The following is a 113,351-nucleotide window of genomic DNA, read 5'->3' on the forward strand; positions in this document are numbered from 1 at the left end:
CAGGTGGCGGGCCGCGATGCCCGACAGGTGCGGCGCGTACGCGGAGAACGCCTGCCCGTCAGGAGCGACCTGGCAGCCCCCGGTGTCGGCGGCCCCTACCACGAACACACCCCCCCGTATGAGCGAGCGCGCGGCCAGGCCGAGCGCGGGGGAGCCGGCGCCGTCGAAGGACAGGTTGGCCACGGCCGGCCCGCGCGCGTGCCTGCGGATCCAGTCGAGCCCGGCCAGCACGTCGGCCAGCGTGCCCGAGCCGCCGCAGCCGAGCACCCGTACCGAGGCGAGCCGGGCCTTGGGCGCGACGGCGTGGACGCGGGCGGCGGTCCGCGTGCCCTGGCCGCCGCAGTCGTGCCCGGTGCCGCCGGTGGCGTCGAAGGCGCGCCACGCGCGGTCGCCGAACTCGGCCCGGCCGGTCTCGACGCCGCTGTCCACGACGTACACGGTGGCGCCGGCCCCGGTCGCCGCGACCCCGGGCGGTCCTGCCGGTCTCCTGGACGGCATGGGATGGATCTGGCGATCCGGTTCGATCGTGCTCACCCGGGAGTCGGCTCTCAGGTCGGCCAGTTCGGCGGCGGTGAGGAAGGTGGCGAATCCGGGCAGGGCGGCGGCGTAGTAGCGCCGTACCCGCCACCGCACCTCGCCGACGAGTTCTCGGGCGGCCACCCGGCTACGGGCCGTGACGATGTAGGGCCGGGCGGGTTCGGTGAGGGCGGGGCGCCGGGAGAGTCCTGAGGCGGGCGTCATGGCCAGAGGGACGGCGGTCGTGGCGGCCGTTGCCACGGCCGCGGCGAGGTAAACGGAGGGCAGGCCGAGTCGTCGGGGCACGAGTTACAAGGGTGCCTGTCACACAGGTCACAGGAACAACAGGACACGCACTCGCGTCTATTCACGAGACAGGTCTTTACCGAACACAGGACGAGAGGGGACTGATCCACGGGATGAGCGGCGAGCAGCGCAGGTTCGAGCTGAGCGTGCCGCAGATCCTTGGTAGCGCCCTGGCCGCGGTGACCTCTGCCGTCGCCGCCTCCTATCTGGGCGTGGCGGGAACGGTGATCGGCGCCGCGGTGGTCAGCGTCGCCGGCACCGTGGCCACCGCCGTGTACACGCACTATCTCAAGGAGACGGGCGAGCGGGTCAAACAGCATACGCTGACCGGCCGGGCCGAGCCGGCGCCTCCGGAGGAGGGCCTGCTGGCGGTCGCCGCGCACGCGACTCCGGGCGGGCAGGAGGCCACGCTGGTCATGCCCGCCGTCGGGGAGCCGCGGCGCGGATTGTCATGGGTGAAGCTGGCGGCGGCCGCGGCGATCGTGTTCGCGGTCAGCATGGGCGGCATCCTCGCCTACCAGGCCGTGGCCCAGCGGACCGTGCACGAGCAGGTCACCGGCACCGCGCCCAAGAAGGCGGTCAAGGAGGAGGGAGAGGACAAGCGGGGCGAGGAGGACAAGGCGCCCGTCCAGCGGGAGAGCGACGACGGCGAGACGCCCGCGTACACGCCGCAGACGACGCGGGAACAGACGCCCACCCCCACGCCGACACCCACGCCGACCAGGACGACGAAGGCCACACCGACGCCGACGCCCACGCCGGCGGACGAGGTGCGGCCGTCGAGCGAGCCGCCGCCGGCGCAGGAGCAGCCCGACGTGGTGGACGAGACGCCGCCCGCGCCGACCGGGCAGCCCGAACTTGAGAGCGTCCCGCCCCCCGACTAGCCGCCCGATCAGCCGAGCACCAGGTCCAGGTGGTCGTTGGTGAACAGGCGGCGCGGGTCCAGGCGGTCGCGCAGGGCCAGGAAGTCCGCGAAGCGCGGATACACCTTGCCCAGGTAGGCGGCGTCCCTGGTGTGCAGCTTGCCCCAGTGGGGACGCCCGTCCAGGCGGGTCATGATGTCCTCGACGCCCTCGAAGTAGGCGGGGTTGGGCGTCGGCCGGTAGATGTGGCAGGCGACGTACGCCGACGGCCGCCCGTACGCCGTGGACAGCCACGCGTCGCTGGGCGGCGTGACCCGCACCTCGACCGGGAAGGTGATCTTCCAGTCCATGCGCTCGACCAGGTCACGGGTCTCGCGCAGGGCCTGGGCGAGGCGTTCGCGCGGGACCGCGTACTCCATCTCGAGGAAGCGCACGTCCCGCCGCGCCGTGAACACCTTGTACGAGACGTCCACGGCCTCCGAGTCCGCCAGCGCCGCCGCGCTGACCGCGTTGATCCGCGGGACCAGGTCGGGAAAGCGGCCCCCGACCGCGCAGGCGGCGCCGAAGACCGTGTTCTCCAGGAACACGTTGTCCAGCCAGTGCCGGAACGCGCCCGGCGGCCGGGCCGGCCCCGGGTTCCGGTTGTTGGTCTTGACCAGGCAGGCGTCGGTGTGCGGCAGCCAGAAGAAGTCCAGGTGCTCGTTCGCGGAGGTCAGCTCGTCGAGCGAGCCGAGGATCTCGCCGAGCGTCAGCCTGCGCCGCCGGTGGTGCAGCAGGAACGCGGGCTCCACCCGGAACGTCACCGCCGTCAGGATCCCGAGCGCGCCCAGCCCGACCCGCGCGGCGTCGAAGAGGTCCTCGCCGGGTGCGAGCGTGGCCACGGAGCCGTCCGCGAGCACCAGCTCCAGCTCGACGACCTGGTCGGCGAGGCCGCCGCTGTCGCGGCCGGTGCCGTGGGTGCCGGTCTGGATGGCGCCCGCGACGGTCTGGTCGGTGATGTCGCCCATGTTCGACAGGGCCAGGCCGCGCTCGTCGAGCAGTTCGTTCAGCACCCGCAGCGGCGTGCCCGCCAGCACGGTGACGCGGTCGTCCGAGCAGGACCTGATCCCGGTCAGCCCGCCGGGGCGCAGCATGATGCCGTCGGTGAGGGCCACCCCGGTGAAGGAGTGGCCCGTGCCGACCATGCGGACCCGCCGCGCCGAGGCGGCGGCGTCCCGTACGGCGTGTACGACGTCCTCCACGGAGACCGGCGTACGCACCTCGGCCGGGGTGCCCGACTGGTTGCGCGCCCAGTTGACGAAGGCCACGAGCACCCTCCAGAGCTTCGTTCCGTCAAACGCGAACGATACTCACTTCTCCCAGCCCTCGGGAACAGGGAAGATGTCGCCGGGCTCCAGGTTCTCACCCTTGACCACCTCGGACACCGTCACCAGGTGGAAGCCCTTGTTCTTCAGCGTCTTGATGAGCGAGGGCATGCCGTCCACGGTCTGCTTCACCCAGTCGTGCATGAGGATGATGCCGTTCGGCTTGGCCACGGCCAGGGTCTGCTTCTGGATGGCCTCGACGTTCTTGGTGCTCCAGTCCTGCGAACCGGCGGTCCACAGGATCATCGGCATCCCGAACTCGGCGGCGATGTCGGAGACCTGCAGGTCCGCCATTCCGTACGGCGGGCGCAGCAGCTTGGGCTCGACCCCAGCCGCCTTCTTCACCGCGTCCTGGGTCTTCTGGATCTCGCTCTTGATCGTCGCCGCCTCGCTCTTGGTGAAGTCGGGGTGGCTGTAGCTGTGGTTGCCGAGCTCGTGGCCCTCGGTGGCCATGCGCTTGACGAAGGAGGGACGGCTCTTCACGTATTGGCCTTCGAGGAAGAACGTCGCCTTGGCGTCGTACTTCTTCAACGTGTCGAGCAGCGTGCCCGCGTATTTGCCGGGTCCGTCGTCAAAGGTCAGCGCGATGCACTTGACCTGCTCGCAGTCGACGGGCGCCTTCTTCGGCGCCTGGGCGAACGCGGGTGCCGGGGCAAGGGTGAGGCAAACAGCCGCGATGGCAAGGAGTGAACTGACTTGTCGGGACATAGCTAATGCTTCCAGTGTGATGGGCGTTGCGAGGGATGTCCCGACGGTAGCGGATCAGCTCTCCGCAGGTGAAGGCGCTTCGGGAAGTCTCAGCAAACCCGAACCTCCGATGCCCACCGCGACGGCGACGACGGCCGCGGCCACGGAGAAGGCGTACGCGCTGCTCGCTCCGTACGTCTCGGTGAGCCGGCCGCCCACCGCCGCGCCGGCCGCCACGCCGAACCCGATGGCGGTCGAGATCCACGCCATACCCTCGGTGAGCAGGGACGGCGGCACCAGCCGCTCGGTCAGCGAGAAGCCCGTGATGAGCGTCGGCGAGATGGCGAACCCGGCCAGGAACAGCGCTCCCGCCATGATCCACGGGTCGGTGATGAACATGATCGGCACCAGCCCGACCACGAACAGGGCCAGTGCGCGCACGAACCGCGTCCGCAGCGGGATCCGCCAGTTGCGCGACCCGAACCAGAGCCCCGACACCATCGACCCGCCCGCGAACGAGGCCAGCAGGAACCCGGAGGCGCCCTTCACCCCGTGCTCGTCGGCGAACGCCACCGTGATCAGGTCGACGGACCCGAAGATCGTGCCCATCGCCAGGAAGACGCCGGCCAGCAGCGCGACGCCGGGGATGAGGATGGGCGTGCCCGCCGACGACCTGACCTGCTGGACGGGCGGCTGGGTACGCCGCAGCGAGGCCAGCACCAGGCACCCGAACAGCATGCAGACCAGGGCCACGATCAGCCCCGCGTACGGGTTCACGGCCGTCGCCAGCACCGTGACCAGCGCCGGCCCGGTGACGAAGACGATCTCGTCGGCCACGGACTCGAACGCGAAGGCGGCGTGCAGCCTGCCGGAGCCGCCGTAGAGGGCCGACCAGCGGGCCCGCACCATCGAGCCGATCGACAGCGAGGTGGCGCCCACGACGAGACCCGAGGCGTACAGGGTCCACTCGGGCAGCCCCGAACCGGCGAGCAGCATGAGGCCCGCCAGCGCCAGCGCGTTGACGACGGCGAACGGCGCGATCACCCGCCCCTGCCCGAACCTGTCGGCGAGCCGGCCCGACACGGGGGCGGCCAGGGCGAAGGCGACGTTGGAGGTGGCGGCGACCGCGCCGGCGGTGGCGTAGTTGTCGGTGAGCGTGGAGATGAGCAGGATCACCCCGATGCCCATCATGGACATCGGCATCCGGCCGATCAGACCGGCCAGTACGAACGCTTTGACTCCGGGCCTTTCGAACAACCCCCGGTAAGGCCCGACCACGCTGTTTCCCCCTTACTCAAGCAGCTAACCATTGCGCACCGTATGTCCGGATGGCAAGTGCTTTATCGCCGCCGTGAGTTAACGTGTCCCGAGTGTCCGGTCTTCCCTCGTTCCGTGCGGTCATGCTCATGGTCATCGCCGTGCTCACGGTCACGGTCGCGGCCGGCGGGCTCGTCGTGATCTTGGGCGATGACCTGGTCGAAACCGCGCATGAGCCCGTACGCAGGCAGCAGCGCCCGCAGCAGTCGCCCGCCCCGCGCCTCGACCAGATCGTGCCCACGGCCGAACCGGTCAAGGACTTCGGCGAGGGCGGCCCCGGGGTCACCGCGACGCCGCCGCGCGTGCTGGCGGTCGCCGCGGGCGCCGTGCCCAAGCAGACCAGGTTCCGCCTCGGCGAGCTCAAGCACGTGCAGAAGGTGGCCGTGGTGGACGCGGGCGCGGTCAAGGTGTCGGGCACCGGGCTGAACCTGCTGGCCGTGGACCCGGCCGACTTCCGCTCCTGGACCCCGCAGCCGGTCGCCGACCAGCCCGCCGTGTGGAGCGCGCTGGCCAGGGGCGAACTGGTCGCCGACGCCGCGACGATGCGCAGATTCGGGATGATCCTGGGCGCGGTGTACCAGGTGGACGGCGGCCCCAGGCTGCGCGTCGCGGCCTCGGCCTCGCTCGGGCTCAAGGGCGTGGACGGGCTGGTGAGCGCGGACCTCGGCAGGTCGCTGGGCTTCGCCCCCGGGGTCGCGGTGCTCCTGCACGGCAAGCCGGGCAAGATCAGCGAGTCGGGGGTGCGCAGGCTGCTCGGCAAGAAGGCCCAGGTCGTCATGCTCGACGCGGCCGCGCGCGCGGCGAAGCGGCAGCAGCCCCAGCAGCCGCAGCAACAGCCGCAGCAGGTCAACGTCGGCCGGCCGGGCAGCTACCTCGAGCTGTACAAGGCCGCCGCCACCCGCTGCCCCGGGCTGTCCTGGACGGTGCTGGCCGCGATCGGGCAGGTGGAGAGCAGCCACGGGCGCAACAACGGGCCCTCCAGCGCGGGCGCGCTCGGGCCCATGCAGTTCATGCCCGCCACCTGGAAGCACTACGGCGTGGACGGCGACGGGGACGGCAAGAAGGACATCTGGAGCCCGTACGACGCGGTGCCCGGCGCGGCCAACTACCTGTGCGCCAACAAGGCCGGGCAGGGCGGCGAGAGGCTGCGCAAGGCGATCTGGTTCTACAACCACTCGTGGGACTACGTGAACAAGGTCATGGGCATCGCCCAGGCGTACGCGAAGACGTACGCCTGAGATCGTACGCCTGAGCCTTTACGCCTGAGGCCGCCGGCGCGGAGGCGGGCAGCACGTGAGCGCGCAGGGCACGGGCTCGGGCTCCTCCATCAGCTCACGCACCAGCTCCACGAACCGCGGGTGCGTGCCCGCCGTCGCCGCCCGCTCCAGGGGCAGGCCCAGCTCGGCCGCCATGGCCCTGGCCTCGGTGTCGAGGTCGTAGACGACCTCCATGTGGTCGGAGACGAACCCGATCGGCACCAGCACGACGGCCGGGGCCTCGATCTTGCGCAGGTGGTCGCAGACGTCGGGCTCCAGCCACGGCACCTGCGGCGGCCCGCTGCGCGACTGCCACACCAGGTCCCACGGCTCGCTCCGGCCCAGCGCCCGGCTGACCAGCTCCGCGCTCCTGCGGAGCTGCGCCTCGTAGAGCCCGCCGGACGGGCCCGCCGTCTCGGCCATGGAGACCGGGATGCTGTGGGCGGTGAACACCAGCCGCGCGTCGTCGCGGCCGAGCCGCTCGAGCGCCGCCCGGGTGTGGTCGGCCATCGCGGCCACGAAACCGGGGTGGTCGCCGTAGTGCCGCAGCTTGACCAGCTCGGGGCCGTCCTCGACGGAGATCCTGGCGATGTCCTCGTAGTATTGGCGGCAGCTCGAGTAGCCCGCGAACGCCGAGGTGGCGAACACGGCCGCCTTTTCGACCCCGTCGGCCCGCATCTGGCGCACGGTGTCCTCGCCGAACGGGTGCCAGTTGCGGTTGCCCCAGTAGACCGGCACGCCGGCCACGGGACGCAGCGCCTCGACCAGGTCGCGGTTCTGCCGGTTGATCGGGCTGACCCCGCCGAAGCTCTGGTAGTGCTCGGCCACCTCGAGCAGCCGCTCACGCGGCACACCACGGCCACGCACGACGTTCTCCAGGAACGGCAGCACGTCGTCCGGGCCCTCCGGCCCGCCGAACGACAGGACCAGCAAGGCGTCGTAGTTTCCCACGTGACCACCTTATTCAGGGATGCTGATGGTCCCGTCCGCGAGGTAGGTTCGATCGAGTGAGCGCATTCAACGACATACGTGACTATGTGTCCATCGCCCGGGTTCTCTCGCTGCGGCTCTCGCCCGACGGGGCCAGGCTGATCTCGACGGTCCAGTCCCTCAACCCCGACGGCAAGTCGTTCGGCACCGCGCTCTGGGCGATCCCCGTGGACGGCGAGCCGTACCGGCTGACCAGGTCGGCCAAGGGCGAGTCCGCCGCGGTCTTCACCGCCGCCGGCGACGTGCTGTTCACCTCCGCCCGCCCCGATCCGACCGTCAAGGACTCCACCGACGAGATCCCCTCGCTGTGGCTGCTGCCCCGCGCGGGCGGCGAGGCCCGCCAGGTGGCCACCCGCCCCGGTGGCATCGGCGGCGTGCGCACCGCGGGCGACGTGGTCGTGTTCGTCTCCGACGTGCTCGACGGCGAGGAGGCCGCGGAGGAGGACAAGCGCAAGGCCCGCAAGGACGCCGGGATCAGCGCCATCCTGCACGAGGGCTACCCGGTGCGCTACTGGGACCACGACCTCGGCCCCGGCCGCCCGCGCCTGTTCGCGGCCAGGCTCGGCGCCGACCGCCTCGAGGACGTGCGCGACCTGACGCCCGACGCGGGTGACGCGCTGCGCGAGGGCGGGTTCGAGCTGTCCCCCGACGGCGGCACCGTGATCGCCACGTGGCGCACCTACCTGCCGAAGGGCGAGTCCCGTACCGACCTGGTGGCCATCGACGTGGCCACCGGCGAGCGCCGGGTGGTGCTCAGCGAGGAGGGCTACGACTTCGGCGGCCCGATGGCGGTCTCGCCCGACGGCGTCAGGATCGCCTGCGCGCGCGAGCGGGTGACCGGGCTCGACGTCTCGGCGCGCAGCGAGCTGTGGATCGCCGACCTGGCCACCGGCCAGGGCCGCGCGTACGCCCCCGACCTGTTCCCCGCGGACCTCGACTGGGCCCCCGACTCCTCGGCCGTCTACCTCGTGGCCGACCACCAGGGCCGCCGCCCGGTCTTCCGCGTCCCGCTGGACGGGGACGTGGCCCGGCTCACCGGGGACGACGCCGCGTACGCCGGGGTCAGCCCGTCCCCCGACGGCCGCTTCGTCTACGCCCTGCGCAGCGCCGTCGACCTCGCGCCCGGCCCGGCCCGGATCGACGTGGCCGGCGGCGAGATCACCGACCTGCCCTCGCCCGCGCCCCGCCCCGAGGTGCCCGGCACGCTCACCGAGATCTCCGCCACCGCCGACGACGGCGCCACCGTCCGCGGCTGGCTCGCGCTGCCGGAGGGCGCCTCCGCCGACAATCCCGTGCCGTTCGTGGTGTTCATCCACGGCGGCCCGATCGCCTCCTCCAACGACTGGCAGTGGCGCTGGCAGTGCTGGATCATGGCCGCGCACGGCTACGCCGTCCTCATGCCCGACCCCTGCATGTCCACCGGTTACGGCCAGGAGATGATCGACCGCGGCTGGGGCGACTGGGGCCCGCGCACCCAGGCCGACCTCGACGCGATCGTGGACGTCGCGCTGGCCAGGGACGACATCGACGAGGAGCGCATCGCCGCGATGGGCGGCTCGTTCGGCGGCTACATGGCCAACTGGCTCGCCGGTCACACCGACCGCTACAAGGCCATCGTCACCCACGCCTCACTCTGGAACCTCGACCAGTTCGCCGGCACCACCGACGCCTCCATGTACTGGCAGCGCGAGTTCGGCGAGCCCGGCGGCGAGCGCTACTCCCTGCTGTCCCCGCACCAATCGCTCGACAAGATCACCACTCCGCTGCTCGTCATCCACGGCGACAAGGACTACCGCGTGCCGATCGGCGAGGCCCTGCGGCTGTGGTGGGACCTGCGGCGCACCGAGGTGGAGTCGAAGTTCCTGTACTTCCCCGACGAGAACCACTGGATCCTCAAGCCCGGCAACGCCGTCGCCTGGTACGAGACCGTCCTCGCCTTCCTGGCCCAGCACGTGCTCGGCCAGGACTGGAAGCGCCCGGACTCGGTGGCCTGATGCCGGACTTCCTGCGGCTGGCCGACGACATCGCCCGCGAGGCGGGGGACATGCTCCTCGCCAAGCGGCCCACGATGTCGGAGGAGGTCGAGACCAAGTCCAGCCCCACCGACGTGGTCACCACGCTCGACAAGGCGTCGGAGGAGCTCATCCGCGAGCGGATCCTGGCCGCCAGGCCCGGCGACCGGATCCTCGGGGAAGAGGGAGGGGAGGAGCCGGGCGAGTCGGACGTACGCTGGATCGTCGATCCGATCGACGGCACCGTCAACTTCCTCTACGGGCTCCCCGACTGGGCGGTGTCGATCGCCGTCGAGGTGAACGGCCGGATCGTGGCCGGGGCCGTCAACGTGCCGGCCCGGGGCGAGGTCTACACCGCGGCGCTGGGCGAGGGCGCCTGGCTCGGTGCCCAGCCGCTGCGCTGCAACACCGGCGTGCCGCTGGCGCAGGCGCTCGTGTCGACCGGTTTCGGCTACTCGGCGGTCAGGCGCGCCGTCCAGGGCCAGGTCGTGGCCGCGGTGCTGCCGCGGGTGCGCGACATCAGGCGAGGCGGCTCGTGCGCCGTGGACATGTGCTCGCTCGCGGCGGGCCGGGTGGACGCCTACTACGAGCGCGGCGTCAACCAGTGGGACTTCGCCGCGGCGGGCCTCGTGGCCACCGAGTCGGGGGCCAGGCTCGGCGGGCTGCACGGCAGGCCGGTCAGCCCGGAGTTCGCGCTGTGCGCGGCTCCCGGCCTGTACGAGGAACTGCACGACCTGCTGGCCGGGCTGAACCCCGAACGCGACGCCTGACCGGAGCCTTGATCACGGCCCGATCGGAAGTTGATCGGCGGCCGGGAGGTGCCGAAACGGCCGGAGCCCTCGCTCCGGCCGTTTCGCATGACTAGCGGGGCAACGGGATGCCGTGATCGTCGGCCAGGCGGCGCAGGTCCTCGATCTCGGCGGTGAGGGTGTCGGCGAGGTAGTCGTCGCCGACGCTACGGGCCTCCCGAAGGCCCTTATAAGCCTGGTCGAGGCGGTGTTCGATCGTGGTCGTGAACTCGCCCATCTCACCTACTCTCTAGGGGTTCGATTCGTGCGGGGGCGAAGTTTCCCCATCGGCGGATGAAGTCCGGGCAATGGGTGTCCCGCAGGCATACCCCGGCTTGTCGCCCTCCGAAACATGAATTTCGCGGAGCTCTCCCTGGCCCAGGGGGTCACCAACCCCTGAACATGCCTTACCGTGCGCTTATCGGGGCTATGGACAGAATGAGTGACCAGAATCGGAGAGAGGTGTACCGGCGTGCGAGTGCTGGTGGTAGAGGATGAGCGGGTGCTCGCCGACGCGATCGCGACCGGGTTGCGGCGCGAGGCCATGGCGGTCGACGTCGCCTACGACGGTGGCGGCGCCCTCGAGCGGACCTCCTACATCGACTACGACGTGATCGTGCTCGACCGTGACCTTCCGGTCGTGCACGGCGACGAGGTGTGCCGCCGGCTGGTGGAGCAGCGGACCGCCTCGCGCATCCTCATGCTGACCGCGTCGGGCGACGTGGACGACAAGGTGGAGGGCCTCGGCCTGGGCGCCGACGACTACCTGGCCAAGCCGTTCGTGTTCATCGAGCTGGTCGCCAGGGTGCGGGCCCTCGGCCGCCGCTCCGCTCCCGCCCTGCCGCCCGTGCTCGAGCGGGGCGGCATCCGGCTCGACCCGGGCAAGCGGCTGGTGGAGCGCGACGGCAAGGAGATCGTGCTGACCAAGAAGGAGTTCGCGGTGCTCGAGGAGCTGATGCGCGCCGAAGGCGCCGTCGTCAGCCAGGAGGACCTGCTGGACAAGGCGTGGGACGAGAACATCGATCCCTTCACGAACGTGGTCAGGGTGACCATGATGACGCTGCGGAAGAAGCTGGGCGAGCCTCAGGTGATCGAGACTGTGCCCGGGGTTGGGTACAAATTGTGACGGAACGGTCAGACCGCGAGGCGGGCCCCACGCATCCGATGATCAGCCCGCACTCGTCCAGGAAGGCGACGCGCGTGCAGGAACCTCCTCCGCCCATCGGGCCGCCCGCCTGGGACGGTCCGCCGCCCCTGGGGCCGGCGCCGGTGCAACGCAGGGCAATGGAGCGGGTAAGGGACCTTCCCGGAAAGGTCAGCATCCGGTGGCGGCTCACGCTCACCTACGGAGGCATGGTCTTCGCGGCGGCGGCCGTGCTGCTGTTCTCGATGTACTCCATCGTGGGCAACGCGATCGTCGACGTCTGGCCGGAGCTCAGGACGCGGGGCATCGACCCGATCGACACGACGGTCATGCTGGCGCAGTGGGAAGAGGCCAAGAACACCACCGTCGTCAAGGCGCGTGACGTGCTCCTGCAGAACGCCTTCCTCGCCCTGCTGGGCGTCGGCATCCTGGCGCTGATCATCGGCTATTTCGTGGCCGACCGGGCGCTGCGGCCCGTCGCCCAGATGACCACCACGGCCCGCAAGCTGTCGGAGAGCACGCTGGCCCACCAGCGCATCGCCCTGGAGGGCCCCAACGACGAGCTGAAGGAGCTGGCCGACACCTTCGACGCCATGCTCACCCGGCTCAACATCGCCTTCGACACCCAGCGCAGGTTCGTGGCCAACGCCTCCCACGAGTTGCGCACCCCCCTCACCATCAACAGGACGGTCCTGGAGATCGCCTTGTCCGATCCCGAGGCGTCGGAGGATCTCAAAGCGCTCGGCCGTACCCTGCTCGAGGTCAACGCGCGTAACGAGAAGCTCATAGAAGGATTGCTGCTGCTCGCCAGGAGCGAACGCGAACTCGCCGTACGCAAACCGCTCGACGTTCAGGACGTCGCCCAGACCGCCGTGGAACAGGTCGCGCCGTTCGCGGAGGAGCACGGCGTAACGGTTACCACCGAACTGGTCAGCGCGCCTACCGTAGGCGATCCCGTGCTCCTGGAGCGCTCGGTGAGCAACCTGCTCGAGAACGCGGTCAAGTACAACATTCCCGAAAACGGAAAAGTCTGGATCCGGACGGGAATGGTGGACGGTGCCTTGGTTGTTCAGGTGGCCAACACGGGACAGCACGTCCCGGCGTACGAGGTGAACAGCCTGTTCGAGCCGTTCAGGAGGCTCCATGCGGATCGCGTGGAATCGGCCAAGGGAGCGGGGCTCGGGCTGTCCATCGTCCGTGCGGTGGTCCAGGCACACGGCGGAAATGTGTCCGCCGTGCCGCGTGATGGTGGAGGACTGGTCGTGACCATTAGGCTCCCGAGGCGCTGACCCGCGTGTTGCTTCGGCGTGTTCGTCCGCGTGTTGATGCACCGGGGGCGTCTCGTTCTTGCCGCACATGTGGTTGGATGTGCCGTCGAACACGGTGGTGCATGACGCCAAGGCTGTGGGTTTCGCCATATTTGGCTAACCATTGCCGTCGGCAGCAGGCCCTGACGTGTTGGGAGGTTCGTCGTCCGTTCCTCCGGGGTACCGATGGGAAATCTCCCCGACGGAACGGGCACAAGATGGGCTTCCCGGACGTTAGAAGACGCGCGATGAGCGCGAAGACATATAGATGAGGGGGATGGAGTAAGCACAATGGCTACCGACTACGACAGCCCGCGCAAGACAGATGACGACCTGGGGGAGGACAGCCTTCAGGAACTCCAGGCGCGGCGCACCGACAAGTCGTCTGGCAGCATCGACATCGATGAGACCGACCTGGCCGAGTCGCTCGAACTGCCCGGTGCGGACCTGTCGAACGAAGAGCTGTCCCTGCGGGTGATCCCCCGTCAGGCCGACGAGTTCACCTGCTCACGCTGCTTCCTGGTGCACCACCGCAGCCAACTGGCCTCTGAGAAGAACGGCCAGCAGGTCTGCCGGGAGTGCGCCGCCTAATTCCTGGAGCGAAAGAGCTCGGGGTGAGAGAGCGAGGAACGAACCCTGAGCGATCGCGACCATGAGACACGGAGGCATCGCGTGGCCGTACCAGAGAAAGACCGGCAACCAGGCAGTGAGATCGCCGACCCCGATCGTGAGGTCGGCGAACTCGTAGGCAGACTCACCGCGCCCGGTGAGCTCGAGCCGGCCGAGCGGCGCAGGCTGCTCGGCCGACTAGCCCAGGCACTGTCGGCGGGGGCCAAAAGGGCGCGGGCGACCGGCGCGGGCCGGGGACGCTGGCTGGCCGACGTCTTCCTCAACATCGCGCCGCGCATCCCGATCCGGGATCTGCACACCCTCGCCGAGCATCATCACGGCCTGACCGGCGAAGCGCTCGCCGACGATCTGGTGCGGACCGCCCAGAAGGCCACGATGACGGTCGGCGCGATCGGCGGAGCATTGGCCGCGGCCGAATTCGCCGCGCCACCCCTCCTGCTCTCCGCCCCCGCCCAGCTCGTCGCCGAGACCATCGTCGTCGCCGCCATCGAGGTCAAGCTGCTGGCCGAACTGCACGAGGTCTACGGCGTACGCGTCCAGGGCTCCGGCACCCAGCGTGCCGTCGCCTTCACGGCCGCCTGGGCCAAGCAGCGCGGCATCGACCCCCTCACTCCCACCTCCGTGACGCTCGCGCTGGGCGCGGCCACCAAGACGGCACTCCGCAACCGTCTCCTGCGCACGCTCGGCCGCCACCTGACCACGCTCGGTCCCTTCCTGACCGGTGCGGTCGCGGGCGGCGCGCTCAACCGGATGGCGACGAAGAAGCTCGGCGAGGCCGTACGCAACGACCTGCGCGGCAAGCGGCCGCTGCCCCAGGGCGAGCGGCGCGAGACCGTCGAGCCCCGCCCGCGCGACGAGCTCGACCCCTAGGCGACCCTCAGCCCGCCGAAGGTCATCGTGAGCAGCGCGTCGGCCAGGTCGTCCGCCGACCCGCCGCGCGCCGGTTGGTACCACTCCGTGATCGAGTTCACCGAGCCGAACAGCAGCCGCGTGACCAGCGCGGGGTCGACGTCGGCCCGGATACCGCCCTCCGACACGGCCTCCTTGACCAGGTGACTGACGAACCTGTCGAACTCCCGCCGCCGCTCCAGCGCCGCCTGCTCGGTGCCGCTGTTGCCGCGCACCCGCAGCAGCAGCGTCACGTACGGCAGCCGCTCCACGAGGATCCGCACGCTCTGCCGCACGACCCATTCCAGCCGGTCGATGGCCGGGCCCGCCGAGGCGCGCTCGTCGGCGACCATCTCGAACAGCCCGTCCAGGGCCCGGTCCAGCGCCCGGGCAAGGAGCTGCTCCTTGCCCGGCACGTGGTAGTAGATGGCCGACTTGGTCACGCCGAGCGCCCTGGCCAGGTCTTCCATGCTCGTGCCGTCGTAGCCGCGCTCGTTGAAGACGCCCACGGCGATGGACAGCACGGACTCGGGATCGTGCCCGCGCCTGCGCCGCCGGGTGGGGATCGAGGCGGCCATGCCGTCAATCATCCCGCTCGTCGATGACGCGTTTGAGCTTGCCGACCGACCGTTCCAGGGTCTCCGGGTCCACCACCTCGACCTCCACGCTGACGCCGACGCCGTCCTTGACCGCCCTGCGCAGCGCCTCGCCCGCCTCCGGCCGGCCGCCGCCGTAACCGGGGCGCGCCTCGACCCTGACCGTCATCACGTCGAGCCGCTCCGGCCGGGTCAGGTGGAGCTGGAAGTGGGGTGACAGGCCCTCCGTGCGCAGCACGAGCTCCTCGATCTGGGTCGGGAACACGTTCACGCCCCGCAGGATGATCATGTCGTCGGTGCGGCCGGTCACCTTGACCATGCGGCGGAACGCCGGCCGCGCGGTGCCCGGCAGCAGCCTCGTCAGGTCGCGGGTGCGGTAGCGGATGACCGGCATGGCGTCCTTGGTGAGGCTGGTGAAGACCAGCTCGCCCTCGTCCGCGGGGGCCTCGGTGAGCGGGTCGACGGTCTCGGGGTAGAAGTGATCCTCCCAGACGTGCAGGCCGTCCTTGCTCTCGACGCACTCGTTCGCCACGCCGGGCCCCATCACCTCCGACAGGCCGTAGATGTCGACGGCGTGCAGGTCGAAGCGCTCCTCGATCTCCTGGCGCATGCGCTCGGTCCACGGCTCGGCGCCGAAGATCCCGACCCGCAGCGACGACGCCCGCGGGTCCAGGCCCTGCGCGGCGAACTCGTCCAGCAGCGCCAGCATGTACGACGGCGTCACCATGATGATGTCCGGCCGGAAGTCCGTGATCAGCCGCACCTGCCGGGGCGTCATGCCGCCCGACACCGGCACCACCGTGCAGCCCAGCCGCTCGGCCCCGTAGTGCGCGCCCAGGCCCCCGGTGAACAGGCCGTAGCCGTAGGCCACGTGCACGATGTCGCCGGGCCGCCCGCCGGAGGCGCGGATCGAGCGGGCCATCACCTCCGCCCAGACGTCGATGTCCTTCCTGGTGTAGCCCACCACCGTGGGCTGGCCGGTGGTGCCGCTGGAGGCGTGGATCCTGGCCACGCGCTCGCGCGGCACGGCGAACATGCCGAACGGGTAGGACTCGCGCAGGTCCTGCTTCGTGGTGAAGGGGAACTTCGCCAGGTCGCCGAGCTCCTTGCAGTCGCCCGGGTGCACGCCCGCGGCGTCGAACTTGCGCCGGTAGAGCGGGACGTTGTCGTAGGCGTGGCGCAGCGTCCACTGGAGCCGGTCGAGCTGGAGCGCCATGAGCTCGTCGCGGGAGGCCCGCTCGATCGGGTCGAGTTCCTGCGGCGCGGGGGGATGGCCGAGTCTCATCTCATCTCATTTCCCTGCTGCGGCCGCGGAACTCCGCGACCACCCGGCCGTCCGGCCGGCGTACGGTGACGTCGTAGATGCCGCTGCGGCCGTAGCGGGTCCGCTCGGACGCCTCGGCCACCAGCACGTCGCCCGCGCGGGCGGGGGCGACGAAGGTGACCTCCGCCCCGGCCGCCACCGTCACCGGCCCGTAGGTGTTGCACGCGCACGCGAACGCCGTGTCGGCCAGCAGGAACACGTAGCCGCCGTGACACAGGTCGTGGCCGTTGACCATCTGCTCGGTCACGGTCATCCGGCACACCGCCCGGCCCTCGCCCAGCTCTGTCAGCTCGATGCCCAGGGCGGCGGAGGCGGTGTCGGCGTCCATCATGCGACGCGCGCTCTCCAACGCAGGTCTCCCTTGTCAACTGACCGAATGTTCGGTAAACACATCACCATCCGGCCTTCCCTGTCAAGAGGACGACACCGTGCCTGAGCAGTGGGCGGGGGAGCCCTGAGAGCGTCTGATCTCCGGCGTCGTGGGCATGCGTGAGGGCAGAAACCACGCCCGAGCGGAGGAGGAGCGATGGTCAAGCCGTTCGCCTCGTCGGCGGATCTCGGCGAGAAGCGGCAGTCGCTGGAGGTGCCGGCGGAGGGCGTCTACGCGCTCACGGCCGAAGGCGACCCGAACGTGGGCGCGATCGAGGGGGAAGACTTCCTCGTCTGCTTCGAGGCGCTGGCCACGCCGGTGGCCGCCCGCGAGTGGCTGGCCACGCTGCGCGGGCACACGGACAAGCCGATCAGATACCTGGTGCTGTCGCACTACCACGCGGTCAGGGTGCTGGGCGCCTCGGCGTTCGGCGCGGACGTGATCGTGGCGCACGAGAAGACCCGCGAGCTCGTCGCCGAGCGCGGCGAGCAGGACTGGGCCAGCGAGTACGCCAGGATGCCGCGCCTGTTCAAGGAGCCCGCCTCGATCCCGGGCCTGACGTGGCCGACCGCGACGTTCAGCGACAGGTTCACCATCGACCTGGGCGGCGAGCGCGGCGACCTGGTGCTGCAGCACTGCGGCCGCGGCCACACCGAGGGCGACCTGGTGGCCTGGCTGCCGAAACAGGGCATCCTGTTCGCCGGCGACCTGGTCGAGTCGCAGGCCGCCCTCTACACCGGCGACGCCTTCCACCGCGACTGGTCCACCTCCACGCTCGACCGGGTGGCCTCGTTCGGGGCGCGGACGCTTATCGGCGGCAGGGGAGCGGTGGCCAGGGGTGAGAAGGGCGTGGCGGCGGCCATCGGGCAGACACGCGACTTCCTGTCCGTGATGCTGCGCGAGGTGGGCGCGGCGGGGTCGCTGAAGGAGGCGTTCGAGCGGACGCACCGGGTGCTGGAGCCGCGTTGCGGCCATTGGCCGATCTTCGAGCACTGCCTGCCGTTCAACGTCTCCAGGCTCTGGGACGAGCTCCATGGGGTGGAACGGCCGCGGATCTGGACCGCCGAGCGCGACCGGGAGGTCTGGGACGAGCTGCAGTCATGAACGAGACGCAGGTCATCGTCATCGGCGCGGGCCCGGTCGGGCAGAGCGCCGCGCTGCTGCTGGCCCGCTGGGGTGTCCAGGTGCTGGTGCTCGACCAGCGGACCGGGCGGGGGAGCGTCGGGTCGAAGTCCATCTGCCAGCAGCGCGACGTGCTCGACATCTGGGCCGCCGCGGGCGCCGGCAAGATCGCCGAGGAGGGCCTGGCCTGGACGACCGCCCGTACGTACTACCGCGACCGTGAGCTGTTCTCCTGGTCGTTCGAGCGCGAGGGGTCGCTGCCGGCCTGCGTGAACATCTCGCAGACCCGCACCGAGCAGATCCTCGACGAGGCCATCGCCGCGCAGCCGCTCATCGAGGTGCGCTGGGAGCACGAGGTGACCGGCCTGACCCAGGACGCCTCCGGCGTCACCGTGCACTGCGGCCGCCGGCTGCTGCGCGCCCCCTACGTGCTGGCCTGCGCGGGCGCCAGGGCCCAGGCGGTACGCGGGTCGCTCGGCGTCACGTTCGGCGGGGAGACGTTCGACGACCAGTTCCTGATCTGCGACATCAAGGCCGACCTGCCGGAGTGGGCGGACGAGCGCCGCTTCTACTTCGACCCCGTCTGGAACCCGGGCCGGCAGGTGCTCATCCATCCCTGCCCGGAGGGCACGTTCAGGATCGACTGGCAGATCGCGCCCGACTTCATCCCGACGGACGCCGACCTCGCGCGCAAGGTCCGGCAGATCATCGGCGACCGGCCGTACGAGCTGCTCTGGCACAGCACCTACCGCTTCCACTCGCGCCTGGCCTCCCGAATGCGCGTCGGCCGGGTGCTGCTGGCGGGCGACTGCGCCCACCTGGTGGCGCCGTTCGGGGCGCGGGGGCTCAACTCCGGGGTGCCCGACGCCGAGAACGCGGCCTGGAAGCTGGCCTTCGTGCTCAACGGGTGGGCGGAGGAGGGGCTGCTGGAGTCGTACCACGCCGAGCGGCACGCGGCCGCGCGGGAGAACCTCGAGGTGACCGCCGCCACCATGCGCTTCATCGCGCCGGCGACCGTGGAGGAGCGGATGCGCAGGCGCGCGGTGCTGGAGGGCGGCCGGGTCACGGAGGTGGACTCGGGGCGGTTCGCCGAGCCGTACTGGTACGTGGACTCGCCGCTCACCACGCCCGAGCCGTCGCGCCCCTTCCTGGGCCGTCCGCCCAAGGGGGCGCCGTGCGTGCCCGCGCCCGGCGTGATCCTGCCTGACGTGCCTCTTCCCGAGGGCCGGCTGCGGAACTTCTGCCGGGACGGATTCCTCGTTCTATTGGGCGATATGTGCGATTCGAGTTTGTTTGTGCAGGTCCTGGGCAAGGTCACTACGGCGCCGCTCGCCGTACGCGGGCTCGCGGAGATGGAGGGGACCGGCTCGCTCGCTGACAGGCTCGGCGCCGGGCCGGACGAGGCATGGCTCATCAGGCCCGACTCTCACATCGCCGCGATCATTCCCCATGCGGGGCCGGAGTCGGTGGCGGCCGCTGTGAGCCGTGCGCTAGGCGGCATTTCTGACACATGACCCCATAGGGAGGACTGCGTGACTGGCCGTAGCTCGTTTCTGATCGTCGCGAACCGGTTGCCGGTGGACCGGACGGTCGATCCTGACGGAACGGCCTCGTGGCGCAGGAGTCCTGGCGGGCTCGTCACGGCGATCGCGCCGGTGATGCAGCGCCGTCACGGAGCCTGGGCCGGTTGGCACGGTGCGCCGGACGAGGTGCTCGAGCCGTTCGAGCAGGACGGGATGAGCCTCATCCCGATCCCCCTGTCGGCCGATGAGGTCGAGCTGTACTACGAGGGATTCTCCAACGCCACCCTGTGGCCGCTCTACCACGACGTGGTGGCGCCGCCGGTGTTCGACAGGAAGATGTGGGAGGCCTACAAGGAGGTCAACCAGCGCTTCGCCGAGGCCGCCGCGCAGGCGGCCGACGAGGGCGCGGTGGTCTGGGTGCAGGACTACCAGCTCCAGCTCGTGCCCGCGATGCTGCGCAGGCTCAGGCCCGACCTGCGGATCGGGTTCTTCCTGCACATCCCGTTCCCGCCGATCGAGCTGTTCTGGCGGCTGCCGTGGCGCAAGGAGCTGGTCGAGGGGCTGCTCGGGGCCGATCTGGTGGGCTTCCAGCTACCCGGCGGGGCCTCGAACTTCCGCAGGCTGTGCCGGCGGCTGCTCGGGCTGCCGTACAAGGGGAACGAGATCTTCCTCGACGACCGGATCGTGACCACGCAGGCGTTCCCGATCTCTGTGGACTTCGCGCAGCTCGACTCGCTCGTACGCGAGCCGCACATCGTGGCCCGCGCCAAGGAGATCAGGGTGGAGCTGGGCGACCCCGAGCACGTGCTGCTCGGCGTGGACCGGCTCGACTACACCAAGGGCATCGGGCAGCGGCTGGAGGCGTTCGGCGAGCTGCTCCACGACGGGCGGCTGCGGCCGGGCGAGGCCTCGTTCGTGCAGATCGCCACGCCGAGCCGGGAGCGGGTGGACGAATACCGCAAGCTGCGCGACGACATCGAGCTGCAGGTCGGGCGCATCAACGGGGAGCACGCGCAGCTCGGCTACCAGCCGGTCTGGTATTTCCACCAGTCCTACGACCACCAGGAGCTGGCCGCGCTCTATCTCGCGGCGGACGTGATGGTCGTGACGCCGCTGAGGGACGGGATGAACCTGGTGGCCAAGGAGTACGTCTCCTGCCACCACGACCTGCACGGGGCGCTGGTGCTGAGCGAGTTCGCCGGGGCCGCCGACGAGCTGCGGCAGGCCTACCTGGTCAATCCGTACGACGTGGAGGACGTCAAGCGCCAGATGCTGGCGGCGATGCGGGCCACGCCGCACGAGCTGGCCCGGCGGATGCGCACGATGCGCCGCCGGGTCGCCACCTACGACGTGGACCGCTGGGCGAGCGAGTTTCTCACTGCCCTGGAGTCACCTGCTTCAGAGCCTTCCACGCGTCATAACGCTTCTTGGCGGTCCGGTTGACCACGATCTGCGCCACCGACATGCCCACGCCCATGACGACGGCATAGCCGATCGCCTCACCCAGGCTCACCTCGGGCGAATCGCTGTCGATGGGCGGCTCCTTGCCGGTGGCCTTCACCCAGGCGTATCCAAGGATCTTGCGGGCCGCCCAGGCCGTGACCAGACCGACCAGACCACCTATGACACGCCAGGCGACATCGGGCTTGTCCTCCGCCATGCCGATCTCCCTTCCCCTTTGTAACGAACACTAGTCTCTACCGCTTGCCGGGCCGGCGAAGCCGTACCATAAGGAGGCATGACTCAACAGCGACTACGCCATGCCGCCATGCCGGAAAAGCCGACCCTCGATGGCTTGGAGCAGGTATGGGTAGCTCGCTGGGAGAACGACGGCACCTACCGCTTCGACCGCTCCAGGCCGCGCGAGCAGGTCTACGCCATCGACACCCCGCCGCCCACCGTGTCGGGCTCGCTCCACGTCGGTCACGTCTTCTCCTTCACCCACACCGACATCATGGCCCGCTACCAGCGCATGATCGGCAAGGCGGTGTTCTATCCCATCGGCTGGGACGACAACGGCCTGCCCACCGAGCGCCGGGTGCAGAACGTCTACGGCGTGCGCTGTGACCCGTCGCTGCCCTATGACCCGGAGTTCGTTCCACCGGAGAAGCCCGGCAAACGTGAGATCTCGATCTCGCGGCGCAACTTCGTGGAGCTGTGCCACAAGCTGACCGCCCTCGACGAGCAGGCGTTCGAGGAGGTCTGGCGGCGGGTCGGCCTGTCGGTGGACTGGTCGCTGCTCTACACCACGATCAGCGACGAGTCGCGGACGGTGTCGCAGCGCGCGTTCCTGCGCAACCTGCTGCGCGGCGAGGCCTACCTGTCCGAGGCGCCGACGCTCTGGGACGTGTCGTTCCGCACCGCCGTGGCCCAGGCCGAGCTGGAGGACCGGGAGTGGCCCGGCGCCTTCCACAAGATCTCCTTCTACGGCGAGCAGGGCCCGGTCTGGATCGAGACGACCAGGCCCGAGCTCATCCCGGCGTGCGTGGCGCTGGTCGCGCACCCCGACGACGAGCGCTACCAGGCGCTGTTCGGCACGTCGGTGCTGACGCCGTTGTTCGGCGTCGAGGTGCCGGTGCTGGCCCACCGCCTGGCCGAGCCCGACAAGGGCACGGGCATCGCGATGATCTGCACGTTCGGCGACATCACCGACGTCACGTGGTGGCGGGAGCTGCACCTGCCGACCCGGCCGATCATCGGCTGGGACGGGCGGCTGCTGCCCGAGCCGCCGGACGGCGTGGACGCGGAGCCGTACAAGGAGCTGGCCGGCAAGACCGTGCACAGCGCGCGTGAGCGGATCGTGGAGCTGCTGCGCGAGTCCGGCGACCTGGAGGGCGAGCCCCGGCCCGTGCAGCGCACGGTGAAGTTCTACGAGAAGGGCGACAAGCCGCTCGAGATCGTCACCACCCGCCAGTGGTACATCCGCAACGGCGGGCGTGACGAGGAGCTGCGGCGGCGGCTGCTGGCCCGCGGGCGTGAGCTGGCCTGGCATCCGCCGCATATGCGGGTGCGCTACGACAACTGGGTCGAGGGGCTCACCAGCGACTGGCTGATCTCGCGCCAGCGCTTCTTCGGCGTGCCCTTCCCGGTGTGGTATCCGATCGACGAGTCGGGGCAGCCCGTCCACGACGCGCCGATCCTGCCCACCGAGGAGATGCTGCCGGTCGACCCGTCCTCCGACGTGCCGCCCGGCTACACCGAGGAGCAGCGCGGCGCGCCCGGCGGGTTCATGGCCGACCCCGACGTCATGGACACCTGGGCCACCTCGTCGCTGACGCCGCAGATCGCGGGCCGCTGGGGGAGCGACGACGACCTCTACCGGCGGGTCTTCCCCTACGACCTGCGGCCGCAGGCACACGAGATCATCCGCACCTGGCTGTTCTCGACCGTGGTCAGGTCGCACGCCGAGTTCGGCTCGTTGCCGTGGAGCGACGTGGCGATCTCGGGGTGGATCCTCGACCCCGACCGCAAGAAGATGTCCAAGTCGAAGGGCAACGTGGTCACCCCGCTCGACCTGCTCGAGCAGCACGGCTCCGACGCGGTGCGCTACTGGGCGGCCAACGGGCGCTACGGCGTGGACACCGCGTTCGACGCGGGTCAGCTCAAGGTCGGGCGGCGGCTGGCCATCAAGATCCTCAACGCCTCCAAGTTCGTGCTGGGGCTGGCCGGCGGCGACGGCACGGTGAGCGAGCCGCTCGACCGGGCGATGCTGGCGGCGCTGGCCGACACCGTGCGCGAGGCGTCGGAGGCGTTCGGCGCCTACGACCACACCCGGGCGATCGAGGTCGTGGAGCGCTTCTTCTGGGCGTTCTGCGACGACTACCTCGAGCTGGTCAAGGCCCGTGCCTACGAGTCGGGGGCCGCCTCCGCCTCGGCGCACGCGGCGCTGCGGCAGGCTCTCGATGTGCTGCTGCGGCTGTTCGCGCCGTTCCTGCCCTTCGTGACCGAGGAGGTGTGGTCGTGGTGGCGCGAGGGCTCGGTGCACCGCTCCTCCTGGCCCGCCGCCGAGCGCGGGACCGGCGACCCGGCGGTGCTGGCCGTGGCCTCCGAGGTGCTCGGCCAGATCCGCAAGGCCAAGTCGGAGGCCAAGGTGTCGATGCGCGCCGAGGTCTCCCGGCTGACCGTGTGGGCGCCCGAGGTCGAGCTCGTGCGGCAGGCGCAGGACGACCTGTGCGCGGCGGGCAATGTCGAGGAGTTCGTCCTGGAATACGGTGACGCGCTGAAGGTCGAGGTCAGCCTCGGCTGAGGCCGGCGCGTCATGACGTCATGACGTCATGACGCGCCAGAGGCCGGGACGCCCTGCTGGTCAGGCTGGTCAGGCGTCCCGGCCGGTGTCGCGGCCGACGTCCGGGCTGACATCGCGGCTGACGTCTCGGCTGACGTCTCGGTGGATGACGACGAACAGCGAGTAGGCCTCGCCGTCCGGTGGCGGCTGCCGGTCGCGGAAGTCGTCGAACACCTCCTGCAGTCGCCGGCGCAGTTCGGCGCGCCCGTCGGCGGTGAGCCGGAGCCCCAGCCGGGTGAAGTTGCCCTCTTCGAGGCCGGCGAGCTTGATCTCCTCCAGGAAGGCGTCGAGGGCGGCGGCGTTGCCGCCGCTCACCCCGCTCTCGCGGACGTCCATCTCCCAGGACTTTCCGGTGGTCCGGTAGGGGATCTCGGTGGAGCCGCGCGGGCCTGGGCGGCTCGGCTCGGCGGCCAGGAAGCCGGTCTCGACCAGTTTGCGCACGTGGTGGAGCGTGGTGGCGGGGTTGGCGTCGAGGCGGCCGGCGATCTCTTTGTTGGTGAACGCCTGGTCGAGGCAGAGCCGCAGGATGCGCAGCCGTATGGACGAGGCCAGCGCACGGGCCTCTGCCTCGGTCGCGGGGCGGCGGATGGTGCCCATGGCAGGACACCCTATCGCCGGTTGATTTTTCCCAATCGGTCATGGATGCTCGTTCGCGTGAGCCTCTTACGCGAGCGGGACTTCCGCGGCCTGTTCCTCGCCACCAGCGCCAGTCAGGTGGGCACCCAGCTCCTCCACCTGGCCCTGCCCCTGGTCGCGGTGTCGGCACTGCACGCGTCCGCGTTCGAGGTGGGCCTGCTGACGGCCTGCCAGACGCTGGCGTTCGTGGTGATCGGGCTGCCGGCGGGCGCGATCGTCGACCGGTTGCCCAAGCGCCTGGTCATGGTGGTCGCCGACTGGGCGCGGGCCGTGGCGCTGGCGTCCGTGCCGGTGGCGTGGTGGCTGGGCGTGCTGACGATCTACCAGCTCTACGCGGTGGCGCTGGTGCTCGGGGTGTTCGCCGTGTTCTTCGCCGCGGCGTACCAGAGCTGCCTGCCGTACCTCGTGGCGCGTGAGCGGCTGGTCGAGGGGAACTCGATGCTGGAGGGTGTGCGCACGGTCGCGCAGCTCGGCGGGCCCGGCGTCGGCGGCTATCTGGTCCAGCTCCTCACCGCGCCGTTCGCGCTCGTCGTCACGGTCGTGGGGTACGCCTGGTCGGCGCTGTGCCTGGCGACCATCCGCAGCCTGGAGGCCCGTCCCGAGCGTGGCGGCTCCCACCTGGTGACGGAGATCGCGGAAGGCGTCCGGTTCGTGCTCGGGCACCGGCTGCTGCGCCGCATCGCGGGCTGCGCGGCCACCGTGAACCTGTTCGCCACCATGGCCCAGCCGGCGATCCTGCTGCTGCTGGCCAGGGAGCTCGCCCTGCCCGCGGGCACCATCGGGCTGCTGCTGGCCGCGAGCGGGGCCGGCGGCGTCACCGGCGCGCTGGTCACCCGGCGGGTCGCCGCGTGGCTCGGGCAGGGGCCGACGATCTGGCTGGCCATCGGGCTGCCCATGCCGCTGATGTTCGTGGCGCCGTGGGCGCAGGCCGACTGGCGGCTCGGATTGTTCGCCCTGTACGAGTTCTGCTTCGGGGCGGGCACGGTGATCTTCAACATCACCCAGCTCAGCTTCCGTCAGGCCATCACGCCGGAGCCGCTGCTCGGCCGGATGAACGCCACCATCCGTTTCCTCGTCTGGGGCACGATGCCGCTCGGCGGGCTGCTCGGGGGCGTGCTGGGCGAGACGGTCGGGGTCAGGAACACGCTGCTGGCCGCCGCTGCCGGTTCCTGCCTGGCGTTCCTGTGGGTGTTCGCCTCGCCCCTGCGCACGATGAGGGAACTGCCGGTCAGTAGTCGCACACTCCCGTAGGGAAGATCTGCTTCAGCCTGGCGATCTGGTCCTGGGCGGGGCGCCAGGAGCCGTACAGGCCGCGGGCGACGGCCTTGGCGACCGGCTGCAGGCGGCACTGGTAGACGCCGCCCTCGATGGGGCCGCCCGCCACGATCCTGGAGGTCGAGTAGAGCGGGAAGCGCCGGGTGCAGGCGCCGGGGGCGCGGCGGTCGAGGACGCCGTCCCAGACGCGCGGTCCGGCGGCGAGCTGGGTGCCGTCGGTGGCGAAGCAGCGGTCCACGGCGTCGGGCGGCCTGTTGCCGACGACGCCCCGGGCCGGGTTCCTCCGGATGTTGGCCATCCAGGCGTCGATCACCCGCAGCGCCTCCGGCGTCTGGTCGAACCTCGGCCCGTCGGGGCGGGCGTCGGTGAACCAGATGACCTGGTTGCCGGCCTGGCCGTCGTGGTCGAGCATGCGCTTCCTGGAGGCGAACGACTGGTGCGCGTTGTGCATGTCGAGCTGATCCTCCAGGTAGTGCCGCCAGTCGATGACCGGCAGGTCGATGTCGCCGCCGAACACCAGGCCGCTGCGCCGCACGTTCCTGATCGCGACGGGGTCTCCCGTACGCCTCGGGGCCGGGTCGCCCAGGTCGGCGTTGCGGGAGCTCCACGGATCGAGGTCGGCGGGGCAGGCGGAGGGCACGAACGGGCAGCCCTCCTGGACCATGTCGGCCGCCTCCTTCCACGAGCCGGCCTTGGCGTTGACGTCCAGGAACTCCTCAGGGGTGATCACGCCGGAGGTCAGCGCCCCGAGCCCGTACTGGACGCCCACGTTGTCCCACGTCGAGCGGGCGTGGCCGCGCTCGTCCACGCCGTAGACCTTGCGCAGGTCGTCCCAGTGCGTCCACTGGACGGTTTCCTTGACGCCCGGAGGGTCCATGCGCTGCCACTCGGGGTCGTTGTTGGAGGTCCAGAGCGGGTTCATGGTCAGCGGGGTCAGGCCGCGCCAGCCGTTGACGCACTCGTCGGAGCCCGGCCGGCCGGTGTACGGGTTCGCCACGGTGTCGCTGGCGTTCATGCCGATCAGGGCCGTCCTGTCGTCCCACCGGGCCCAGCGGGGATCGTGGTCCATGTAGCGTTCGAGCAGCTCGCAGTCGCCCACGTGAATGGTCTGGGTGACCATGTCCGGATAGGAGTACTGCGGGACGGCCGCGTCGATCACCCTGGTCCCGTGGTTCTGGCCGTAGATGTACTGCTGGATGGCGCCGCCCGAGCCGCCCACCCCCACCGTGTAGAGCGGCGGGCCGTGCCGCTCGATGAAGCGCTCCTTGACCATGAGGGCCGTCTCGCCGCCCAGGATCAGGTTGTAGTGGGTGGAGGTGCGGGTGCCCGAGGAGTGCAGGATCGCGTAGCCCCTGCCCAGGCCGTACGGGTCGAGGGCGCTGCCGCCGAGCGTGCCCTGGTCGTGGCCGATCGCCACGCCGCCGTCGAAGCGGTAGATCAGCCGGCCGTTCCAGGCACCCTCGATCATGGCGATCGAGTACAGGAAGCGGTTGATGACGCCGCGCTCCCGGCGTACCACGAAGTCGACCGTGCGGCCGTCCAGCAGCGTGGCCGTGGCCAGGTCTGCGGGGCGTCCGGCGGGCATGGGCTTGTACGTGCCGTCCGTGGACCGGTAGAGGCGGTCTTCGACCGTGGCGGCGAAGCAGTCCCTGCTCCAGCCGCCCGCGACGCGCATGCCCTGGCCGTCCTGGTTGTCCACGGCCGGCGGGCCCAGACCGCTGCGCTCGGTCTTGCACAGGAACGGGTACTGGTGCTCCCCCGAGAAGATCGGTCCCGCTATGGAGTGGTTGCGCACCCTCAGGCTCTCCCGGTACGGCCACGCCACCGCCGTGATCGTGTTGTCCCCCTCCGCCAGGCCGGTCACCAGGCCGGTGAGCCCGTCGCCGGTCCGCTCGAAGGCCGAGGTGACGTCCTGGCCGTTGCGCAGCACCCTGAGGCCCGCGCCCCGGGTCTGGCGGACCCTGACCAGGGCGTCGCCGCCGCTGACCTGGTCGGGACGGCTGGAGAGCACCTCCAGCGCCAGGCCGGCGCGGGAGGCGTACGCGGGGGCGGGGGCGCCGACGAGCGACGCGAGCACGGTGAGGACCACCACAGCCTTCATGAGCACGACGGTGACACGGGCTTCACCCCTTGCACAGGCCCGTTGTGCAAGGGGTGAAGCGCGCGCGGAGGCCTGTTGCGCAAGAGGTGCACCCCGCGCAGCGGCCCGTTGTGCGCGGGGGGATCGTTACGCTCTGAGCTGCCCGGGCGGTTATCCGCGCGCATCTGCGGCCGGGACATGCCAGTCTTGAACACGTGCTGCCCGACCGATCTACCAAGCTCGTGCCACCCGTGCTGGCCAAGACGGCCGCGTGGTGCGCGTGCCTGATCCTGGTCGGCGTGGTCGTCTACTTCTTCGCCCAGGTGATCGCCCGGCTGACGTTCGTGGCGCTGCCCGTGGCGATCGCGCTGCTGCTGACGGCGCTGCTCTACCCGCTGACCAACAGCCTGCGCAGCGCCGGCATGCGGCCCATCTACGCCACCTGGATCACCATGCTGGTGGCCCTCACCGTGCTCGCCGGCACGGGCTGGCTGGTCGGGGCGCGGGCCGGCGAAGAGTTCCCCAACCTGGTCAAACAGGTGCAGGAGACCGCCAGGTCGGTGCAGGAGTGGCTGATCACCGGGCCGCTGCACCTCAAGGAAGCGCAGATCACCGGCTATGTCGACGAGATCGCGACCATGGTCAACACCCAGCGCACGGCCATCACCAGCACCGTGCTCTCGGCCGGCGCGGTGGCCTTCGAGGTGCTCGCGTCCCTGGTGCTGCTGCTGTTCGTGACGTTCTTCCTGCTCAAGGACGGCGACCGGATCTGGTCGTGGTTCCTGAGGGGGTTCGGGCGGGTGTCGCCGCGCGTCGACCGGGCCGGGCGGGCCGCGTGGGCCACGCTCTCCCACTACGTCCAGGGCACGGTGGCGGTGGCCGCCGTGCACGGCGTGATCATGGGCATCGTGCTGGCCGGGATGGGAGTGCCGCTGTGGGCGCCGCTGGCCGTGCTGATCTTCTTCGCCAGCTTCATCCCCATCGTCGGCATCTTCTTCGCCGGCACGGTCGCGACCCTGGTCACCCTGGGCGCCAAGGGCATCGTCTACGCGCTGATCTTCCTCGGCATCCTCATCGTGGAGCAGCAGCTCGAGAACCACGTGCTGCAGCCGCTGATCGTGGGCCGCGCGCTCAACTTCCATCCGCTGGCGATCATCCTGGTGCTGGCCATCGGGGGCATCCTGGCGGGCATCGCGGGGGCCGCCGTGGCCGTTCCGGTGGCGGCGGTGATCTACCGGGCGATACCGGAGCTCCGCCACAAACGGCCCGAGCTACCGCCGGGCCATGACGCGGCGCCGCCCGGCGGGCCCCCACCCTATCCACCGTTTCCCTCCGGCTCTGGAGAGAGCGGCGGGCCGGGGGGCGAGTGGCCCGGCCGTGACGCCGGGCCGCGTGACGATGACGACCAGTGGCCCGGCCGCGATGCCGGACCTCGTGGTGCGGAGGGTGAGCGACCGGGTCATGCCGGGGCGCACACGGGGGCACATGGCGGGGCACATGGCGGGGCGCACGACGGGGCGCACGACGGCGGGCCGGGTGGCCGCCAGGAGCGGCGGATTCCTCAGGGCGCGCGGCGAGGGTGGCGGGTCAGGTGGCGGGAGGAGGCCGTCCCCGGCCCGCGATGAGGCCGCTGCCGACGGGAACGGCGAGGACACCGAGTAACCTCGTCACCCGTGACTCGTTCCTCCCTCACCACCCCGCCTCCGGGCTCCTCCATGCCCGCGAGGCACCCCGACGCGCCGCAGGCGGGCGCCGACCTGGGCTCCCACTACAGTCAGTGCTTCGGGTGCGGCGCCCGGCATCCGACCGGCCTGCACCTCGAGGCCAGGACACCCGACGGCGCCACCGTCGAGGCCGAGTTCACGGTGGGGGAGGCGCATCAGGGAGCGCCCCGGCTGGCCCACGGCGGTGTGCTGGCGGCCGCCATGGACGAGGTTCTCGGAATGTCCGTCTACCTGTTCCACAAGCCGTATGTGACGGGACGGCTGGAGACCGACTATCTGCTCCCCGTTCCCGTCGGCACGACACTCCACCTGCGCGCCTGGTGCACCGGCATCTCGGGCAGGAAGGCGTACCTTGAGGCTGAGGGGCGCATGGGTGCTCCAGACGGACCGGTCGCCGTCCGCGCGGCAGCACTGTTCATCGAGGTGAACATGGAACACTTCGCCAAGCACGGCGACCTGGCGGCCATCGCCGCCGAACACCAGGATTACGAGGTGAACCCTTGAGCGACGTAGAGGTCCTCATCCAGCGGCTCGACACCGAGCTGCCGATGCCGTCCTACGCCCACCCGGGAGACGCGGGCGCCGACCTCTACGCGGCCGAGGGCATCGAGCTGATGCCCGGTGAGCGGGCCGTGATCCGCACCGGGGTGGCGATCGCGCTGCCCGACGGCTATGCGGCGTTCGTACATCCGCGGTCGGGGCTGGCGGCCAGGCACGGCATCACCATGGTCAACGCCCCCGGCACGGTCGACGCCGGCTACCGGGGCGAGATCCGGGTGACGCTGATCAACACCGACACCAAGGAGCCGTTCCGCCTCGAGCGGGGCGACCGCGTCGCGCAGCTCGTGATCCAGCGGGTCGAGCGCGCGCTCTTCGCCGAGGCGGAGAGCCTGCCCGGGTCCGTACGCGGCGTCAACGGCTTCGGATCGAGTGGACGCTGAAGAGTGGGCAGTAAGGGGCCTGACAGTGGCCCGACGCACAATGGGGCCGGCAAGCGGTCCGACGAGCAGGGAGAGTGAGGAACGTGTTCCGACGTCGTCGTCGTGAGCAGCCGGATCAGGTGGCCGAGCAGGAGTCGGCCGCACCAACGCGCGATTCCGGCCCGTGGGACGCCGACGAGCCCCACCCGGAGAGCGACAGGATCGACCTGGGCGGCCTGCGGCTGCCCCACAACCCGGACTTCGACGTCCGGCTGGCCTCGGTCGGAGACCAGCATGTGGGGGTCGTCGTCCTGTACGAGGAGAGCTCGCTGCAGTTGCAGGCCCTGGCCGCACCGCGCAGTTCGGGCCTGTGGGACGAGGTCAAGACCAAGATCCTGAGCCAGGCCAAGCACCTGGAGGAGCGGGAGGGGCCGTTCGGCAGTGAGCTGACCGGCGAGATGCAGGTCGAAGGCCAGCCCAGGCCGGCCCGCTACGTCGGCATCGACGGGCCGCGCTGGTTCCTGCTCGGGGTGATCTCCGGCAAGGCGGCGGCCGACGAGGCGCTGTCGGAGGCGTTCGTCGACTTCATCAAGGACGTCGTGGTCGTCCGCGGCGACGAGCCGATGGCCCGGGAGGAGCCGATCCCGCTGCGCCGGCCCAACGAGCAGACGGGCGAGGCGGCGGGCGAGCGGCCCGGCCTCAACCCGTTCAAACGAGGACCGGAAATCAGCGAGATTCGCTAAGGGCTGACATCACATAGGCTGAGTCATCATGAGTACGGCAGAGCCCCCCAAACGCGGGGGATTGCGTGGGTTCTTCAGTCGGCTGGCATCCCCCCAGTCCGAGATCGAGGCCCAGGAACTGCGTGAAGACGCCGACGAGGTCGGTGCGACCCCCATCGTCTCGTGTGGCGGGCGCCGGCGCTTCTGCGTGGCCGGTACGCTACGTACGGTGACACTGCGTCCGAGAGGCGGCGCCCCGGCTCTCGAGGCCGAGCTCTACGACGGGTCCGACGTGATCGACCTCGTCTGGCTCGGCCGTCGCAAGATCGCGGGCATCGAGCCCGGCCGCACGGTCAAGGCCGAGGGGCTGGTCAGCATGCAGGACGGGCGCAAGGTGATGTTCAATCCTCGTTACGAGCTGCGCCCAGGGAGTTGATTCGGTGAGTGCCGAGGCAGAAGAGGTCGCCCACGACACCGTGGAGGCGGCGGTGCGAGCGCAGCTCGCCAAGGCGTTCGGCGGTGTGCGCGGCATCATCGAGGCGGCGATCCCGACGATCGCGTTCACGGTGTCCTGGATCACCACGGAAGACCTGAAGTTGTCGCTCATCGTCAGCATCTCGCTGGCGGTGCTGCTGCTGGTGGTCCGGATCGTCCAGCGCTCCACGCCGCAGTTCGTGATCAACAGCCTGATCGGCATCGCCATCGGCGCGTTCTTCGCCAGCCGCACGGGCGACGCGAAAGACTACTTCCTGCCCGGCATCCTCTACAACGCGGGCTACATGGTGGCGATGCTGATCTCCATCGTCACCAGGTGGCCGGTCGTGGGCTTCCTCATCGGCTCGGTCACGGGCGACCCGACGGGCTGGCACAAGGATCCCGGCATCGTCCGGCTCTGCACGCGGCTGACCTGGCTGCTCATGCTGCCGTGCGCGGTGCGGGTGGCGGTGCAGGGGCCGGTCTACCTGTTCGGTGGCGGCGACGAGGCGGTGGCGGCGCTCGGCGTCGCCAAGATCGCGATGGGCTGGCCGCTGCAGGTGGCGGCGCTCGCGGCCATGCTGTGGCTGCTCGGCCGCGGCCGCACACCGATCAAGCCCCCGGTCGCACCCGCCTGACCGCAAGGCTCTGCGTGACCGCAAGGCCCCGGTCGACCGCAAGGCTCTGTGCGGCCTTGAGGCTCTGCGTGGCTTCAAGGCTCTGCGTGGCTTCAAGGCTCTGGCCGGGCGTAAGGGTCTGGTCGTGTGCGGCCGGCTTGAGGTCGGACGGGTGGGTCAGCGGTCCTGGTGGTCGGGGTCGAAGGCGGTGGGTTCGGCGGGCAGGGTGTAGCGGTCGCCGATGGGGTCGGCCACGCGCCGCCTGCTCTCCTCCGGGCTGAGGTGGTCGGCCTGCCGCTCCGCGGTCGCCACGTCGTCGGCCAGGTCGGCGTCGCCGAGGCTGTCGCGGATCCACGCCGAGTAGTCGCCCCTGCGCAGGTGGTACAGCCAGGTGTCGTCGTCGACGCCCTCCGCCAGCTCGACGAAGGTGTGCAGGTTCCTGGCCCGCAGCCGTAGCCGCTGCTCGGGGCCGGTGAAGTAGAAGCTCTTGTCCCTGGCCATGGTGCCCGCCGCGTATTTGCGCCGGTGGCGGGTGCGTTCGACGCGGGCCGGCGCCAGCGTGAGGCGCAGCGCGGTCACGTCCCCGACGTGCCACAGGGCGATGTCGCCGTCGATGGACGGCTGCAGCGTGGGGGCCTCCTCGCCCCGGGCCTCGGCGACGGCGGCCAGGGTGCCGGCCGGCTCCTTGCCCACCGCGATCGTGGCGGTCACCAGCTCCAGCGCGGCCGGGCTCAGCGCCTCGGGGTGCACGGTGATCATCAGCAGCGCGCCCACGTCGCCGGGCTGTTTGAGGGGAATGTGCCGTACCTCGGCGGGCATCAGGTGGTGGGCCTCGTCGATGAGGAGCCAGTGGGGGTGCCCGAGCTTGGCGCGCAGGCCGGTCAGCCGGGGCAGCAGCTCGGCGAAGTAGGTGGGGCGGTCGCGGAGCTGCAGGCCGATCAGGTTGATCACGACGCTGCTCCTGGGCTGCTCCAGCACGTGGACGACCTCGTCCACGCCCGGCACCCGGTCCGGGTCGCCCAGGACGGTGACGCCCGGATATTCGGCGTAGTCGCCTTCCGGGTCCACGATGACGCACTGGTAGCCCGCGCCGATGAGCCGTTCGAGCAGCGCGGTGGTGGCCGTGGACTTGCCGCTGCCCGAGGGGCCGGCCACGAGCAGGCCGACGCCGTACGGGGGGAGGCGCGCCTCCTCACCGTCCCTGCCGTTCTCGCCGCCTTCGTGGCCGAGCAGGACGTGGCGGCGCGGGATCTCCACCTCGTCCAGGTCGCCCGTCAGCATCATTGCGGCCAGCTCGGCCACGCCGTGCCCGGCCGCTCCGTTCAGGCGCAGGTCGGCGGCCTCCTTGAGCGCGGGCAGGGCGTTGGCCACGGCGGCGCCGCATTCGGCGGCGGTCAGGAACGCGTGGTCGTTCTCCCCGTCGCCGACCGCGACCACGCCGCGCGCCGACAGGGCCAGCCGGTCGAGGGCGGCCTCCAGCCCGGTGGCCTTGTTCACGCCGGGCGGCAGCACCATGACCGCGCCCTTGTTGAAGATGACCTGCAGCTCCAGGCCCAGGTCGCGGATCGCGGACAGGACCTGGACGTCGTGCGGCTCACGCGTGGCGATCAGCACCCGGCCGACGCCGAGCGGGGTGACGCCCTCCTCCCGCAGCCGGTCCACCAGCTCGCCGGGAGGAGGGTCGGCCAGGGCGTCGCTCGTGCGCTGGGCGGGGTCGTACAGGAGGCCGCCGTTCTCGGTCACGACGAGGTCGAACAGGCCGGGGTGCGGGAAGACGGACAGCAGGTCGTCGAGCTCGCGGCCGGTGACCAGCAGCAGCTTGACGCCCGAGCGGGACAGTCGCTCCAGTGCCTCGATGCTCTCCTCGGGCACGTGGCCGAGTTCGGCCAGGGTCTCGTCGTAGTCGCAGGCCAGCACGTTGTACCGCATGACCTTCCCCTTACCCGGTGGCGGACGGGCATCCGGGGAGGCGGGTGAATGTGAGGTGAACTTTGCTTTCTGGGGTAGGGCTCGGTTCCGCGTTGTTCAGGCTTGGGCCGGGAGGCTCCTCGCAGGCGGGCTCGGGGCTGGAGCCCCGAGCCCGATGGGTGTCCCCGGGCGCGGCGAGCAGGGGGTCCAAGGGCACGCCCCTCGATGCGAGGAGCGTGCGTTGTGGCCCCTGGAGACCCCGGAACGCTCGGGTCAGTGTTGGGACAGGAGGTGGGCGAGTTCTTGTTCTACCTCCTGGCTCGCCACGAACAGGAGCTCGTCGCCGGCCTCCAAAGGGTCGTCCGCCGTCGGGACCAGGACGCGGCCCTCTCGGAGGATCGCCACCAGCGCCGAGTCCACCGGCCACGGCACCGAGCCGGCTCGCTGGCCCACCACCGGCGCGTCGTCGGCCAGGGTGAGCTCGACCAGGTTCGCCTGGCCCTGGCGGAACGTCATCAGGCGGACCAGGTCGCCGACGCTGACCGCCTCCTCCACCAGGGCGCTCAGCAGGCGCGGGGTCGAGACGGCCACGTCGACGCCCCACGACTCGTTGAACAGCCACTCGTTGTTGGGGTGGTTGATGCGGGCCACCACGCGCGGCACGCCGTATTCGGTCTTGGCCAGCAGGGACACGACCAGGTTGACCTTGTCGTCGCCGGAGGAGGCGACCACGACGTGGCAGTTGTTGAGGCCGGCCTCGTCGAGGGAGGCGATCTCGCAGGCGTCGGCGAGGAGCCATTCGGCCCGGGGCACGCTGTCGATCTTGATGGCGCGCGGGTCGATGTCGATGAGGAGGACCTCGTGGCCGTTCTCCAGGAGCTCGGCCGCGATGGAGCGGCCTACGGCGCCCGCTCCGGCGATGGCGACGCGCATCACTCGTCCTCTTCCGGCGCCGCGGCGAGCACCTTGTTGATCCGGTCCATGTCGTTCTCGGCCGCGATGACGTGCAGGATGTCGCCCTCCTGCACCACCGTGTCGTCGGTGATGGTGACGGCCTCGCCCATGCGGTTGATGAAGGCCGCGCGGGTGCGGGCGCGGTGTTCGAGGTCGACGACCCGGGTGCCGATCCAGGCGGCGTTGGCGGCGACCTCCGCCAGGACGACGGTGCCGGTGGGGTCGCGCCAGAGCGGCTCGGCGCCCTCCGGCAGGATGCGGCGCATGATCTGGTCGGCGGTCCAGCGCACGGTCGCCACCGTGGGGATGCCCAGCCGCTGGTAGACCTCGGCCCGGCGGGGGTCGTAGATGCGGGCCACCACATTGTCGACGCCGAACGTCTCCCGTGCCACGCGGGCCGAGATGATGTTGGAGTTGTCGCCGCTGGAGACCGCCACGTACGCGGCCGCGGACTCGATGCCGGCCTCGGTCAGCACGTCGCGATCGAAGCCCACGCCCGTCACCCGCCGCCCGCGGAAACCCGCGCGCAGCCGGCGAAACGCCTGCGGGTCGCGGTCGATGATGGCGACGGAATGGCCGCTGTCTTCGAGGATGTGCGCGAGGGTCGATCCGACCCGGCCACACCCCATGATCACTATATGCATTTCCCCCCGCATGGTCGCGGTCGGCCCGTTGCTCGACACCAGTATGGCCCGACGGGGGAGTGCCGCGTTTAGCGCGTCTGCCTGGGGCTAGCATCTCGTTACGTGGCGAAGGTAACGGATCTTGTCAAACGCTTGCTCGTGGGACGTGCCCTGCGTAGCGGGCAGCTCCACGAGCAACTCCTCCCCAAACGGATCGCCCTGCCGGTCTTCGCGAGCGACGCGCTCTCCTCCGTGGCGTACGCACCCCAGGAGATCCTGGTCATCCTGTCGCTGGCCGGCGTCTCGTTCTACGCCTACAGCCCCTGGGTCGCCATCGCGGTCGTGGTGGTCATGCTCACGGTCGTGGCGTCGTACCGGCAGAACGTGCACGCCTATCCGAGCGGCGGCGGCGACTACGAGGTCGCGACCACCAACCTCGGCAAGAACGCCGGGCTCACCGTCGCCAGCGCCCTCATGGTCGACTACGTGCTGACCGTGGCGGTGTCCGTCGCCAACGGCGTCGACTACGTCGGCGCCACGATCCCGTTCGTGGGCCAGCACAAGCCCACCGTCGCCATCGTCATCGTCATCCTGCTCACCGTGGTCAACCTGCGCGGCATCCGCGAGTCCGGCGCCGCCTTCGCCATCCCCACGTACGCGTTCATGATCTCCGTCCTGGGCTTGATCCTCTGGGGTGGGTTCCGGCTGTTGCTGCTGCACGACGACATCCAGGCGCCGAGCGCCCACTTCACGATCGAACCCGAGCAGGTCAACCTCACGACCTTCGCCGCAGCCTTCCTGATCCTGCGCGCGTTCTCCTCCGGCTGCGCCGCCCTGACCGGTGTCGAGGCCATCAGCAACGGCGTGCCCGCCTTCAGGAAGCCCAAGAGCAAGAACGCCGCCACCACGCTGCTGATGATGGGCCTGGTCGCGATCACCATGTTCGGCGGCATCATCGCGCTCGCCCTGGCCTCCGGGGTCAAGATGGCCGAGCCGTCCGTGGTCGCCCGCGACCTGCTCAGGCCGGACGGCACGCCCGTCGGCCCCGGCTACTACCAGCAGCCGATCATCTCGCAGGTGGCCGACGCGGTGTTCGGCGGCGGGTCGCTGCCGTTCGTGGTCATCTCGGGGGTGACGGCGCTGATCCTGTTCCTGGCGGCGAACACCGCCTTCAACGGCTTCCCCGTCCTCGGCTCGATCCTGGCGCAGGACCGTTACCTGCCGCGCCAGTTGCACACCCGCGGCGACCGGCTGGCCTTCTCCAACGGCATCATCATCCTGGCGCTCGGCGCCTGCCTGCTGCTGTGGGGGTTCCAGGCCGACGTCAGCCGCCTGCTGAACCTGTACATCGTCGGCGTCTTCGTCTCCTTCACCCTCAGCCAGACCGGCATGGTCATCCACTGGACCCGCCACCTGAAGACCGAGACCGACCTCAGGGTCCGCCACCAGATGCACCGCTCCCGCGTCATCAACTTCTTCGGCGCGATCATGACCGGGCTGGTGCTGGTGGTCGTGCTGCTGACGAAGTTCCTGGTCGGGGCGTGGATCGTGTGCATCGCGATGCCGATCCTGTTCCTCATGATGAAGGGCATCAGGCGCCACTACGACAACGTGGCGGCCGAGCTGGAGATCACCGAGGACTACGAGCCGGCCATGCTGCCCGCCCGCAACCACGCGATCGTGCTGGTCTCGAAGATCCACAAGCCGACCATGCGCGCGCTCGCGTACGCCCGCGCCACCCGCCCGTCCAAGCTCGAGGCCATCACCGTCGGGGTGGAGGGCGAGGACGCGCGCAGACTGCAGGAGGAATGGGAACGGCGGGGCATTCCGGTGCCGCTCAAGATGCTCGACTCCCCCTACCGCGAGATCACGCAGCCGATCCTCGACTACGTCAAGACGCTGCGCAGGCGCTCGCCGCGCGACGTGGTGACCGTGTTCATCCCCGAGTACGTGGTCGGCCACTGGTGGGAGCACCTGCTGCACAACCAGAGCGCGCTGCGGCTGAAGGCGCGCCTGCTGTTCAAGCCCGGCGTCATGGTGACCAGCGTGCCGTGGCAGCTCCACTCCTCCGACCGGCTCCAGGGCAGGCCGGAGCCGTTCGCGCCCGGGGCGGTGCGCCGGCCCTGGCACCAGACGGCCAAGGAGGAAGAGGGGCAGATCAAAACTAGCTGAGCAGGGCCCGCAGCCGGTCGGTGTCGAGCGCGCTCCAGCCGGGCGGCGCGGCGACGGCGGCCCAGCCGTCCACGATGTTGGCGCCGTAGCGGTGCCCGTGCCCGAGCGGCACGTCCAGCGAGGCCGTCATGTCCACCAGCACCTGCCAGAACGTCACCAGCGGGAACCAGTTCATCTGCGGGTTCACGTCGGGCCCCCGCTGGCCCTCCAGCCACGCCGGCCGCCGGTAGATCAGCCGGGGCGACCACCACACCACCGGGTCGGAGGCGTTCTGCAGATAGACCACGCGAGGGTGCGGCCACGGGCCGGGCGGACGGCCGAGGTCGTCGGGGTGCTGGGCGAACCTGGCGGTCCTGCCCGCCCGGTAGACGGGCCGCCACACGGGGCTGCCGGGGTCGCGGCCGGTGACGAGGCGGTGCCAGACGCGGTTGGTATTCGGCGGGCCCACGAACAGCGCGCCGTCCGTCCGGGCCGCCAGGTCGTCCAGGTCGCGGAAGGACTCCTCCAGCTCGTACGACCCCAGGCTCTCGCCCGACAACATCAGCCGCGGTCGCGCCCCGGCGGGCAGCCGGGACCACCGGTCGTGGACCGCGTCGAACAGCGCCCGCCCCGTGGCCGCCGCCTTGTCCCTGTCGACCATGAACGACACCCAGCTCGGCAGGTAGGAGTACTGCAGGGCGACCATGGCGGAGCGGCCGTTGTACATGTACTCGAGGGTGTCGGCGATGCGCCGGTCCACCCAGCCGGTGCCGGTGGTGCCGAGCACGGCCAGCACGGGCCGGCCGAACGCGCCGGTGCGTTCCAGCTCCCGCACCGCCAGGGCCGCCTGGTCGCGTGGCGAGGAGGCGGCGTCGAGGCCGACGTAGACCCTGATGGGCTCGGCGGCGGGCCGCCCGGAGAAGGCGGCCAGCCGCGCCGGGGTGGCGGCGGTGCCGGTGAACCGGCGGCCCTCCCGCCCCAGCGACTCCCAGCCGACGAGCGAGCCGGGGCCGCCCGACACGTACGCCGAGGCGGGCCGGCGCACCCCGGGATGCGTGCCCTCGTTCGTGACCGACGAGACGTCGCTCATCCCGGCCACGAACCCGTTGAACAGCACGTCGTTGGCGAACACCGCGACGAGCCCGCCGACGACGAAGGCGCCGACGGCGTGGCCGACGTAGGCGGGGACGAACCGGTCGAGCCAGGTGTTGAGGCGGCGGCCGGCCAGGCGTACGAGCCGGGCGAGCAGGAGGGCCGCCGTGAAGAGGGCCGCGGCCACGGCCAGGATCACCGGCGGGAACCAGGTGATCCGGGTGTCCATGCCCATGAGCGCGCGCAGGTCGCGCTGCCAGTCGTAGCTGTACCAGAGCGTCACCGCCGCCAGCGCCGCGCATCCGCCGAGCAGGATCCGCCAGGCGATCCGGCGGGCCCGCTCGGGGAGCCGGTAGGAGATCGCGGCCCGGCCCATCGCGCCCAGGGCGGCGCCCACGGCGTAGCCGAGGATGCCGGTGACCGCGCCCATCACGCCTTGGTAGAGCCATGGGCGGGGGAGCAGCGACGGCGTGAGCGAGGCGCAGGCGAACAGCGTGGCCAGCAGCGTCCCCCCGAAGCCGAGCCGCCGCCGGACCACCCGCGACCTGTCCACGATCACCTAGAGTAGTGGATCAAGTCGGGAAAGTGGCCATCCGGTTGGGGCATAGGGTGTCGGTGTGGAACAGGCATCTCTCGAGCTGACGGTAGGTCCGGTCGCGCATGGCGGCTGGTGTGTGGCGCGCCATGAGGGGCGCGTGGTGTTCGTACGGCACGCCTTGCCAGGCGAGCGGGTGATCGCCGACGTCACCGAGGAGACGACCCGTTTCCTGCGAGCCGACGCCGTCGAGATCCTCGAGGCGTCGCCCGATCGCGTGGTCCCGCCCTGCCCCTACGCCGGGCCGGGGCGCTGCGGCGGCTGCGACTGGCAGCACGCCACGCCGGAGTCGCAGCGGCGGCTCAAGGCGCAGGTCGTGGCGGAGCAGCTCCGCCGGCTGGCGGGCATCGAGCGCGAGGTCGTGGTCGAGGAGGTCCCGGGGGTCAAAGACGGGCTCGGCTGGCGTACGCGGGTGCAGTTCGCCGCGACGCCCTCCGGCGAGCTGGGCTTCCGCAGGCACCGCTCGCACGACATCGAGATCGTGGACGCCTGCCTGATCGCCCATCCCGAGGTGGAGGCGGTCGGGGCGGAGGAGCACCGGTGGCCGGGCGCGTCCGGGGTCGAGGTCATCGCCTCCTCCGGCGGCGACCGGGCCGTGGTGGTGGCGCCCAGGCCGCGGCGCAGCGTCACCGTGCCGGACCTGGAGGCATCCGCCTCGGTCCTGCTCGACCAGGGCAAGGGCCGCACGGTGCCGAGGCGCGGGTCCGGCGTGCTGCACGAGCAGGTGGGCGACCGGGAGTTCCGGGTGGCGGGCAGCGGCTTCTGGCAGGTGCACCCGGGGGCCGCCGAGACGCTGCTCGACGCGGTGCTGGCCTACGCGGCGCCGGAGCCCGGGGAGTGGGCGCTCGACCTCTACTGCGGGGTCGGGCTGTTCGCGGCCGGCCTGGCGGAGGCCGTGGGGCCCGAGGGGGCGGTGTTCGGGATGGAGTCGGAGGCGGCGGCCGTACGCGATGCCCGCGCCAACCTCCGCGACCTGCCGCAGGCCCGGGTGGAGCGGGGGCGCGTGGAGGAGGCCCTCGACCGCTTCCAGATCGAACGTGCCGACCTCGTGGTGGTGGACCCGCCGCGGGCAGGGCTGGGGCGCGAGGTGGTGGAGCGGCTCGCCTCACTGGACGCCTCGCGCATCGTGTACGTCTCCTGTGACCCGGCCACCCTCTCCCGGGACCTGGCCTGGTTCGGCGAGCGCGGCTATCCGCTGGCCGACCTGCGGGCCTTCGACGCCTTTCCGATGACCCACCACGTGGAGTGCGTGGCGCTGCTGGTCAAGGAGTGACCTGGCGCTCGTGCGGCAGGAGGAAGCGCCAGGCGAGCGCGATCGGCCGGCCGGACGGCGAGCGATAGACGTGCCAGGAGCCGTCATGGGGGATCAGCCGGGCGATCGTACGCGCCCTGACGCCCTTGTAGTCCGTGCTCCCTGACGTGCCCGCTGAGCCCTCCCGCACGACGTCCGGGACGCCCTGCGGCCAGGGCTTCGGGGTCTTCGCCGGGGACGTGAGGGGTTCGGCGTGGAGCCGTACGCGGTCGGGCGCGTAGGGGCGGCCCTCGGCGGTGACGCGGCCGGCCAGGTGGGCGAGGCGGTCGCGGGCGCCGGCGAGCGCGGGGTCGTAACCGGCCGGGGCGCCGTCCAGGTTCGGCACGCGGACCTCGCGCATCCCGTTGCCGCTGTCGACGGCGAGGACCGTGGTGGGCGAGTCGAGGACCTTTGACGTGCCAGGCTTGGGCGAGGCGGTGGGGGGTCGGCCGGTCAGGTCCTGATCCAGGGCCTGGACCAGGGCTTTCACCTCGGTGGGTGGCAGCCGGAGCTCGTGCGTGGCGCCGGCGATGGCGCGGCCGTCGCCGTAGACGACCAGCAGCGGCGGGCGGACGGCGGGGAGGCCGGGCGCCATCAGGCCGCCCTCCCGCGACCATGCGGCGACAGGGCCGGCGGAGGGGCCGACGGCGGGGTCGGTGGAGGGGCCCGTGGAGGGGCCGGTGGAGGGGCCGGTGGAGGGGCCGGTGGAGGGCGGTTCGGCCTTCGGCTGGATGGACCGCGCCGGAGCGGAAGTGGTCGCCGTGGACCGGTGCACGGCGGTGCCGCCGCAGGCCGTGAGCGTCAGTGTCAGAGCGATGAGCCAACCCCGTTTCACGCCTTTGAGACGATCACCATGGGTGCGCGGTTCAGGCGTGCCGTGAGGGCGATGCCGGCGATCTCGGTGCCGGCGATCTCGGTGGTCGTGCTCGTGCCGGCGCCGTCCGGGGGGCTGTGAGGCCTGTCCCTAGGGGTTTCGGGCCGGCGCCGCTGCCTGCGCAGACGCCTCTGGAGTCACTCTGGTTTACATTCGCCTTAGGTGAATGTCCCGATTTTGATGACAAATCAGTATCGGTCCCGACAGAATGCGGTGCCATCCAGCGTCTACCGCAACTGGAGGAAACCCCCTATGCGTAGACCCCTTGGGGTACTCGCCGCAGCCGTCAGCCTGGCAGCGATCGCCGTGCCCGTGAGCGCGGCGCAGGCTGCCGCGGCTACGGAAGCGGCCCGGTGTCGCGTGAGCGTGGCCAAGCCGAGCGTCGGCGACACCTTGAAGATCGAATCTTCCGCCGCCCGCCGTGGCTGCTCTAATTCAGCGCTCCTGCGCATCCGTATAAAGCGTGCCGTCCCCGGCGCCGACCCCGTCGTCAAGAGCGGGGCCAGCAGGAACGGCCGTATCTCCCTGACGCTCCCGTGCGAGCCGGGCACCTATTACGCGGTCGCCACCGACTACCGCAGCCGCTCGGTCAAGTCCAAGGCGTCCAAGCTGACGTGCACCCCGGGCAGTGGCACGCCCGGCAACGGCACCGGCAGGCCCACGCCCACGCCCAGCTCCAGGCCCACGTCGTCCGCGACGCCCACGCCTACGCCCACCTCCAGTGCCACCACGCCGCCCCCGTCGTCCGGGAGCGTCGGCACGACCGAGGAGAACGAGGTCGTGCGGCTGACCAACGCCGAGCGCGCCAAGGGCGGCTGCCAGCCGCTCAAGCACGACCCGCAGCTCCGTGCGGCCGCCTTCGGCCACTCTTCCGACATGGCCGCGAAGAACTACTTCAGCCACACCTCGCAGGACGGCCGCAGCTTCATGGACCGCATCCGGGCGGCCGGCTTCACCGGGGGTTCCGGTTGGGCCGAGAACATCGCGATGGGGCAGCCGACCCCCGCTGCGGTGGTCACCGCCTGGATGAACAGCTCCGGTCACAAGGCCAACATCATGAACTGCAAGTACAACCTCATCGGGGTCGGCGCGGCCAAGAACTCGAAGGGCCAGATCTACTGGACCCAGAACTTCGCCGCGAAGTAAGGCCCGCGAGGAGAGCAGCGCCCTAGAGGGAGGCCCGCAGGCGGCCCAGCTCGTCGGCGATGGTGGCCAGGGTCCAGTGGGCGTTCAGCCCGCTGGGATTGGGCAGCACCCACACCCTGGCCCCGCCCACGAGCTCCTCCTGCGGGCCGATCCGGGCCTTGGGGCGTCCGAAGGCCGTGCGGTAGGCGGAGACGCCGAGCACGGCCAGGACCTTCGGGCCGAGCCCGGCCACCTTCGCCGCCAGCGCGGCGCCGCCGTCGGCCAGCTCCTGCCGGGTCAGCTCCGACGCTTTCGCGCTCGGGCGGGGCACGATGTTCGTGATGCCCAGCCCGTACGAGGGGAGCAGGTCCTGTTCGGCGGGCGCGAGCCGGCGCGGGGTGAAGCCGGACAGGTGCAGCGCCGGCCAGAAACGGTTGCCGGGACGGGCGAAGTGGTGTCCGGTGGCCTCGGACATCAGGCCGGGGTTGATGCCGCAGAAGAGCACGTCGAGCGAGGGGCCGAGAACGTCGTTGAGCACGTGCCGGAGATTAGCCCATGTCTTCGAGTTTGCGGCCCTTGGTCTCCCTGACCCACCTGGTCACGAAGAAGAATGACAGGAGCGCGAAGAGCGCGTACATGGCGTACGTGAGCGGCAGGTTCCACGCCGCCAGCGCCGGGAACGACACCGTGATCGCCCAGTTGGCGATCCACTGGGCCGCCGCGGCCACGCCCAGGGCGGCGGCACGGATGCGGTTCGGGAACATCTCGCCCAGCAGCACCCAGACCACCACACCCCATGACAGGGCGAAGAACAGCACGAACACGTTGGCCGCGACGAGCGCGATCGGGCCCTGCGGGTCGGGCAGCGTGACCGACTCGCCCGCGCCCCGGCCGGCGCTGAACGCCCACGCCGCGGTGGCCAGCGAGATCGCCATGCCGGCCGAGCCGATCTGCAACAGCGGCCTGCGGCCGATCCGGTCCACCAGGGCGATCGCGATGAACGTGCCGATGATGTTGATGATCGAGCTGGAGAAGCTGATCAGCAGGGAGTCGCTCTGGTTGATGCCGACCGACTGCCACAGCACGGACGAGTAGTAGAAGATCACGTTGATACCCACGAACTGCTGGAAGACCGAGAGCACGATGCCGATCCACACGATCGGCAGCAGCCCCAGCGCGGGCCCGCGCAGGTCCTTCAGCCCCGGAACACGCTCGGTGCGCAGCACGTGCTGGATCTCCGAGACGCGGGCGTCGAGGTCCACGTCGTCGCCCTCGACCTCGGCCAGCACCACGCGCGCCTGCCTGGTCCGACCGGACATGATCAGGTAGCGGGGCGACTCGGGGATGTTCAGGGCGAAGAGGAGATAGAGCAGCGCCGGCACGACGCAGGCGCCCAGCATCCACTGCCACGCCTCCAGCCCCAGCAGGTCGTTGTTCACATCGCCGCCGGCCAGCCGCGCGATCACATAGTTGACCAGTTGCGAGACCGCGATGCCGAGCACGATGGCCAACTGCTGGAACGAGCCCAGCCGCCCCCGGTAGGCGGGCGGGGCCACCTCGGCGATGTACGCGGGCCCGAGCACCGACGCCATGCCGATGGCGAAGCCCGCGACCACCCGCCAGAACGCCAGATCCCAGATCGCGAACGGCAGCATCTGCCCGATCGAGCTGATCGCGAACAGGATCGCCGCGACCTGCATCGACCGGGTACGCCCCCACCGGTCCGCCAGCCCTCCGCCCGCCCAGGCCCCCAGAGCGGAGCCCAGGAGGGCGATGGCCACCACGAACCCGGTCTCGACCGGGCCCACCGCGAAGTGCTTCTGGATCCCGACCACCGCGCCGTTGATGACGGAGCTGTCGTAGCCGAACAGGAACCCCCCGATGGCCGCCGCCGCCGTGATGAACACGACGTGGCCCAGGTGCTCACGATGGGTGTACTGACTAGCCATGCAGGTCCTCCCCCGAGTGATCGGGGAACTACCCGCAGGTCAGCCACGTATTCCCGTCAGAGCCGGGGATCCACGGGCTCGGACTCCAGGGCGAGCACGGCGAACACCGCCTCGTGCACCCGCCAGCCCGCCTCGCCGTCCGCCAGCCGCGACAGCGCCTCCAGGCCGAGCGCGTATTCGCGCAGCGCCATCGAGCGCTTCTTGCCGAGGAAGCGGCGGCGCAGCACGTCGAGGGACTCGGTGTAGTCGGGGCCGTAGATGATACGCAGGTATTCGCGCCCGCGCACCTTGACCCCGGGCTGCACCCGCCCCGGCGTGTACGCGGCGGGCTTGACCACCATGCCCTCCCCGCCGTCCGCCGTCATCGACTCCCACCAGGCGGTCGCCTCGGCCCTGGATCCGGGCGAGTCCAGGTCGACGAAGACGTGCCGGGTCCGGGTGATCAGCGGCGAGTCGAGCAGCGCCAGCGTGGACAGATGCCAGGCGTGCGGCTCCAGCGCCGTGGCCCGCCCCTCGCAGGCCAGGATCTGGAACGGCGCCAGCCGGATCCCGTCCAGGCCGTCGACCGGCCAGCAGTAGCGTGCGTAAGCGTCGCGGAAAAGGGCAGCGTTGAAGGAGCGGCGTCGGGTGCGGTCCAACAGATCGCCCACACCCAGCCCGCGCCCGGCCGCCGCTTCAAGAGCCGAGACCGCCTCGGGCAGGGCCGCGCGGGCCGCCGCCCCGACGGAGGCGTACTGCGACTTGATCAGCTCGCCCGCCTTCGCCGACCAGGGCAGCAGCTCGCAGTCGAGCACCACCCAGTCGGAGTCCAGCTCGGCCCAGAGCGGCCCGCACGCCTCGCGCAGCCGCTCGACCAGCGGCGCGGTGTCGTCGAAGAACGGCCGGCCCGTGCGCGTGTAGATCGCGCCCGCGCTCCCGTCGCTCACCCCGAACCTGGCCGCGGCCGCCTCCGGTGTCCTGGCCAGCACGGCGACGGCGCGCGAGCCCATGTGCTTCTCCTCGCACACGACCTCGCGCACCCCGGCCGCGGCGAACTCCTCGAACGCCTCGTGCGGGTGCTCCAGGTAGCCGTCGAGCCGGGAGGCCTCCGGCGGGGCCATGGTCGGCGGCAGGTAGACCAGCCAGCGCGGGTCCACCGCGAACCGGCTCATGACCTCGAGCGCGGCGGCCGCGTTCTCCTCCATCACCTTGACCCTGGTGCCGAACCTGGTGTCGAGGTGCCGGGTGCCGGTCACGTCGCCGATGTCGAGCATGCCCGGATCGCGGACGGCGGAGGCCAGCGGCTTGGCGGGCTCGTACCAGACCTTCTCGGCGGCGACCTGGACGATCTGGCGCTCCGGGTAGCGCAGCGCGGTCAGGTGGCCCCCGAACACCGCGCCGGTGTCGAGGCAGATCGTGTTGTTGACCCACTCCGGCCTGGTCGTGGGCGTGTGGCCGTAGACGACCATGGCGCGGCCGCGGTAGTCGTCGGCCCACGGGTAGCGGACCGGCAGGCCGTACTCGTCGGTCTCGCCGGTGGTGTCGCCGTAGAGGGCGAAGGAGCGTACGCGGCCCGAGGCGCGGCCGTGGTAGGCCTCCTTGAGCCCGGCGTGCGCGACGACCAGCCGGCCGCCGTCGAGCCGGTAGTGGCTGATCAGGCCGTCCATGAACGCCTTGGCCCGCTCCACGAACTCCGGCGGCTGCGCGGCGAGCTGGTCCAGCGACTCCTGGAGGCCGTGCGCGACCTTGACCTTGCGGCCGTTGAGCGCGCGCACCAGCTTCTGCTCGTGGTTGCCGGCCACGCAGATGGCGGTGCCGGCCTCGACCATCTCCATGACCAGGCGCAGCACGCCGGGCGTGTCGGGACCGCGGTCCACCAGGTCGCCGACGAACACCGCGATACGGCCCTCCGGGTGCCGAGTCCCCTCCCAGCCGAGCTCGCGCAGCAGCGACTCCAGCTCCGCGCGGCAGCCGTGCACGTCGCCGATGATGTCGAACGGGCCGGTCAGCTCCGTCTTGTCGGTCCACGCCCTCTCGTACGTGATCTCGGCGGCGTCGATCTCCTCGGTGCCCCGGAGCACGTGCACCCGGCGGAACCCGTCGTTCGAGATCTTCCCGAGCGAGCGGCGCAGGTCCTTGCGCTGCCTGATCACCACGCCGGGGCCGAAGTCGCGCTCGGGGCGGATGGCGTTGCGCTCGATGGCCACCTCCTCCGGCACGTCGAGGACGATGGCGTCGGCCAGCACGTCGTGCTTCTTGGCCAGGTCGATGAGGCTCCTGCGGGCGGCGTACTGGACGTTGGTGGCGTCGACCACGGTGAGCAGGCCCCTGGCCAGGCGCACGCCGACGATGTGGTGCAGCAGGTCGAACGCGGCCGGGGTGGCCGCCTGGTCGTTCTCGTCGTCGGCGACCAGGCCGCGGCAGAAGTCGGAGGAGATGACCTGCGTGGGCTTGAAGTGCCTGCGGGCGAACGTGGACTTGCCGCTGCCGGACACGCCGACGAGCACCACGAGGGAGAGCTCAGGAACGCTGATCACGGGTGAACACTCCCATCTGGGTGGGCGGGCCGACCTCGGGGTCGTCGTCGCCGACCGGGGTGAAGGCGACCTGGTAGCCGTACCGGCCGGCCACCCGGGTGGCCCACGCGGCGAACTCGGCCCTGGTCCACTCGAAGCGGTGGTCGGGGTGGCGCAGGCCGGTCAGGAACTCGTAGCGGACGTTGTGCTCGATGTTGGGGGTGGTGACCAGGACGTGCCGGGGCTGCGCGTGGCCGAACACGACCTGCTCGAGCGCGGCCAGGCGGGGCGGGTCGACGTGCTCGATCACCTCCATGAGGACGGCGGCGTCGTAGCCGGACAGCCGTCTGTCGGTGTAGGTGAGCGCGCCCTGGAACAGGGTGAGCCGGGCGCGCTTGGCGTCGGGCATGCGGTCGAGGCGCAGCTTGCGGGCGGCGATGGTGAGCGCCATCGGCGAGACGTCCATGCCGCCGACCCTGGCGAACCGGGGCTGGGACAGCAGCGCGCCGACCAGCTCACCCCTGCCGCAGCCCAGATCGATCACGCTGGTCGCGCCGAGCTCCGCCAGCTTGGCGAGCACGGCCTCGCGCCGCCTGAGGTTGAGCGGCGTGGCCTTCTCCTCAACGACGAGCTCCTCGACGGCGGGCTCCTCGACAGCAGGCCCCTCGACGATGGGCTCCTCGACAGCGGACCTTTCGACGACGGGCCCCTCAGCAGCGGGTCCCTCAGCAGCGGGCTCTTCGACGATGGGCTCGACCGCGGGCTCCAGCTCCTCCTCGGTCTCGTCGCCCAGCTCGGCCAGCCGGGCCAGCGCTGTGCGGGCCAGCGCCCAGCGCCGTCCCAGGTAGCGGCGGGTGATCAGGCCGCGCTCCGGGTGCCCGTGCAGCCAGCCCTCGCCCGCCCTGATCAGCTTGTCCACCTCGTCGGGGGCGACCCAGTAGTGCTTGCCGTCGTCGAGGACGGGGAGCAGCACGTACAGGTGGTTGAGGGCGTCGGACAGGCGGCACGTGCCGCGCAGGACGAGCCGGACATAGCGCGACTCGCCCCACTCGGGAAAGCCCTCGTCGAGCGGCACCGGCCCCGCGTCCACCTCCCAGCCGAGCGGCTCGAACAACCGCCGCGCCAGGTCGGGACCGCCCCGGCAGGGCAGCGCCGGCAGCAGCAGCTCCAGCGGCAGCGGCGTGCCGGGCAGCTCGGGCCGGGCCTTGCAGCGGCCCGCCCGCGCGGTGCGGAACACGTCGGCCAGCGCCACGGCCAGCAACGAGGAGGCCGCGTAGGGGCGGTCGTTGACGTACTGCGACAGGCTGAAGTCGGGGGAGTTCTTGCCGCGCGACCTGACCAGCGCGATCGGGTCCACCTCGAGCATGAGCGCCGCCGTGCAGCGCTCCGCGCCCGCCTCCGGATAGAACACCGTGGCCGTGCCGAACGACTGGCTGAACTCCTGCACGCGCTCGGGATGCTTGTGCAGGAGAAAGCCCAGGTCGGTGGCGGGTGTCGCGGTGGTCGTGATCGTCAGCAGCACGCCCCAAGTGTGCCGTAACCCCACGAAGCACCGCCAACCTATTACGGCAGGTGCGGGAGGACCTCGGCCGCGATCAGCTCCAGGTGTTCGAGGTCGGACAGGTCCATGATCTGCAGGTAGGCCGTCTCCGTGCCCAGCTCGGCGAACTTCCCGAGCTTGTCCAGCACCTCGGCCGGGGTGCCGGCCAGGCCGCCGGCACGCAGGTTGGCCGGGTCCTGGTCGATGGCGGCCGCGCGCCGCGCGACCTCCGCCTCGTCGCGCCCGACGACGGTCGTCTGCGCCACTGACAACCGCACGGTACGCCCGGTCGTCTCGCACGCCTCCCGCACCCTGCCGAACGCCTGCCCCGTGTCGTCCGGGGTGTGGAACGGCACGTTGTACTCGTCGGCGTACGTCGCCGCCAGCCTCGGCGTGCGCTTGGCCCCGATCCCACCGATGATCAACGGCGGCCGGGGGCGCTGCGCCGGCTTGGGCAGCGCGGGGGAGTCGGCCAGCCGGTAGTAGCGGCCCTCGAAGGAGTAGCCCTTGTCCGCGGTCCACAGGCCCGTGATGATCTCGAGCTGCTCCTCGAACCGGCCGAACCGCTCGCCCACCGGCGGGAACGGGATGCCGTACGCGGAGTGCTCCCCGTCGAACCAGCCGGTGCCGAAGCCCAGCTCGACCCGGCCCGCGCTCATCTGGTCGACCGTGGCCACGCTGATCGCCAGCGGCCCCGGCAGCCGGAACGTCGCGGCGGTCACCAGCGTGCCCAGCCGGATCCGCGAGGTCTCCCTGGCCAGCCCGGCGAGCGTGATCCACGCGTCGGTCGAGCCGGGACCCGGGTCGCCGGGGCCGATGCGCTGATAGTGGTCAGAACGGAAGAAAGCATCAAAACCCAGCCGTTCGGTGGCCTGGGCGACGGTGAGCAGGTCGTCATATGTCGCGCCCTGCTGGGGCTCGGTGAAGATCCGCAGCTTCATGACCACATTATCCGCACACATCGGACGCGCACCGGAAAACGCCCGCGCCGCGCCGCGGAAGCTTGCTAGCGTTCACCCGCCGTGCCTTAACGTAGCCGACCGACCACCTGGGGTGGCCTATGCCTCGGCACAAGAGGGAGCCCGGTATGCTCCCGCGTCCGCTCGCCGTTCTCGGGGCGCTCGCGCTCGCCGCCGGCACCGTCGCGGCGATCCGCATGCTCCCCGCGGGCGCCGTCCCGGCGGCCCTGCCGCCGGTCGCCCGCCCTCCCGTCGTCGCCTCCTCGCCCGTGGTGACGGTGCGGCCCCCGGTCTTCGTCGGGTTCGTCGACACCGCCCGCGAGCCGGGCTTCGACCTGCCCGCCGTGTCCCGCCGCACCGACATCCGCAGGTTCGCGCTCGGCCACCTCGTCGCGGGCGGCGACGGCTGCGCACCCAAGTGGACCGGCCTGCCCGCCACGTCCCCCGCGATCGGCGGGACGGGCTCGCCGGATCGGAGCGCCGATCTCTACGGGAGTGGTTCGCGGGATCGGAGCGCCGACCCTTACCGGACCGGGTTGCTCGATCCCGGCAGGAATCCGGTGGCCAACCGGATCGGCCGGCTCAGGGCGCTGGGCGGTGACGCCGCTCCCGTGTTCGGTGGGCCCGGCGGCCGAGAACTGGCCGCGACCTGCATCCGGCCGGGCGGCTTGGCCGCCGCCTACCGCCGGGTGGTCGGGGCGTTCGACGCCGACGCCATCGACTTCGAGGTCCGCGACAGCGCCGAGCGCGCCGTGGTGCTGCGCCGGGCGCGCGCCATCCGGGCCATGCAGCTCGAACGGCGGCTGCGGGTCAGTTTCACGCTGCGGCTGAGGTCGTACGGGCTGGGATCGGGAGACCTGGCGATGCTGCGCGCCACCCGCGAGGAGGGCGCCGACATCGGCACCGTCAACCTGCTGGCCCCCGTCGAGGGCAGCCGCCTCGGCCCGATGGCCACGGCCGTGCAGGCGGCCAGGGACCAGATCGCGCGGGCCCACGGCCTGCCCGACCCCGCCCAGGCGTGGCGCCGCATCGCGCTGACCCCGGTGCTGGTGGGCGAGGACGCCCTGAGCGAGCCCGACGCCCGCAAGCTCACCGCCTACGCCGCCCACCACGGGCTGGCCTGGCTGTCACTGCGCGGAGTCACCCCAAGGCCGGACGTATCGCGAATTCTTTGGCGTACTCCACCCTGAATATAGGATTCGGGGACCGACGAGGGTGTCCGAGCAGCGGGGAGGGGTGTGATGGCGACCCGTCCAGAGATGGCCAGAAACGTCCTGCTCTACTGGATGGACGCCATGATGGCGCTCCTCGGCGTCATGTTCCTGTCGATCGCGGTCCTGCACTGGTCCATGGGCGCGATCTCCCTGCCGCACGCGGCCGCCGTCATCGTCTGCCAGCTCGGCTTCTTCGGCCTCTTCCCCTTCATGCTCCGGGAGGCCTACGACCGCCGCCCGCGCCGCCCGTCGCGCCTGGCGCTGCTCGCCGGCCTGTTCGCGGCGGGAACGCTGGCGCTCCTGCCGCCCCAGATCTCCGACATGCCCTCCTGGGTGGAGATCGGGATGCTGTGGCTGTCGGCCGCCGCGCTCTATCTGCCGCCGCCCGCGACCGTCTGCCTGACGGTGACCGTGCTCGGGCTGGTCACCGGCGTGGCGACGGTCCTCACCGGGCGCCCCTGGGAGGGCATCCTGCTCACCCAGTCGATCAGCGCCGTCGGCATGATCGCCGCCATGCTGCTGTGGCGCTGGCTCTGGTGGACGATCAGGGACGCCCACGACGGCAAGGAGGCCAAGGCCAGGCTCGCGGTGGCCGAGGAGCGGCTGCGCTTCGCCCGCGACCTGCACGACCTGCTCGGGCACAGCCTCTCGGTGATCACCCTGAAGAGCGAGCTGGCCGCCAAGCTGGCCACCAAGGACGAGGGCCGGGCCGCGGCCGAGATGGCCGACGTGCGCCGCCTCGCCGGCGAGGCGCTGGCCGAGGTGCAGCTCGCCGTCGACGGCTACCAGGCGCTCGATCTGGACGAGGAGCTCGCCAGCGTGCGGGCCGCGCTGGAGGCGGCGGGCATGCGGTGCGTGGTCGACGCCCGGGTGGACGGCCTGTCGCCCGTCGCCAGGGCGTTGCTGGCCTGGGCCGTACGCGAAGGGGGCACGAACGTGCTCAAGCACAGCGCGGCCGGGCACTGCACGATCACGATCGAGGCGGGCGTGCTCGAGATGCGCAACGACGGCGTGCTCGGGCGGCCCTCCGGGTCCGGCAACGGGCTGCGCGGCCTGTCGGAGCGGCTCGTCACGGCCGGTGGCTCGTTCTCGGCGGAGCCGACGCCCACGGGCGAGTTCCTCCTGCGCGCGGCGGTGCCCGCGTGACGATCCCGACGACCACCTCTGCGACCGCTTCCACCACCACGGCCACCACGGCCACCGCCCCGGCCACCCCTGCGGCCACCTCCGCGGCCAGGCGCGCGACCCGATGGGTGACCAGGCGCGTGATCCGGCGGGCGACGAAGCTGGACAAGATCCGCTGGCTGATCGTCTATACCACGGACTCCCTGCTGCTGCTGTCCGCCATCGCCTACTACGACCTGTTCATCCGCTGGCAGATCGGGGTCCCGTGGCCGGTGATCGCGGCCGGCGTCGTGCTGCTGGTGGCCTTCCACGTCATGGGGACGCGGCCGTTCAGGACGGCCATCCGAGGGGGTGAGCGGCCGACCGCGATCCTCGCGATGACGGGCGGCATCGTCGTGCTCCTGTCGATCTTCCCCCTCATGTGGCTGTATCCGACGTGGCTCGGCCTGCTGGCGCCGTTCGTGCGCAGGCGCACGATCATCGTCCTGTCGGTCGTCTCGCTTCTGCCGGTCAACCTGCTCGTGACGCTGGTCGAGGGGTTCGCGCCGGAGCTGTTCCTGATGCAGGTCCTGCTCACCGCGATCAACGTCGGCGGGGTGCTGGCCAACCTGTGGCTCTGGCGGGTGGCCAGGGACGCCTACGACGGGCAGGAGGCGCTGGCCAGGTTGGCGGTCTCCGAGGAGCGGCTGCGCTTCGCCCGCGACCTGAACGACCTGCTCGGGCAGAGCCTGTCCGACGTCGCGGCCAGGACGGCCATGGCCGAGTGGACGCTGCGCGGCGACCAGGAGGCGGCCTCGGCGGAGATGTTCGAGGTGCGCGACCTGGCCAGGCGGTCGCTGCGCGAGGTGCGCGCCGCCGTGCAGAACTACCGGGCCGTCGATCTGGACGAGGTGCTCGCCAGTGTGCGGGCGGTGCTGGAGGCGGCCGACGTGCGCTGCACCGTACGCGCCGAGACCGGCTCGCTTTCGCCGGAGACGGGCACGCTGCTGGCCACGGTCGTCCGCGAGGGCGCGACGAACGTGCTCAAGCACAGCAAGGCCGAACGCTGCACGATCACGATCGAAGATGGGGTGCTGGAGATGTCCAATGACGGGGTGAGCGGGCCGGTGGGCGAGCACGCGCCGAACGGGCTGGCGGGGCTGGCCCAGCGGCTGCGCGCGGCCGGCGGCACCCTCGATGCCGGGCCCACGCGGGAGGGCGGCTACCTGCTGCGGGCGGCGGTGCCGGCATGACCACCCGCGTGCTGCTAGCCGACGACGAGCACCTGATCCGCGGCGCCATCGCGGCCCTGCTGGACCTCGAGGACGGCATCGAGGTCGTGGCCCAGGTGGGCAGGGGCGACGAGGTCGTGGCCGCCGTCGCCGAGCACCGGCCGGACGTCGCCGTGCTCGACATCGAGATGCCCGGCATGGACGGGCTGAGCGCGGCCGAGCAGATCAGCTCCGAATGCAAGATCGTCATCCTGACGAGCCTGGGCCGCCCCGGCTACCTGCGCCGGGCCATGGCGGCGGGCGTCAGCGGCTTCCTCGGCAAGGACGCCTCGGCGGAGGAGCTGGCGATGGCCATCCGCAAGGTCCAGTCCGGCGGGCGCTACCTGGACGCGGAGCTGGCCGCCGCGGCGATGGCGGCCGGCGACAGCCCGCTGACCGAACGCGAGCGCGACGCGCTCCGGCTGGCAGGGGAGGGCGCCGCGATCTCAAGGATCGCCATGGAGCTGCACCTGACCGAGGGCACCGTGCGCAACTACCTGTCGAGCGCCATGACCAAGCTCAACGCGCAGAACCGGCTGGAGGCCATCCGCACCGCGCAGCGCATGGGCTGGCTCTGACGACAGGCAAAAAGCCACAGAACAATTGTCCGGTCCGGCACTGAGCCCCCTGCCCCATCCGGGTTGTACTCGTCCTCGGCCGCCGATCGTGGCGGCCTGCCACCAACAGAGGGGGAACGATGAGTACACGGGGGACCGAGCGGCGCTCTAGGGCCACCGTCCTGCGCAGGCACGGGGTGCGCGCGCTGACGGCGGGCGCGGCTCTGGCCGCCTCGCTGGCCGTCTTTGCGGGGCCCGCGCACGCCGCGGGCAACGTGAGCGTGACGGGCAGCGTGCTGGAGATCGTCACCAGCGACCTGGCGGACGACATCCTGGTCGGTCAGGTCGACGGCCGGCTGGTCGTCAGGAACAACGGCGACGTGCTGATCCCCGGCGCGTCCTGCGCGTCGGTCGCCAAGAACGAGGTGGTCTGCAAGGCCGAGGGCGTCACCCACATCGTGGCGATCACGCGGCCCGGTGACGACATCGTGCGGAACCGGACCCTGCTGCCCTCGCGGGTGAGCCTCGGCGACGGCGACGACCAGTTCATCGGCGGGCTCGACACGGACCAGGTGAGCGGCGGCAACGGCAACGACCGTCTCGCCGGGCTGGCGGGGGACGACGTCCTGCTCGGCGAGGCCGGCAAGGACAGCGCCCACGGCGGTGACGGCGTCGACAAGTGCGACGCCGAGATCGTCACGGCCTGCCCGTAGTCCTGAGGTGCCCCTCGGCCGTCCGGCCGAGGGGCATCATGCTGTCAGCAGGTCACGTACGCGGCCTTGGTACTGGCCCGGTAGGCGCAGGAGTCGACGGGCCGGCCGGCCGGGTTGTGGACGGTGGCCGTGTCCTGGTCGTTGTTCCAGACGTACTGCTTGCGGTTCCAGTAGACGTTTCCGGCGCCGTCGGAGCCCTGGCCCGAGCGGAGGGTGATCCGCTTCTTCGGGCCGAGCACCAGGTCGGGGCCGAACTCGTAGGTGTAGCCGGTCTTGTCCCGTACGGTCCATCCCTTGAGGTCGATCGCCCGCTTCGTGGTGTTGAGCAGGGTCACGTACTCGGCGTTCAGTGAGCTGTTGGAGCGGCGGTCGGGCCCGGGCGAGTCGTAGTAGATCTTCACGATCCGGAGGGCCGGAGCGGCGGCGTGCGCCGGGAGCGCGGCGCCGAGCACCGTGAAACCGAGCACCGTCGCCACCATAGTGGCGACGGTCGTGGGGGGAAGTCTCACCGTCGAGTCCTTTCCGGATGAATGTGACGGAAGTAGGACGGCGGACCCTTGGTCCTGGTTTGCAGGGAAGCGACAGAAGTTGATCAACGTGCGTTGAACCGGTTGGTCGGCGGCGCATGAGAGCGTTTCCAGGCCACGTCTCGAAAGCGTCACGGCCCTTGACGGCACCGACGCGCGGAATTTACGTTCGCGGTACTTATCCGGTTCAGCAGATCCTGCCGGTTCTCGTCCATGTCTGGGAGCGCTCCCAGCTCGCGGAGGCCGGTCCCTGTCGGGGGTGCAAGCAGACGTGCGAACCTTCGCGCCAGGCGCGGAGGAAGGAGAGAAGCGATGCGTAACCGGGCTCGGATCTTGATTCCGCTCGTGGCGGCGGGCCTGCTCGCCGCGGGCTGCACCGGCGGCGGATCCACGCCGACCCCGCCGGCCTCCCAAGCGCAGAGCCAGGGCGCGGTGGCCAGTGCCGACCCCAACTCGCTGCCACGCAACGAGACGCTCTACACGACCGGCACCCAATGGGGCCCGCCGCCCAACTTCAACCCGATCAGGGAGTGGGACTCGGCCGTCGGCACCAAGGGCCTGGTGTACGAGACGCTGTTCCACTACGACACGACCGCCGCCAAGCTCACCCCCTGGCTGGCCGAGAGCGGCGCGTGGGCCGACGACACCACCTACGAGCTCAAGCTCCGTCCCGGGATCAAGTGGGCCGACGGCCAGCCGTTCACCGCCAAGGACGTCGTCTACTCCTTCGAGCTCGGCAAGATGGAGACGATCCCCTACCACCACCTGTGGGACTGGCTGAAGACGGTCGAGGCCGTCGACGACCAGAGCGTGAAGTTCACCTTCTCCAAGGCCAACTACCAGCAGTGGGACTTCATGCTCTACAGCCGCTCCATGGTCCCGGAGCACATCTGGAAGGGCCGCTCGGAGAAGGAGGTGCTCGACGGCATCAACGACAAGCCGGTCGGTACGGGCGCGTACACGTTCATGAGCAAGGACCAGGACCGCGTGGTCCTGCAGCGGCGCGACGACTGGTGGGGCAAGACGGTGCTCAACATGGAGCCCAAGCCGCGCTACATCGTCGACATCGCCACCCCGAGCAACGAGGTCGCGATGGGCCTGCTGCTGCAGAAGGGGCTGGACCTCAGCAACAACTTCCTGCCCGGCGTGGCCAACCTGGTGCAGGGCAACTTCGGGCTGACGACGTACTACAACGAGCCCCCGTACATGCTGTCGGCCAACACCGCCTGGCTGGTGCCCAACACCAAGAAGAAGCCGATGGACGACGCGGCCTTCCGTAAGGCGCTGGCCTCGTCGATCGACGTCAAGAAGATCGTCGAAGGCGTGTACGGCAACCTCGTCAAGGCCGCCAGCCCGACCGGTCTGCTGCCGCAGTGGGACAAGTTCGTGGACACGAACGTGGTCTCCAAGTCCGGCTTCACCTTCGACGCCGCCAAGGCCAAGAAGCTCCTGGCGGACGCCGGCTACAAGGACGGCGACGGTGACGGGTACGTCGAGAACAAGGACGGCTCCAAGATCAGCCTGACCCTGATCGTGCCGTCCGGCTGGACCGACTGGATGGAGTCGGCCCGGTCGATCTCGGCCAGCGCCAAGACCGCCGGCATCCAGATCACCCCCGACTTCCCCGACTTCAACGCGCTCGTCGAGAAGCGCGCCAAGGGCGACTTCGACCTGCTCGTCAACAACGAGCGGCAACTGTCGAACTCCCCCTACACCTACTACGAGTACATGTTCCAGCTACCGATCCAGAAGCAGCAGAACACGGTCAACTTCGCCCGCTACGAGAACGAGAAGGCCTGGGATCTGGTCCAGCAGCTCGACCAGGTCAAGACCGACGACGTCGCCGGCATGGCCAAGATCACCGCGCAGCTCCAGCAGATCCATCTCGACGACATGCCCGTCATCCCGCTCTGGTACAACGGCCTCTGGGCGCAGTCCAGCACCAGCGTGTGGAAGAACTGGCCGGCCGCGGCCGGGAGCGCGCCCAAGACCGGTGCCGTCATGTGGCGCAACTGGCTCGAACTGGGCGGCTTCGAGACGCTCACCCAGCTCCAGCCCTCCGGCTCCTGACCGGGACGAACCGCTCCTCCGCCCCCAGGACCCCCGGGGGCGGAGGGCCTTCACGGAGACATTCGCGTGCGTCGTTATTTCGGTAGGAAACTGCTCATCTACGGACTGACCTTCTTCGTCGCCGTCACGGTCAACTGGATGATCCCGCGCTTCATGCCGGGCGACCCGGTCGCCAGCATGGTGGCGCGGGCCAACGTCACCAACGCGCAGGCCGTCGAGGCCATGCGGGCCTACTACAACAACCTGTTCGGGCTGGACCAGCCGCTGTGGCAGCAGTACGTCAACTTCTGGGGCGCGCTGTTCCGCGGCGACTTCGGGCTCAGCATCTGGCTGTTCCCGACGCCGGTCAGCGACGTGATCACGGGGGCGGTGCCGTACACGCTGGCCCTGGTCATCCCGTCGGTGCTGCTGAGCTGGGTGGTGGGCAACCGGTTCGGTGCGTACGCCGCCCGCCGCAAGCTCCTCGACAACACCGTGCTCCCGATCGGCTACGTGCTGACGGCCATGCCGTACATGTGGCTGGCCGTGCTCCTGGCCTGGTCGCTGGGCGTGCTGGCCGGCCTCTTCCCGGTGGCCGGCGGCTACAGCTTCTCCATGCGGCCCAACTGGTCGTGGACGTTCCTGCTCGACCTGCTGCACCACTGGACGCTGCCGTTCCTGTCGCTGTTCCTGGTGGCTCTGGGCGGCTGGGCCATCGGCATGCGCAACATGATCATCTATGAGCTGGAGTCCGACTACTCCAACTACCTGTCGGCGCTCGGCGCCCCCGCCCGGCTCATCCGCAGGTACGCCTTCCGCAACGCCGTCCTGCCCCAGATCACCGGCCTGGCCCTGCAACTGGGCGTGCTGGTCGCGGGCGCCCTGGTCACCGAGATCGTCTTCGCCTATCCCGGCCTCGGCAGCCTGATCCTCAAGGCCATCCAGAACAAGGACTTCTTCCTCCTGCAGGGCACGTTCCTGTTCATCGTGCTCGGCGTGCTGATCGCCAACTTCATCATCGACATCGTCTACGTCGTGGTCGATCCGCGGACCAGGGCGGGAATGGCGGGTGCGCAGGCATGACGGCACTACAGGACGTCGCTCCGCGCGAGCCGGCCGGGGTGCGCCGCGAGGCGCTCTACTTCGCGGTGCGCAACGGCAAGCTGATGACCGGGTTCGGCATCGTGCTCGTGCTGCTCGTGCTCGGCCTGCTCGGCCCCGTGCTGATCGGCGGCGCCCCCAACGAGTACGGCACCCGCCCCATGACCCCGCCCTCGGCCGAGCACTGGTTCGGCACCACCACGTTCGGCCAGGACGTCTTTCTCCAGTTCGTCTACGGCCTGCGCGCCACCTTCGCCGTCGGCGTGATCGGCGGCGGCATCGCCGCGGTCATCGGCATGGTCGTCGGCTTCGTGGCCGGCTACCGCGGCGGCGTGGTGGACGAGGTGCTCAACATGCTGACCAACGTCATCCTCGTCATCCCGACCTTGGCCGTCCTGCTGATCATCAACGCCTACCTGGGCATCCGGAGCGTGGCCGTGCAGGGCCTGTTCATCGGCCTGACGCAGTGGCCGTGGGCGGCGCGGGCGATCAGGGCGCAGACGTTCTCGCTGCGTACCCGTGAGTTCGTGGACCTGGCCAGGATGAGCGGCTCGGGCACCTGGAAGATCATCTCCAGGGAGATCGCGCCGAACATGAGCTCCTACCTGTTCATGACGTTCATCCTGCTGTTCGGCGGCTCGATCCTCATCGCCTCCTCGCTGGACTTCATCGGCCTCGGCCCGACCGAGGGGGTCTCGCTCGGCCTGATGCTGCAGAACGCCAACCAGTGGAGCGCGCTCCAGCTCGGTCTCTGGTGGTGGTTCGTGCCCCCGGGAGCGGCCATCACCGCCATCGTGGGCGCCCTCTACGTCGCCAACGTCGGGCTCGACGAGGTCTTCAACCCGAAACTGAGGGAGACATGAGTCTGCAGGTCAGCGAGCTCCGGGTGTACTACAGGACGCTCAAGGGCGACGTGCGCGCGCTCGACGGCATGTCCTTCACGATGCGCGACGGCGAGATCCTGGGCCTGGTCGGCGAGTCGGGCTGCGGCAAGAGCACGCTGGGCAAGGCCCTCATCCGCATGGACGGCCGCATGCGCCACGTGGACGGCACGGTCGTGCTCGACGGCCGGGAGCTGCCCATCGGCGACGACCGCCGCATGAACGACTTCCGCTTCCGCGAGGTCTCCCTCATCCCGCAGTACGCCATGAGCGCGCTCAACCCCACCCGCAAGATCCGCAAGATGGTCACCGAACTGCTCAGGTCGAGGGGCGCCACCCTGGACGTCGCCGAGCTCGAACGCCGCATGGACCAGGTCGGCCTCCCGCGCGAGGTGCTCGACCGCTACCCGATCGAGCTGTCGGGCGGCATGAAGCAGCGCATGGTGATGGTGATCTCCACGCTGCTCGACCCCTCCCTGCTGATCGCCGACGAGGTCACCTCCGCGCTCGACGTCTCCACCCAGAAGGCCGTCGCCCGCGCCCTGCTGGGCTTCCGCGAGAGCGGCTACGTCAAGAGCATGATCTTCGTCACCCACGACCTCGCGCTCACCCACCACATCGCCGACACGATCATGGTCATGTACGCGGGCAGGCTGGCCGAGAAGGCGCCAGCCGACGTGATCGTCAAGGCGCCGCGGCACCCGTACACGCGGCTGCTGCTCGACTCCCTGCCCGAGGTCGGGGTCCGCTACGCCGACCGCAGGCTCGAAGGCATCGCCGGCAGCCCGCCGTCGCTGCTGAACCCGCCCACCGGCTGCCGCTTCCGCGACCGCTGCCCGATCGCGGGCGAGGAGTGCGCGCAGGACCCGCCGGTGGCCGAGCTCGCCCCCGACCACCACGTAGCCTGCTGGAAGGCCTGATGCTCGAACTTCGGGACGTCACCAAGGAATTCAGGATCGGCGCCTTCGGCGGCAGGAGCGTCACGGCCGTGAAGGACGTGAGCTTCGAGGTCGTGCCCGGCGAGGTCGTCTCCCTGATCGGCGAGAGCGGCAGCGGCAAGAGCACGATCGGCCGGCTGATCCTCGGGCTCAACGCGGCCACCAGCGGCTCGATCACCTTCGAGGGGCTGCCGGTGCGGGCCGGCAAGGAGTACTACCGGCGCATCCAGGGCATCTTCCAGGACCCGTTCAGCTCCTTCAACCCGGTCTTCAAGGCCGACCGCGTGTTCGCCATGATCAAGGAGTCGTACTTCCCGGCCGCGCCCGCGCCCGAGTGGGCGGAGCGTGTCGAGGCGGCCCTGCGCGACGTGCGGCTCAACCCCGGCCAGGTGCTCGGCAAATATCCCCACCAGCTCAGCGGTGGCCAGCTCCAGCGCCTGCTCATCGCCCGCGCGCTGCTGCTGGACATCAAGCTGCTGGTCGCCGACGAGATCACCAGCATGCTGGACGCCTCCACCCGCATCGACGTGCTCAACCTGCTCGCCGAGCTGAAGATCAGGGGCCTCGGCGTGCTCTACATCACCCACGACCTGTCGCTCGGCAACTACCTGGCCGAGCGCACGGTGGTGCTGCGCCGGGGGAGCGTGGTGGAGATGGGGCCGACCGAGCGGGTCTTCGGCGACCCGCTGCACCCGTACACGCGCGAGCTGCTGTCGGCCGTGCCGCGCCTGCACGAGGCGTGGGACGACGCCGTGCCGGTGGACGTCTGCCGCTACCACGAGCAGGGGGCGTCCGGCGGCCTGCTGGAGGCGGAACCGGGGCACTTCGTGGCCTGCGCCCGGCTCGCGACCTGCTAAGGAGAGCCCCTTGACCTACCGTCCGCTGCACGACGGCTGGACCCTGTCGTCGCCCGGCCTCAAGGGCGTCCCCGCGACCGTCCCCGGCTGCGTGCACACCGATCTGCTCGCGGCCGGGCTCATCGACGATCCCTACCTGGACGGCAACGAGCACCGGCTGGCCTGGATCGGCCGTACGGAATGGACCTACCGCACCACCTTCACCTGGTCGCCAGACGAGCACGAGCGTACGGACCTGGTGTGCGACGGGCTGGACACGGTCGCCACGCTCATCCTGAACGGCGTGCCCCTCGGGAGCACCGCCAACCAGCACCGCTCCTACCGCTTCCCGGTCCGCCACCTGCTGCGCGAGGGCGGCAACGAGCTGGTGGCGCGCTTCGGCTCGGCCTACGCCTACGCCGAGGAGCGGCGGGCCGCGCTCGGGGAGCGGCCGGGCCCCTACGACGAGCCCTACCCGTTCATCCGCAAGATGGCCTGCAACTTCGGCTGGGACTGGGGCCCGAACGTGGTCACGGCCGGCATCTGGCGCCCGATCGGGCTGGAGAGCTGGAGCGGCGCCCGCCTGGCCGAGGTGCGCCCGCTCGCCCGCGCCGACGGCACGGTGGAGGTGCGCGTACGGGCCGAGCGGGCGACCGAGGAACCGCTGACCCTGACCGCCGAGATCGCGGGCGTCACCGCGGAAATGCGTCTCACCGGCCGCTCGGGCGTGCTCGGGCTGCGCGTGCCGGAGCCGCGCCCGTGGTGGCCCCGCGGGTACGGCGACCAGCCCCTGTACGACCTGACCGTACGCCTCGCCGAGCAGGAGTGGCGCGGCCGGATCGGGTTCAGGGACGTCGAGCTGGACCGCGAGGCGTTCGCGCTGAAGGTCAACGGCGTGCCGGTCTTCGTCAGGGGCGCCAACTGGATCCCCGACGACTGCTTCCCCTCCCGGATCACCCGGGACCGGCTGGCCGCGCGGTTCGGGCAGGCCACCGCCGCCGGGGTCAACCTGCTGCGGGTGTGGGGCGGCGGCCGGTACGAGAGCGACGACTTCTACGACCTGGCCGACGAGCGGGGCCTGCTGGTGTGGCAGGACTTCCCGTTCGCCTGCGCCGCCTACCCGGAGGAGGAGCCGTTCCGCTCCGAGGTCGAGGCCGAGGCCCGGCAGAACGTCGCCAGGCTCACCCCGCACCCGAGCCTGGTCCTGTGGTGCGGCAACAACGAGAACCTGGAGGGCCACGCCGACTGGGGCTGGCGTGAGCGGCTCGGCGGGCGGAGCTGGGGCGCCGGCTTCTACCACGACCTGCTCCCGTCGATCGTCGCCGAGCTCGACCCCGGCCGCCCCTACTGGCCGGGCAGTCCCTACTCCGGCGCGCCCCACCTGCCCCCGAACGACCCGGCCCGGGGCACGGTCCACATCTGGGACGTGTGGAACCGCGAGGACTACGCCCGCTACGCCGGCTACCGGCCGCGGTTCGTGGCCGAGTTCGGGTTCCAGGGGCCGCCCGCGTACGCGACGCTGCGCCGGGCCTCCTCCGACGAGCCGCTGACGCCGGACTCCTCCCACCAGAAGGCCGTGGACGGGCAGGCCAAACTGCTGCGCGGGCTGGGCGGGCACCTGCCGGCGCCGGAGACGTTCGACGAATGGCACTACCTGACCCAGCTCAACCAGGCGCGGGCGATGGCGTTCGGGATCGAGCGGTTCCGGTCGCTGATGCCGTACTGCATGGGGACGATCGTCTGGCAGCTCAACGACTGCTGGCCGGTCACGTCCTGGTCCGCGATCGACGGCGACGGCCGGCGCAAACCCCTCTGGTACGCGCTGCGCCGCGCCTTCGCCGACCGGCTGCTCACCCTCCAGGACGGCGAGCTGGCCCTGGTCAACGACGCCCCCGGGCCCTGGTCGGGTGAGCTGCACCTGACCCGCCACAGCCTCACCGGCGAGCCGCTGGCCAAGGAGGTCGTCGCCGTGCACGCCGCGCCCAGGTCGGTGCTCAAGGTGGCGCTGCCGGCGTCGGTGGCCGTCCCCGACGATCCCGCCCGCGAGCTGCTCGCCGCCCGGTTCGGCGGCTGCCGCGTGGTGAGCTGCTACGCCGAGGACCCGGCGATGATGTTCCCGCGGGCCGCGTACGACGCGCACGTCGAGCGGGCGGAGGACGGCTACCGGGTGATCGTCACCGCCGTGACCGTGCTGCGCGAGCTGGCCCTCTTCCCCGACCGGCTCGACCCCGGCGCGAGCGTGGACGACCAGCTCGTCACGTTGCTGCCGGGCGAGAGCGCCGTGTTCCACGTCGCCACCGGGCGCGAGCTGGACGCCGGGGCGCTGACCCGCTTCCCCGTGCTGCGCTGCGTCAACGAGGAGGTCAGACCCTGAACTCCTCGGTACGGTGCGCGTAGCCGGGCAGCGCGGCCCGCATCTCGTCGGTGACGACGGGCGGGGGCAGCGGGACGATCTCGCGGCGGTGGAAGTCGAGCACGTCCTCGCCCCCGGCGAACAGCTCACGCACCGCCCCCAGGCAGGGGCCGACCACGCCGGGATCGGTGATCCGCCGGCCGCCCCGGCCCCCGCCGTACCGGTCGTAGAGGACCTCGTACATGAGGGACGGATCGAAGATCACCAGTTCCGGTACGGGCTCGCAGCCCGCCACGTGCGCGGCGGGCACCACCCGGCAGGGTGAGCCCGCCGCGGCGCGTAAGGCGAGCACGTGCATCTCCCACTGCAGGTACGCGGTGATCGGGAACTCGACCACCCGCACCCGCCTGACCGGGTGGCGGTGGCGGAAGTAGTCGGCCACGGGCCCCGCCATGCGGTCGGCCAGCGCCATGGAGCGCTCCCAGTCGCCGTCCATCATGGCCCGCCAGCTCGCCACGTCGGGCTCGTAGAACTCCTGGGCCCGCTCCAGCTTCCACATCGGCTCGGCGCAGAGCTCGTGGTCGCGGTCGAAACCGGCCTGGTACCCCGGCACGTCCAGGACGAGGCCGCCGGCGCCCGCGACGGCGGCGAACGGGTTCGTGTGGCGGACCGGAGTGCCCTGCTCGGTCATGCGGCTTTCCCCTTCGCGTCGAAGACCCGCCCAGATCATCAGTTGAGCCCTTGACCGGGTCAAGGCCCAAAATGATCTGGGGGTCCGTCAGCCGCGGTAGTGGAAACGCCGGTGGACCAGGGTGAACAGCAGCGACGCCAGCCACAGGACCAGCAGGACCTTGAAGATCCCCATGCCGCCGGCGATCAGCGCGATCACCATCCCCACGAACAGGAAGGGCAGGATGGGGCCCGGCCCCGGCCCGTGGTGCCGCCGCCCGGGGTGCCCGGACCACTGCCGCCGCATGTCACGCCGCATGTCACGCTGGGCGTGGTGTACGGACTGCATCTGCCTGCGATGCGCGTGCATCGCGGCCCGCCAGTCGTGCATGTCGAACTGGGGGAGGGGCTCGTGCGGGGCGTACTGCTCACGGGGCTGCCGGCCGGAACGCCGGCCGGGCAGGTCGGCCGTCACCCCGGCGAGGTCACGGGCCGTCTTGGCGGTCAGCGTCCGGTCGAGGCGCTCGTCGAGCTCCTCGTGGGTCAGGCGCCCCTGCGCGAAGTGCTCACGCAGATCGGCCATGGTCTGCTCGCGCTCGGCGTCACCGATGCGCAGGTCGTCGTGGTCCATCCCTGGCTCCTCGCTCCCCACCGGGTCCCTGGTTGAGGTCACTCGTCGCCCGGTTCGCCGTCGGCCAGGATCTGGTAGAGCTTGCGCCGGGTCTCAACCAGAGTCTTACGCGCTTCGCGGATTTGTGCGTCGTTTCCGGTCTGGAGAACTTGCATCATGGCGAATGCCGACTGTCGGGCGATATGCCAGAGATCGGCGGTGTTGTCGTCGATGTCCGGGCGCATCTCGTCCCACGGGGCCCGTACCTCGTCGCTGTGGGCCTCGATGTAGTTGAGGCCCGCCTCGGTGAGGCGGAAGGTCTTGCGGCCCTCGTTCTCCTCCGCGATGACCAGGCCCTCGTCGGTGAGCTGCTGCAGCGCCGGGTAGACGGCGCCGGGGCTGGGCTTCCAGCCGCCCTCGCTGCGCTCGGCGATCTCCTGGATGATCTGGTAGCCGTTGCGCGGCTCCTCGGAGAGCAGGGCCAGGATCGCGGCGCGTACGTCGCCCCGCTTGGCCTTGCGGCCCCGTCCGAAGCCGCGGTGGCCGGGCCCCCACGGGCCGCCGGGGCCGCCCCAGGGGCCGCGTCCGAAGTCGAACGGGAACGGGCCGCCGGGCCCGCCTCTCCTGCCGCGCAGCCGGTGCTCGTGATGGTGGCGGCGGCCCAGGTCGTCGAAGGCGTCGGTGAGGGCCTTGATCGCCTCACGGGCGGCCCTCTTGTACTCGTGTGCGCCGTGCCAAGGGCCGCCTGCTGCTTGTGCGGAACTCATGTTTCCCCCTATATCGTGATCTGTTCTCGATGCGTCAAAGATATATCGGTACTGTGTCGTTCGCAAGCCTCGCGGCGGAGTGAGCCAGATCACGAAAAAGTTGCGAAATACGGGAACAGGATCGGGAGGGGCGTCGTTGTTCAGAGCAGACGAGGTCGTTCCGCGTCGGCAGGGCTGGGGGGTGCTGTCGCCGCGGAGACGACCTCGTCTGCGTTTGCGACCCCATGACCTTCCGGCCACGGCACACCTCACTCTCCTGGCGGCCCGCCTCGCCGCGTAAAGAGATTCTTTGCCGTAGGGTCGCGATCATGATGGGGCACACGCACGCGATGACTGGGGCCATCGCCTGGCTGGGGCTGGCGCCGCCGCTCGCCGCACTTCCGTTGGTGAACGAGTCCACCCGTTTCGTCGAGACCGGGATCATGGCCACCGCCCTCAGTCCCGCCGAGTTCATCGCCGGGGCGATCATCTGCGCGGGGGCCGCGATGCTGCCCGACCTCGACCATCCGAGCGCGACGATCGCGCAGACGTTCGGGCCCGTCACCTGGGCCCTCGCCAAGGTCGTGGCCTTCCTCAGCGGCGGGCACCGCGGGGCCACGCACTCCCTGGTCTTCGCCGTGGCGCTCGGATTCGGCGCGCACTGGCTGGCCAACGCCTATTCGATCGGGCGCGACATCATGGTCGTGCTGCTCATCGGCCTGGCCCTGCGGGCCATCGGCGTCGGCATCCCGGGCAACAAGCTCGGGTCCGCCATGATCAACGTGGGGCTCACCGCCGGACTGTTCGCCGTCTTCCTCTCCCTCGAGGTGGGCTACGCCTGGCTGGGGCTGGCCGTGGCGGTCGGCTGCCTCATCCACGTCGTCGGCGACTGCATGACCGAGCGAGGGTGTCCCGTGCTCTGGCCGCTGTCGGTCCGATGGGTGCTGCCCTGGAAGATCGGCATCAAGACGGGCAAGAAGTTCGAGCAGAAGATCCTGGCCCCCGTGTTGTCGGTGGCGATCATCGGGCTGCTGTTCTGGCGGCTGGGACCTGTTTAACTTGATGTCGAGATACTCTAGAGATATCTTGACATCAAGAGATCCGCCGCGGCCTGCGAGTTAGGTTCACCTAACGTGCTTGTCGATCCGGGAGTGCGGCAGGATTTGCTCTGAACCCTTGTCTGATGGAGGAGGCGAATCACCGTGTCCGCGAACAGCTTCGGCAGCCGTGACACGCTACGCGTCGGCGGCGCGTCATACGAGATTTTCCGGCTGGATGCCGTCGAGGGTGCCGCACGTCTCCCGTACAGCCTGAAGATCCTGCTGGAAAACCTCCTCCGCACCGAGGACGGCGCGAACATCACCGCCGACCACATCAGTGCGCTGGGCGGCTGGGACCCGAACGCGGCACCGAGCGTGGAGATCCAGTTCACGCCGGCCCGGGTCATCATGCAGGACTTCACCGGCGTCCCGTGCGTGGTCGACCTGGCCACCATGCGCGAGGCCGTACGCGACCTCGGCGGCGACCCCGCCCGCATCAACCCCCTCGCGCCGGCCGAGATGGTCATCGACCACTCGGTCATCGTCGACTACTTCGGTCACCCCGACGCCTTCCAGCGCAACGTCGAGCGCGAATACGAGCGCAACCGCGAGCGCTACCAGTTCCTGCGCTGGGGCCAGACCGCCTTCGACGAGTTCAAGGTCGTCCCGCCCGGCACCGGCATCGTCCACCAGGTCAACATCGAGCACCTGGCGCGCGTGGTCATGACCCGCGACGGCAAGGCCTACCCCGACACCTGCGTCGGCACCGACTCCCACACCACGATGGAGAACGGCATCGGCGTCCTGGGCTGGGGCGTCGGCGGCATCGAGGCCGAGGCCGCGATGCTCGGCCAGCCGATCTCCATGCTCATCCCGCGGGTGGTCGGCTTCAAGCTCAGCGGCAAGCTGCCCGCCGGGGCCACCGCCACCGACCTGGTGCTGACGATCACCGAGATCCTGCGCAAGCACGGCGTGGTCGGCAAGTTCGTGGAGTTCTACGGCGAGGGCGTCTCGTCCGTGCCGCTGGCCGACCGGGCCACGATCGGCAACATGAGCCCCGAGTTCGGCTCCACCTGCGCGATCTTCCCGATCGACGGCCAGACCGTCGACTACCTGCGCCTGACCGGCCGCTCCGAGGAGCAGATCGCGCTCGTCGAGGCCTACGCCAAGACCCAGGGCCTGTGGCTCGACCCGTCCGCCGACGAGCCGGTGTTCTCCGAGTACATCGAGCTCGACCTCGGCACCGTCGTCCCGTCGATCGCCGGCCCCAAGCGCCCGCAGGACCGCATCGTCCTGTCGGCCGCCAAGGCCACCTGGCGCCACGACGTGCAGAACTACGTGGAGGACGGCGTCGACGAGGCGGGCGAGGAGACCTTCCCGGCCTCCGACCCGCCCGCCTCCAACTCCGGCGTCAACGGCGGCAGGCCGCACAAGCCGGTGCCCGTCACGCTGGCCGACGGCACCACGTTCGAGATCGACCACGGCATCGTCTCGATCGCCGCGATCACCTCGTGCACCAACACCTCCAACCCGTTCGTCATGCTCGGCGCGGCCCTGCTGGCCCGCAACGCGGTCGACAAGGGCCTCAACCGCAAGCCGTGGGTGAAGACCTCATTGGCCCCCGGCTCGCAGGTCGTCACCGGCTACTTCGAGCGGTCCGGGCTGCAGCCCTACCTCGACAAGATCGGCTTCAACCTCGTCGGCTACGGGTGCACCACCTGCATCGGCAACTCGGGCCCGCTGCTGCCGGAGATCTCCGACGCCATCCAGGCCAACGACCTCGCGGTCACCGCCGTGCTGTCCGGCAACCGCAACTTCGAGGGCCGCATCAACCCCGACGTCAAGATGAACTACCTGGCCTCGCCGCCGCTCGTGGTGGCGTACGCGCTGGCCGGGACCATGGACCTCGACCTCGACACCGAGCCGCTCGGCATCGGCAACGACGGCAAGCCGATCTACCTGCGCGAGATCTGGCCCTCGCCCGAGGAGATCACGGCGGTGGTCAACTCCTCCATCGGCCGCGACATGTTCGAGCGCGACTACGCCGACGTGTTCAAGGGCGACGACACCTGGCGCTCGCTGCCGATCCCGACCGGCAACACGTTCGAGTGGGACCCGTCCTCGACCTACGTCCGCAAGGCCCCCTACTTCGAGGGCATGCCGGAGCAGCCGGAGCCGGTCACCGACATCTCGGGCGCCCGCGTGCTGGTCAAGGTCGGCGACTCGGTCACCACCGACCACATCTCGCCGGCCGGCTCCATCAAGGGCGGCACTCCCGCCGCCCAATACCTGCAGGCCAACGGGGTCGAGGTCAAAGACTTCAACTCCTACGGCTCGCGGCGCGGCAACCACGAGGTGATGATCCGCGGCACGTTCGCCAACATCCGCCTGCGCAACCAGATCGCGCCGGGCACCGAGGGCGGCTACACCCGCGACTTCACCCAGCCCGACGGGCCGGTGTCGTTCATCTACGACGCCTCGGTCAACTACGCCGAGTCCGGCACGCCGCTGGTGATCCTGGCGGGCAAGGAATACGGCTCGGGCTCCTCGCGCGACTGGGCGGCCAAGGGCACGGCGCTGCTGGGCGTGCGGGCGGTCATCGCGGAGTCCTACGAGCGCATCCACCGCTCCAACCTGATCGGCATGGGCGTGCTGCCGCTGCAGTTCCCCGAGGGCGCCTCGGCCGAGGCCCTGGGGCTGACGGGCGAGGAGACGTTCGACATCACGGGCGTCGAGGAGCTCAACAAGGGCGGCATCCCGCGGACGATGCACGTCAAGGCGGGCGACGTGGAGTTCGACGCGGTGGTCCGCATCGACACGCCCGGCGAGGCCGACTACTACCGGCACGGCGGCATCATGCAGTACGTGCTGCGCTCGCTGCTGGCGAAGTAGATCTTCCCGCGCTCCCGCCCGGTCATGAGCCGAGCGGGGGCGGGGAGACCTCTGGCCGTCCGCGCCGGGGGTTGGGCGCGATCCTTACGCGCCCGTATCGGGGGAACCACCCGACACCTTGAGAGCCGCCCGGCGGAACACCCTCCGCCCGGGCGGCTTTCACGCTTCCCGGGGCGCCTTCCTTCACGAGACCTTCGCCGCGGTGGCCGACCAGGTGTCGCAGGTGGCGGGGGAGCCGGAGCGGAAGCCCCGCTCGAGCCACGAGGCCCGGCTGGCGCCCTTGCCGTGGCTGCGCTCGCCGTCCTCGTCGCCGGTGGCCTTGACGGTGTCGAGCAGCGCCGCCCAGTCGCGCTGCGGCCGTCCCAGCGAGCCCCAGACGCTCCCCAGGAACACCCCGGCCAGGCAGTCGGCCTGGAGCTCGTAGCGCCGCTTGAGGTCGCCGTCACGCTCACGCCGGGCCCTGGCGGCCATCTCGTACGCCTTCCTGATGCCGAGGGCGCTCTGCACGTGGTGACCGTACTCGTGGGCGGCCACCTTCATCGGGTAGAGGTCGGTCCGGCCCTCGATCCAGGAGCCGGTGAGCGGGAAGACCAGGGTGGCGCGCTCGGTGCAGTAGAAGGCCGCCGCGTGCTCGGGCCAGGGCATCCCGCACACGGTCCGTTGGGGCTCGTCGAAGTAGCGGACGACGGGCCTGCCCAGGCTCCGCCCGGCCTTCCGGACATAGGCCGCCCACGACTTGTCCAGACATTTCATGACCGCCCCGAGATACTCCCGCCCCCGCGGGATCCCACCGGTGCTGAGTGGCCTCTCCGGACAGGACGCGGCGGCCAGCCTGCCGGCCTTCTTCGGGAACGGGCTCTTGATCGGGGCGGCGGCGTGGGCGGTCTGGGCGGAAAGGCCCGCCATCGCGAGGGTCGCGGTGAGGGCCAGGGCGCGGGCGAGGGGCGAGAATGGCACGGTCGGCAGCTTAGAGGCGGAGCGGGTGTGGCACGATGTGAGGTGCCACCCGGCGAAGCGCTATTTCGCCGGGCGGCGAACTCATGTCATCCGTGCCAGCACGGTGACCGCTTCGGAGACCACCTCCTCGGGCGCGCTGCCGACGAAGAAGTCGAACCGGTCAGTGGAGACGGCTCGGACCTGCTCCATCATCGCCCAGCTCGTCTTGGCCAACCCGGTGCCATCGCGGCCGATGCGGATATGGGTGACATATCCGCGGTCGCGAGTGGTCAGCGGCACGACCAGGACGAGTCCCAGTCGCGACTGGTTGAACCGGTCGTTGCTGACGATCAGGGCGGGACGGTCGAAACCCTGCTCGCGACCGGTCGGCGGGTCGAAGCGGGTGAACCAGATCTCACCTTGCGCCAGTTTCATTCCTTCTCCTTGGGGATGCTGATCAGGCCCTCCCATTCGGGCGCGATCCGGCGGACGTGTGGCCGTGACCCCAGCACGAGCTCGCGCTCGGCCAGGTAGTCAGCCCAGCCCTCCGGGTCTTCGCGCTGGGTCTGCTCGATTTGCTCGTCGAGCGTGTCCCAGAAGAGCTTCTGCTCGTAGTCGGCTATGGCGTCGTTGAGCACCTCGGTCATGTTCCGACCCTCCTTGCGGGCGATCCGGGCTAGGCGGTCTCTGGTCTTGACGCTGACGCGTATCGTCGTCGCTTTGGGTTTCATGTTCATACTCCAGAGGCTACGTCTGCGTCGTTCGGAAACACTACAGGCTTGCGGTCACTCTCGCAGGCGGGGTCGCAACGCAGAGTAAAGATGATTGACTCTTCCGTATGACTAGTACGGCATTGGTGCTGATTATCGGTGGTTTGGCGGTTTTTGTCGGCGCCATCGTCCAAGGTGGCGTCGGTTTCGGCCTCGGGCTGGTCGCGGCCCCCGTGCTCACCATGCTGGGCCCCGACCTCATGCCCGGCGCCATCCAGGTCGTCAACCTGACACTCCCGCTGTTCACCCTGGCCGTCGAGTGGCGCAAGGTGGACTGGCGGGGGGTCGGGTTCGCGGTGCTCGGCAGGCTGCCCGGGAGCGTCATCGGTGCACTCATCATTGTCTACTTTTCCATATACACCCGAGGCATCTTCGTCGCCGTCATGGTGCTGGTCGCCGTGGTGCTGACGGCGCGGGCGCTGAGCGTGCCGCGTAACGGGTTCACGATCACCTCGGCGGGGTTCGTGTCGGGGATCACCGGCACCGCCACCGGCATCGGCGGGCCGCCCATCGCGCTCGTCTACCAGAACGCCAAGGGCCCGCAGATCAGGGCCACGCTGGCGATGTTCTTCTTCCTGAGCGCCGCCCAGTCGCTGCTCATCCTCGCGTTCGTGGACGAACTCCCCGCCCGGTCGCTGCTGACCGGGGTCGTCCTCATCGTGCCCATGGTGCTGGGGTTCCTGGTGTCGGGGCCGCTGCGGCGCTACCTCGACGGCGGCAAGGTGCGGGTGGCGGTGCTGGTGGTCGCGGCGGCCTCCGCCCTGGGATTGATCGCGCAGAACGTGGTCACCCAGATCTGGTGAGGCTCTGATGGAGTCGGCTCGGCTTCCTGGACACCCGTGGGGGCGTGGCCGTGCTGCTGCCGCCTGTGGGACGGGCGCGGGAGGCCGGGGCGTGGACCCCGGACAAGTGGCGGAGCCTGGCCGGGGAGTTCGCCGTCCGGCTCTTCCGCCGTACGCCGCGTGCGACGGCCCGGCGGAGATCGCCCGTGTCCATGCCAGGGCACGCGATCTCGGAGACCGGTACCTGGACGGCTGAGCGTGTGAGCGATAGATGGCCAGTTTGAGCGGTAGGTGGCCACTCTGAGAGCGGGCTCTTACTCAGTCCTCGTGATCGGCTCGATCTGTCAGCCGCTGTCCGGCGATTTCTACGGACCATCCAGTCGCCTGGTCACTGTGTCGAGTGTCGGCCAAGGAGGGCCCTTGCGCAGCAAGCGCAGGAATTCCTCTCCGAATCGCCTCCCGTTCGGAAACTGGTCGCCACGCTCCCAACGCCAAGCTGCGACCATCGCGAGAATGAGCTGTCGGCACTCGTCCAGCAGTCCTCGGTCAACGCTTGGGTAGTGCTCGCAGACCGCCTCGGCAACATGGGCGAGATCGAACTCGACGGGTCCACGGCAGTACGTCTCAAGGTCGATGAACAACGGGCCATTCGTCGTGCTGAGCACATTGCCTGGATGCGGCTCGCCGTGGAGCAACTGCTCCACCGCGCCGCGGTCCTCGATCGTCCGTCGCAGGCTTCCTAGTCTGCTGCCGAGGAACACGCGGTCTGCGTCGGCGAGTTCCGGCGAGAGAACCGGGTTGGCAACGACTTCTTCCGCCTCCGCTATGCGATCCGTGAACCGCGGGCTCGGAACGTCGACCTTGCGCATGCCAGCGTGCAGCCGCTCCAGCGCCTTGGCGTAGTCGACTGGTGAGACGGGAGGTGTCACGGGCTCGTAGTAGATCCACAGCGTCACTTTGAAGCCATCGCGCGTGTACACGAGCGGGTCCGCCCGAGGCTCCAAGAGCCCCACCGGGCATCCGGCCTCGGCGAGCCGTTGCGCGAGCTCGACTTCGAGCCGTGCAGCCTCATGCCCCACAGGGGCGACCCGGGCAAGGACGTCGCATGGCGTCAGCCGCAGCGCCAGCTATTCGAGTTGTGGAGAACGACTGCGTCGTCGGCTGGCAGGTCGAGCGATGCGGCGACCGAAGTCGCAGCCGCGATCGCACGCGTGACGTCGGTTATCTCCACCCGCGAATCTTGGCATAGATGACCGAGGGCGGTGCCAACGGGCCTGGCCAGGTGCCAACTACCGTGGCTCGGCATAGCGGGGTGGCCAACTACCGCTCTCAGGCATCGAGTGCAAACTGCTGGAACCTAGCCGGGCATGCCGGGCATGCCGGGCATGCCGGTCCGCAGGCGATGCAGCGCGTGCTGCGCACCGCACGTGCGACGACTTCCGATCCGGCACGTGGCGCGTCAACGTGATACCCGATGCCCAGGGGGCGCGGAGTCGGCCGCTTCGCCGTCGAATCGGTGGCCGCCGAAATCAGGCGCCGCGATGGTACCCGGATGTACCTCACGCGGGAGCCCGGAGAAGACGGTCCCGAGGGTTTCTACTGGAAACTCGGGTTTCAGTTCACCGGTGAGAAGAGCGAGGGGGCAGACGGTCGGGGTGCTGGATCTGACCAACGCCTGACGTGGCCACCATCGCCAGCGCCGTTGCGTTGCTTCCTGGACTCCCCGGTGGCGCCTACGACCTCGTAGCCGATACTCGGGCTCGACGTTCAGGAGTCGCGGCGATTCCTTCGCGGCGCGATGAAGACGGCCCAGGCGGCCACACCCAGGGCCGGACCCAGGGACAAACCTAACCCGACACCGAAAGTGACGTTGTCAAAAAGACCCCCGACGACGTCGAAGAGAAGGCCGAAGGCAGCGCCAAATGCGATCCAGATCCCGAGATTTGCCCAGATCCCGAGACCTGCGGGCGGGGGCGTGTTGTTGCTCGTCATTGCATCTCTCCTAAGGACGCGGGCGGACTGGGCTGACAATCTGGCGGCCCATCACGGGGGATGTTGGTGTTCGCGTTGTCCGGTGGTGCGGAGCGGCCGTGTGCCCGCCGCGGCTACGCCGTGGCACGGCGGAGGAGCGAGTACCCGCCGACGGCGAACGCGGCGGCGACCAGGACCGGCCAGCCGGCGAGCAGCGCCGTGGGGGACTGGTCGAGCAACCAGCGGCCGATCGCGTGCCATTGCCGGGTCCACGTGATCAGCGCGGCGGCCAGCCCGAGCGCTGTGAAGGCCAGGGTGAGGCTGGCGAGGACGCCGGTGGTGCCCCAGCGCAGGTGCAACGTGCCGAGCAGGATCCCGAGGTGGGTTACGACCAGCATGGGTACCGCGTACCCGAGCAGGAGCAGCACCGGGTTGGCGTCATCCATGAACGGCAGGCCGAAGTAGCGCATCCCCATCCCCCAGTAGCCGGTGGCCTGTTCCACGGCGCGCAGCAGGCAGAGCACCAGCGCGTAGACCACCGACTGGACGACCGCGAGCAGTGACCAGGCCAGGTAGAACTCCCGGCGGGTCACGCTCATGCCCAGCGCGTAGGGGAAGATCTGGGTGACCGAGACGGTGGCCATCGCGATCACGATGCCGTATAGGCTGACCAGGCCGCCGGTGGTCGTCACGCCGTCGCCCGGGTCGTAGTTCGCCATGAAGAGCAACAGGTTGATGCCGAACGCGACGGCCATCATGCTCCACGTCCAGCCCACGATGTGCGGCCAGGCCGGCATCTGGAGACGGGCTACCTGACGGATGCGGTTCATCGGACGGCCTCCCGGTCCGCCAGCGCCGTTGTCGTCGGCGGTGCGGTCAGGCGGACCACGAGTTGCTGCAACGACAGCGGCTCCAGCTCGACGTTCAGCGTCTGCGCGAGCGCCTTCGCGTGCGGTCCGAGCCCACCGAGGATGGTCGACCGGACCAGGCCGCTCAACCGCTCGCGGTGCAACTCGGTGCGTCCGGCCGCGAACCCGTCCACGGCCTCCGCCTGACCGGTGGCCGCCACCGCCTGCCCGCGCAGGTCGTCGGCTTCCTCATCGAGCAGCAGCCGGCCACGGTCGATGAGCAGCACCCGCTCGACCAGATCGCTCACCTCGTCGATGAGGTGGGTGGACAGCACCACGGTGCGGGGATGCCCGGCGTAGTCGGCGAGCAGGCGGTCGTAGAAAAGCTGCCGGGCGGCCGCGTCGAGCCCGAGGTACGGCTCGTCGAAGAACGTCAGGGGCGCCCGCGCGGCCAGCCCGACGGTCACGCCGAGGGCCGACAGCATGCCCCGCGAGAGCCTGCGGACCAGCCGCCCGGCCGGTAGCTGGAAGTCCGCGGCGAGGCCGTGCGCGAACGTGTCGTCCCAGTTCGCAAACAGCCGGCGTGCGGTGCGAAAGACGTGGCGCACGGTGTAGAAGTGGGGGTAGCGCTGGCTCTCCCGGACGAAACAGACCTTCGACAGGACGGCCGGGTTCTCCACCGGTGGTGCGTCGAAGACCGACACCTTCCCCGACGACGCGAACGCCTGCCCGGTGAGGATCTGCATCAGGGTGGTCTTGCCCGCCCCGTTGCGCCCGAGCAGGCCGTAGATCGTGTGCTCGGCCAGCGCGAAGCTCACGTCGTCGAGCGCCGTGACGTCACCAAAGCGCTTGGTCACCCCGTGTGCGGTTACCACCGCCGTCATCCCAGGTCCCTCCCGACAACCGCACCGAATGAATCGATCATCTTCATCAGCTCGTCGTGGCCGATACCGAGCTTGCGCGCCTCGGCGAGCAGGGGTTCCACGTACTGTTCGGTGAACCGTTCCCGTCGCCGCTCGCGCAGCCTGGCCCGGGCGCCACCGGCGACGAACATGCCGATGCCACGTCGCTTGTAGAGCGTTCCCTCCGACACGAGTTGGTTGACGCCCTTGGCCGCGGTGGCCGGGTTGATCCGGTGAAAGGCGGCAAGCTCGTTGGTGGACGGGACCTGGGCCTCCTCCACCAGCGACCCGTCGATGATCGAGTTCTCGATCAGCTCGGCGATCTGAAGGAAGATCGGTCGGTCGTTGTCCATCGTTGGCTTAGCCGCCCAACTGGTTAGCTACATGTGTATGTAACCATGCAACCTTGCGTCGCGGCTGTCAAGCCGCCGGGCGTTCCGCGACCTCAGCCGGCGTCGGCGCCGGGACCCGTTTCCCGCTCAGGAAGGCAGCCGGTCTGGGCGAACAGGGCGAACAGCCGCTCCAGGGCGCCGCGGATCTGAGCGTCGGGGCCGGGGACGGGGTGGTCGGCGCCGTCATAGCAGTAGCCGATGGGCAGCGCCTGCTTGAGCTGTCCGCGCGGGGCCTTGGACAATTGGCCGCCGCGCAGCCGGGCGCCGAGCAGGTGCAGCTCGGCCTCCGACATGGTGCCCTTCATGCCCAGCACGAGCCGGTCGTTGAACGTCCTGGGGTCATAGAGGCCGTCCTCGTCCAGGATGAGCGTGCCGGTCAGGGCGCAGATCTCCAGCAGCCGATGCCAGTCGGTGTTGTTGCACCTGTTTCAGCGACGACTGGCGGACATACAGGTAGGCGCCGCGCCGCAGATGCTCGGCGGTCACCTTCGCCGATCCGGTCATGTCCCGATGCATAACAGCCTCCTCTCCGCTGCGTTCAGGGCCATTGGTGCCGGCGCGTCTGGCGGGGCGGCCATGACGAGCGAAGCCAGCACATCCACCAGTTGCGCGCATCGCCCGCCGTCCGGCAGGTCCGCCGTCGCCGGCCGCTCCGGCTGCGGTGCCGGGCCAGATGCCGGAGCACGGCGCGGGGTCGAGATGAGGGCCACGGCCGCCGCCCACGCCGCCATGCCGGAGCGGGCAAGCACGCTCCAGGCGTGCCGGCGGTCGTTTCCCCCTGCCGCCGAGCACCGCCGCGCGCAGGCTCTCGTAGTGTTCGCTGATCGTGGCTGGGCTGGGCGTGTCGCAGGAGGTCAGCGCCCAGTCGCCGCCTCCGGGTCGCGGGGTTCACGTCGCCGCCTGAGTGCCCGCTCCACCGAGCGTGGATGCACCGGGAAGCCGAACTCGGCTTCGATGAGCCTGGCCAGCGCCCGGCCCTTGAGCCGGGGATCGGCTGCCCGCCACTGCTCGACCCGGTCCATGACCTGCGGGGTCAGCTTGCGCGGCCCTTTCGGGCGCGGGGATAGACCGCCGCCGGCCCTGCTCGTCGAGATAGAACACCACATCACCGCTCCAGCACCGCGACCTGGCCACGAACTGCAGCACCTGCCCGGCCAGCGGATGGAACGGATGAGTGACCCTCACCAGACCATCTTCAGAATCGTGAACCTGAGGAGTTGACGGATCGGGATGACCCCTACTCGGAGGCAGCGTTCAAGACCCTCAAGTACTGCCCGGTCTTTCCCGGCCGGTTCGCCTCCCTGGCTGATGCCCGAGCCTTCTGCCAGCACTTTTTCAGCTACTACAACCACGAGCGCTACCACGCGGAAGTCGGGCTGCACACCCCGTTCACCGTGCACATGGGCACCGCCCACGCCATCCAGGACAAGCGGGCCGAAACCATCGCACGCTTCCGCTCGGCCAACCCCCACCGGTTCACCCGCACGCCCCGGCTCCCCAAGATCCCGCAGGTCGCCTACATCAACCAGCCGGAAGAGGCCGCCTAGCGATCAGACCAGCCAACCCCCTGTCGCATTTGACTTGACACCTTCCGTCACGACCCGCTACCCAGCCGCCAACAAACCCTGGGAACCGCCATCTATAACTGGGGGTCGCACGCATCGGGCTACAAGCTCCCAGCTGGGGGCCAACTAGCGTGCCCAAGGGCCAACTATCGTGCTCAGCCACAACGGCAGGAGTCGGCCAGGTTGAGGCGACGTTTCTGGATTGTTACCCGAAACAACAAACTCGCCCACCCCACCCTCTTCCAAAGCAGGCCGTCCGGGAATACGTTGCCGCAAACAACATTCATCCGGGCCCCTCCGGAAGAAAGGACCCTGCACCATGCGCAAGGGGATCCTCAGCCTGACCGCCGCGGCAGCCGCGCTCGCCCTCGGTCTCACCGCCTGCGGGGGCGACAGCGGTCAGACATCCACGTCGACGGCGTCCGCCACCGCCTCAGCAGCGAAGGCCGGCAAGATCGGCGTCATCCTGCCGGACAGCAAGTCCTCGGCCCGGTGGGAGACGGCGGACCGCAAGTACCTGGAAGAGGCGTTCAAGGCCGCCGGCGTCCAGTACGACATTCAGAACGCCCAGAACGACAAGACGGCGTTCCAGACCATCGCCGACCAGATGATCACTAACGGCGCCACCGTCCTGATGATCGTGAACCTGGACAGCGGCACCGGCAAGACGGTCATCGACAAGGCCAGGTCGCAAGGCGTGGCCACGATCGACTATGACCGGCTGACCCTCGGCGGCGACGCCGCCTACTACGTCAGCTTCGACAACACCAAGGTCGGCACCCTGCAGGGTGAGGGCCTGAGCAAGTGCCTGGCGGACAAGAAGGCCGAAAAGCCGATCGTCGCCTACCTGAACGGCTCGCCGACCGACAACAACGCGACGCTGTTCAAGGCCGGTTACGACGGCGTGCTCAAGCCCAAGTTCGACTCGGGCGACTACGTCAAGGGCCCCGAGCAGTCGGTGCCCGACTGGGACAACACCCAGGCCGGTACGCTCTTCGAGCAGATGCTGACCGAGCAGCCGAAGATCGCCGGTGTGCTGGCCGCCAACGACGGCCTCGGCAACGCCGCCATCACCGTGCTGAAGAAGAACAACCTCAACGGCAAGGTCCCGGTGACCGGCCAGGACGCCACCGTCCAGGGTCTGCAGAACATCCTGGCCGGCGACCAGTGCATGACCGTGTACAAGGCCGTCAAGAAGGAGGCCGACGCCGCGGCCAAGCTCGCGGTGGCACTGGCCAAGGGTGAGAAGCCCACGGCCAGCGGCAGCGTGAAGGACCCCGAGACCGGCAAGGACGTCCCGTCCGAGCTGCTCGAGCCGCAGGCCATCTACGCCGACAACGTCAAGGACGTCGTGGCCGACGGTTACGTGTCCAAGGACGAACTGTGCACGGGTGACTTCGCCGAGAAGTGCACCGAGGCAGGAATCAGCTAACACTCAGGGGTACGGCCCGCGTCACGAGCGCGGCGCCGTACCCCCCTTTAGGGAGCCACATGACCCCCCTCCTTGAAGTGCGCGGGATCGACAAGAGCTTCGGTCCGGTGAAGGTCCTGCACAAGGTCGAGTTCTCCGCGTACCCCGGCGAGGTCACAGCGCTCGTCGGAGACAACGGCGCCGGCAAGTCGACGCTGGTCAAATGCATCGGCGGCATCTACCCGATCGACTCGGGACAGGTCCTCTTCGACGGCCGCGAGGTCCACGTGCACAGCCCCCGCGACGCGGGCGAGCTGGGCATCGAGATCGTCTACCAGGACCTCGCCCTGTGCGACAACCTCGACATCGTCCAGAACATGTTCCTCGGCAGGGAGCGCAAGAGCGGGCTCCTGCTCGACGAGGACAGCATGGAGGAGCTGGCCGAGAAGACGCTCAGCAGCCTGTCCGTCCGTACGGTGAAGTCCATCAGGCAGCAGGTCTCCAGCCTGTCCGGCGGACAGCGGCAGACCGTCGCCATCGCCAAGGCCGTGCTGTGGAACAGCAAGGTCGTCATCCTCGACGAGCCCACGGCGGCGCTGGGCGTGGCCCAGACCGCGCAGGTGCTCGAGCTGGTGCGCCGGCTGGCCGACACCGGCCTGGCCGTGGTGCTCATCTCGCACAACATGAACGACGTGTTCGCCGTCTCCGACCGGATCGCGGCGCTCTACCTCGGCAGGATGGCCGCCCAGGTCAAGACCGCCGACGTGACGCACGCGCAGGTCGTCGAACTGATCACTTCCGGCCGCAGCGGCGACCTGGGCCTCAAGAACGGGGTCACCTCATGAGCAAGGTCAAAGAACTCCCCGGTGAGGCCATCGTCGCGGCTGCGCAGGCCCCATCGATCAAGAACAGCTTCTTCGCGTACCTGCAGCGGGTGCGCGGCGGCGACATGGGCGCGCTGCCGGCCGTGCTCGGCCTGGTCGTGCTCTGCGTGGTCTTCGCGGTGGCCCGCCCCTCCTTCGTCACGGCCATCAACTTCGCCAACCTGTTCACCCAGGGCGCCGCCGTCACGCTCATCGCGATGGGCCTGGTGTTCGTGCTGCTGCTCGGCGAGATCGACCTGTCGGCCGGTTTCGCCAGCGGTGTCTGCGCGGCGGTCCTCGCCGTCACGCTGACCAGCATGGGCCTGCCCTGGTACGTGTGCGTGCTCGCCGCCATCCTCACCGGTGTGATCATCGGCACGGTGCTGGGCTCGCTGGTGGCCAAGGTGGGCATACCGTCGTTCGTGGTCACGCTGGCGGCGTTCCTCGCCTTCCAGGGCCTGGTCCTGGTGCTGGTGGACGAGGGCACCAACATCTCCATCCGCGACAACGTGGTCGTCGCCGTCGCCAACAAGAACCTGCCGCCGTGGCTCGGCTGGGCCCTGTACGCGACCTGTGTGGCGGTCTTCGCCGGCGTGCAGCTCCTGCGCGCCAGGAAGCGCGCCAAGCGCGGGCTGGTGGCCGATCCGCTGTCGCTGATCGCCTTCCGCGTCGGCATGCTGGCGGTCTTCGCCGGGCTCGCGGTGTTCGCGCTCAACCTGGAGCGCAGCCGCAACCCCGCGCTCGTCTCGCTCACCGGCGTGCCGATCGTGGTCCCGGTCATCCTGGTGCTGCTGGTCGTGTGGACGCTGGTGCTGCGCCGCACCGGGTTCGGCCGGCACCTGTACGCGGTCGGCGGCAACACCGAGGCCGCCCGCCGGGCCGGCATCCCGGTCGACCGGATCAAGATCAGCGCCTTCGTGATCTGTTCCTCGATGGCCGCGATCGGCGGCATCGTGGCCGCGTCCCGGGCCAGCTCCGTCGACCCGAACACGGGCGGCAGCTCCGTCCTGCTGTACGCGGTCGGCGCGGCCGTCATCGGCGGCACGAGCCTCTTCGGCGGCAAGGGCAGGGTGCTGGACGCCGTGCTCGGCGGCGCCGTCGTGGCGGTCATCGAGAACGGCATGGGCCTGATGGGCTACGGGGCGAGCGTGAAGTACCTGGTCACAGGGTCCGTTCTGCTGCTCGCCGCAGGCGTTGACGCCCTGGCGCGCAAGCGGGCGGCGGCTACTGGTCTAAGGTGATCAGCGACTCGCAGCCCCTGAAGGAACCACAGACGATGCGTGCCGGCCCCTCCCAAGAGGACATCAGGCGCCACAACCTCGGCGCGCTGCTTCGTCATGTCCATCTGGGCGGGCCGATCTCGCGCGCCGAGCTGACCTCGAAGATGGGGCTCAACCGCAGCACGATCATGGCGCTGACCTCCGACCTCACCGCCGCCGGGCTCGTACGCGAGGAGCTGCCGCGTGAGACCGGCCGCGCCGGGCGGCCCTCGCTCGTGGTGCGCCCCGAGTCGGCCCGCGTCTACGTGTTCGCCTTCGACGTCAGCCCCGACCGGCTGGCGGCGGCCCGCGTCGGCCTCGGCGGGGTGATCCTCGACCGCAGGGAGTCCGTACGCGACCGCGGCACCTTCGAGCTGGACGAGCTCACCGGCGTGCTGGCCGGGTTCGCCCGGCAGATGCGGCGCAAGACCCGGGCCGACACGATCTGCGTCGGCGCGGCGGCGGCGGTGTCGGGGGGTGTGCGCAAGGCCGACGGCGTGGTCAGGTTCGGGCCCAACCTGCGGGCCGAAGACGTGCCCTTCGGCGAGGAGCTGGGGCGCCGGCTCGGCCTGGGCCTGCCGGTCAGCGTGGGCAACGACGCCAATCTGGCCGCGCTCGCCGAGCACAGCCGCGGTGTCGGAGCGGCGGTCAGGGACCTCATCTACCTGCACGGCGATGTGGGCATCGGCGGCGGGATCATCGCGGGCGGCCATCTGCTCGGCGGCCACGACGGTTATGGGGGCGAGGTCGGCCACATGGTCGTCAACCCGGGAGGGCGCGCGTGCGGCTGCGGCTCGCGTGGCTGCCTGGAGGCGGAGGTGGGGGAGCGCGCCCTGCTGGAGTCGGCGGGCCGCATCCAGACCGCCCAGGCGGCCGGTTCGGCCGTCCAGGGGCCGGGCCACGAGGCGGGTCACTCGGCCGGTGTCGCGGCCGGTCAGGTGGCCGGCATGGCCGCCGGTCAGCCGGCCGGGCAGTCGCCGGGCCAGTCGCCGGGCCGGTCGTCGGGCCGGTCGTCAGGGCGGCAGGCGGGGTCGTCGGCGAGGAATTCGGACGGGCAGCCGGACGGGCAGCCGGCGGGACAGCAGGCAGGGCAGCAGGCGGGGCAGCACGGCCGGGACGCGGTGCGGGCCGTGGTGGAGGCCGCCGATCGGGGCGACATCGTGGCCCAGGAGGCGCTCAGCCGGGTCGGCGACTGGCTCGGCCTGGGCGTGGCGAACCTGGTGAACATCTTCAACCCGGAAATGGTGATCTTCGGCGGGATGCTGCGGGAGATCTATCTCGGCTCGGCGGCGCAGGTCCGTACGCAGCTCGCCCTGCACGCCATGGCCCCCCAGCGGGAGCGGCTGCGGCTACGCACCTCGGCGCTGGGAGACGCCGCCACCCTCGTCGGCGCGGCCGAGCTGGCCTTCGCCCACGTCCTGTCCGACCCGCTCGAGGTCCTGGCCCGCGCCAACGCCTGACCGAGCTTCAGGTGATCTTGCCCTTGCGGGCCGTCCACGTGTTGCAGAATCCGGTGGCCCCGCCCCGGTACCCCCGGTCCTGCCAGAAGGCCAGATTGCGCGGCTTGCCGTGGATCTCGCTCTCGTCGGCCAGGCCCACCGCCTCGATCCAGTCCTCCCACCCGATGTCCGGCTTGATCGACTCGAGCGTGGCGCTGTAGAAGACCCCGGCGAAGCACTCGGCCTGCATCTCCAGCCGGTGGCTCAGCAGTTTGCGCGCCCCGTTCGAGGCGGGCTCGTACAGGGCGCCGTGCGCGTCCAGCACGCCGGTGAGTTGCTGGACGTGATGCCCCCACTCATGGGCGACGGAGTGCGCGATGTTCATCCTGAACGGGTCCCGCAGGTCTTGCCGCATGATGCGGATGACGATCGTGCGCTGGTCGGGACAGTACTGGGCGCCGTTGCCGGTGATCGCCCCGCAGACCGAGTCGCTCCCCGTGGTGATCGTGACCTCGGGCGGGCTGTAGAGCAGCCCGGCGGCCGCGAACCTGGCGGCCCAGAAACGGTCGGCGCACGCGGCCATCGCCCGGTGGAAGGACTTCAGCGAGGCGACGCTTCCCGTCCGGATCTTGGGGATCGCGCACGACTGGGGCACGACGTCCCCGCTCATCGCCCCGGAGAGCCCGGCCTGCGCCGAAGCCCGGCCCGAGACCTGAGCCGAGAGTTGGGCCGAGAGCTGGCCCGCCGCTGTGGCACCGGCCGGAAGCGGCCCGGACAGACCCGCGACCATGCACATAGCTACCGCTATGAGAAATATGCGCACGATCGCGGATCATAGATCAATAACAGGTGATTTAGGACACCTTGGACTTCGCCGTATTCCAGGTGTTGCAGCTCCCCGCGGACTCGGTGTCGTAGCCGCGCTTGAGCCAGTGGCCGACGTTCTTGGCGTTGCCGTGCGTCTTGTCGCCCCAGCTCTCCAGCTTCACGCCGATGGCGGACAGGTCGAGGCCGGTGCCGCCGTTCTTGACGAGGTAGGTGAACTCGGTCTCCTGGCGGTCGAGCGAGTGCCACACGCTGCCGAGGAACACACCGGACAGGCACTCCGCCTGGAGCTCGAGGCGGCGGCTCTCGTCGAGGAACCTGGCCTCGTTCTTGCCGTTGTAGGGCGTCCTGGCCTTGAACATGCCCGTGAGCGACTGGATGTGGTGGCCGTACTCGTGGGCCAGCACCGCCATCAGCATGATGTCGTTCGGTTCGGCCACGAGGTTGGACGAGGCCAAGTACGTGATCTTGTTGTTGAGCGAGCAGTACAGTGCCTGCGCACCGGCCGGGTACGGCCCGCAGCCGGTCTTCCCGCCGAGCTTGGTGACCACCTGCATGGAGGGCTTCTTGAAGGTGAAGCCGGCCTGCTTGACCCTGGGCTCCCACGCCGCGTTGAGACAGTCGAGCACGACGTCGAGGTAGATCTTGACCTCGTCCAGACTCCCGCCCTGGACCTTGGGCTCCTCGCACGTGTCGAAACCGAGCTTGCCCGTCTTGTAGATCGGGCTCTTCGCTAAAGCCGGCTTGTACGCCGGCGCGGAGAGGGTGGCCGCGTGAGCGGTGCCGGCGAACAGCACGCTGGCCAGGGCGCCCGCCATGAGCGCCAATCGGGGGATACGCATGGGATGGCACAGTAGTGAAGAGGGAGTTCCAGGTAAAGCTGGATTAATTGGTGTTCCGGGGATGGGCCGCCCAGGTGTTGCAGGCGGCCGGGGTGCCCCGGGTGAAGCCGCGGACCATCCACGCCGCCTGGGTCGGCCCCTTGCCGTGGTCGTTCTGCGGCCACCCCTTGGCGCCGTTCTTCCTGAACCACTGCAGCGTGTACGCCCAGTCCGACTCGGTGACCAGCGACGTCCCCCGCATCGTGCGCATGAAGATCGAGGAGAAGCACTCCGCCTGCAGTTCGGAGTTGCGCGAAAGCTGCAGCCGCTTGGCCTTGCCCGCCACGGACCTGGCGGTCCAGTAGTAGGTCCAGATGCCCGAGACCTGCTGCACGTGGTGGCCGTACTCGTGGGCGATCAGGCGCGTGATGCCCAGCGGAAACGGGTTGCGGAGCTGCGCCTTGCTGATCATCAGGTACATCGTGCGGTCGGTCGAGCAGTAGACGCCGTCGGCGCCGGTGTTCCACGCGCCGCAGGGCGTCTTGACCTTGCTGGTGATGATGCGCAGCCGCGGCTTGGTGAAGGGCAGGCCGGCCTTGCGGAACTGGGCGGCCCACGTCCTGTTCAGGCAGGCCGTCACCCGCGTCAGGAACCGCCGGTACGCGATCATGCTCCCCGCGGGCAGGTCGCCGGGCGAGCAGTTCGTGTTGGTCAGCCGCCCGGTCTTGTAGAGCGGGTTCTTGGTCGCCAGGGCGGGGCCGAGGCCGGCCGCCAGCTTCTCGCTGGAGACCTTCGCGGGTGGCGAGGCGAACTGCTGGGCCTCGTTGACGGGGCTCGACGAGGTCGTCGCCACGTCCGCCAGCACGAGCACCAGAGCGGCCGCGGCCAGGGCGAGTGCCAGCGCGGCGGCCACCAGGGCCGCGAGCGTGCCTTTGGAGACGTAATTCATATGTTCCGAAAGACTAGGTCAAGATCGGACATATGTGGGTGGAATTGACTCGATGCAGTCAGTGATGCGTTCGCGAACTAGACTCGGTGGATCGGCGCAAAAGAGCAGAGGGGAGTCGCATCCGTGAGCGGGTTGCTGGGCTCGATCAAGGGACCGCAGGACGTCAAACGGCTCAGTGTCGAGGAGTTGCCGCGGCTCGCGGGGGAGATCCGTGATGTGCTCGTCGACGCCTGCGCCAGGTTCGGCGGTCACCTCGGCCCGAACCTCGGTGTGGTGGAGCTCACCATCGCCGTCCACCGCGTGTTCGACTCCCCGAACGACCCCGTCATCTGGGACACCGGCCACCAGTCCTACGTGCACAAGCTCCTCACCGGCAGGGCAGCGGGCTTCGAGGCGCTCAAGCAGGAGGGCGGCCTGTCCGGCTATCCGAGCCAGGCCGAGTCCGAGCACGACTTCGTCGAGAACTCCCACGCCTCGACCGCGCTGTCCTACGCCGACGGCCTGGCCAAGGCGTTCAAGCTGCGCCGTGACCGCGACCGTGACCGCGAGCGCACGGCCGTCGCGATCATCGGCGACGGCGCGCTGACCGGCGGCATGGCCTGGGAGGCGCTCAACAACATCGCCGCCGTCAAGGATCTGCCCGTCGTGATCGTGGTCAACGACAACGGCCGCTCCTACTCGCCGACCATCGGCGGCCTCGCCTCCCACCTGTCCTCGCTGCGCGTCAACCGCCGCTACGAGGACATGCTCGACTACGTCAAAGACAAGCTCGGGAACGTTCCCGTCCTCTACGACGCCCTGCACGGCTTCAAGAAGGGCGTCAAGGACGTCCTGGCGCCGCAGGTCATGTTCGAGGACCTCGGCCTCAAATACGTCGGCCCCATCGACGGCCACGACGAGCAGGCCATGGAGGCGGCCCTGCGCCAGGCCCGCGACTTCCGCGGCCCCGTCATCGTGCACGCCCTCACCCAGAAGGGCCGCGGCTACACCCCCGCGGAGAACCACGACGAGGACCAGTTCCACTCGCCCGGCGCCTTCGACCGCGTCACCGGCGCGGAGAAGCCCAAGGGCCGCATCTGGACGAACGTGTTCAGCGAGGAGCTCGTCAGGCTCGGCAAGGAGCGCGACGACCTGGTCGCGATCACCGCTGCCATGCTCCACCCGACCGGCCTCAACGCCTTCGCCGAGGCCTACCCCGACCGGATCTACGACGTCGGCATCGCCGAGCAGCACGCGCTGACCAGCGCCGCCGGGCTCGCCCTCGGCGGCCTGCACCCGGTCGTGGCCGTCTACGCCACGTTCCTCAACCGCGCCTTCGACCAGCTCCTCATGGACGTCGCCCTCCACCGGCTGCCGGTCACGGTGGTGCTCGACCGGGCGGGCGTCACCGGCGACGACGGCGCCAGCCACAACGGCATGTGGGACCTGTCGATCCTCCAGGTCGTCCCGGGGCTCAGGATCGCGGTGCCGCGCGACGGCGATCGCCTGACCGAGCTGCTGCGCGAGGCCGTGGAGGTCACCGACGGCCCGACCGTGCTGCGCTTTCCCAAGGGGCCGGTCGCCGAGCCGATCGAGCCGGTGGGCAGACTGGGCGAGATGGACCTGCTCCGCGCGCCTGAGGGGGCCGCGGAGGGCGGTCCCGACGTGCTGCTCGTGGGCGTGGGCCCGATGGCGCAGGTCTGCATGGACGCCGCCGTCCTGCTCGACGCCCAGGGCATCTCGGCCACCGTGGTCGACCCGCGCTGGGTCAAGCCGCTCGACGAGGCGCTCGCCCTGGCCGCGAGCGCGCACAAGCTGGTCGCCGTCGTCGAGGACAACGGGCGTGTGGGCGGCGTGGGCGACGCGGTGGCCCGCCTGCTGCGCGACGCCGACGTCGACGTGCCCGTACGCACCTTCGGCATTCCGCAGCGCTTCCTCGACCATGCCAAGCGGGCCGCCATCCTCGGCCAGATCGGCCTGACCGGGCAGGACCTCGCCCGGCAGATCACCGAGGCGGTCGCGAAGCGCAGCTCCCCCGTGGAGCCCGCCCGCCACTGACGATCCCGCCGACCGCGGCGGCGCCCCCCGGCGCCCCCCGGCGCCGCCGCGCCCGCCATGACCGCCGCGCCCGCCGCGAGGTCCTGCCTGGTCAGGGTGGCGGGCGGATCGTTCGCCGTCACCCACGCCCGTTCCCGATCGGGAAAGCGTCCCGATCACACGCCGATATCGGCATGATCACCACGGGTGAGGGAAATATCGCTGACCGTGGATATCTTTCGCACGAAGAGCGTCGAGCAGTCGATCCGCGACACCGAAGCCCCTGAGCACCAGCTACGAAAGCGCCTGACGGCCACAGACCTCACGGTCTTCGGCATCGGCGTGATCGTCGGCACCGGAATCTTCGTGCTCACGGGCCAGGTCGCCAAGGAGATGGCGGGCCCGGCGGTGGCGATCTCGTTCATCGTCGCGGGCGTCGTCTGCGGGCTGGCGGCCCTGTGTTACGCGGAGTTCGCCTCCACCATCCCCGTCGCGGGCTCCGCCTACACCTTCTCCTTCGCCACCCTGGGCGAGTTCCCGGCCTGGGTGATCGGCTGGGACCTGATGCTGGAGCTGGCGCTGGCCGCTGCCGTGGTGGCGGTCGGCTGGTCCGGCTACTTCGCCTCGATGCTGGAGTCCGTCGGTCTCGAACTGCCGGCCGCCATCGCGGGTGAGGATCCCGTGGTGAACGTCCCGGCCGTCGTCATCGTGTTCGTCCTCACTGCGATCCTCGTGGCCGGGATCAAGCTGTCGTCGCGGGTCAACCTGATCCTGGTGGTCACGAAGATCGCGGTGGTGCTGCTGGTCATCGTGGCGGGGCTGTTCTTCCTCAAGCTGGCCAACTACACCCCGTTCGTCCCGGAGGCGGTGCCCACGCCGCTGGTGGAAGGGCTGAAGGCGCCGCTGCTGCAGGTGGCGTTCGGCATCACGCCGGTGGCGTTCGGGGTGCTGGGCATCTTCTCGGCCGCGGCCATCGTGTTCTTCGCCTTCATCGGCTTCGACATCGTGGCCACCGCGGCCGAGGAGACCATCAACCCCCAGCGCGACGTGCCGCGCGGCATCATCGGCTCGCTGGCCATCTGCACCGCCCTCTACGTCGCCGTCTCCCTCGTCGTCGTCGGCATGCAGCGCTACAGCGAGCTGAGCACGACGGCGCCGCTGTCCGACGCGTTCATCTCGGTCGGCCAGCCCTGGCTGGCCGGGATCATCAGCGTGGGCGCGATCGCCGGTCTGACGACCGTGGTGCTCGTGCTGCTGATGGGCCAGACCCGGGTGCTGTTCGCGATGTGCCGCGACGGGCTGCTGCCGCGCTCACTGGCGAAGGTGCACCCGCACTACGGCACCCCGGCGCGGCTCACGGTCGTGATCGGGGTGGTGACGATGGCGCTGGCCGGGTTCGTGTCGTTCGGCGAGCTGGCCGAGCTGGTCAACATCGGCACCCTCTTCGCGTTCGTGGTCGTCTCGATCGGCGTGGTGATCCTCAGGCGGACGCGGCCGGACCTGCCGCGGGCGTTCAAGGCGCCGCTGGTGCCGGTGCTGCCGATCGTGTCGGTGCTGGCCTGCCTCTATCTGATGTTCAACCTGCCGGTGCAGACGTGGCTGCGCTTCCTGGTCTGGATGCTGATCGGCCTGGTCGTCTACGGCCTCTTCGGCTACTGGAACAGCAGGGGCACGACGCTCCTGCACCAGGTCCGCGGCTCCCGGCAGCGGACACGCGGTCGACCCTGAGGGGACGGGCTCCGGCCCGCCCCCTCGCGGGGCCTCAGATCGCCAGGACCGCCCCGGTCGCCGCCCGCATGAGACAGCCGTTGGCGAAGACCTTGGCCCACTGCAGCGGCTTGCCGTACCAGCGGCCCACGATCACCACGGCGTGCGGCTGGACCTCCTGGGTGCAGGACGCCTTCGGCGTGACGTTGAGCCGGGCCGGCCTGCCCTTCACCTGATCCAGCAGGTGGCACGCCGCGAGGGCGTTCGGATGGGTGCCGCCGACGGGCGCGCAGTGGAGCCAGACGGTCTTCGTCGAGCCGCCCTTGACCGAGTCGACGATCTTGAGCTCCACCTGGGGTGGCTTCGCGGCCAGCGCGGGCGACGTGGCGCCCAGCAGGAAGGCTCCGCAGAGGGCGAGGGTGCCGGCTGCTCGCATCATGGTTACTCTCCGTTCGTAGGACGGCACCAAACGCTACGACGGAGGTGGGGGCGGGGTACGGAGGCCCGCCGTGCGGGCCCCCGTAAATCGGTGCCGCGACCTCACACCGGTACGGACGCCACACCCGGGGCGAGGAAGCGGGGCTTCGCGATCCCGGCCCGGTCCAGGTACGGCGTGATCCCGCCCAGATGGAACGGCCAGCCCGCGCCCAGGATCATGCACAGGTCGATGTCCTGCGCCGCCGCGACGACGCCCTCGTCCAGCATGATGCGGATCTCCTCGGCCAGCGCCGTCAGGACCCGCACGCGTACCTGCTCGGCGGTGGACGGCGTGGTGCCGCCGTCGAACAGGGCCACCGCCTCCGGGTCGAGCGTGAAGTCCGGCCGGTAGACGCCCGGTTTGCCGGAGGCGACCAGCTTGACCATGTTCTCCGAGACGCCGTAGCGGTCGGGGAACGCCTCGTGCAGCGTCTCGGCCACGTGCAGGCCGACCGCCGGGCCGACGAGCTGCAGCAGCGCGAACGGCGTCATCGGCAGCCCGAGCCCGTCGAGCGCGTGCTCGGCCGTCTCCAGCGGCGTGCCCTCGTCCACGGCCGCGACGACCTCGCCCATGAAGCACGTCAGCAGGCGGTTGACCACGAACGCCGGAGCGTCCTTGACCAGCACCGACGACTTCTTCAGCGCTTTGCCGGCCGCGAAGGCGGTGGCCAGCGTGGCGTCGTCCGTCGCGGCGCCCTTGATGATCTCCAGCAGCGGCATGACGGCGACCGGGTTGAAGAAGTGGAACCCGACCAGCCGCTCGGGGTGGGCCAGATCGGCGCCCATCTCGGTCAGCGAGAGCGAGGAGGTGTTGGTGGCCAGCACGCATTCGGCGGAGACCACGGCCTCGACCTCGGCGAAGACCTGCTTCTTGACCGTCAGGTCCTCGAAGACGGCCTCGATGACGAAGTCGGCGTCGGCGAAGGCGTCCTTGGTCAGGGAGCCGGTCACCAGGGACTTGAGGCGGTTGGCCTGGTCGGGGGAGACGCGGCCCTTGCCGAGCAGCTTGCCGACCTCGGTGTGGACGTAGGCCACGCCCTTGTCCAGGCGGGCCTGGTCGAGGTCGGTCAGCACGACCGGCACCTCCAGGCGGCGGGCGAACAGCAGCGCCATCTGCGAGGCCATCAGCCCCGCGCCCACCACGCCGATCTTGGTGATCTTGCGGGCCAGCGACCGGTCGGGCGCGCCCGCGGGCCGCTTGGCCCGGCGCTGCACCAGGTCGAACGAGTAGAGCCCGGCCCGCAGCTCGTCGCTCATCAGCAGGTCGGCCAGCGCCTCGTCCTCGGCGGCGAAGCCCTCGTCGCGGGTGGCGGTCTCGGCCTGGGCGATCAGGTCCAGCGCCCGGTAGGGGGCCGGCGAGGCGCCGCGCAGCTTCATGTCCACCAGGAAGCGCGCGTCGCCGACGGCCTTCTCCCAGCCGTCGTGGGCCGGCCGCTCCACGACGACGTCGCCGTTGACGACCCGGGCGGCCCAGCGCAGCGACTCCTCCAGGAAGTCGGCCGGCTCGAACATCGCGTCGGCGACGCCCAGCTCGTACGCGTCCCTGCCCTTGATCATGCGGTTCTGGGACAGCGGGTTCTCGATGATCAGCTTGACCGCCTTCGCGGGGCCGATCAGGCGGGGGAGCAGTTGTGTGCCGCCCCAGCCCGGCACCAGGCCGAGGAAGCACTCCGGCAGCGCCACGGCGGGCACGCCCGCCGAGATCGTCCGGTACGCGCAGTGCAGCGCGATCTCCAGCCCGCCGCCCATGGCCGCGCCGTTGACGAACGCGAACGACGGGATCGGCAGCTCGCCCAGCTTGCGGAAGACGTGGTGGCCGAGCGCGCCGATGGCCAGCGCCTCCTCGCGCGAGCCCACGGAGGCGGCGCCCTTGAGGTCGGCGCCGACGGCGAAGATGAAGGGCTTGCCCGTCACGCCCACGGCGGCCAGGTCGGTGCGCTGGGCGATCTCCGACAGGGCGCCGTTGAGCGCGAACAGGCCGTGCGGGCCGAACGTGTTGGGCTTGGTGTGGTCGAAGCCGTTGTCCAGCGTGATCAGCGCCATCGTGCCGGCCCCGTAGGGCAGCCGCACGTCGCGCACCAGCGCCTTGGTGACGACCTCGTCGCTGTTGCGCTCGCTCAGCAGCGCCCGCCAGGTGTCCATCGTGCTCATGCCAGGTTCTCCCAGATCACGGTGCCGCCCATGCCCATGCCGACGCACATCGTGGTGATGCCGTAACGCACGTCGGGTCGCTCGCCGAACTGCCGCGCGAGCTGCGTCATCAGTCGCACGCCCGAGGAGGCGAGCGGGTGGCCGTAGGCGATCGCGCCGCCGTAGGGGTTGACGCGGGCGTCGTCGTCGGCGATGCCGAAGTGCTCGAGGAACGCCAGCACCTGTACGGCGAACGCCTCGTTGATCTCGAACAGCCCGATATCCGAAATATCGAGATTCGCCAGGCGAAGGGCCCGCTCGGTGGACGGGATCGGCCCCACGCCCATGACCTCGGGGTCGACGCCCGCGAACGCGTACGACACCAGCCGCATCTTCGGGCTCAGCCCCAGCTCGGCCGCGACGTCGGCGGCGGCCACGACGCACCCGGTGGCGCCGTCGTTGATGCCCGAGGAGTTGCCGGCCGTGACGTGGCCGTGCGGGCGGAACGGCGTCTTGAGCCCGCCCAGCCCCTCCATCGTGGTGCCCGGCCGCGGCGCCTCGTCCTCGACGGCCAGGCCCCAGCCCTTCTCGGCCGTCCTGATCGCGGTCGGCACCAGGTCGGGCTGGATCTTGCCGTCGGCGTACGCCTTGGCCGCCTTCTCCTGCGACAGCACCGCGTACGCGTCGGCGCGCCGCTTGCCGATCGACGGGTAGCGGTCGTGCAGGTTCTCCGCGGTCATGCCCATGACCAGCGCGCTCGGGTCGACCAGTTTCTCCGACAGGAAGCGCGGGTTGGGGTCGACGCCCTCGCCCATCGGATGGCGGCCCATGTGCTCGACGCCGCCGGCGATCGCGACGTCGTACGCGCCGAACGCGATGCCGCCCGCGACCGCGGTCACCGCGGTCATCGCGCCCGCGCACATACGGTCGATGGCGTAGCCCGGCACGGTCTTCGGCAGGCCGGCCAGCACCGCCGCCGAACGGCCGATGGTCAGGCCCTGGTCGCCGATCTGCGTGGTGGCGGCGATGGCCACCTCGTCCACGCGCTCGGGCGGCAGGCCCGGGTTGCGCCTGATGAGCTCGCGGATGACGCGGACGACGAGGTCGTCGGCGCGGGTCTCCGCGTACAGTCCTTTCGGCCCTGACCGGCCGAAAGGCGTGCGCACGCCGTCGACGAACACGACGTCACGAGAGGAAGGCACGGATTCGCTCCTCGCTGGTTTGTGGGTTCCGCGCCCATGCTACTCGTCGGTAACTACTCCGCAGACGAGGGCCGCGGTGAGCAGGGCGTAGATGACGCCGGTCGCCGGCTCCCAGAGGTGGGCGCGGGCTCCGAGCAGAGCCGCGACCGCCACGGCCGCGCCCGTCCAGAGCGCCGCGCCCTCTCGCGGGCGCGCGCCGTGGCCGGGGTCCCATGGATCGCCAGGTGATCCTCCCGAGCGCAGGGCGCGCGCCAGTATCCCCAACGCGTCCCGTGCCCACCACAGGAGGAACAACACCCCCGCGGCGGCGCTGATCACCGCCAGCGCCTCGACGGCCCAGCTCAGGGCGTCGGCGAAGGAGTAAAGAGCGGCGTCGCGGAACAGGCGGGGCACCGTCCAGCCGAGCAGCAGCGTCGCCGCCCAGCCGCCGGCCACCGCCAGCCGGCTCAGGGGGCGCGTCCGGCCGGAGCGGGCGACGGCGTACAGTTCGCGCTCGCGCCGCCGTACCCGGCGGGCCCGCGTGCCCCAGACGTACTGGGTGACGGCCAGCGCGGGCAGGGCGGCGCCGAAGATCGCCAGGGACAGTATGGCCAGCGGCAGCGCCTGCTCCCTGGTCGCGGCCCTGTCGGCGAGCAACTGGGCGGTGGTCAGCAGCGCGATGGAGGCGCAGAGCGCGACGAAGGCGCGGCGGCGCGCGGCCCTGGCGCCGGCGCGCAGCCCGGCCACCTCCTGGGCGCCGGGGGGCGGCGCCATCTCGGTCAACAGCATGAACGTCATGATGGCGGCACTGTGCGTGACGACGCCCTGGATTCGCGGGTTTGGATGGAGCCCTTGCTGAGGTGAGGAAGGAGTGCCCCCGAAGCCATGGTCTCGGCGAGTATGGAGGGACGAAGTAGTTGAGATGGGCGGAGATGTCCTCCTCGCTCCTCGTCTGTGACTAAGCTTCGCGATCATGGCGCATGGGGTGAACCGTGTGAGAGAGCAACCGGGTGAGGCGGTTCTCGGCAGGCGTGTGGCGCCGCCGATGCCGCCGGCACCACCTCGCGAGCCCAAGCGGCGTCGTTCGACGCCCAGCCGCAACCCGCTGACGCCCCTCGGCTGGGTGGCGGTGGTGCTGACGTTCCTGCTGGTCGTCGCCACGCTGGGCGGCTACGGCTACTACCGCTACCTCGAGAGCGGTCTCGTCCGCGTGCCGATCGACGTCGGCCCGAGCCGCCCGCCCGACACCGGCGCGCTCAACGTGCTGCTCGTCGGCTCCGACTCCCGCGACGGCGACAACAAGAAGTACGGCGCCACCACCGTCGGCGCGGGGGAGCGCACCGACACGATCATGCTGATGCACATCGCCCCCAACCGCGACGGCGCCACCATGATCAGCTTCCCGCGCGACTCCATGGTCCTGGTCCCCGAGTGCAAGGGCAGGAACGGCGCCGTGATCGGGCCCGGGCTCCGCCAGATCAACGCCGCCTTCAACGACGGCGGCATCGACTGCACGATCAAGACCCTCGAATCGCTCACCAACATCAAGATCAACCACTTCGTGAAGGTCGACTTCACCGGCTTCAAGGGCATCATCAACGCCATCGGCGGCATCGAGATCTGCCTGCCCAAGCCCGTCAACGACCCCAAGGCCAAGCTCGTCCTCGGCGCGGGCGAGCACGTGGTCAACGGTGAGCAGGCGCTGGGCTACGTGCGGACCCGGTACGCGCTCGGCGACGGCAGCGACCTGAGCCGCATCCAGCGCCAGCAGGTGTTCCTGTCCAGCGTGCTGAAGAAGGTCACCGACGGCGGCCTGCTCACCGACCCCGGCAAGATGAACGACTTCCTGCAGGCCGCCGTCAAGGCCGTCACCGTGGACGAGGGGCTGTCCCTCGACCGGATGCTGGAGATCGCCAACAGCGTCAAGGGACTGACCGCCAAGGAGCTCAAGGGCATCACGGTGCCCATCGAGCCGTACCCGCAGAACACGGCCCGGGTGCAGTTCGCCGAGCCGGCCGCCCGGAACTTCTTCGAGAACGTGCGCAACGACACCGACATCAAGGCCGTCCCCCAGCCGGGCAAGACCGCCGCGGCGAAGATCGAGAACAAGCAGGTGCGCCTGCAGGTCCTCAACGCCACCGGCGAGTCCGGCAAGGCCGCGCAGGTGGCCGACGCGCTGGCCGGGCAGGGGTTCGTGGTCACGCAGGTGGGCAACGCCACCACGACCGAGACCACCACCATCCGGTACGCCAAGAAGGACGCGGAGCAGGGCCCGGCCTACGGCGACGTGGTGGCCGCCCGGCTGTCGAAGGACAAGCGGACCCCGGAGGTGGGCAAGATCAAGCCGCTCACCAGCCAGCCGTACAAGTCCACGGTCAAGGCGACCCCCGGCGGCCCCGTCATCCAGCTCGTCATCGGCAAGGACTGGCCCGGCGTGCGCGTCGTCTCCGCGATCCCCGACTCGCTCAAGGACAAGGTCGTCGACAGCACCACGAACCCCTGCCTCTGAGCGGCGCTCAGGCGGTCACCCCCGCGTCCACCGCGATCGTCGCGCCCGTCACCGCGCGCCCGCCCTCGCCCGCCAGGTACGCCACGGCGGCGGCGACGTCCTCCGGTGAGCAGTAGCGGCCCAGGGCCGTGTGGCGCCGCTCCTCGTCGGCCTCCGGGCCGTCGGCGGGGTTCATCTCGGTGTCGGTGGAGCCGGGGCTGACCAGGTTCGCGGTGATGCCGCGCGGGCCCAGGTCCCTGGCCAGGCCCTTGGTCAGCCCGACCAGCGCCGACTTGCTCATCGCGTACGCCGTCCAGCCCGCGTACGGCACCCGCTCGGCCAGGCTGCTGCCGATCAGCACGATCCGGCCGCCCGCCCGCAGGTGCCGCGCCGCGGCCTGCGCCAGCACGAACGACGCCCGCGCGTGCACGGCCAGCACCTCGTCCACCTCCTTCAGCGTCACGTCCTCCAGCGCCCCGTAGGGCGCGATGCCCGCGTTGCCCACCACCACGTCGAGCCGGCCCAGCTCGCGGGCCGTCCGCTCCACCGCCTCGACCAGGTCCCGCGGCTCGGCGGCCTCCGCGCGCAGGGCGAGCCCGCGCCCGCCCGCCGCCTCGATCTCCCCGACCACCGCGGCGGCCCGCTTCTCCGCGCTCCGGTAGGTGATCGCCACGTCGAACCCGCCGGCCGCCAGCCGCCGCGCGACGGCCGCGCCGATGCCTCTGCTTCCGCCCGTGACCAGGGCCACTTCACGTGTCATGTCCGTCTCCTTATCCGGAATGCATTCCGCTTAGAACGTTAAGCGGAATCCATTCCGCATGCAAGCGGTGCGAGGATGGAGATCGTGAGACGCGAGCGCACCGACGCGGCCCGCAACCGCGCCAAGATCCTCGCCGCGGCCGAGGAGATCGTGGCCGCGCGCGGGGTGGAGGGGCTGTCGATGGCCGAGGTGGCCGCGGCGGCGGGTGTCGGCGTCGGCACCCTCTACCGGCGCTTCGGCGACCGCTCGGGGCTCGCCTACGCGCTCATCGACGCGCGGGAGCGGGAGTTCCAGGCGGCGTTCCTCGAAGGCCCGCCGCCGCTGGGTCCGGGGGCGGAGCCGCTGGAGCGGGCCAGGGCGTTCCTGGGCGCACTCGCGGACCGCACGATCGAGCAGCTCGACCTGCTCCTCATGGCGGAGACGGCGGCGCCGCCGGCCCGCTTCGGGGGCGCGTACGACGCCTATCACGGGCACCTGGTCATGCTCATCGGCCAGGCGCGCCCCGGGGCCGACGCCTACTGCCTCGCGGACGCGCTCCTGGCGCCGCTGGCCGCGCCGCTGCTGGCCCACCGGCTCCGCGAGTGCGGGGTGGCGGCCGGGCGGGTCAAGGGCGCGCTCGACGATCTGGTGTCAGGGCTCGCGGGCGCCTGAAGGGTCCGCCATACCCGCCGCGTACTCCACTCTAAACACACTGTGACGAAAGTGACGTAGAGTAGTTTTAGGGAAACATGTGAAATTTCCGGACAACTGGTGGTTGGGTCTGCTAGGAAAGGGCGCGGTCCGAATTCGTACTAGAGAGGTTCCATCGTGGCGCGCGACGAGAACGACAGGCCATACGAGGATGGGCAGGGGAGGTCGTTAAACCCGGAGCTGATGGGTGACGTGCTGTCCCCGCGGTGGAGCACCGACGACACCGACGAGCAGCCCGCCATCCAGGTGGTCGGCAACGAGACCTACATCCTCCCGCCCGACAAGAACTCGCTGACCGGTCTCGGTGAGCCGCAGCGGATCGACGGCATGCGTGACGTGCTCGACGGCCCGGCCCCGCACGACGTGCTGGGCGGGCCCAGCGGCGCCCACGACGTGCTGAGCGCCCCCAGTGGCTCCCCCAGTGGCTCTCTCAGTGGTGCCCACGACGTGGCCGGTCGCCACGACCTGGGCGGCCCGCACGACCCGCTGAACCCCGACGACCCGCTGGGCCTGCAGGACTCCCGTGGCGACCTGGGCGACCTGGGCGGTCACAGCGGTCCGCACGACCTGCTCGGCGGGCACAGCGGTCCGCACCGGGTGGAGTCCCGGCAGGACGACGACGGCAACCCCTACCTGCCGCTCGACCGCGGTTACGAGTCGGGGCGCGACGACGACGACTTCGACGACGACCGGCCCAAGCGTGGCTTCCTCGGCTCGGGGTGGACCGACGACGCGAACGCCGGGGCCTCCGGCGGTGAGCGCGAGGTGCGCCGCCGTACCAGGAAGCTGCTCATCGCGGCGGCCGCAGTGGTGCTGGTCGGCGTGGGCGCCGGCTGGATGCTCACCGGCACCTCCTCCGACGACCCCTGCAACGGCGGCCACTGCGCCAGCGCGGGAGAGGTGAGCGCTCCGACCGACACCGAGGTTCCCGAGGAGGCTCCGGTCGAGGAGGAGCCGGAGGAGACCGCCGACGAGCCCGCAATTTCGGACAGCGCTGAGCCGACCGAAACTGGGCCCGCAAACCCGCCTTCGACGCAACAGCGTGTCCGGCCCACCCGCGAGCCGGCGTCGCAGCGCCCGACGCCCACGCGCACCAGCCAGCCGACCTCCAGGGCCACCAGCAAGCCCACCCGGACCGCGCAGAACCCGACGAACGACACGGCGGACAACGGCGAGCTGAACGAGGACACGCCGAAGGAGAAGCAGGAGTCCAAGCAGCAGGCGACCGAGGCGCCCGTCACGCAGCCGCCCGCCACGACCCAGGCTCCCGCCCCCACCCCGACGGAAGAGAAGAAGGGGCTGCTCGACATCCTGTTCCCGTGGGCCTGAGACGTGCGAGGATGCGGATCCAGGTGCCGGTCTGGCAGACTTGGAAACCGCTTTCCCTGGAGGTCTCGTGGTCACGCTTGAAGACGTCGCCAAGCAGGCCGGCGTCTCGCTGGCGACCGCCTCGCGGGTGCTCAACGGCAGCACCCGCCAGGTGGGCGCGGCCCTGCGGGCGCGTGTCGAGCAGGCCGCGGACGAGCTCGGCTACCGCGCCAACATCGCCGCCCAGACGCTCGCCCGCGGCGCGAGCAACGTCATCGGCATCGTCGTCCACGACCTGACCGACCCCTACTTCGCCGCCCTGGCCGACGGGGCGATGCGGGCGGCGGCCACCGAGGGCCTACTGGTCATGGTGGGCACCACGCACCGCGACCCCGAGCAGGAGATCGCCTACGTCGCCACCCTGAACGCCCAGCGCGTGCGGGCGGTGCTGCTGGTCGGCTCGCGCGTCGCCGACCCCGCCGTCACCGGCCGCCTGCGCGAGGAGCTGGCCCGCTACCAGGCGGGCGGCGGCCGGGCGGCCTGCGTGGGACAGGACCTGCTCGGCGTCGACACCGTCGCGCCGGCCAACCGGGCGGGCGCGGCGGAGCTGGCCGGGGCGCTGGCGGGTCTCGGGCACACGCGGTTCGCGGTGCTGGCGGGGCCGCCCCACCTGGTGACGGCGGCCGACCGCTGCGCCGGGTTCTCGGGCGCGCTGCGGGAGCTGGGGCTGCCGGCCCCGCAGGTGATCCACGGGCCGTTCGACCGCGACGGCGGTTATGCCGCCGCCCAGCAGGTCGGCGACGCCACCTGCGTGTTCGCGGTCAACGACGTGATGGCGGTGGGGGCGCTGGCGGCCTACCGGGAGCGCGGGGTCAGGGTGCCCGAGGACGTCTCGGTGGCGGGATTCGACGACATCGTCACCTTGCGCGATCACGTGCCCGCGCTGACGACCGTGCGGCTGCCGCTGAAGGACATGGGGGCACGGGCGCTGGAGCTGGCCCTGAACGAGGAGAGCGAGATCGTCGTGGAGCAGGTCGCCGGCGAGGTCGTGCTGCGGGAGAGCGTACGGAGGATGGCGTGAAGCTGGCGGTCAGCACGCTGGGGATGCCCGGCGAAGGGCTCGACAGGGCGATCGAGATCGCGGCCGGGCACGGCTGCCAGGGGCTCGAACTGCGGCTGCACCCCGACACCGGCGTGCACGGCGGGCTCGGGCCGGCGGAGCGGACCTCCGTGCGGGAGCGCGTGGAGCGCGCGGGCCTCGAGATCGCCGCCCTCGCCGGATATGTCGGCATCTGCGAGCCTGGGCCGGACGAACCGGTCATCGAGGCGCTCCACACCGATCTGCGGCTGGCCGCCGACCTCGGCGCGCCCGGCGTACGGGTCTTCCCGCGCGGCGACGATCCGTCCGTCGGCGCCCGCCGGCTCAAGGCGGTCTCCGGCACGGCCGCCGGCCTCGGCCTCCGCGTGCTCGTCGAGACCCACGACAGCATGGCCACCTGCGCCGCCGTGGCCGGGCTGCTCACCGAGGCGGGCCGCCCGGAGACCACCGGCGCGATCTGGGACCTGCTGCACCCGTGGCGCCACGGCGAGTGCCCGGAGCGGTCGCTGGCCGCGCTGGGCCCGCACCTGTCGTACGTGCAGGTCAAGGACGCGGTCTCGGCCCAGGACACCACGCCGGTGCCGATGGGGACCGGATCCGTGCCCCTGGAGGAGGCGGGCGAGCTGCTGCGCGCGGCCGGCTACGACGGCTGGGTGTCGCTGGAGTGGGAGCGCACGTGGTATCCGCAGGTCGCGCCCGTCGAGGAGATCCTGCCGGGGGCGGCCGACTGGGTGCGGCGCTTCGCCGCTTAGATGGGGGGATGCCCCCAACCAAGAACAAGGTGCTCGTCGTCGGCATGGACGGCCTGCGGTTCGACCGGCTCATCGCGCTGGAGGCGCCCGTCCTGGCCGGGCTGATGGCCACAGGCGCGTACGGCACCAGTCTGCTCCCCTACGGCGAGGCCGGCACACCGCGTACGGAGTCGCCCGGCGAGGTCGTCCCCAAGAGCCCGGAGCCGGGGGACGGCGGCCGGGTGATCAGGTCCCGTACGGACTCCGGCCCCGGCTGGTCCTCCATCGCCACCGGCGCCTGGCCCGACAAGCACGGCGTCGTGGACAACGGTTTCGCCGGCCACCGGTTCAGGAGTTTTCCGGACTTCCTGACCCGCGCGAAGAACGCCCGCCCCGAGCTGGCCACCGCGGCCTTCTTCTCCTGGGCCGCCCTGGCCGAGCACGGCGCGTTCGGCCCCGCCATCGACCTCCGTTTCGTCCTCGACGGCTACACCGTCGGCTGGGCCGCCGCCGACAAGCAGGTCGCCGAGGCCGCCGAGCGGCACCTGGCGGCCGACGACCCCGGCGCCGTCTTCGTCTACCTGGGCGACACCGACGAGGTGGCCCACGACCTCGGCCCCCACTGTCCCGAGTACGCCGCCGCCCTCCAGGCCCAGGACGCCTACCTGGGCCGGCTGCTCGACGCCGTGCGCGCGCGGCCCGCGTACACGGAGGAGCGCTGGACCGTGCTGGTCACCACCGACCACGGTCACGTGGACGCGGGCGGGCACGGCGGCACCTCGGACGAGGAGCGCACGGTGTTCGTGATCGTGCACCGGCTGGGCGAGGACCTGGGGGGACGCCGGCTGGCCGGGCCCCGGCTGGTGGACGTGGGGCCGACGGCGCTGGCCGCGCTGGGCGTGGCCGTCGATCCCGCCTGGGATCTGGACGGTGTGCCTCTCGAACCGTGATTCATCGACCGTTGAATTTCCTGGCGTGAGGCGTGACACTGGATGACGGGACGCTGAACGGCAGGGGTGCACGCGATGAAGACGGTCATGGACTTCTCCGAGATCGACGCCGGCATGCTGGCCGAGGTGGGTGGCAAGGCCGCCAACCTCGGCGAGCTGACCAGGGCCGGGCTGCCCGTGCCACCCGGCTGGGCGCTGACGACGGAGGCGTACCGGCAGGTAGCCGAGGGCCTGGAGATCGGGGGCCTGGAGACCGGGGGCGAGGGGCTGGCCGAGCGGGCCAGGCGGCACCTGCTCGACGCGCCGGTGCCGGACGCCGTGCGCGAGGCGATCGTGACGTCCTACGCCGCGCTCGGCGACGACGTGCCGGTGGCGGTGCGCTCGTCGGCCACGGCCGAGGACCTGCCGTTCGCCAGCTTCGCCGGGCAGCAGGACACCTTCCTCAACGTGGTGGGCGCGCGGGCTGTGGTGGAAGCCGTACGCCGGTGCTGGGCCTCGCTCTGGACCGACCGCGCCGTCGCCTACCGCGAGTCCAACGGCATCGACCACGCCGCCGTGCGGCTCGCGGTGGTGGTCCAGGTGATGGTGGACGCGCGGGTGGCCGGGGTGATGTTCACCGCCAACCCGGTGACGGGCCGGCGGCGCGAGGCCGTGATCGACGCCGCCCCCGGGCTCGGCGAGGCCGTCGTCTCCGGCGCGGTCAACCCCGACCGCTTCATCGTCCACGGCGGCGAGATCCTCGAACGGCAGGCGGGCGACAAGCGGCTGGCCATCCGCTCCCTGCCCGGCGGCGGCACCGAACGCGTCGAGACCGCCCCGGAGAGCGCCGCCGGCGGCCTCTGCCTCACCGACGACCAGGTGCGCGACCTGGCCGCGCTGGGCGCCCGCGTGGAGGATCACTACGGCGCGCCCCAGGACACCGAGTGGGCCGTCGACGCGGACGGCACGCTCTGGCTCACCCAGGCCAGGCCCATCACCACGCTCTACCCGCTGCCCGAGACCACCAGGCCGGGGCTGCGGGTGTACTTCTCGGTCAACGTGGCCCAGGGCGTCATGGGGCCGCTCACGCCCATGGGCCTGTCGGCGTTCCGGCTGATCAGCGCGGGCGGCGCGGGCCTGGCCGGGCACGGCCCCGCCGACCCCCTCGACGGCGCGCCCTTCCTGGCGGTCTCGGGGGAGCGCGTGTGGCTCGACCTCACCGCCGCCGTACGCAGCCGCCCGGGCCGTGCCCTGCTCCCGCGCGCGCTGACGCTCGGCGAGGCCCGCACCGTGAGCGTCATGGAGCGATTGTTCGAGGACCCGCGCCTGGCGCTCGCGCACACCTCCCGCCGCCCCTTCCTGCGCGGCCTGCGGTCCTTCGCCCGCCGCGTCCACCTTCCCTCCCGCGTGCTCATGGCGCTCACCAGGCCCGGCAAGGCCCTGGCGTACGCGGCCCGCCTCGGCGAGGAGCTCGACGGGCGACTGGCGGTGCCCGGCTCCGCGACCCCGGCACAGCGCCTCGACCACGCCGAGCGCATGCTGGCCGGCACCTTCCCGGTGATCATCTCGATCATGCCGATCGTGGTCACCGGCTACGGGCTGTTCGCGCTGGCCTCCAAGCTGTCCGGCGTGCCGGTCAACGAGATGGGCGACGTCCTGCGCAGCGTCCCGCACAACCCGACCACGGAGATGGACCTCGAACTGTGGCACCTGGCCACCCGCGTCGAGCCGGAGCCGTTCAGGGAGCGGTCCGTGGCCGAGCTCGTCCGCCTCTACCAGGAGGAGCGGCTCCCGCCCGTGGCCCAGCGGGAGATCACCGCGTTCCTGGCCGCCTACGGCCACCGCGGCGTCGCCGAGATCGACGTGGGCGTGCCGAGGTGGTCGGAGGAGCCGGCGCACATCCTCGGCGTGCTGGCCAACTACCTGCGCGTGAACGGCGGCCTCGCGCCCTCGGAGCTGTTCGCCAAGGGCGTCCAGGAGGCGGACGCCGCGATCGCGCGGGTGGCGGCGCGGGCGCGGCGCAGGGGCCGGTGGCGGGCGGCCGTGGTGCGGTTCGGGCTCGGCCGCACGCGCACGTACGCCGGGCTGCGCGAACTGCCCAAGTTCTACCTGGTCAAGACCATCGCCGCGGTACGGCGCAGCCTGCTCGTGGTCGGCGGGCACCTGGCGGGCCTCGGTGTGCTGGACTCGGCCGCGGACGTGTTCTACCTCGACCTGCGGGAGGTCAGGGCGGCGCTGGACGGGGGCGACCTGCGGGACCTGGTGGCCGAGCGGCGGGCGGCGTACGAGCGGGAGCGGCGCCGGCGGCACGTGCCCAGGGTCCTGCTCTCCGACGGCACCGAGCCCGAGGCCCTGGCGGCGCCCGCGGCGGAGGGCGCGCTCACGGGCACGGCCGCCTCGGCCGGCACGGTCACGGGCGTGGCCAGGGTGGTGCTCGACCCGGTCGGCGCGCACCTGGAGCCCGGCGAGATCCTGGTCTGCCCCTCGACGGACCCCGGCTGGACGCCGCTGTTCCTGACGGCGGGCGGTCTGGTGATGGAGATGGGCGGCGCGATGTCGCACGGCGCGGTGGTGGCCAGGGAGTACGGCATCCCGGCCGTGGTCGGCGTCGCGGACGCGACCCACCGCGTCACCTCGGGCCAGGAGATCACCGTCAACGGCGCGGCGGGCACGGTGGAGCTGTCGTAGGGGTCCTCCGGAAGGAGGATGTCCCGCGCACGATCGGGCGATGCCGCGCGCCGCCGCGCCCCGCCAGCGGCTCAAGCTCGCGCTGGCCCTGGTCGGAGCGCCGGAGCTGGTCGTGCTCGACGAGCTCACCACCGGGCTCGACCCCGTCGCCCGCCGCGAGACCTGGACGCTCATCGGCGATCTGAAGGCGTCCGGCACCACGGCCGTGCTCGTGAGCCACTACCTGGACGAGGCCGAGGAGCTGTGCGACCGGGTCGCGGTGTTCGGCCGGGGCCGGATCGTCGCGCTCGGCACCCCAGCATCCCGTGCGCTTGATGATCGTCGACGACCACCGGGTGGTGCGCGACGGGCTGCGCGGCATCTTCGACGGCGTGCCCGGCATCGAGGTGGTGGCCGAGGCGGGCGACGGGCACGAGGCGCTGGCCCGGGCCAGGACCGCCCGGCCCGACGTGGTGCTGATGGACCTGCGCATGCCGGGGCTCGACGGGGTGGGCGCGATCGAGCGGCTGTCGGCCGCGCATCCGGAGATCCGGGTGGTGGTGCTGACGACGTACGACACCGACGCGGACGTGTCGCGGGCGCTGGCCGCCGGTGTGGCGGGCTACCTGCTCAAGGACGCGCCGCGTGAGGAGCTCCAGGCGGCCGTCCGCACGGCGGCGGCCGGCGGCCGGGTCCTCGCGCAGCGGATCACCTCGCAGCTCATGGCGGGCCTCGGCCCGAAGAGCGGGGTGGCGCCGAGTCCGCGGGAGCTGGAGGTGCGCCGGCTCATCGCGCGCGGCGCGGCCAACAAGGAGGTGGCGCGGGCGCTGCTGATCAGCGAGACCACGGTCAAGACCCACCTCAAGCACGTCTTCGCCAAGCTCGGCGTGGACAACAGGGCGGCGGCCGTGGTCGCCGCGATGGAGCGGCGGCTGATCTGACGCCGCCCCCGCGCATCACCAGGCATGCCCTCACAAGGGGCGCTACCACGTTCTCGCGGCGCGTCACGTCGCGAGCGCGTCCTCGCGGTGGGTCACGAGGCGGGCAGGACCACGTCCTCGTAGCGGGCCTTCATCGTGGCCACGACCTCGTCGGGGTCGGCGGCCCAGATGTCGGCGTTGAAGATCTCCACCTCGACGTCCCCGGTGTAGCCGGCGGCCTGGACCGCGCGGGTGATCGGCCGGAAGTCGATCACGCCGTCGCCCATCATGCCCCGCCCGAGCAGCACGTCCGCCGGCAGCGGGTGCAGGTAGTCGCACACCTGGTAGGAGGCGATCCGGCGGCCCGCCCGCGCGACGTCCTCGAACAGCTTCGGGTCCCACCACACGTGGAAGGTGTCGACCACCACGCCGACCTGCTCCTCCGGGTACGGCAGGCTCAGTTCGAGCGCCTGGCCCAGCGTGGACAGGACCGCGCGGTCGGGGCAGTAGATCGGGTGCAGCGGCTCCAGGGCCAGCCTGACCCCCCGCTCCCCGGCGTACGGCGCCAGCTCCGCCAGCGCCTCGGCCACCCGCTGCCGCGCCCCGGCCAGGTCGCGCGAGAAGCCCGCGGGCAGCGCCTCACCCGGCTTCACCCCGGGCAGGCCGCCGACGACCATGACCAGGCAGGCCGCCGACAGCTCGGCCGCCTCGTCGATGGCCCGCCGGTTGTCCTCCAGCGCCTGGGCGAAGGCGGCGCGGCCCTCCTCGCCGGGCAACCCGCCCGCCGTGAGGAAGCCGCCGCGGCACAGCGACGACACGCGCAGCCCGGCCGCCCGTACGAGCTTGACGCTCTCCGCCAGCCCCTGCTCGGTCACCTTCTCGCGCCACAGCCCGACCGCTCCGAGCCCGTGCCGGACGCACCCGTCCACGGCCTCGGCCACCGACCAGCGTCTGGTCGTCCACTGGTTGAGTGACAGCCCGCCGAGCCCGGCGGCCGTCCGGCCCGGCCCGCTCACAGGCCGTTCACCGCCAGCAGGGCCTTCATGCGGCGCACGGCCAGCTCCTGGTCGGCCAGCAGCCCGGCCTGGTCGGCCAGGCGGAACACCTCCGACAGGTGGATCAGCGAGCGGGCCGACTGGGCGCCGTTCACCATGACGAACGCGTCCTGGTGGCCGTTCAGCCAGGCGAGGAAGACGATGCCGGTCTTGTAGTGGTACGTCGGGCTCTCGAAGATCTTCCTCGACAGCGGGACGGTCGGGGCGAAGATCTCGTCGTAGCGGGCCAGCAGCCGCTCCCGGTCCGCCTCGTCATTGGCCGCCTCGGCCGCGTCCAGCGCCTGGAGCGCCGCGGCCGCCGCCGGGGCGATGGCGTCGAAGATGCCCAGCAGCGCGTGCGAGCCTGACTTGATCAGCGACGGGTAGTTGAAGTCGTCGCCGGTGTAGAGCTTGACGCCCTCGGGCAGCGCCGCGCGCAGCCCGATCTCGTGCTCCTCGTCCAGCAGCGACACCTTCACGCCGTCCACCATCGGGGCGTGGGCGTGCACCAGCTCCAGGAACGACTCCGTGGCCGCCGCCACGTCGCGCGAGCCCCAGTAGCCGGCCAGGTTCGGGTCGAACATCTCGCCCAGCCAGTGCAGGATCACCGGGCGGTCGGCCAGACCGAAGAGCTTGCCGTACACCTGGTGGTAGTCCTGCGGTCCCGTCGCCACGCGGGCGAGCTGGCGCGAGGCCATGACGATGACCCCGGCGCCGGCCGACTGGACGGTCTCGATCTGCTCGGCGTACGCGGCGGTGATCGTGTGCAGGTCGGCGGCGTCGGGCGCGTGGTCGGTGCCCGCGCCGCAGGCGACGAGTGTGGCCGGGTCGCCGTACGAGCGGGCCTCGGTGGCGCTGCGCCGGATGAGCTCCTTGGTCGCCGCCCAGTCCAGGCCCATGTTGCGCTGGGCCGTGTCCATGGCGTCGGCGACGCGCAGGCCGTGCGACCACAGGTGACGGCGGAAGCGCAGCGTGGCGTCCCAGTCCACGGCGGCGGGGGAGCCGGGGGTGTTGTCGCCGAGGGGGTCGGCCACCACGTGGGCGGCGGCGTAGACGATGCGCCGCGCCGCCGGCGTCTCGGCGACCGGCCAGGTCGCCGGCTCGCTCAGCGGGTAGGAGCCGAAGCCGGGCAGGTCGAGCCTCACAGCGACGGCACCTCGATCCTGCGGCCCTCGGCGTTCGAGCGCAGGCCCAGCTCGGCGAGCTGCACGCCGCGGGCGCCGGAGGCGAAGTCGTTCGGGAACGGCGCGTCCTCCAGCACGTGCCGGACGAACGCCTCCCACTGGATCTTGAACCCGTTGTCGAACTCGGCGTTGTCCGGCACCTCCTGCCAGCCGTCGCGGAAACGCGCCGTGGCCGGCAGATCGGGGTTCCAGACGGGCTTGGGGGTGGCGGAGCGGTGCTGGACGCGGCAGTTGCGCAGGCCCGCGACGGCGCTGCCGTGCGTGCCGTCCACCTGGAACTCGACCAGCTCGTCCCGGTTCACGCGAACGGTCCAGGAGGAGTTGATCTGGGCGACGATGCCCCCTTCGAGGTCGAAGATCCCGTACGCGGCGTCGTCGGCGGTGGCCTGGTAGGTGTTGCCCTGCTCGTCCACCCGCGCCGGGATGTGCGTCACGGCCTGGGCGTAGACGGACCGGACGCGGCCGAACAGGTTCTCCATCACGTAGTGCCAGTGCGGGAACATGTCCAGCACGATGCCGCCGCCGTCCTCGATCCGGTAGTTCCACGACGGGCGCTGCGCCTCCTGCCAGTCGCCCTCGAACACCCAGTAGCCGAACTCCCCGCGCACCGACAGGATCCGGCCGAAGAAGCCGCCGTCGATCAGCCGCTTCAGCTTGAGCAGGCCAGGCAGGAAGAGCTTGTCCTGCACGACGCCGTTCTTGACGCCCTTGGCCGTGGCGGCCTCGGCCAGCGCGATGGCCTCCTGCGTCGACTCGGCCGTCGGCTTCTCGGCGTAGATGTGCTTGCCCGCCTCGATGGCCTTCAGCACGGCCTTGACCCGGGCGCTGGTGACCTGGGCGTCGAAGTAGATCAGGTTGCCGTCGTCGGCGAGGGCCGCGTCCAGGTCAGTGGTGAAATCCGAAATTCCGTGCTTCGTAGCGATATCTGCAAGTTTGTCGGCATTACGACCCACCAGCACGGGCTTGAGCTTGACCCTTTCGCCGTCCGAGAGCGTGACACCGCCCTGCTCGTTGATGGCCAGGACGGAACGGACCAGGTGCTGGCGGTAGCCCATCCGTCCGGTGACGCCGTTCATCACGACGCCGATGGTGCGCACGCTCATGGGGATCCCTTCAGGACAACATGCGGAAAGCGCTTTCCCGAACCGTACGGCCGGGCCACCGAAGGCGTCAAGTAGCGCGAGCCTCAGGTGGGCCTCGACCCCGGGTGACGGCCGCGAACTTCCCCGGCGGGCCGGTCGAAGCTCTCAGGAGCTCATACCCGCCCGCGGGGTCGTTCCTCAGGGCTCGCCGCGAGTCTCCAGCCTGGACAGGGCCTTGCCGATGGGCTGGGCGGTGAGCCGGAGCTGCCACTCGCGGGCGCCGAGTTCGCGCAGCCTGGCCGTCACGCTCTCCTCGCTGAGGTCGGCGGGCGGCTCCCAGGTCAGCCGCCGCACGGCGTCGGGCTGCAGCAGGTTCTCCGTGGGCATGTGATGCTCGTCGGCCAGCGTGGCGACCACGGCGCGGGCGGCGGCCAGGCGCTTGGCGGCGGCCGGGTCGCGGTCGGCCCAGCGGTTGGGCGGAGGCGGCCCGTCGCCGGGCGTGCTGGGCGCGGGAAGCTGGTTCTCCGGCAGGGCGCGTGCCCTGGCCACCGCGCTGAGCCAGTCGGACATGTGCCGGCGCGCACTTCGCCCGGTGAATGCCGAAATTTCGGTCAATGCCTTCTTTGTACGCGGCCCTTCCAGCGCGGCGCTGACGATGGCCGCGTCGGGCAGCACCCGCCCCGGCGCGAGATCGGCGTCGCGGGCGATCCGGTCGCGCATGGTCCACAGCTCACGCACGATGGCCAGGGCCCGGACGTTGCGTACCTTGTGAATGCCGGACGTCCGCCGCCACGGGTCTGACCTGGGGGCCGGCGGCGGGGTGTTGAGCACGGCGGCGAACTCCTCGCGCGCCCACTCCAGCTTCCCGCTCTCCACCAGTTCGCGGTGGAGCACGTCACGCAGCTCGACGAGCACCTCGACGTCGAGTGCGGCGTAACGCAGCCAGTCTTCCGGCAGCGGCCGGGTGGACCAGTCGGCCGCCGAGTGCCCCTTCTCCAGCCGCAGCCCGAGCACGGTCTCGACCATCGTGCCGAGCCCCACCCGCTCGTAGCCGAGCAGCCGTCCGGCCAGCTCGGTGTCGAACATCTCGCGCGGCTTGAACCCCACCTCCATCAGGCACGGCAGGTCCTGCGACGCGGCGTGCAGCACGATCTCGGCGCCGGCCACGGCCTCGTCGAGCGCGGACAGGTCGGGGCACCCGATCGGGTCGATCAACGCGCTGCCCGCTCCGGCCCGGCGGAGCTGGACCAGGTAGGCGCGGTTGCCGTAGCGGTAGCCGGAGGCGCGTTCGGCGTCGACCGCGACGGGGCCGGTGCCCGCGGCGAATCGCGCCACGACCTGGGCCAGCCCGGGGGCGTCGGCGACGACAGGGGGGATGCCCTCGCGCGGCTCGAGCAGTGGCTCCACTGTGCGTTCTTCTGTCATGAGTTCACCGACCTCATGACGCTGGTGCTGTCTTGACTGGTGCCCTCACTTCGTTCGGTCACTCTCCGGATCATCACGTCGGCGGGGCAGCGCGGCCACGTCGGGCGGGAGCGGCGGGATCCCCGCCGCCAGGCACATGAGGTCGCACCAGGCGGCGACATGGCCGGAGAGATCCTCCTGCGTGGGTGACCAGGACGCCCGCAGCTCGAGCTCCGTCGTGACCGGATCGTCGGCCTTGTTGCCGAACCCCTCGGAAACGGCTCTTGTCACCGTACCGCCAGCGGCGGAGTAGTCGGCTTGATGTGCCTCGAGAGCCTCGGTCAGCCAGCTCCAGGCGACGGGCCCGAGCAGCGGGTCGGAGGTGATCTCCGGCTCCATGTCGGCCCGGACGTAGGCCACCAGCCGGAACGGGCCCTCCCATCCGCGCTGGCCGTCGGGGTCGTAGAGCAGGATCAGCCGGCCGACCGCGAGCTCGTCGTCGTCGCGGTAGACCGACGCGCCGATGGCCGCCGAGTAGGGGGCCAGCCGCTGCGGCGCGGGAAGGTCCTCGAGCTCGATCTCCGGTCTGACCTCCGCCAGCCGCAGGCTCTCGGCCGCGCGCGTGAACGCGGCCGGAGGCGGTGGCCGGTCACCGAGTGTCATAGCCGAAGCGTAGGTCGAAGACGGACGGAAGGGGACCACGGGGGTGCTCATCCTTCGTGATCAAGCCGCTGCCGTAACCAGCTGGCGAACCGGGCGGGTGGACTCGGCGGAGCCGAGCATGATCGCGTGGCCGCACTCGAGGCAGGCCCATTCGGGACACTCGCCCGGCTCGTGCCCGTCAAGGCAGGCCGGTTGCTCGAACGGTCGCACACCGGCGCATGAAGGGCAGCGCTCACTGCGGCGCTCTGGGGAACTCCACAACGCGGTCATCGCATGAGTCATCGAACCGGGGCCTTTCTTCGGGTCGTGGCTCCGACGTTGGCACGAGCCGCTGACAATTCCCCGCAACGCGCTCGGCGTGTCCCGAAAGTGGTCGCTGAATCGATGCCGCGCGGTGGGTTGGCGAACATTTGGCCCAGTCGAGACCGGCTCTCTGGTCGGGCATGGGGTGTGTTCGACCCGTGTGCGACGCCGATGCCGAGCAGACCGGTAAACCTTCATCTGGCTATCTGATCATGATTTGGGGTGTCCAATGCATGTTTTTCCGACACCTCGCCGCCGTGCGCCCGGGTGCGCTCCCGTGTTGGGACCGCCTGCCGTACATGGCACCCTGGTGTGGTGAACCTCGCCGACTCCGCGTTCCTGCGTGCCTGCCGCCGCCAGCCCGTCCCCCACACACCTGTCTGGTACATGCGCCAGGCCGGGCGGTCGCTGCCGGAATACCTCAAGGTCCGCGAGGGTGTGCCCATGCTCACCGCGTGCGCGACGCCCGACCTGATCGTCGAGGTCACCATGCAGCCGGTCCGCCGCTACGGCGTCGACGCGGCCATCTTCTTCAGCGACATCGTGGTCCCGCTCAAGGCCATCGGCGTCGACCTCGACATCAAGCCGGGCGTCGGCCCCGTCGTGGCCGACCCGATCCGCGACGCCAGGGGCCTCGAGGCGCTGCGCCCGCTCGAGCCCGGCGACGTCTCCTACGTCACCGAGGCCATCGAGGCGCTCACCGGCGAGCTGGGCGGCACCCCGCTGATCGGCTTCGCCGGCGCCCCCTTCACCCTCGGCTCCTATCTCATCGAGGGCGGCCCGTCGAAGAACCACGACCGCACCAAGGCCATGATGTACGGCGCCCCCGAGCTGTGGCACGCCCTCATGGAGCGGCTGACCGACATCGTCCTCACGCACCTGCGGATCCAGATCGCCGCCGGCGCCTCGGCCGTGCAGCTCTTCGACTCGTGGGTGGGGGCGGTGGCCGCGGCCGACTACCGGGAGTTCATCCTGCCCCACACCCGGCGCATCTTCGAGGGCGTCGCCGGCGTGCCGCGCATCCACTTCGGCGTGGGCACCGGCGAGCTGCTCGGCGTGCTCGGCGAGGCCGGGGCCGACGTGGTGGGCGTCGACTGGCGGGTCCCGCTCGACGAGGCGGCCGGCCGGGTCGGGCCCGGCAAGGCGCTGCAGGGCAACCTCGACCCGGCGATCCTGCTGGCGCCGTGGGAGGTCGTGGAGCGCAAGGCCCTGGAGGTGCTGCGGCGGGGCGAGGCGGCCGAGGGCCACGTGTTCAACCTGGGCCATGGGGTGTTGCCCTCGACCGACCCCGACCAGCTCAAGCGCCTGACGGACCTCGTCCACGAGCACTCTCCGGCGGCCTGACGCACGTTCGCGTCGGCCCTGCGGGTCAGGCGGGCTCGGCGGGGGCCGACGGGGGAGCGGGGCGCCTGGCACGGTCGCGCCGCACCAGATAGGTCACCAGCGCGATCAGCGGCAGCGAGACGATCAGCCACGGCAGGAGCGCGCCGACCACCGTCAGGGCCGTCTTGGTGAAGGAGACCAGCGCCTGCCAGCCGGCCTTCAGCCCGCCCACGAACCCCGCCGGCTCCTCCGCCGGGTCCTCGACGACGGTCACGGGGCCGACCAGTCGCAGCGTCAGCGTGGCCATGGCGACCTGCGTGGCCAGCTCCTTCTGCTGGGCCTGGAGTGACTCCAGGTCCGCCTCGCGTGCGGAGATCTCCCGTTCGACCTGCAGCACCTGGCCGATCGTGTCGGCCTTCTTCAGCAGCGTGCGCAGGGACTCCAGGGACTGCTGCGCCGACTTCAGCCGGCTCTCGACGTCGGCCACCTGCAGGGTGACGTCCTGGGTGCCCTGGTTCATCGAGAGCTGCTTGCCGAGGTCCCGGCCGAGCCGTCCGAGCACCTCGGCGTATTTGGCGGGCGGGATCTTGAACTCCAGCATGGCGGAGTCCTCGGTGTCGCTGGCGGAGCTGGTCTCCTCCTTGGACAGATGGCCCCCGGCCGCGATGACGATCTGCTTGGCCTGCTGGACCGCGGAGCCGACCTCCTTGGCCCGCACGGTCATGCTCGCGGTGTAGATGACCTGGCGCTGCTCCTGCTGGGCCACCTTGACGTTGGAGACGACGCTCTCACCCCCGGCGGACTGAGGCGCCTTGCTGGGCCGGGCCATCCTCGCGGCGCTCTCCTCCCGCGTGGTGGCGTCGGAGTCGGCCGCCGTGGCCGGCTGGGGCGCGGCGGCCCCCGCCTCATCACCCCGGCTCTGGAGGGACATGCCGCCACCGCAGCCGGTCAGGAACACGGCCGCGCAGACCGAGAGTGCGACGGCGTACCGGAATCTCCTCATGCCCATAAGACGGGTCGTGGGTCGGCGCGGTTTGACGAAAGGAATCACGGTACGGTCACGCGCCCCGAGCGGCTGGGCGAGCCCGTGAGGCGGTAGCGTCATGAGGCGTGGAAGGGAATCGGGCCCACGTGGTCGTCATCGGCGGGGGGATCTCGGGTCTGGCCGCCGCGTGGTATCTGCGCCAGGGCGCGGGCGAGCGGGTCAGGGTGACGGTGCTCGAAGGCTCCCCGCGCATCGGCGGCAAACTGTACGCCTCCGAGGTCGCCGGGGTGAGCGTCGACGCCGGAGCGGAGTCCATGCTGGCCAGGCGGCCCGAGGGCAAAGAGCTGGCCAGGGCCGTCGGGCTGGGAGACGACCTGGTCCTGCCCGGCACCACGCGCTCGGCCATCTACACCAGGGGCGCCCTGCGCCATCTGCCGAAGGGCCAGATCATGGGCGTGCCCGCCGATCTGACCGAGCTGGCCAGGTCGGGCATCGTCTCGCCCGCCGGTCTGCTGCGGGTGCCGCTCGACCAGATCCTGCCGGCGACCCTGGTCCGCACCGACGTGTCCGTGGCCGCCTACATCCGCGCCAGGATGGGCGCCGAGGTCGTGGAGCGGCTGATCGAGCCGCTGCTCGGCGGGGTCTACGCGGGCCGGTCCGACCTGTTGTCGCTGGAGGCCACGATGCCGCGCGTGGCCGCCGTGGCGCGGTCGGAGCGCTCGCTGCTGAGCGCGGCCAGGCAGCTCGTCGACGAGGCGCCGAAGGACGCGGGGCCGGTCTTCACCTCGCTGCGCAACGGCGTCGGCAGCCTGCCCGAGGCGGTCGCCAAAGAGTCGGGCGCCGACATCAGGACCGGCGTCACCGTACGCGAGCTGCGCAGGACCGGGCACGGCTGGCAGCTCGTCACGGGCCCGGTGCCGAGGCCCGAGATCGTCGAGGCGGACGCGGTGATCGTGGCCACGCCGGGACCCGCCGCGAGCAGGCTGCTCAAGGCCGAGGCGCCCAAGGCGGCGAGCGAGCTGGCCAGGATCGAATACGCCAGCATGGCGGTCGTGACGCTGGCGTACCCGATCGACGCCTTCCCCGAGCCGCCGGCGGTCAGCGGCTACCTCGTGCCGCCCGTGGAGGGGCGGCCGGTCAAGGCGGTCACGTTCAGCTCGGTGAAGTGGCCCCACCTGGCCAGGGACCTGGTGATCCTGCGCTGCTCGATCGGCCGGCTCGGCGAGGAGCAGCTCCTGCAGCGCGACGACGCCGAGCTGGTCTCGCTGGCCATGGCCGAGATGGGCGACGTGATGGGCGTGCGCGGCCTGCCGGCCGACACCCGGGTGACGCGGTGGGGCGGCGGGCTGCCCCAGTACAACGTGGGCCACCTCGACCGGGTGGCCAGGGTACGCGCGGCGGTGGCGGTGCAGCCGGGGCTGGCGGTGTGCGGGGCGGCCTACGACGGCATCGGGATCCCCGCGTGCGTCGGCACCGCCCGTACGGCCGCGGCCCGGATTCTCGACCACCTGAGCCTGCGAGGAGAATAGGCACCATGACAGAGGGCGCTCCGCGGCCGAAGGCCCGCGATCTCAACCAGGTGATCCGTTACACGATGTGGTCGGTCTTCCAGGCGACCGAGCCGTGTCCGTCCAACCGCGACGAGCTGGCCGCGGAGGTGCAGGAGCTGCTCGACCAGGCCGCCGGGAAAGACGTCGTGACCAGGGGGGTCTACGACGTGGCGGGGTTCAGGGCCGACGCCGAC

General features: G+C 70.8%; 105 protein-coding genes and 2 pseudogenes (2 of these 107 running past the window's edge). 55 read left to right on the forward strand and 52 right to left on the reverse strand.

The features are described from left to right. On the reverse strand, window positions 1–822 hold the 5' portion of the coding sequence (locus AB0I15_RS12750; RefSeq protein WP_358093938.1) for a protease inhibitor I9 family protein. 126 nt of this gene lie to the left of the window's left edge; the window shows 822 of its 948 coding nt (coding positions 1–822); the start codon lies at window positions 820–822; its stop codon lies off the left edge, out of view. Between the two features lie 113 nt (window positions 823–935). Here AB0I15_RS12750 and AB0I15_RS12755 point away from each other — a divergent pair, with 113 nt between their 5' ends. After that, window positions 936–1,706 (forward strand): hypothetical protein, encoded by a 771-nt coding sequence (locus AB0I15_RS12755; RefSeq protein WP_358093940.1) that lies wholly within the window; start codon window positions 936–938, stop codon window positions 1,704–1,706. A gap of 8 nt (window positions 1,707–1,714) precedes the next feature. On the opposite strand, the gene AB0I15_RS12760 is transcribed toward AB0I15_RS12755, so the two are convergent. From AB0I15_RS12760 to AB0I15_RS12770, 3 genes are read right to left on the reverse strand one after another with little or no spacing between them, the layout of a single operon-like run. Next, a complete protein-coding gene (locus tag AB0I15_RS12760; protein ID WP_358093943.1) occupies window positions 1,715–2,998 on the reverse strand; it encodes a D-arabinono-1,4-lactone oxidase in 1,284 nt (427 codons plus the stop codon). Window positions 2,999–3,034: 36 nt separating this feature from the next. After that, a complete protein-coding gene (locus tag AB0I15_RS12765) occupies window positions 3,035–3,757 on the reverse strand; it encodes a polysaccharide deacetylase family protein (protein ID WP_358093946.1) in 723 nt (240 codons plus the stop codon). 54 nt (window positions 3,758–3,811) lie between these two features. After that, complete coding sequence (locus AB0I15_RS12770) at window positions 3,812–4,939, reverse strand: MFS transporter (protein WP_358093949.1); 1,128 nt, start codon at window positions 4,937–4,939, stop codon at window positions 3,812–3,814. 167 nt (window positions 4,940–5,106) lie between these two features. Here AB0I15_RS12770 and AB0I15_RS12775 point away from each other — a divergent pair, with 167 nt between their 5' ends. Next, entirely contained in the window at window positions 5,107–6,291 is a 1,185-nt protein-coding gene (locus tag AB0I15_RS12775; RefSeq protein WP_358093952.1) for a lytic transglycosylase domain-containing protein, read from the forward strand. A gap of 18 nt (window positions 6,292–6,309) precedes the next feature. On the opposite strand, the gene AB0I15_RS12780 is transcribed toward AB0I15_RS12775, so the two are convergent. Further along, on the reverse strand, window positions 6,310–7,260 hold the full coding sequence (locus AB0I15_RS12780; RefSeq protein WP_358093955.1) for a ferrochelatase: 951 nt from the start codon (window positions 7,258–7,260) through the stop codon (window positions 6,310–6,312). Between the two features lie 56 nt (window positions 7,261–7,316). On the opposite strand from AB0I15_RS12780, the gene AB0I15_RS12785 reads away from it, so the two are divergent. After that, window positions 7,317–9,293 (forward strand): S9 family peptidase, encoded by a 1,977-nt coding sequence (locus AB0I15_RS12785; RefSeq protein ID WP_358093958.1) that lies wholly within the window; start codon window positions 7,317–7,319, stop codon window positions 9,291–9,293. Continuing rightward, a complete protein-coding gene (locus AB0I15_RS12790; protein ID WP_358093961.1) occupies window positions 9,293–10,081 on the forward strand; it encodes an inositol monophosphatase family protein in 789 nt (262 codons plus the stop codon). The genes AB0I15_RS12785 and AB0I15_RS12790 overlap by 1 nt, the downstream gene beginning before the upstream one ends. A gap of 91 nt (window positions 10,082–10,172) precedes the next feature. On the opposite strand, the gene AB0I15_RS12795 is transcribed toward AB0I15_RS12790, so the two are convergent. Next, complete coding sequence (locus tag AB0I15_RS12795) at window positions 10,173–10,337, reverse strand: hypothetical protein (protein ID WP_165974805.1); 165 nt, start codon at window positions 10,335–10,337, stop codon at window positions 10,173–10,175. Between the two features lie 234 nt (window positions 10,338–10,571). Between AB0I15_RS12795 and AB0I15_RS12800 the strand changes: the two genes are divergently transcribed. The 4 genes from AB0I15_RS12800 to AB0I15_RS12815 all read left to right on the forward strand — a co-directional run bounded on the left by AB0I15_RS12800 (window position 10,572) and on the right by AB0I15_RS12815 (window position 14,050). After that, window positions 10,572–11,225: a response regulator transcription factor gene (locus AB0I15_RS12800; RefSeq protein ID WP_358093964.1), complete on the forward strand. Its 654-nt coding sequence runs from the start codon at window positions 10,572–10,574 to the stop codon at window positions 11,223–11,225. A gap of 158 nt (window positions 11,226–11,383) precedes the next feature. After that, window positions 11,384–12,532, forward strand: coding sequence for a HAMP domain-containing sensor histidine kinase (locus tag AB0I15_RS12805; protein ID WP_358093967.1), 1,149 nt, complete (start codon window positions 11,384–11,386; stop codon window positions 12,530–12,532). Between the two features lie 309 nt (window positions 12,533–12,841). Further along, window positions 12,842–13,141 carry a DUF4193 domain-containing protein gene (locus tag AB0I15_RS12810; protein WP_020542847.1) on the forward strand — a complete coding sequence of 100 codons (300 nt, stop codon included), beginning with the start codon at window positions 12,842–12,844 and terminating at the stop codon, window positions 13,139–13,141. Between the two features lie 81 nt (window positions 13,142–13,222). Further along, entirely contained in the window at window positions 13,223–14,050 is an 828-nt protein-coding gene (locus tag AB0I15_RS12815) for a hypothetical protein (RefSeq protein ID WP_358093970.1), read from the forward strand. Here AB0I15_RS12815 and AB0I15_RS12820 read toward each other — a convergent pair. From AB0I15_RS12820 to paaI, 3 genes are read right to left on the reverse strand one after another with little or no spacing between them, the layout of a single operon-like run. Then, window positions 14,047–14,646, reverse strand: coding sequence for a TetR/AcrR family transcriptional regulator (locus AB0I15_RS12820; RefSeq protein WP_358093973.1), 600 nt, complete (start codon window positions 14,644–14,646; stop codon window positions 14,047–14,049). The genes AB0I15_RS12815 and AB0I15_RS12820 overlap by 4 nt on opposite strands. A 4-nt stretch (window positions 14,647–14,650) precedes the next feature. Continuing rightward, complete coding sequence (paaK, locus tag AB0I15_RS12825) at window positions 14,651–15,949, reverse strand: phenylacetate--CoA ligase PaaK (RefSeq protein ID WP_358093976.1); 1,299 nt, start codon at window positions 15,947–15,949, stop codon at window positions 14,651–14,653. Between the two features lies 1 nt (window position 15,950). Further along, window positions 15,951–16,319 (reverse strand): hydroxyphenylacetyl-CoA thioesterase PaaI, encoded by a 369-nt coding sequence (paaI, locus tag AB0I15_RS12830; RefSeq protein ID WP_358094394.1) that lies wholly within the window; start codon window positions 16,317–16,319, stop codon window positions 15,951–15,953. 195 nt (window positions 16,320–16,514) lie between these two features. On the opposite strand from paaI, the gene AB0I15_RS12835 reads away from it, so the two are divergent. Genes AB0I15_RS12835 through AB0I15_RS12845 form a run of 3 tightly spaced genes read left to right on the forward strand, consistent with a single transcriptional unit; the run spans window position 16,515 to window position 20,446 of the window. Next, window positions 16,515–17,462: an MBL fold metallo-hydrolase gene (locus AB0I15_RS12835; protein ID WP_358093979.1), complete on the forward strand. Its 948-nt coding sequence runs from the start codon at window positions 16,515–16,517 to the stop codon at window positions 17,460–17,462. Next, a complete protein-coding gene (locus tag AB0I15_RS12840) occupies window positions 17,459–18,994 on the forward strand; it encodes an FAD-dependent monooxygenase (RefSeq protein ID WP_358093982.1) in 1,536 nt (511 codons plus the stop codon). The genes AB0I15_RS12835 and AB0I15_RS12840 overlap by 4 nt, the downstream gene beginning before the upstream one ends. 18 nt (window positions 18,995–19,012) lie before the next feature. Beyond that, window positions 19,013–20,446, forward strand: a complete 1,434-nt coding sequence (locus AB0I15_RS12845) for a trehalose-6-phosphate synthase (protein ID WP_358093984.1) — start codon at window positions 19,013–19,015, stop codon at window positions 20,444–20,446. On the opposite strand, the gene AB0I15_RS12850 is transcribed toward AB0I15_RS12845, so the two are convergent. Beyond that, window positions 20,379–20,663 (reverse strand): DUF4235 domain-containing protein, encoded by a 285-nt coding sequence (locus AB0I15_RS12850; RefSeq protein WP_358093986.1) that lies wholly within the window; start codon window positions 20,661–20,663, stop codon window positions 20,379–20,381. The genes AB0I15_RS12845 and AB0I15_RS12850 overlap by 68 nt on opposite strands. A 108-nt stretch (window positions 20,664–20,771) precedes the next feature. On the opposite strand from AB0I15_RS12850, the gene valS reads away from it, so the two are divergent. Next, entirely contained in the window at window positions 20,772–23,249 is a 2,478-nt protein-coding gene (valS, locus tag AB0I15_RS12855) for a valine--tRNA ligase (protein ID WP_358094396.1), read from the forward strand. A gap of 69 nt (window positions 23,250–23,318) precedes the next feature. Here the strand turns inward: valS and AB0I15_RS12860 are convergent, their stop codons facing one another. Beyond that, complete coding sequence (locus AB0I15_RS12860) at window positions 23,319–23,885, reverse strand: helix-turn-helix domain-containing protein (RefSeq protein ID WP_358093989.1); 567 nt, start codon at window positions 23,883–23,885, stop codon at window positions 23,319–23,321. Window positions 23,886–23,942: 57 nt separating this feature from the next. Between AB0I15_RS12860 and AB0I15_RS12865 the strand changes: the two genes are divergently transcribed. Then, entirely contained in the window at window positions 23,943–25,175 is a 1,233-nt protein-coding gene (locus AB0I15_RS12865) for an MFS transporter (protein WP_358093992.1), read from the forward strand. Here the strand turns inward: AB0I15_RS12865 and AB0I15_RS12870 are convergent. After that, the gene (locus AB0I15_RS12870) at window positions 25,153–27,300 is read right to left on the reverse strand and encodes a DUF6351 family protein (RefSeq protein WP_358093994.1); all 2,148 of its coding nucleotides are present in this window, start codon (window positions 27,298–27,300) and stop codon (window positions 25,153–25,155) included. The two genes, AB0I15_RS12865 and AB0I15_RS12870, sit on opposite strands and share 23 nt — an antisense overlap. Window positions 27,301–27,494: 194 nt before the next feature. On the opposite strand from AB0I15_RS12870, the gene AB0I15_RS12875 reads away from it, so the two are divergent. The 6 genes from AB0I15_RS12875 (at window position 27,495) to AB0I15_RS12900 (ending at window position 31,757) form a co-directional block, all read left to right on the forward strand. Next, window positions 27,495–28,904, forward strand: coding sequence for an AI-2E family transporter (locus tag AB0I15_RS12875; protein WP_358093997.1), 1,410 nt, complete (start codon window positions 27,495–27,497; stop codon window positions 28,902–28,904). 48 nt (window positions 28,905–28,952) lie between these two features. Next, window positions 28,953–29,507, forward strand: a complete 555-nt coding sequence (locus AB0I15_RS12880; RefSeq protein ID WP_358093999.1) for a PaaI family thioesterase — start codon at window positions 28,953–28,955, stop codon at window positions 29,505–29,507. Further along, complete coding sequence (gene dut, locus AB0I15_RS12885) at window positions 29,504–29,944, forward strand: dUTP diphosphatase (protein WP_358094002.1); 441 nt, start codon at window positions 29,504–29,506, stop codon at window positions 29,942–29,944. The genes AB0I15_RS12880 and dut overlap by 4 nt, the downstream gene beginning before the upstream one ends. 83 nt (window positions 29,945–30,027) lie before the next feature. Further along, on the forward strand, window positions 30,028–30,666 hold the full coding sequence (locus AB0I15_RS12890; protein ID WP_358094005.1) for a DUF3710 domain-containing protein: 639 nt from the start codon (window positions 30,028–30,030) through the stop codon (window positions 30,664–30,666). 28 nt (window positions 30,667–30,694) lie between these two features. Continuing rightward, on the forward strand, window positions 30,695–31,081 hold the full coding sequence (locus tag AB0I15_RS12895) for an OB-fold nucleic acid binding domain-containing protein (RefSeq protein ID WP_090929309.1): 387 nt from the start codon (window positions 30,695–30,697) through the stop codon (window positions 31,079–31,081). A gap of 4 nt (window positions 31,082–31,085) precedes the next feature. Continuing rightward, window positions 31,086–31,757, forward strand: a complete 672-nt coding sequence (locus AB0I15_RS12900; RefSeq protein WP_358094007.1) for a DUF3159 domain-containing protein — start codon at window positions 31,086–31,088, stop codon at window positions 31,755–31,757. Window positions 31,758–31,913: 156 nt separating this feature from the next. Here AB0I15_RS12900 and AB0I15_RS12905 read toward each other — a convergent pair whose 3' ends face one another. The 3 genes from AB0I15_RS12905 to AB0I15_RS12915 all read right to left on the reverse strand — a co-directional run bounded on the left by AB0I15_RS12905 (window position 31,914) and on the right by AB0I15_RS12915 (window position 35,242). Beyond that, window positions 31,914–33,665, reverse strand: a complete 1,752-nt coding sequence (locus tag AB0I15_RS12905; protein ID WP_358094010.1) for an HAD hydrolase family protein — start codon at window positions 33,663–33,665, stop codon at window positions 31,914–31,916. Window positions 33,666–33,917: 252 nt separating this feature from the next. Next, on the reverse strand, window positions 33,918–34,577 hold the full coding sequence (locus tag AB0I15_RS12910) for a TrkA family potassium uptake protein (RefSeq protein ID WP_358094013.1): 660 nt from the start codon (window positions 34,575–34,577) through the stop codon (window positions 33,918–33,920). Beyond that, entirely contained in the window at window positions 34,577–35,242 is a 666-nt protein-coding gene (locus AB0I15_RS12915; protein ID WP_358094015.1) for a TrkA family potassium uptake protein, read from the reverse strand. The genes AB0I15_RS12910 and AB0I15_RS12915 overlap by 1 nt, the downstream gene beginning before the upstream one ends. Before the next feature lie 102 nt (window positions 35,243–35,344). Between AB0I15_RS12915 and AB0I15_RS12920 the strand changes: the two genes are divergently transcribed. Further along, window positions 35,345–37,393, forward strand: a complete 2,049-nt coding sequence (locus AB0I15_RS12920; protein ID WP_358094018.1) for an APC family permease — start codon at window positions 35,345–35,347, stop codon at window positions 37,391–37,393. Here the strand turns inward: AB0I15_RS12920 and AB0I15_RS12925 are convergent. Then, the gene (locus AB0I15_RS12925; protein ID WP_358094021.1) at window positions 37,386–39,023 is read right to left on the reverse strand and encodes an alpha/beta-hydrolase family protein; all 1,638 of its coding nucleotides are present in this window, start codon (window positions 39,021–39,023) and stop codon (window positions 37,386–37,388) included. The genes AB0I15_RS12920 and AB0I15_RS12925 overlap by 8 nt on opposite strands. A gap of 58 nt (window positions 39,024–39,081) precedes the next feature. Between AB0I15_RS12925 and AB0I15_RS12930 the strand changes: the two genes are divergently transcribed. Then, entirely contained in the window at window positions 39,082–40,332 is a 1,251-nt protein-coding gene (locus AB0I15_RS12930) for a class I SAM-dependent RNA methyltransferase (protein WP_358094024.1), read from the forward strand. Here the strand turns inward: AB0I15_RS12930 and AB0I15_RS12935 are convergent. Further along, entirely contained in the window at window positions 40,322–41,185 is an 864-nt protein-coding gene (locus tag AB0I15_RS12935) for a hypothetical protein (protein WP_358094027.1), read from the reverse strand. The two genes, AB0I15_RS12930 and AB0I15_RS12935, sit on opposite strands and share 11 nt — an antisense overlap. Window positions 41,186–41,796: 611 nt before the next feature. After that, the gene (locus AB0I15_RS12940) at window positions 41,797–41,985 is read right to left on the reverse strand and encodes a hypothetical protein (protein WP_358094030.1); all 189 of its coding nucleotides are present in this window, start codon (window positions 41,983–41,985) and stop codon (window positions 41,797–41,799) included. 19 nt (window positions 41,986–42,004) lie between these two features. Between AB0I15_RS12940 and AB0I15_RS12945 the strand changes: the two genes are divergently transcribed. Next, window positions 42,005–42,370: a CAP domain-containing protein gene (locus AB0I15_RS12945; protein ID WP_358094033.1), complete on the forward strand. Its 366-nt coding sequence runs from the start codon at window positions 42,005–42,007 to the stop codon at window positions 42,368–42,370. 22 nt (window positions 42,371–42,392) lie between these two features. Here the strand turns inward: AB0I15_RS12945 and mug are convergent, their stop codons facing one another. Genes mug through AB0I15_RS12970 form a run of 5 tightly spaced genes read right to left on the reverse strand, consistent with a single transcriptional unit; the run spans window position 42,393 to window position 49,274 of the window. Then, window positions 42,393–42,887, reverse strand: coding sequence for a G/U mismatch-specific DNA glycosylase (gene mug, locus AB0I15_RS12950; RefSeq protein WP_358094036.1), 495 nt, complete (start codon window positions 42,885–42,887; stop codon window positions 42,393–42,395). Window positions 42,888–42,897: 10 nt separating this feature from the next. Continuing rightward, complete coding sequence (locus AB0I15_RS12955) at window positions 42,898–44,298, reverse strand: sugar porter family MFS transporter (protein ID WP_358094039.1); 1,401 nt, start codon at window positions 44,296–44,298, stop codon at window positions 42,898–42,900. A gap of 56 nt (window positions 44,299–44,354) precedes the next feature. Next, on the reverse strand, window positions 44,355–46,814 hold the full coding sequence (locus AB0I15_RS12960; protein WP_358094042.1) for a polynucleotide kinase-phosphatase: 2,460 nt from the start codon (window positions 46,812–46,814) through the stop codon (window positions 44,355–44,357). After that, window positions 46,798–48,315 (reverse strand): 3' terminal RNA ribose 2'-O-methyltransferase Hen1, encoded by a 1,518-nt coding sequence (locus AB0I15_RS12965; protein WP_358094045.1) that lies wholly within the window; start codon window positions 48,313–48,315, stop codon window positions 46,798–46,800. Before AB0I15_RS12965 ends, AB0I15_RS12960 begins: the two co-directional genes overlap by 17 nt. 41 nt (window positions 48,316–48,356) lie before the next feature. Beyond that, window positions 48,357–49,274: an LLM class F420-dependent oxidoreductase gene (locus AB0I15_RS12970; protein ID WP_358094048.1), complete on the reverse strand. Its 918-nt coding sequence runs from the start codon at window positions 49,272–49,274 to the stop codon at window positions 48,357–48,359. Between the two features lie 146 nt (window positions 49,275–49,420). On the opposite strand from AB0I15_RS12970, the gene AB0I15_RS12975 reads away from it, so the two are divergent. The 5 genes from AB0I15_RS12975 (at window position 49,421) to AB0I15_RS12995 (ending at window position 54,151) form a co-directional block, all read left to right on the forward strand. After that, window positions 49,421–50,482: a hypothetical protein gene (locus AB0I15_RS12975; RefSeq protein ID WP_358094051.1), complete on the forward strand. Its 1,062-nt coding sequence runs from the start codon at window positions 49,421–49,423 to the stop codon at window positions 50,480–50,482. 51 nt (window positions 50,483–50,533) lie between these two features. Continuing rightward, entirely contained in the window at window positions 50,534–51,652 is a 1,119-nt protein-coding gene (locus AB0I15_RS12980) for a histidine kinase (RefSeq protein ID WP_358094054.1), read from the forward strand. Then, entirely contained in the window at window positions 51,649–52,863 is a 1,215-nt protein-coding gene (locus AB0I15_RS12985) for a histidine kinase (RefSeq protein ID WP_358094056.1), read from the forward strand. Before AB0I15_RS12980 ends, AB0I15_RS12985 begins: the two co-directional genes overlap by 4 nt. Further along, a complete protein-coding gene (locus AB0I15_RS12990) occupies window positions 52,860–53,459 on the forward strand; it encodes a response regulator transcription factor (protein WP_358094059.1) in 600 nt (199 codons plus the stop codon). The genes AB0I15_RS12985 and AB0I15_RS12990 overlap by 4 nt, the downstream gene beginning before the upstream one ends. Before the next feature lie 119 nt (window positions 53,460–53,578). Continuing rightward, a complete protein-coding gene (locus AB0I15_RS12995; protein ID WP_358094061.1) occupies window positions 53,579–54,151 on the forward strand; it encodes a calcium-binding protein in 573 nt (190 codons plus the stop codon). 44 nt (window positions 54,152–54,195) lie between these two features. Here AB0I15_RS12995 and AB0I15_RS13000 read toward each other — a convergent pair whose 3' ends face one another. Beyond that, on the reverse strand, window positions 54,196–54,660 hold the full coding sequence (locus tag AB0I15_RS13000; protein ID WP_358094064.1) for a lamin tail domain-containing protein: 465 nt from the start codon (window positions 54,658–54,660) through the stop codon (window positions 54,196–54,198). A gap of 330 nt (window positions 54,661–54,990) precedes the next feature. Between AB0I15_RS13000 and AB0I15_RS13005 the strand changes: the two genes are divergently transcribed. The 6 genes from AB0I15_RS13005 to AB0I15_RS13030 all read left to right on the forward strand — a co-directional run bounded on the left by AB0I15_RS13005 (window position 54,991) and on the right by AB0I15_RS13030 (window position 62,857). Next, a complete protein-coding gene (locus AB0I15_RS13005) occupies window positions 54,991–56,748 on the forward strand; it encodes an ABC transporter substrate-binding protein (protein ID WP_358094067.1) in 1,758 nt (585 codons plus the stop codon). A gap of 66 nt (window positions 56,749–56,814) precedes the next feature. After that, window positions 56,815–57,810 carry an ABC transporter permease gene (locus AB0I15_RS13010; RefSeq protein ID WP_358094069.1) on the forward strand — a complete coding sequence of 332 codons (996 nt, stop codon included), beginning with the start codon at window positions 56,815–56,817 and terminating at the stop codon, window positions 57,808–57,810. Then, window positions 57,807–58,691, forward strand: a complete 885-nt coding sequence (locus AB0I15_RS13015) for an ABC transporter permease (protein WP_358094072.1) — start codon at window positions 57,807–57,809, stop codon at window positions 58,689–58,691. The genes AB0I15_RS13010 and AB0I15_RS13015 overlap by 4 nt, the downstream gene beginning before the upstream one ends. Next, complete coding sequence (locus AB0I15_RS13020) at window positions 58,688–59,629, forward strand: ABC transporter ATP-binding protein (RefSeq protein WP_358094075.1); 942 nt, start codon at window positions 58,688–58,690, stop codon at window positions 59,627–59,629. Before AB0I15_RS13015 ends, AB0I15_RS13020 begins: the two co-directional genes overlap by 4 nt. After that, window positions 59,629–60,504 carry an ATP-binding cassette domain-containing protein gene (locus AB0I15_RS13025; protein WP_358094078.1) on the forward strand — a complete coding sequence of 292 codons (876 nt, stop codon included), beginning with the start codon at window positions 59,629–59,631 and terminating at the stop codon, window positions 60,502–60,504. Before AB0I15_RS13020 ends, AB0I15_RS13025 begins: the two co-directional genes overlap by 1 nt. A gap of 10 nt (window positions 60,505–60,514) precedes the next feature. Further along, a complete protein-coding gene (locus tag AB0I15_RS13030) occupies window positions 60,515–62,857 on the forward strand; it encodes a glycoside hydrolase family 2 protein (protein ID WP_358094081.1) in 2,343 nt (780 codons plus the stop codon). Here the strand turns inward: AB0I15_RS13030 and AB0I15_RS13035 are convergent. The 3 genes from AB0I15_RS13035 to AB0I15_RS13045 form a co-directional block, all read right to left on the reverse strand. Further along, entirely contained in the window at window positions 62,847–63,527 is a 681-nt protein-coding gene (locus tag AB0I15_RS13035) for a DUF6879 family protein (protein WP_358094084.1), read from the reverse strand. The genes AB0I15_RS13030 and AB0I15_RS13035 overlap by 11 nt on opposite strands. Window positions 63,528–63,614: 87 nt before the next feature. Beyond that, window positions 63,615–64,136 carry a DUF1707 domain-containing protein gene (locus AB0I15_RS13040; RefSeq protein WP_358094087.1) on the reverse strand — a complete coding sequence of 174 codons (522 nt, stop codon included), beginning with the start codon at window positions 64,134–64,136 and terminating at the stop codon, window positions 63,615–63,617. A 38-nt stretch (window positions 64,137–64,174) separates the two neighbouring features. After that, window positions 64,175–64,882 (reverse strand): PadR family transcriptional regulator, encoded by a 708-nt coding sequence (locus AB0I15_RS13045; RefSeq protein ID WP_358094090.1) that lies wholly within the window; start codon window positions 64,880–64,882, stop codon window positions 64,175–64,177. Between the two features lie 308 nt (window positions 64,883–65,190). Here AB0I15_RS13045 and AB0I15_RS13050 point away from each other — a divergent pair, with 308 nt between their 5' ends. Together AB0I15_RS13050 and acnA are read left to right on the forward strand one after the other, a co-directional pair. Beyond that, on the forward strand, window positions 65,191–65,919 hold the full coding sequence (locus tag AB0I15_RS13050) for a metal-dependent hydrolase (RefSeq protein ID WP_358094093.1): 729 nt from the start codon (window positions 65,191–65,193) through the stop codon (window positions 65,917–65,919). 144 nt (window positions 65,920–66,063) lie between these two features. After that, window positions 66,064–68,793 carry an aconitate hydratase AcnA gene (gene acnA / locus AB0I15_RS13055; RefSeq protein WP_358094096.1) on the forward strand — a complete coding sequence of 910 codons (2,730 nt, stop codon included), beginning with the start codon at window positions 66,064–66,066 and terminating at the stop codon, window positions 68,791–68,793. Window positions 68,794–68,976: 183 nt separating this feature from the next. Here the strand turns inward: acnA and AB0I15_RS13060 are convergent, their stop codons facing one another. The 3 genes from AB0I15_RS13060 to AB0I15_RS13070 all read right to left on the reverse strand — a co-directional run bounded on the left by AB0I15_RS13060 (window position 68,977) and on the right by AB0I15_RS13070 (window position 70,460). Next, complete coding sequence (locus AB0I15_RS13060) at window positions 68,977–69,750, reverse strand: neutral zinc metallopeptidase (RefSeq protein WP_358094099.1); 774 nt, start codon at window positions 69,748–69,750, stop codon at window positions 68,977–68,979. An 81-nt stretch (window positions 69,751–69,831) separates the two neighbouring features. Continuing rightward, window positions 69,832–70,164 carry a type II toxin-antitoxin system PemK/MazF family toxin gene (locus AB0I15_RS13065; RefSeq protein ID WP_358094102.1) on the reverse strand — a complete coding sequence of 111 codons (333 nt, stop codon included), beginning with the start codon at window positions 70,162–70,164 and terminating at the stop codon, window positions 69,832–69,834. Continuing rightward, window positions 70,161–70,460, reverse strand: coding sequence for a ribbon-helix-helix protein, CopG family (locus AB0I15_RS13070; protein WP_358094107.1), 300 nt, complete (start codon window positions 70,458–70,460; stop codon window positions 70,161–70,163). Before AB0I15_RS13070 ends, AB0I15_RS13065 begins: the two co-directional genes overlap by 4 nt. 143 nt (window positions 70,461–70,603) lie before the next feature. Here AB0I15_RS13070 and AB0I15_RS13075 point away from each other — a divergent pair, with 143 nt between their 5' ends. Then, window positions 70,604–71,302, forward strand: a complete 699-nt coding sequence (locus AB0I15_RS13075; RefSeq protein ID WP_358094110.1) for a TSUP family transporter — start codon at window positions 70,604–70,606, stop codon at window positions 71,300–71,302. A gap of 344 nt (window positions 71,303–71,646) precedes the next feature. On the opposite strand, the gene AB0I15_RS13080 is transcribed toward AB0I15_RS13075, so the two are convergent. The 8 genes and pseudogenes from AB0I15_RS13080 to AB0I15_RS13115 all read right to left on the reverse strand — a co-directional run. Further along, window positions 71,647–72,360, reverse strand: coding sequence for an aminoglycoside phosphotransferase family protein (locus AB0I15_RS13080; RefSeq protein ID WP_358094113.1), 714 nt, complete (start codon window positions 72,358–72,360; stop codon window positions 71,647–71,649). 688 nt (window positions 72,361–73,048) lie between these two features. Next, the gene (locus tag AB0I15_RS13085; RefSeq protein ID WP_358094116.1) at window positions 73,049–73,273 is read right to left on the reverse strand and encodes a hypothetical protein; all 225 of its coding nucleotides are present in this window, start codon (window positions 73,271–73,273) and stop codon (window positions 73,049–73,051) included. 113 nt (window positions 73,274–73,386) lie between these two features. Beyond that, a complete protein-coding gene (locus AB0I15_RS13090; protein WP_358094119.1) occupies window positions 73,387–74,082 on the reverse strand; it encodes a hypothetical protein in 696 nt (231 codons plus the stop codon). Then, window positions 74,079–74,984, reverse strand: coding sequence for an ABC transporter ATP-binding protein (locus tag AB0I15_RS13095; RefSeq protein WP_358094122.1), 906 nt, complete (start codon window positions 74,982–74,984; stop codon window positions 74,079–74,081). Before AB0I15_RS13095 ends, AB0I15_RS13090 begins: the two co-directional genes overlap by 4 nt. Further along, window positions 74,981–75,355, reverse strand: coding sequence for a GntR family transcriptional regulator (locus AB0I15_RS13100; protein ID WP_358094125.1), 375 nt, complete (start codon window positions 75,353–75,355; stop codon window positions 74,981–74,983). Before AB0I15_RS13100 ends, AB0I15_RS13095 begins: the two co-directional genes overlap by 4 nt. Window positions 75,356–75,447: 92 nt before the next feature. After that, a complete protein-coding gene (locus AB0I15_RS13105; protein WP_358094128.1) occupies window positions 75,448–75,708 on the reverse strand; it encodes a hypothetical protein in 261 nt (86 codons plus the stop codon). A gap of 540 nt (window positions 75,709–76,248) precedes the next feature. Continuing rightward, entirely contained in the window at window positions 76,249–76,500 is a 252-nt protein-coding gene (locus AB0I15_RS13110) for a helix-turn-helix domain-containing protein (RefSeq protein WP_358094131.1), read from the reverse strand. After that, window positions 76,463–76,579, reverse strand: a pseudogene (locus AB0I15_RS13115) (DUF5372 family protein); the annotation flags it as partial. The gene AB0I15_RS13110 and the pseudogene AB0I15_RS13115, both read right to left, overlap by 38 nt. 32 nt (window positions 76,580–76,611) lie before the next feature. On the opposite strand from AB0I15_RS13115, the gene AB0I15_RS13120 reads away from it, so the two are divergent. From AB0I15_RS13120 to AB0I15_RS13140, 5 genes are all read left to right on the forward strand, one after another. Next, on the forward strand, window positions 76,612–76,941 hold the full coding sequence (locus AB0I15_RS13120; RefSeq protein ID WP_358094134.1) for an integrase core domain-containing protein: 330 nt from the start codon (window positions 76,612–76,614) through the stop codon (window positions 76,939–76,941). 337 nt (window positions 76,942–77,278) lie between these two features. After that, window positions 77,279–78,391 (forward strand): substrate-binding domain-containing protein, encoded by a 1,113-nt coding sequence (locus AB0I15_RS13125; RefSeq protein ID WP_358094137.1) that lies wholly within the window; start codon window positions 77,279–77,281, stop codon window positions 78,389–78,391. A gap of 59 nt (window positions 78,392–78,450) precedes the next feature. Further along, window positions 78,451–79,215: an ATP-binding cassette domain-containing protein gene (locus tag AB0I15_RS13130; RefSeq protein ID WP_358094139.1), complete on the forward strand. Its 765-nt coding sequence runs from the start codon at window positions 78,451–78,453 to the stop codon at window positions 79,213–79,215. Beyond that, the gene (locus tag AB0I15_RS13135; RefSeq protein ID WP_358094142.1) at window positions 79,212–80,474 is read left to right on the forward strand and encodes an ABC transporter permease; all 1,263 of its coding nucleotides are present in this window, start codon (window positions 79,212–79,214) and stop codon (window positions 80,472–80,474) included. The genes AB0I15_RS13130 and AB0I15_RS13135 overlap by 4 nt, the downstream gene beginning before the upstream one ends. A 35-nt stretch (window positions 80,475–80,509) precedes the next feature. Beyond that, window positions 80,510–81,952 carry an ROK family transcriptional regulator gene (locus tag AB0I15_RS13140; RefSeq protein WP_358094145.1) on the forward strand — a complete coding sequence of 481 codons (1,443 nt, stop codon included), beginning with the start codon at window positions 80,510–80,512 and terminating at the stop codon, window positions 81,950–81,952. 7 nt (window positions 81,953–81,959) lie between these two features. Here AB0I15_RS13140 and AB0I15_RS13145 read toward each other — a convergent pair whose 3' ends face one another. Genes AB0I15_RS13145 through AB0I15_RS13155 form a run of 3 tightly spaced genes read right to left on the reverse strand, consistent with a single transcriptional unit; the run spans window position 81,960 to window position 84,526 of the window. After that, entirely contained in the window at window positions 81,960–82,754 is a 795-nt protein-coding gene (locus AB0I15_RS13145; RefSeq protein ID WP_358094148.1) for a neutral zinc metallopeptidase, read from the reverse strand. Window positions 82,755–82,785: 31 nt separating this feature from the next. Further along, window positions 82,786–83,598, reverse strand: a complete 813-nt coding sequence (locus tag AB0I15_RS13150; RefSeq protein ID WP_358094151.1) for a neutral zinc metallopeptidase — start codon at window positions 83,596–83,598, stop codon at window positions 82,786–82,788. 43 nt (window positions 83,599–83,641) lie between these two features. Next, the gene (locus AB0I15_RS13155; RefSeq protein ID WP_358094154.1) at window positions 83,642–84,526 is read right to left on the reverse strand and encodes a neutral zinc metallopeptidase; all 885 of its coding nucleotides are present in this window, start codon (window positions 84,524–84,526) and stop codon (window positions 83,642–83,644) included. A gap of 132 nt (window positions 84,527–84,658) precedes the next feature. Between AB0I15_RS13155 and dxs the strand changes: the two genes are divergently transcribed. Beyond that, window positions 84,659–86,563, forward strand: coding sequence for a 1-deoxy-D-xylulose-5-phosphate synthase (gene dxs / locus AB0I15_RS13160; RefSeq protein ID WP_358094398.1), 1,905 nt, complete (start codon window positions 84,659–84,661; stop codon window positions 86,561–86,563). A gap of 207 nt (window positions 86,564–86,770) precedes the next feature. Continuing rightward, window positions 86,771–88,270, forward strand: a complete 1,500-nt coding sequence (locus tag AB0I15_RS13165; protein WP_358094157.1) for an amino acid permease — start codon at window positions 86,771–86,773, stop codon at window positions 88,268–88,270. 34 nt (window positions 88,271–88,304) lie between these two features. Here the strand turns inward: AB0I15_RS13165 and AB0I15_RS13170 are convergent, their stop codons facing one another. The 4 genes from AB0I15_RS13170 to AB0I15_RS13185 form a co-directional block, all read right to left on the reverse strand. Further along, on the reverse strand, window positions 88,305–88,688 hold the full coding sequence (locus AB0I15_RS13170; RefSeq protein ID WP_358094160.1) for an SSI family serine proteinase inhibitor: 384 nt from the start codon (window positions 88,686–88,688) through the stop codon (window positions 88,305–88,307). A gap of 101 nt (window positions 88,689–88,789) precedes the next feature. Beyond that, window positions 88,790–90,877, reverse strand: coding sequence for a 3-hydroxyacyl-CoA dehydrogenase NAD-binding domain-containing protein (locus AB0I15_RS13175; protein WP_358094163.1), 2,088 nt, complete (start codon window positions 90,875–90,877; stop codon window positions 88,790–88,792). Next, the gene (locus tag AB0I15_RS13180; RefSeq protein ID WP_358094400.1) at window positions 90,874–92,037 is read right to left on the reverse strand and encodes an acetyl-CoA C-acyltransferase; all 1,164 of its coding nucleotides are present in this window, start codon (window positions 92,035–92,037) and stop codon (window positions 90,874–90,876) included. The genes AB0I15_RS13175 and AB0I15_RS13180 overlap by 4 nt, the downstream gene beginning before the upstream one ends. Before the next feature lie 60 nt (window positions 92,038–92,097). Continuing rightward, on the reverse strand, window positions 92,098–92,835 hold the full coding sequence (locus AB0I15_RS13185) for a hypothetical protein (RefSeq protein WP_358094166.1): 738 nt from the start codon (window positions 92,833–92,835) through the stop codon (window positions 92,098–92,100). A 196-nt stretch (window positions 92,836–93,031) separates the two neighbouring features. On the opposite strand from AB0I15_RS13185, the gene AB0I15_RS13190 reads away from it, so the two are divergent. Next, window positions 93,032–94,546: an LCP family protein gene (locus AB0I15_RS13190; RefSeq protein ID WP_358094169.1), complete on the forward strand. Its 1,515-nt coding sequence runs from the start codon at window positions 93,032–93,034 to the stop codon at window positions 94,544–94,546. Between the two features lie 7 nt (window positions 94,547–94,553). Here the strand turns inward: AB0I15_RS13190 and AB0I15_RS13195 are convergent, their stop codons facing one another. Continuing rightward, window positions 94,554–95,285 carry an SDR family oxidoreductase gene (locus AB0I15_RS13195; RefSeq protein WP_358094172.1) on the reverse strand — a complete coding sequence of 244 codons (732 nt, stop codon included), beginning with the start codon at window positions 95,283–95,285 and terminating at the stop codon, window positions 94,554–94,556. A gap of 84 nt (window positions 95,286–95,369) precedes the next feature. On the opposite strand from AB0I15_RS13195, the gene AB0I15_RS13200 reads away from it, so the two are divergent. The 8 genes and pseudogenes from AB0I15_RS13200 to AB0I15_RS13235 all read left to right on the forward strand — a co-directional run bounded on the left by AB0I15_RS13200 (window position 95,370) and on the right by AB0I15_RS13235 (window position 103,650). Next, window positions 95,370–95,936, forward strand: a complete 567-nt coding sequence (locus AB0I15_RS13200; RefSeq protein WP_358094175.1) for a TetR/AcrR family transcriptional regulator — start codon at window positions 95,370–95,372, stop codon at window positions 95,934–95,936. Between the two features lie 222 nt (window positions 95,937–96,158). After that, window positions 96,159–97,304, forward strand: a complete 1,146-nt coding sequence (locus AB0I15_RS13205) for a hypothetical protein (protein WP_358094178.1) — start codon at window positions 96,159–96,161, stop codon at window positions 97,302–97,304. 67 nt (window positions 97,305–97,371) lie between these two features. Then, window positions 97,372–98,364: a LacI family DNA-binding transcriptional regulator gene (locus AB0I15_RS13210; RefSeq protein ID WP_358094181.1), complete on the forward strand. Its 993-nt coding sequence runs from the start codon at window positions 97,372–97,374 to the stop codon at window positions 98,362–98,364. Then, window positions 98,361–99,134, forward strand: a complete 774-nt coding sequence (locus AB0I15_RS13215; protein ID WP_358094184.1) for a sugar phosphate isomerase/epimerase family protein — start codon at window positions 98,361–98,363, stop codon at window positions 99,132–99,134. The genes AB0I15_RS13210 and AB0I15_RS13215 overlap by 4 nt, the downstream gene beginning before the upstream one ends. An 8-nt stretch (window positions 99,135–99,142) precedes the next feature. Then, on the forward strand, window positions 99,143–100,063 hold the full coding sequence (locus AB0I15_RS13220) for an alkaline phosphatase family protein (RefSeq protein WP_358094187.1): 921 nt from the start codon (window positions 99,143–99,145) through the stop codon (window positions 100,061–100,063). 75 nt (window positions 100,064–100,138) lie between these two features. Next, complete coding sequence (locus AB0I15_RS13225) at window positions 100,139–102,730, forward strand: PEP/pyruvate-binding domain-containing protein (protein ID WP_358094190.1); 2,592 nt, start codon at window positions 100,139–100,141, stop codon at window positions 102,728–102,730. Between the two features lie 61 nt (window positions 102,731–102,791). Further along, a pseudogene (locus AB0I15_RS13230) lies at window positions 102,792–103,028 on the forward strand (ABC transporter ATP-binding protein); the annotation flags it as partial. 16 nt (window positions 103,029–103,044) lie between these two features. Beyond that, entirely contained in the window at window positions 103,045–103,650 is a 606-nt protein-coding gene (locus AB0I15_RS13235) for a response regulator transcription factor (protein WP_358094193.1), read from the forward strand. A gap of 92 nt (window positions 103,651–103,742) precedes the next feature. Here the strand turns inward: AB0I15_RS13235 and AB0I15_RS13240 are convergent, their stop codons facing one another. The 5 genes from AB0I15_RS13240 to AB0I15_RS13260 all read right to left on the reverse strand — a co-directional run bounded on the left by AB0I15_RS13240 (window position 103,743) and on the right by AB0I15_RS13260 (window position 108,996). Further along, the gene (locus tag AB0I15_RS13240) at window positions 103,743–104,645 is read right to left on the reverse strand and encodes a sugar phosphate isomerase/epimerase family protein (protein WP_358094196.1); all 903 of its coding nucleotides are present in this window, start codon (window positions 104,643–104,645) and stop codon (window positions 103,743–103,745) included. Continuing rightward, window positions 104,642–105,808 (reverse strand): dihydrodipicolinate synthase family protein, encoded by a 1,167-nt coding sequence (locus AB0I15_RS13245; protein WP_358094199.1) that lies wholly within the window; start codon window positions 105,806–105,808, stop codon window positions 104,642–104,644. Before AB0I15_RS13245 ends, AB0I15_RS13240 begins: the two co-directional genes overlap by 4 nt. After that, the gene (locus AB0I15_RS13250; protein WP_358094202.1) at window positions 105,805–106,950 is read right to left on the reverse strand and encodes a Gfo/Idh/MocA family oxidoreductase; all 1,146 of its coding nucleotides are present in this window, start codon (window positions 106,948–106,950) and stop codon (window positions 105,805–105,807) included. The genes AB0I15_RS13245 and AB0I15_RS13250 overlap by 4 nt, the downstream gene beginning before the upstream one ends. Before the next feature lie 177 nt (window positions 106,951–107,127). Further along, window positions 107,128–108,354, reverse strand: coding sequence for an HRDC domain-containing protein (locus AB0I15_RS13255; RefSeq protein ID WP_358094205.1), 1,227 nt, complete (start codon window positions 108,352–108,354; stop codon window positions 107,128–107,130). A 45-nt stretch (window positions 108,355–108,399) separates the two neighbouring features. Further along, the gene (locus AB0I15_RS13260) at window positions 108,400–108,996 is read right to left on the reverse strand and encodes a DUF3000 domain-containing protein (RefSeq protein ID WP_358094208.1); all 597 of its coding nucleotides are present in this window, start codon (window positions 108,994–108,996) and stop codon (window positions 108,400–108,402) included. Between the two features lie 642 nt (window positions 108,997–109,638). Between AB0I15_RS13260 and hemE the strand changes: the two genes are divergently transcribed. Further along, window positions 109,639–110,643, forward strand: a complete 1,005-nt coding sequence (gene hemE / locus AB0I15_RS13265) for a uroporphyrinogen decarboxylase (RefSeq protein ID WP_358094402.1) — start codon at window positions 109,639–109,641, stop codon at window positions 110,641–110,643. Between the two features lie 25 nt (window positions 110,644–110,668). Here hemE and AB0I15_RS13270 read toward each other — a convergent pair whose 3' ends face one another. Continuing rightward, window positions 110,669–111,625, reverse strand: a complete 957-nt coding sequence (locus AB0I15_RS13270) for a DUF4349 domain-containing protein (RefSeq protein WP_358094210.1) — start codon at window positions 111,623–111,625, stop codon at window positions 110,669–110,671. Window positions 111,626–111,732: 107 nt separating this feature from the next. On the opposite strand from AB0I15_RS13270, the gene hemG reads away from it, so the two are divergent. Next, window positions 111,733–113,136 carry a protoporphyrinogen oxidase gene (hemG, locus tag AB0I15_RS13275; protein ID WP_358094212.1) on the forward strand — a complete coding sequence of 468 codons (1,404 nt, stop codon included), beginning with the start codon at window positions 111,733–111,735 and terminating at the stop codon, window positions 113,134–113,136. Between the two features lie 5 nt (window positions 113,137–113,141). Continuing rightward, window positions 113,142–113,351, forward strand: the 5' end (the start) of a protein-coding gene (gene hemQ, locus AB0I15_RS13280; RefSeq protein ID WP_358094214.1) for a hydrogen peroxide-dependent heme synthase. Its footprint extends 492 nt past the window's final position; the window shows 210 of its 702 coding nt (coding positions 1–210); the start codon lies at window positions 113,142–113,144; the stop codon falls past the right edge of the window.

Origin of the sequence: Nonomuraea sp. NPDC050643, from assembly GCF_040654715.1 — a bacterium.
Taxonomy (GTDB): domain Bacteria; phylum Actinomycetota; class Actinomycetes; order Streptosporangiales; family Streptosporangiaceae; genus Nonomuraea.

Bases quoted from the DNA above. Each gene is read 5' to 3' on its own strand.
- AB0I15_RS12755 (WP_358093940.1), top strand. From the start codon at position 936: ATGAGCGGCGAGCAGCGCAGGTTCGAGCTGAGCGTGCCGCAGATCCTT.
- AB0I15_RS12765 (WP_358093946.1), bottom strand. From the start codon at position 3,757: ATGTCCCGACAAGTCAGTTCACTCCTTGCCATCGCGGCTGTTTGCCTC.
- AB0I15_RS12770 (WP_358093949.1), bottom strand. From the start codon at position 4,939: ATGCCGATGTCCATGATGGGCATCGGGGTGATCCTGCTCATCTCCACG.
- AB0I15_RS12790 (WP_358093961.1), top strand. From the start codon at position 9,293: ATGCCGGACTTCCTGCGGCTGGCCGACGACATCGCCCGCGAGGCGGGG.
- AB0I15_RS12795 (WP_165974805.1), bottom strand. From the start codon at position 10,337: ATGGGCGAGTTCACGACCACGATCGAACACCGCCTCGACCAGGCTTAT.
- AB0I15_RS12805 (WP_358093967.1), top strand. From the start codon at position 11,384: ATGGAGCGGGTAAGGGACCTTCCCGGAAAGGTCAGCATCCGGTGGCGG.
- AB0I15_RS12810 (WP_020542847.1), top strand. From the start codon at position 12,842: ATGGCTACCGACTACGACAGCCCGCGCAAGACAGATGACGACCTGGGG.
- AB0I15_RS12820 (WP_358093973.1), bottom strand. From the start codon at position 14,646: ATGGCCGCCTCGATCCCCACCCGGCGGCGCAGGCGCGGGCACGATCCC.
- paaK (WP_358093976.1), bottom strand. From the start codon at position 15,949: ATGAGACTCGGCCATCCCCCCGCGCCGCAGGAACTCGACCCGATCGAG.
- paaI (WP_358094394.1), bottom strand. From the start codon at position 16,319: ATGATGGACGCCGACACCGCCTCCGCCGCCCTGGGCATCGAGCTGACA.
- AB0I15_RS12835 (WP_358093979.1), top strand. From the start codon at position 16,515: ATGGTCAAGCCGTTCGCCTCGTCGGCGGATCTCGGCGAGAAGCGGCAG.
- AB0I15_RS12840 (WP_358093982.1), top strand. From the start codon at position 17,459: ATGAACGAGACGCAGGTCATCGTCATCGGCGCGGGCCCGGTCGGGCAG.
- AB0I15_RS12850 (WP_358093986.1), bottom strand. From the start codon at position 20,663: ATGGCGGAGGACAAGCCCGATGTCGCCTGGCGTGTCATAGGTGGTCTG.
- valS (WP_358094396.1), top strand. From the start codon at position 20,772: ATGCCGGAAAAGCCGACCCTCGATGGCTTGGAGCAGGTATGGGTAGCT.
- AB0I15_RS12860 (WP_358093989.1), bottom strand. From the start codon at position 23,885: ATGGGCACCATCCGCCGCCCCGCGACCGAGGCAGAGGCCCGTGCGCTG.
- AB0I15_RS12870 (WP_358093994.1), bottom strand. From the start codon at position 27,300: ATGAAGGCTGTGGTGGTCCTCACCGTGCTCGCGTCGCTCGTCGGCGCC.
- AB0I15_RS12895 (WP_090929309.1), top strand. From the start codon at position 30,695: ATGAGTACGGCAGAGCCCCCCAAACGCGGGGGATTGCGTGGGTTCTTC.
- AB0I15_RS12905 (WP_358094010.1), bottom strand. From the start codon at position 33,665: ATGCGGTACAACGTGCTGGCCTGCGACTACGACGAGACCCTGGCCGAA.
- AB0I15_RS12910 (WP_358094013.1), bottom strand. From the start codon at position 34,577: ATGCGCGTCGCCATCGCCGGAGCGGGCGCCGTAGGCCGCTCCATCGCG.
- AB0I15_RS12915 (WP_358094015.1), bottom strand. From the start codon at position 35,242: ATGCATATAGTGATCATGGGGTGTGGCCGGGTCGGATCGACCCTCGCG.
- AB0I15_RS12955 (WP_358094039.1), bottom strand. From the start codon at position 44,298: ATGGCTAGTCAGTACACCCATCGTGAGCACCTGGGCCACGTCGTGTTC.
- AB0I15_RS12970 (WP_358094048.1), bottom strand. From the start codon at position 49,274: ATGAAGCTGCGGATCTTCACCGAGCCCCAGCAGGGCGCGACATATGAC.
- AB0I15_RS12975 (WP_358094051.1), top strand. From the start codon at position 49,421: ATGCTCCCGCGTCCGCTCGCCGTTCTCGGGGCGCTCGCGCTCGCCGCC.
- AB0I15_RS12980 (WP_358094054.1), top strand. From the start codon at position 50,534: ATGGCGACCCGTCCAGAGATGGCCAGAAACGTCCTGCTCTACTGGATG.
- AB0I15_RS12990 (WP_358094059.1), top strand. From the start codon at position 52,860: ATGACCACCCGCGTGCTGCTAGCCGACGACGAGCACCTGATCCGCGGC.
- AB0I15_RS12995 (WP_358094061.1), top strand. From the start codon at position 53,579: ATGAGTACACGGGGGACCGAGCGGCGCTCTAGGGCCACCGTCCTGCGC.
- AB0I15_RS13005 (WP_358094067.1), top strand. From the start codon at position 54,991: ATGCGTAACCGGGCTCGGATCTTGATTCCGCTCGTGGCGGCGGGCCTG.
- AB0I15_RS13015 (WP_358094072.1), top strand. From the start codon at position 57,807: ATGACGGCACTACAGGACGTCGCTCCGCGCGAGCCGGCCGGGGTGCGC.
- AB0I15_RS13020 (WP_358094075.1), top strand. From the start codon at position 58,688: ATGAGTCTGCAGGTCAGCGAGCTCCGGGTGTACTACAGGACGCTCAAG.
- AB0I15_RS13025 (WP_358094078.1), top strand. From the start codon at position 59,629: ATGCTCGAACTTCGGGACGTCACCAAGGAATTCAGGATCGGCGCCTTC.
- AB0I15_RS13035 (WP_358094084.1), bottom strand. From the start codon at position 63,527: ATGACCGAGCAGGGCACTCCGGTCCGCCACACGAACCCGTTCGCCGCC.
- AB0I15_RS13040 (WP_358094087.1), bottom strand. From the start codon at position 64,136: ATGGACCACGACGACCTGCGCATCGGTGACGCCGAGCGCGAGCAGACC.
- AB0I15_RS13045 (WP_358094090.1), bottom strand. From the start codon at position 64,882: ATGAGTTCCGCACAAGCAGCAGGCGGCCCTTGGCACGGCGCACACGAG.
- AB0I15_RS13050 (WP_358094093.1), top strand. From the start codon at position 65,191: ATGATGGGGCACACGCACGCGATGACTGGGGCCATCGCCTGGCTGGGG.
- AB0I15_RS13065 (WP_358094102.1), bottom strand. From the start codon at position 70,164: ATGAAACTGGCGCAAGGTGAGATCTGGTTCACCCGCTTCGACCCGCCG.
- AB0I15_RS13070 (WP_358094107.1), bottom strand. From the start codon at position 70,460: ATGAAACCCAAAGCGACGACGATACGCGTCAGCGTCAAGACCAGAGAC.
- AB0I15_RS13085 (WP_358094116.1), bottom strand. From the start codon at position 73,273: ATGACGAGCAACAACACGCCCCCGCCCGCAGGTCTCGGGATCTGGGCA.
- AB0I15_RS13090 (WP_358094119.1), bottom strand. From the start codon at position 74,082: ATGAACCGCATCCGTCAGGTAGCCCGTCTCCAGATGCCGGCCTGGCCG.
- AB0I15_RS13095 (WP_358094122.1), bottom strand. From the start codon at position 74,984: ATGACGGCGGTGGTAACCGCACACGGGGTGACCAAGCGCTTTGGTGAC.
- AB0I15_RS13100 (WP_358094125.1), bottom strand. From the start codon at position 75,355: ATGGACAACGACCGACCGATCTTCCTTCAGATCGCCGAGCTGATCGAG.
- AB0I15_RS13110 (WP_358094131.1), bottom strand. From the start codon at position 76,500: ATGTGGTGTTCTATCTCGACGAGCAGGGCCGGCGGCGGTCTATCCCCG.
- AB0I15_RS13125 (WP_358094137.1), top strand. From the start codon at position 77,279: ATGCGCAAGGGGATCCTCAGCCTGACCGCCGCGGCAGCCGCGCTCGCC.
- AB0I15_RS13130 (WP_358094139.1), top strand. From the start codon at position 78,451: ATGACCCCCCTCCTTGAAGTGCGCGGGATCGACAAGAGCTTCGGTCCG.
- AB0I15_RS13135 (WP_358094142.1), top strand. From the start codon at position 79,212: ATGAGCAAGGTCAAAGAACTCCCCGGTGAGGCCATCGTCGCGGCTGCG.
- AB0I15_RS13140 (WP_358094145.1), top strand. From the start codon at position 80,510: ATGCGTGCCGGCCCCTCCCAAGAGGACATCAGGCGCCACAACCTCGGC.
- AB0I15_RS13150 (WP_358094151.1), bottom strand. From the start codon at position 83,598: ATGCGTATCCCCCGATTGGCGCTCATGGCGGGCGCCCTGGCCAGCGTG.
- AB0I15_RS13155 (WP_358094154.1), bottom strand. From the start codon at position 84,526: ATGAATTACGTCTCCAAAGGCACGCTCGCGGCCCTGGTGGCCGCCGCG.
- AB0I15_RS13170 (WP_358094160.1), bottom strand. From the start codon at position 88,688: ATGATGCGAGCAGCCGGCACCCTCGCCCTCTGCGGAGCCTTCCTGCTG.
- AB0I15_RS13175 (WP_358094163.1), bottom strand. From the start codon at position 90,877: ATGAGCACGATGGACACCTGGCGGGCGCTGCTGAGCGAGCGCAACAGC.
- AB0I15_RS13185 (WP_358094166.1), bottom strand. From the start codon at position 92,835: ATGACGTTCATGCTGTTGACCGAGATGGCGCCGCCCCCCGGCGCCCAG.
- AB0I15_RS13195 (WP_358094172.1), bottom strand. From the start codon at position 95,285: ATGACACGTGAAGTGGCCCTGGTCACGGGCGGAAGCAGAGGCATCGGC.
- AB0I15_RS13205 (WP_358094178.1), top strand. From the start codon at position 96,159: ATGGGTGACGTGCTGTCCCCGCGGTGGAGCACCGACGACACCGACGAG.
- AB0I15_RS13220 (WP_358094187.1), top strand. From the start codon at position 99,143: ATGCCCCCAACCAAGAACAAGGTGCTCGTCGTCGGCATGGACGGCCTG.
- AB0I15_RS13225 (WP_358094190.1), top strand. From the start codon at position 100,139: ATGAAGACGGTCATGGACTTCTCCGAGATCGACGCCGGCATGCTGGCC.
- AB0I15_RS13235 (WP_358094193.1), top strand. From the start codon at position 103,045: ATGATCGTCGACGACCACCGGGTGGTGCGCGACGGGCTGCGCGGCATC.
- AB0I15_RS13250 (WP_358094202.1), bottom strand. From the start codon at position 106,950: ATGAGCGTGCGCACCATCGGCGTCGTGATGAACGGCGTCACCGGACGG.
- AB0I15_RS13255 (WP_358094205.1), bottom strand. From the start codon at position 108,354: ATGACAGAAGAACGCACAGTGGAGCCACTGCTCGAGCCGCGCGAGGGC.
- AB0I15_RS13260 (WP_358094208.1), bottom strand. From the start codon at position 108,996: ATGACACTCGGTGACCGGCCACCGCCTCCGGCCGCGTTCACGCGCGCG.
- AB0I15_RS13270 (WP_358094210.1), bottom strand. From the start codon at position 111,625: ATGAGGAGATTCCGGTACGCCGTCGCACTCTCGGTCTGCGCGGCCGTG.